The organism is Candidatus Omnitrophota bacterium (assembly GCA_028712255.1).
GTDB lineage: Bacteria > Omnitrophota > Gorgyraeia > Gygaellales > Profunditerraquicolaceae > UBA6249.
This window is the reverse complement of record JAQTQJ010000007.1, coordinates 1-81529: the sequence shown is the minus strand read 5'-3', so window position 1 is coordinate 81529 and position 81529 is coordinate 1. Positions and strand designations below refer to the sequence as shown.

75 protein-coding genes are annotated in these 81529 nt (G+C 37.6%); all 75 read right to left on the bottom strand.

Going from position 1 to position 81529, the window contains the following annotated elements; genetic code table 11:
- Positions 1-376: 376 nt before the first annotated feature.
- Positions 377-952 (bottom strand): sugar transferase, encoded by a 576-nt coding sequence (locus PHC29_04690; protein MDD5108790.1) that lies wholly within the window; start codon positions 950-952, stop codon positions 377-379.
- Positions 949-2052: a glycosyltransferase family 4 protein gene (locus PHC29_04685; protein MDD5108789.1), complete on the bottom strand. Its 1104-nt coding sequence runs from the start codon at positions 2050-2052 to the stop codon at positions 949-951. Before PHC29_04685 ends, PHC29_04690 begins: the two co-directional genes overlap by 4 nt.
- Before the next feature lie 7 nt (positions 2053-2059).
- Entirely contained in the window at positions 2060-4006 is a 1947-nt protein-coding gene (asnB, locus tag PHC29_04680) for an asparagine synthase (glutamine-hydrolyzing) (protein ID MDD5108788.1), read from the bottom strand.
- Between the two features lie 31 nt (positions 4007-4037).
- Positions 4038-4946 (bottom strand): glycosyltransferase, encoded by a 909-nt coding sequence (locus PHC29_04675; protein MDD5108787.1) that lies wholly within the window; start codon positions 4944-4946, stop codon positions 4038-4040.
- 42 nt (positions 4947-4988) lie between these two features.
- Entirely contained in the window at positions 4989-5426 is a 438-nt protein-coding gene (locus tag PHC29_04670) for a dTDP-4-dehydrorhamnose 3,5-epimerase family protein (protein MDD5108786.1), read from the bottom strand.
- A 3-nt stretch (positions 5427-5429) separates the two neighbouring features.
- Positions 5430-6554 (bottom strand): CDP-glucose 4,6-dehydratase, encoded by a 1125-nt coding sequence (rfbG, locus tag PHC29_04665; GenBank protein ID MDD5108785.1) that lies wholly within the window; start codon positions 6552-6554, stop codon positions 5430-5432.
- Positions 6555-6601: 47 nt separating this feature from the next.
- Positions 6602-7729, bottom strand: coding sequence for a DegT/DnrJ/EryC1/StrS family aminotransferase (locus PHC29_04660; GenBank protein MDD5108784.1), 1128 nt, complete (start codon positions 7727-7729; stop codon positions 6602-6604).
- Positions 7726-9225: a radical SAM protein gene (locus PHC29_04655; protein ID MDD5108783.1), complete on the bottom strand. Its 1500-nt coding sequence runs from the start codon at positions 9223-9225 to the stop codon at positions 7726-7728. Before PHC29_04655 ends, PHC29_04660 begins: the two co-directional genes overlap by 4 nt.
- A 67-nt stretch (positions 9226-9292) precedes the next feature.
- Positions 9293-10747 carry a radical SAM protein gene (locus tag PHC29_04650; GenBank protein MDD5108782.1) on the bottom strand — a complete coding sequence of 485 codons (1455 nt, stop codon included), beginning with the start codon at positions 10745-10747 and terminating at the stop codon, positions 9293-9295.
- A gap of 69 nt (positions 10748-10816) precedes the next feature.
- Positions 10817-12682 carry a hypothetical protein gene (locus tag PHC29_04645; protein ID MDD5108781.1) on the bottom strand — a complete coding sequence of 622 codons (1866 nt, stop codon included), beginning with the start codon at positions 12680-12682 and terminating at the stop codon, positions 10817-10819.
- Positions 12683-12703: 21 nt separating this feature from the next.
- Complete coding sequence (kdsB, locus tag PHC29_04640) at positions 12704-13444, bottom strand: 3-deoxy-manno-octulosonate cytidylyltransferase (protein ID MDD5108780.1); 741 nt, start codon at positions 13442-13444, stop codon at positions 12704-12706.
- 17 nt (positions 13445-13461) lie between these two features.
- Entirely contained in the window at positions 13462-14217 is a 756-nt protein-coding gene (locus PHC29_04635) for an HAD family hydrolase (GenBank protein MDD5108779.1), read from the bottom strand.
- A complete protein-coding gene (locus PHC29_04630; GenBank protein ID MDD5108778.1) occupies positions 14210-15253 on the bottom strand; it encodes an LdpA C-terminal domain-containing domain in 1044 nt (347 codons plus the stop codon). The genes PHC29_04635 and PHC29_04630 overlap by 8 nt, the downstream gene beginning before the upstream one ends.
- Positions 15231-16988 (bottom strand): aldolase catalytic domain-containing protein, encoded by a 1758-nt coding sequence (locus PHC29_04625; GenBank protein ID MDD5108777.1) that lies wholly within the window; start codon positions 16986-16988, stop codon positions 15231-15233. Before PHC29_04625 ends, PHC29_04630 begins: the two co-directional genes overlap by 23 nt.
- A complete protein-coding gene (locus tag PHC29_04620) occupies positions 16989-17774 on the bottom strand; it encodes an aldolase/citrate lyase family protein (protein ID MDD5108776.1) in 786 nt (261 codons plus the stop codon). It lies immediately after the preceding gene.
- A gap of 31 nt (positions 17775-17805) precedes the next feature.
- Complete coding sequence (locus PHC29_04615) at positions 17806-19311, bottom strand: radical SAM protein (GenBank protein ID MDD5108775.1); 1506 nt, start codon at positions 19309-19311, stop codon at positions 17806-17808.
- A gap of 9 nt (positions 19312-19320) precedes the next feature.
- The gene (locus tag PHC29_04610) at positions 19321-21087 is read right to left on the bottom strand and encodes an LIC12162 family protein (GenBank protein MDD5108774.1); all 1767 of its coding nucleotides are present in this window, start codon (positions 21085-21087) and stop codon (positions 19321-19323) included.
- Between the two features lie 18 nt (positions 21088-21105).
- Positions 21106-22650 carry an MATE family efflux transporter gene (locus PHC29_04605; protein ID MDD5108773.1) on the bottom strand — a complete coding sequence of 515 codons (1545 nt, stop codon included), beginning with the start codon at positions 22648-22650 and terminating at the stop codon, positions 21106-21108.
- Positions 22632-23573, bottom strand: coding sequence for a methyltransferase domain-containing protein (locus PHC29_04600; protein MDD5108772.1), 942 nt, complete (start codon positions 23571-23573; stop codon positions 22632-22634). The genes PHC29_04605 and PHC29_04600 overlap by 19 nt, the downstream gene beginning before the upstream one ends.
- A 58-nt stretch (positions 23574-23631) precedes the next feature.
- Positions 23632-24603, bottom strand: coding sequence for a glycosyltransferase (locus PHC29_04595; GenBank protein ID MDD5108771.1), 972 nt, complete (start codon positions 24601-24603; stop codon positions 23632-23634).
- A 43-nt stretch (positions 24604-24646) separates the two neighbouring features.
- Positions 24647-25534 carry an N-acetylneuraminate synthase family protein gene (locus PHC29_04590; protein ID MDD5108770.1) on the bottom strand — a complete coding sequence of 296 codons (888 nt, stop codon included), beginning with the start codon at positions 25532-25534 and terminating at the stop codon, positions 24647-24649.
- Positions 25534-26250: a WbqC family protein gene (locus PHC29_04585; GenBank protein MDD5108769.1), complete on the bottom strand. Its 717-nt coding sequence runs from the start codon at positions 26248-26250 to the stop codon at positions 25534-25536. Before PHC29_04585 ends, PHC29_04590 begins: the two co-directional genes overlap by 1 nt.
- A 3-nt stretch (positions 26251-26253) precedes the next feature.
- Entirely contained in the window at positions 26254-27315 is a 1062-nt protein-coding gene (locus PHC29_04580) for a radical SAM protein (protein MDD5108768.1), read from the bottom strand.
- Complete coding sequence (locus tag PHC29_04575; protein MDD5108767.1) at positions 27305-27934, bottom strand: acylneuraminate cytidylyltransferase family protein; 630 nt, start codon at positions 27932-27934, stop codon at positions 27305-27307. Before PHC29_04575 ends, PHC29_04580 begins: the two co-directional genes overlap by 11 nt.
- Positions 27925-28599 (bottom strand): PIG-L family deacetylase, encoded by a 675-nt coding sequence (locus PHC29_04570; protein MDD5108766.1) that lies wholly within the window; start codon positions 28597-28599, stop codon positions 27925-27927. The genes PHC29_04575 and PHC29_04570 overlap by 10 nt, the downstream gene beginning before the upstream one ends.
- 9 nt (positions 28600-28608) lie before the next feature.
- The gene (locus PHC29_04565) at positions 28609-29553 is read right to left on the bottom strand and encodes an NAD-dependent epimerase/dehydratase family protein (protein ID MDD5108765.1); all 945 of its coding nucleotides are present in this window, start codon (positions 29551-29553) and stop codon (positions 28609-28611) included.
- Between the two features lie 21 nt (positions 29554-29574).
- Positions 29575-30543 carry a DegT/DnrJ/EryC1/StrS family aminotransferase gene (locus PHC29_04560; GenBank protein ID MDD5108764.1) on the bottom strand — a complete coding sequence of 323 codons (969 nt, stop codon included), beginning with the start codon at positions 30541-30543 and terminating at the stop codon, positions 29575-29577.
- A 90-nt stretch (positions 30544-30633) separates the two neighbouring features.
- Entirely contained in the window at positions 30634-32061 is a 1428-nt protein-coding gene (locus tag PHC29_04555) for a radical SAM protein (protein MDD5108763.1), read from the bottom strand.
- Positions 32058-32936: a glycosyltransferase family 2 protein gene (locus PHC29_04550; protein ID MDD5108762.1), complete on the bottom strand. Its 879-nt coding sequence runs from the start codon at positions 32934-32936 to the stop codon at positions 32058-32060. Before PHC29_04550 ends, PHC29_04555 begins: the two co-directional genes overlap by 4 nt.
- 13 nt (positions 32937-32949) lie before the next feature.
- Complete coding sequence (locus PHC29_04545; protein MDD5108761.1) at positions 32950-34398, bottom strand: radical SAM protein; 1449 nt, start codon at positions 34396-34398, stop codon at positions 32950-32952.
- The gene (locus PHC29_04540; protein MDD5108760.1) at positions 34395-35168 is read right to left on the bottom strand and encodes a class I SAM-dependent methyltransferase; all 774 of its coding nucleotides are present in this window, start codon (positions 35166-35168) and stop codon (positions 34395-34397) included. Before PHC29_04540 ends, PHC29_04545 begins: the two co-directional genes overlap by 4 nt.
- Before the next feature lie 11 nt (positions 35169-35179).
- Entirely contained in the window at positions 35180-36247 is a 1068-nt protein-coding gene (locus tag PHC29_04535; protein MDD5108759.1) for a radical SAM protein, read from the bottom strand.
- 13 nt (positions 36248-36260) lie between these two features.
- The gene (gene asnB, locus PHC29_04530) at positions 36261-38036 is read right to left on the bottom strand and encodes an asparagine synthase (glutamine-hydrolyzing) (protein ID MDD5108758.1); all 1776 of its coding nucleotides are present in this window, start codon (positions 38034-38036) and stop codon (positions 36261-36263) included.
- Positions 38037-38043: 7 nt separating this feature from the next.
- Positions 38044-39429, bottom strand: coding sequence for an O-antigen ligase family protein (locus PHC29_04525; protein ID MDD5108757.1), 1386 nt, complete (start codon positions 39427-39429; stop codon positions 38044-38046).
- A 39-nt stretch (positions 39430-39468) separates the two neighbouring features.
- Complete coding sequence (locus PHC29_04520; GenBank protein ID MDD5108756.1) at positions 39469-40470, bottom strand: class I SAM-dependent methyltransferase; 1002 nt, start codon at positions 40468-40470, stop codon at positions 39469-39471.
- Positions 40471-40475: 5 nt separating this feature from the next.
- A complete protein-coding gene (locus PHC29_04515; GenBank protein ID MDD5108755.1) occupies positions 40476-41855 on the bottom strand; it encodes a hypothetical protein in 1380 nt (459 codons plus the stop codon).
- Positions 41855-42802: an NAD(P)-dependent oxidoreductase gene (locus PHC29_04510; GenBank protein MDD5108754.1), complete on the bottom strand. Its 948-nt coding sequence runs from the start codon at positions 42800-42802 to the stop codon at positions 41855-41857. Before PHC29_04510 ends, PHC29_04515 begins: the two co-directional genes overlap by 1 nt.
- On the bottom strand, positions 42799-43743 hold the full coding sequence (locus PHC29_04505; protein ID MDD5108753.1) for a hypothetical protein: 945 nt from the start codon (positions 43741-43743) through the stop codon (positions 42799-42801). Before PHC29_04505 ends, PHC29_04510 begins: the two co-directional genes overlap by 4 nt.
- The gene (locus PHC29_04500; protein MDD5108752.1) at positions 43740-44666 is read right to left on the bottom strand and encodes a thiamine pyrophosphate-dependent enzyme; all 927 of its coding nucleotides are present in this window, start codon (positions 44664-44666) and stop codon (positions 43740-43742) included. Before PHC29_04500 ends, PHC29_04505 begins: the two co-directional genes overlap by 4 nt.
- 16 nt (positions 44667-44682) lie before the next feature.
- Positions 44683-45573 carry an NAD(P)-dependent oxidoreductase gene (locus PHC29_04495; GenBank protein MDD5108751.1) on the bottom strand — a complete coding sequence of 297 codons (891 nt, stop codon included), beginning with the start codon at positions 45571-45573 and terminating at the stop codon, positions 44683-44685.
- Positions 45570-46673, bottom strand: a complete 1104-nt coding sequence (locus PHC29_04490) for a hypothetical protein (GenBank protein MDD5108750.1) — start codon at positions 46671-46673, stop codon at positions 45570-45572. Before PHC29_04490 ends, PHC29_04495 begins: the two co-directional genes overlap by 4 nt.
- 34 nt (positions 46674-46707) lie before the next feature.
- A complete protein-coding gene (locus PHC29_04485; protein ID MDD5108749.1) occupies positions 46708-47700 on the bottom strand; it encodes a GHMP kinase in 993 nt (330 codons plus the stop codon).
- Entirely contained in the window at positions 47697-48917 is a 1221-nt protein-coding gene (locus tag PHC29_04480) for an HAD-IIIA family hydrolase (GenBank protein ID MDD5108748.1), read from the bottom strand. The genes PHC29_04485 and PHC29_04480 overlap by 4 nt, the downstream gene beginning before the upstream one ends.
- Positions 48917-49456, bottom strand: coding sequence for a dTDP-4-dehydrorhamnose 3,5-epimerase family protein (locus PHC29_04475; protein MDD5108747.1), 540 nt, complete (start codon positions 49454-49456; stop codon positions 48917-48919). Before PHC29_04475 ends, PHC29_04480 begins: the two co-directional genes overlap by 1 nt.
- Before the next feature lie 2 nt (positions 49457-49458).
- Complete coding sequence (locus PHC29_04470; protein ID MDD5108746.1) at positions 49459-50706, bottom strand: class I SAM-dependent methyltransferase; 1248 nt, start codon at positions 50704-50706, stop codon at positions 49459-49461.
- Positions 50703-51746: an SDR family oxidoreductase gene (locus tag PHC29_04465; GenBank protein ID MDD5108745.1), complete on the bottom strand. Its 1044-nt coding sequence runs from the start codon at positions 51744-51746 to the stop codon at positions 50703-50705. The genes PHC29_04470 and PHC29_04465 overlap by 4 nt, the downstream gene beginning before the upstream one ends.
- The gene (locus PHC29_04460; GenBank protein ID MDD5108744.1) at positions 51743-52912 is read right to left on the bottom strand and encodes a glycosyltransferase family 2 protein; all 1170 of its coding nucleotides are present in this window, start codon (positions 52910-52912) and stop codon (positions 51743-51745) included. The genes PHC29_04465 and PHC29_04460 overlap by 4 nt, the downstream gene beginning before the upstream one ends.
- Positions 52909-53799 carry a class I SAM-dependent methyltransferase gene (locus PHC29_04455; GenBank protein ID MDD5108743.1) on the bottom strand — a complete coding sequence of 297 codons (891 nt, stop codon included), beginning with the start codon at positions 53797-53799 and terminating at the stop codon, positions 52909-52911. The genes PHC29_04460 and PHC29_04455 overlap by 4 nt, the downstream gene beginning before the upstream one ends.
- 2 nt (positions 53800-53801) lie before the next feature.
- Positions 53802-54758, bottom strand: coding sequence for a methyltransferase domain-containing protein (locus tag PHC29_04450; protein MDD5108742.1), 957 nt, complete (start codon positions 54756-54758; stop codon positions 53802-53804).
- A 1-nt stretch (position 54759) separates the two neighbouring features.
- Entirely contained in the window at positions 54760-55680 is a 921-nt protein-coding gene (locus PHC29_04445; protein MDD5108741.1) for an NAD(P)-dependent oxidoreductase, read from the bottom strand.
- Entirely contained in the window at positions 55677-56942 is a 1266-nt protein-coding gene (locus tag PHC29_04440) for a TIGR04372 family glycosyltransferase (GenBank protein MDD5108740.1), read from the bottom strand. The genes PHC29_04445 and PHC29_04440 overlap by 4 nt, the downstream gene beginning before the upstream one ends.
- Positions 56939-59527 (bottom strand): TIGR04372 family glycosyltransferase, encoded by a 2589-nt coding sequence (locus tag PHC29_04435; GenBank protein MDD5108739.1) that lies wholly within the window; start codon positions 59525-59527, stop codon positions 56939-56941. The genes PHC29_04440 and PHC29_04435 overlap by 4 nt, the downstream gene beginning before the upstream one ends.
- Positions 59528-60583, bottom strand: coding sequence for a zinc-binding dehydrogenase (locus tag PHC29_04430; GenBank protein ID MDD5108738.1), 1056 nt, complete (start codon positions 60581-60583; stop codon positions 59528-59530).
- A gap of 6 nt (positions 60584-60589) precedes the next feature.
- Complete coding sequence (locus tag PHC29_04425) at positions 60590-61507, bottom strand: sugar nucleotide-binding protein (protein MDD5108737.1); 918 nt, start codon at positions 61505-61507, stop codon at positions 60590-60592.
- Positions 61508-61527: 20 nt separating this feature from the next.
- Positions 61528-61941: an NUDIX domain-containing protein gene (locus PHC29_04420; GenBank protein ID MDD5108736.1), complete on the bottom strand. Its 414-nt coding sequence runs from the start codon at positions 61939-61941 to the stop codon at positions 61528-61530.
- On the bottom strand, positions 61938-62597 hold the full coding sequence (locus PHC29_04415; protein MDD5108735.1) for a class I SAM-dependent methyltransferase: 660 nt from the start codon (positions 62595-62597) through the stop codon (positions 61938-61940). Before PHC29_04415 ends, PHC29_04420 begins: the two co-directional genes overlap by 4 nt.
- A gap of 9 nt (positions 62598-62606) precedes the next feature.
- A complete protein-coding gene (locus tag PHC29_04410) occupies positions 62607-64388 on the bottom strand; it encodes a thiamine pyrophosphate-binding protein (protein MDD5108734.1) in 1782 nt (593 codons plus the stop codon).
- Between the two features lie 2 nt (positions 64389-64390).
- Positions 64391-65092, bottom strand: coding sequence for a class I SAM-dependent methyltransferase (locus PHC29_04405; protein ID MDD5108733.1), 702 nt, complete (start codon positions 65090-65092; stop codon positions 64391-64393).
- 1 nt (position 65093) lies between these two features.
- Positions 65094-65933, bottom strand: coding sequence for an SDR family NAD(P)-dependent oxidoreductase (locus PHC29_04400; protein MDD5108732.1), 840 nt, complete (start codon positions 65931-65933; stop codon positions 65094-65096).
- A gap of 3 nt (positions 65934-65936) precedes the next feature.
- Complete coding sequence (locus PHC29_04395; GenBank protein ID MDD5108731.1) at positions 65937-67427, bottom strand: radical SAM protein; 1491 nt, start codon at positions 67425-67427, stop codon at positions 65937-65939.
- A gap of 3 nt (positions 67428-67430) precedes the next feature.
- Positions 67431-68486 (bottom strand): alpha-ketoacid dehydrogenase subunit beta, encoded by a 1056-nt coding sequence (locus tag PHC29_04390; GenBank protein MDD5108730.1) that lies wholly within the window; start codon positions 68484-68486, stop codon positions 67431-67433.
- A gap of 65 nt (positions 68487-68551) precedes the next feature.
- The gene (locus PHC29_04385; protein ID MDD5108729.1) at positions 68552-69526 is read right to left on the bottom strand and encodes a thiamine pyrophosphate-dependent dehydrogenase E1 component subunit alpha; all 975 of its coding nucleotides are present in this window, start codon (positions 69524-69526) and stop codon (positions 68552-68554) included.
- A 3-nt stretch (positions 69527-69529) separates the two neighbouring features.
- Complete coding sequence (locus PHC29_04380; GenBank protein MDD5108728.1) at positions 69530-70471, bottom strand: SDR family oxidoreductase; 942 nt, start codon at positions 70469-70471, stop codon at positions 69530-69532.
- Between the two features lie 17 nt (positions 70472-70488).
- Positions 70489-72030 (bottom strand): PfkB family carbohydrate kinase, encoded by a 1542-nt coding sequence (locus tag PHC29_04375; GenBank protein ID MDD5108727.1) that lies wholly within the window; start codon positions 72028-72030, stop codon positions 70489-70491.
- 2 nt (positions 72031-72032) lie between these two features.
- Positions 72033-73040, bottom strand: a complete 1008-nt coding sequence (locus PHC29_04370) for a GDP-mannose 4,6-dehydratase (protein MDD5108726.1) — start codon at positions 73038-73040, stop codon at positions 72033-72035.
- A complete protein-coding gene (locus tag PHC29_04365) occupies positions 73033-73593 on the bottom strand; it encodes an SIS domain-containing protein (protein ID MDD5108725.1) in 561 nt (186 codons plus the stop codon). The genes PHC29_04370 and PHC29_04365 overlap by 8 nt, the downstream gene beginning before the upstream one ends.
- A 26-nt stretch (positions 73594-73619) precedes the next feature.
- Positions 73620-74393, bottom strand: coding sequence for a glucose-1-phosphate cytidylyltransferase (gene rfbF / locus PHC29_04360; protein ID MDD5108724.1), 774 nt, complete (start codon positions 74391-74393; stop codon positions 73620-73622).
- An 82-nt stretch (positions 74394-74475) separates the two neighbouring features.
- Positions 74476-75312 carry an FAD-dependent oxidoreductase gene (locus tag PHC29_04355; protein ID MDD5108723.1) on the bottom strand — a complete coding sequence of 279 codons (837 nt, stop codon included), beginning with the start codon at positions 75310-75312 and terminating at the stop codon, positions 74476-74478.
- Positions 75313-75516: 204 nt separating this feature from the next.
- Positions 75517-76290, bottom strand: coding sequence for a C1 family peptidase (locus tag PHC29_04350; GenBank protein MDD5108722.1), 774 nt, complete (start codon positions 76288-76290; stop codon positions 75517-75519).
- Complete coding sequence (locus PHC29_04345; protein ID MDD5108721.1) at positions 76287-77342, bottom strand: GDP-mannose 4,6-dehydratase; 1056 nt, start codon at positions 77340-77342, stop codon at positions 76287-76289. The genes PHC29_04350 and PHC29_04345 overlap by 4 nt, the downstream gene beginning before the upstream one ends.
- Entirely contained in the window at positions 77339-78397 is a 1059-nt protein-coding gene (locus tag PHC29_04340; protein ID MDD5108720.1) for an NAD-dependent epimerase/dehydratase family protein, read from the bottom strand. Before PHC29_04340 ends, PHC29_04345 begins: the two co-directional genes overlap by 4 nt.
- 8 nt (positions 78398-78405) lie before the next feature.
- Positions 78406-79419, bottom strand: coding sequence for a dTDP-glucose 4,6-dehydratase (rfbB, locus tag PHC29_04335; protein ID MDD5108719.1), 1014 nt, complete (start codon positions 79417-79419; stop codon positions 78406-78408).
- Entirely contained in the window at positions 79392-80213 is an 822-nt protein-coding gene (locus PHC29_04330; GenBank protein ID MDD5108718.1) for a sugar nucleotide-binding protein, read from the bottom strand. Before PHC29_04330 ends, rfbB begins: the two co-directional genes overlap by 28 nt.
- 2 nt (positions 80214-80215) lie before the next feature.
- Positions 80216-81073, bottom strand: a complete 858-nt coding sequence (gene rfbA, locus PHC29_04325) for a glucose-1-phosphate thymidylyltransferase RfbA (GenBank protein MDD5108717.1) — start codon at positions 81071-81073, stop codon at positions 80216-80218.
- 4 nt (positions 81074-81077) lie between these two features.
- Positions 81078-81350 carry a SemiSWEET transporter gene (locus PHC29_04320; protein MDD5108716.1) on the bottom strand — a complete coding sequence of 91 codons (273 nt, stop codon included), beginning with the start codon at positions 81348-81350 and terminating at the stop codon, positions 81078-81080.
- Between the last annotated feature and the right edge of the window lie 179 nt (positions 81351-81529).

The window sequence follows — 81529 nt, the reverse complement described above, 5'->3', positions numbered from 1 at the left end:
CCTTGTGGCTCATCGTAAGAATCTCCTCTTGCGCCATAATGCCCCTCCTTCTAAAAGGCATTATAGCAGTTTAAAAATAGGACATTCTTACTTTGCTAATTTAGGACATTATTATATTGCGATTACATATTAATATTAGTGATTCCCAAAAATTTTCCAAGTGTCATTGCGAGGAAGGCCAAGCCCGACGAAGCAATCTATTGTTTAGATTGCTTCGCTCGCTACGCTCGCTCGCAATGACACCTTTGGAATAAGTATCATAAAATCAATATATTACAAAGAATCTTTGCTAAATTCTGTAGAAACTATTCTAATATTAAGACTTAAATTTTAACGCAAAGCGAAGAGCTCTATAGAGGAGGGGGTTAACGAATACTTAATGCACAACACCTTCTTTTTTAATTACTTGCAGCACAGTAATAAGTATAATTTTCATATCAAAGATAAATGAACGGTGAAGTTGGTAATATTCATCGAATTCGACTTTTACCGGAATCGGTAAATTGTCCCTTCCATTAACCTGAGCCCATCCGGTAAGCCCTGGAATCAAACGATCAATCCCCTTTGCAGAACGCAAAGCCACTAAATCGTCCTGGTTAAACAAAGCAGGCCTGGGGCCAACAAAGCTTAAATCACCCATAATTATACTGAACAATTGGGGTAATTCATCCAGGCTAAATTTTCGTAAAATTGAACCTACGGATGTAACATAGGATTCAGGATCTTTAAGTAAGTGCGTGGCAACAGCCGGAGTGTCTATACGCATGGAACGAAATTTAGGCATTTTAAATATACTATTATTTATTCCTATTCTATCCGACCAATATAAAACCGGGCCTTTAGAATTGAGTTTAATAACAACCGCTATAAAAATCAGAGGAATAAATAATACGGCTAAAAGCAAAAATGAAAAACCAAGATCAAAAATCCTTTTAGATAATAAATACATCATAGGCCTATTTGCGCACAATATCCTTCGATAACAAAACTTTCGCTACATTCCCTAACAACTTTTAATCTCGCATTTTGCCCCATCTGTTTTCTCTGGGCCTCGGGCATCTTCATCATCATATCCATTGCTTTGGTCAATTCAAATGAATTCCTTACCTTGACTAGAAATCCCGTAATTCCATGCTCAACTACAGCGCGGCATCCCGGAACATCACTGGCTATAATAGGTAATTCCATCGCAGCAGCCTCCATTAAAGACTTTGGGATACCTTCACGATAAAAAGTGGGTAAAACAACGCAATCGCATTTTTCTAGAAACGGCCTGACATCAACTGCCTCACCCAAATATTCGATAAGCCCCTCTTTAACCCATTTTTCAATTTGATTTTTGCTAATCCCGGAAGGATTACCCTTATCTATCATGCCTAAAAAATTTACCTTCATTAAAGGATACCGTTCCTTCAACGTACGCACAGAATCGATAAGCTCTCGGATCCCTTTATCCCAAATAATCCTTCCCATATATAAGAAAACAAACCCTTCTTTATCGCTCTTACTGCTATTAGGTTTAAAATAATCGATGTTTACCCCGGAACCGGGGACAACAACACATTTTTTAGAATTAATTAATTTTTTGTTCAAGAATAATTCTAAATCATCTTTATTCTGAAAAAAAGTTTTGGTTGCATAAAAACCTGCAAATTTATAAAAAATAAGTAGAAATTTTGTAAGAAAACCCATTTTGATGAACAAATGCCCCAGGCCAGAGTGGGTATTGATACACCGACGGCCAGTAAGACAAGCAGCAATGGTTCCATAAAGGAATGGTTTGGTAGAATTATGGAAAATCCAATCTGGCTTTTCTTTTTTATATATTTTTATTAAAGTAAAAAGCAGCAACAAGTCCTTAAAAACATTCGTGCCTTTTCTTTCCAAAACAATTGGAATATATTTAAAACCCAACTCCTGCAGTTTAAAGGTATATTCATCATCGGCCGCACAAAAAATAACTTCATGCCCGCGATTTTTAATCTCAACCATCAATCCTCGCCGAAAATTAAAAAGCGCCCAGGATATATTGGAAACAAAAATTATTTTCATATATTTATTAGTTATATTCTAACCAGGAATTAAACATAAGTATATCCCATAATTCATGCTGCCAATTATTGATACCTTTCTTATGCTCTTGCCATCTTTTAGTTATTATGGAAGAATCAAAATAACCTTTTTTCTTCAAATAGTCAGCTGATAATAGATCATCCGCCCAGTTCCCTAACGGGCCTCTCAACCAGGTATCAATAGGAATAGCAAAACCCATTTTTGGCCTATCCCAATAAGCTAAAGGCACGTATTTATTGAGAATATTCCTTAGCACGGATTTGGATCCTGTTTTATTGATAATCATCTGCGTTGGTAATTTCCAGGCAAATTCCACCAACCGATGATCTAAATAAACCGCCCTACTTTCAAGCCCTACGCTCATACTGGCGCGATCAACTTTGGTCAATATGTCATTGGGTAAATAATTAATCGTATCGAAATACATCATCTGTCTCTTATAGTCGGCAAGAAAACTTAATGAATTTTTGTTTTCTAGCTTATTAATACCGCCGTTTTGGCCTAAAACTATTTTTTCAGGCTGCTTCCAATGAGATGTTAAATTCAAATAAGCTGACTCGATATTTTGAGCTGATAAAACATCTAAAAATTTCTGAAATTTTATCCCGGGATTCCTTATTTTCAGCTTTGCCGGCAGCATAAATTTTAATTTTTCAAAAATATTTTCGAATGAATCCGCCGAGCAGGTTAAAAACAGGTGTGCTAATAATTTTCTAGAGCCATAAGGAAGCCAACACAGCTTTTTCCATATGCTTTCAAGCCAGATGTACCTATTATATCCGCCGAATATTTCGTCCCCTCCGTCACCGGAAAGGCATACCGTAACAAATTGCCTGGCCATCTTTGAAACTAAAATAGTCGGTATCTGCGAAGAATCAGCGAAAGGCTCATCATATATTTCGGGTAACCCGGGAATAATATCCAGGGCATCTTCGGCGCTAGCATAAAGGCTGGTATGAGTTGTTCCTAAAGGTTTGGCTATTACACGAGCATCTTCTTCTTCATTATATCTTTTATCGCCAAAACCAATCGTGAATGTATTTATAGGCACGCTGCTCTGCGCCTGCATTAACGCGGTAATAAGCGAAGAATCGATTCCTCCCGATAAAAAAACACCTAAAGGAACATCTGATTCCATACGAATCTTAACCGCATCTTTAAGTAAAACTTCTGCTTCTATCAGCGTTTCTTGTGGATTTCTATCCCATCTAATTTTATCAAAATCTTTTGCTATATCAGAAACAGACCAATAAGCTTTAGTATTAATACTTTTATCTTCAATCTTAAAAGTTAAAATTTCACCCGGCAGGAGTTTTTTAATATTTTTGTATATCGAGTAAGGCGCAGGTATACAATTATACCTTAAGTATAAAGTTAAAACTTGCCGGTCCACTTCTCCAATAAAACCCGGAAATTTCTTTAAAGCCTTGAGCTGCGAAGCAAAAACAAAACCATTGTTGATAAATCCGTAATAAAGCGGCTTTTCACCCAGGCGGTCCCGGCATAAAGAAAGTATTTTATCCTGCCTATCCCAAAGAGCAAAAGCAAACATACCGTTAAATTTTTCCACAGCGCCCTGAAGGCCATCACGGCTAATCTGAGCAAGCATAACTTCGGTATCTGAGTGTCCGCGGAATTTAAATCCACTTAATTCCAATTCTTTACGCAGAGCCCTAAAGTTATAGATTTCGCCATTAAGAACAACTACGTAGCGGCCACAAGATGACTCCATTGGCTGATGGCCTGCAACAGATGTATCAATAATCGACAGGCGCCTATGCCCTAAGGCTACTGCAGAGTTTTCATCAACCCAAACTCCTTTATCATCAGGCCCTCTATGACGTAAGGCATCCGACATGCCAGTAACAATTCTAACTAAATCACTATTTTTTTTGAAATTCTGCTTATCTATAAATCCAACAATTCCGCACATAAAAAGTTTTCTGTTGAGAAAATGGCTAAACCTAATGCAGTTTACCTTGTAGTTTATAATGGTGAATAAATTTCCATACACGGATAGGTAAAAACGCAACCAGATACAATAAAAAAAACTTAAAATTTATAAATTTGTAAGGCTCAAGCCTCAATCTGGCTAACCAGGAATTACCTCTTTCCATATTAACTTTTGCACACCAATATCCTACATTTGCCTCAAAATGCCTAAAAGCATTACGATATTCATTTGTATTAAAATCTTCAATCTTACTGAATTTATCTTTAATATAATCCAACTCAACTAAGTACCTATGTTGTAATTTCTGGCTGCTCATATGCTGATGTATCCGGTAAGTTGCCAGCGGCTCATTAATATAGGCGGCTTTAGATTTTAAAAGAATACGCATAAAAAAATCAAATTCCTCTGAAAGTTCAAGGCTATCGTCAAATTTTAAATTCAGCCTTTTAATTGCATCCATACGCACCATTACCGTCTGCAGATTAGCAGGATAATGCGCTAGAAAAGACCCGAAAACTTTTCCTTCCGGTTGCCGGCCATGTAATCCCAAAATCAAATCTCTAGCCTTTGGCATAATTACTCTGTAATAATTTGAATAGATAAAATCTATTTCTTTTCTCTCCATCATCAAAGCTACCTGTTTGGAAAGCTTTTGCTTTAGCCATAAATCATCGCAATCAAGAAAAGCAAGATACTCTCCCCTGGCCTCTGCCATAGCCAGATTCCTGGCTTGGCCCAGGGCAATAGCAGTTTCCCCTTTAAAATAGCGTACCTTTTCGCCATAACTTCTTGCTATCGCTTCACTATCGTCAGTAGAAGCATTATCCCAAAAAATTATTTCCCAATTCGCATAGCTTTGAGCAAAAACGCTATCGATAGCCTCTCGTAAATACTCTCGGCCATTTCTGCAATTCATCATGATGCTCACAAGAGGATTATTATTGGAGGAGTTACTCATGGATTATTTCCAGATATAAGGAATTGTTGAATCGGTAGGATCTAATCTTACAATCTCATTGGGGTCATGAGGGATATCGGCACAATTTGTAACAAGAGAAAGCGGCTCTGAGACCCCTTTAAACCCATACCACAACAGAGGCGGAATTTTTATTAAAGAATAATTCTCTACTCCAGTATCAATTTCCATAACCTCGCCGTTAGTAGAAGAATCCTTTCTGTCGTCAAAAATTACAAGCTTGATCTTACCTATCGGAACTGCAAAAAGCTGAGTCATCTTTAAATGCTTCCGCCATGCCTTCACCATGCCCGGCTTTATTTCTGAAAAATAGACTTCACCGAAAGAGTTAAAATACGAAGCATCGCAACGTAACATATGCATAACATTGCCGCGAGGATCAACAATTTTTTTTAATTTTTCAACAAAAACGCCATCAATCATATCTTAGACTTTCGCCCAGGCAAGCTTAAGCCCTTGCGCCTTAGAAATATAATATTCTATCTGTCCTATTGTAAAATCCAACATATTTTTATTTTTATCTTTGTAGTATTTCTCATACCACTCAGCAGTCATCTTTATGCTCTCCGGAAAAGTCAACACAGCATACCAATTCAAAGATTTTAAAGCTTTATCGCTGGATACTTTTAAAAACAAACTTTCTTTTGATCCGCTTTTTTTCGGTAGGTATTTCCATTTATTACTTCCACCAAAATTTTCTGAAAATAGCTTAATAAGTTCTCCCACTGACTCGCTTACCTTATAATCCGGGCCAAAATTAAAAGATTCACCATTTAACTTCCTGGACTCCGAGACCCTTTGGCCTAACCATAAATATCCGCTTAACGGCTCAAGGACATGCTGCCATGGCCTCGTAGCTTGAGGATTTCTTACACATACCACCTTATTCTCACTCCACGCCCTGACGCAATCCGGGATAATCCTATTTAAAGCCCAATCCCCTCCTCCGATTACATTACCAGCCCTTGCCGTAGCCATTCTAAAACCATGTTTTGAATCTTCAGCATAAGATTTAAAATAAGCTTCACAAACTAATTCAGCACAGGCCTTTGATGCGCTATAAGGATCCCAACCTCCAAGATGATCGGTTTCCCTGTATCCCCAACTCCAACCCATGTTTTTATAGCACTTATCACTGGTTATGATTATAGCGATTGTATCTTTTGAAAAATTACGTATACATTCTAAAATATTAACCGTTCCTAAAACATTGATTGCAAAGGTTTCTTTCGGGTTAAGATAAGCCACGTTCACAATAGGTTGCGCAGCTAAATGGAAAACAAAATCAAAGTTATTTTTAGTAAAGATCTTCTTTAAAAACTCATAATCACGGACATCACCATCTATATGATTAACAAGCTTGTCCACCCCGCATACGGAAAATAAACACGGTTTAGAAGGCAGGTAACTAGAAAATCCCGTAACATCAGCACCTAATAATGTCAGCCAAATGGAAAGTAGCGAGCCTTTAAAACCCGTGTCGCCTGTGACTAAAACCTTTTTTCCCTGATAAATATTCTTAAAAATTGAGTCAATTTTTTTATTTTCCATATAAAACTCCGGATTTTATTATATCGATTAATAACCAAGCGAACAAGTCATTTTTTAGTAAAAAAACTCTTTATCTTTTCTATTATATACTTTTGATCCTTGTCGGTAATATCTGGATGTAACGGTAGGCTAAGCAATTCACTGTAAATTTTCTCTGTTACTGGTAACCTCACCTTTTGTTTGCCATAGTAGCTAAGTAAATGATTGGGATAATAATGTGCCGCGCATTCTATGTTATTATCAATTAAATACTGTCTTAAGCTATCCCTCTTGCCATTTATAACCTTTATCGGAAATATATGCGGCACAATTTCATCATAATCATTCGGAAATAACTCGATATCAGTAATCAAACCCAATTCATTATGGTATTTCTTAGCTAACTTCTGCCGAGAAGGTTTAAATTCCTTCTCAAACCTTTTAAGCTGGCTCAATCCGATAGCTGCAAATAAATTACTCATATGATAACGGAACCCCTGATGGAATACGTCAAACTCCCAGCTTCTTTTGCCTTGATACCTGGCTTCGGTATCTTTATGCACGCCTAAAAGCCTGGCATCCATCACAAATTCAGCTACTTTTGCATCTTTAGTTACAACTGCCCCTCCTTCACCACAAGTGATATTCTTAATACCATCAAAACTAAAACAAATTACATCGCCAAATGAACCGACCTTTTTACCTTTATATACTGTCCCAAAAGCATGCGCAGCATCTTCTATAACCCTGAGCCCATGTTCTTTTGCAAATCTATAGACTTCTTCAAGATTACCGGTTCTGCTGGCATAATGAACTGGCATAATTGCTTTAGTTCTTTTAGTAATTCGCTTTTTGGCGTCTTTCAAATCTATCATACAGGTTTCCGGTATAACTTCACAAGCTACAGGGACAGCTCCTACAGCGCTTATTGCCTGAAAACAAGCCACAAAAGTAAGCGATTGTACCAAAACTTCATCACCAGGAACAAGGCCAATACTCATCAGGGCAAGGTGTAACGCGGCAGTTCCGGAGTTAACACAAATAGCTTTACCTGCGCCGATATATTTTTCGATAGACTTTTCAAAATCCCTGACAAAACTTCCCATCCCAAGATAAGAATCATCAATTACTTTACTTAATGCCTTTTTCTCTAACAAACCAACCACTGATTTTGAAAGCCTGATATTTTTTTTCATCTCAATTTAGCCCAATCCTTTAACCGGATAAAATTTAATATCTTTTTTATAAAAACTCCCGGATTTCTTAATAATTTTACCATACAAACCTTAAAAAAGACGAAGGGTTTATTTTTCAAAAAAGATATTAATAGAAACTGCTGACCGTCCGCAAGTATTTTTTTGAGCTTTTGGGTACCTAATCCATCTGTTGATATTGAAAAGCTCCTGATATAAAGATCATCTAGAGAAAAATCTGGACGAAATAATTGCCTTTCTTTACACAAGTCATACAGCTCTGAACCAGGATATGGTGTTGCGATTGAAATATGAGGCGTATAAATGCCCAGTTCTGCTGCCATCCGAAAACTATCCCATATCTGTTCTTCGGTTTCACCGGGCATACCAACAACTAAAAATATACCAACATCCAAACCTATTCTTTTAGCATATCGTACGAGCGGCTTGACCTTTCCAAGATTTAATGGCTTTTTAATAATTGTGTCTAAAACATACTGATTCCCGGATTCGAGAGCAAAATTTAAACCACGACAGCCGCTTGCTTTCATCTTATCAAGAAGATTTTCATTAAGTGTCCATGCGGCAATGCCATTAGGAGTATCCCATTCCATATTCAAATGTTCACTGATCATTAAATCAAATATCTCCTCTGCACGCTTCGGATTTAAAGTTAAGTTATCATCTTCAAACATTATCTCTTCGATACCATATGTTTGTTTTAGTCGTTTAAGCTCCTGAATGACATTTTCCGCTGACCGGTAGCGAAAACCCCTGCCCCAAACCGCATAAGCAGAACAAAATGTGCATTGCGCCGGACAACCACGCGACGTTATAATAGGCGAGAATCGTTTTCTCCTACGGTTACCATGAGAAGCTTCTAATCCAAAATACTTTTCCATGTTTAAAAGATGCCAAGCTGGAAAAGGCAAAATATCTAAATTTTCAATAAACCTGGTTTTGGGTATAATTTTAATTTCTCCGTTTTCTCTATAACCAACCCCATCGAGAGCAAGAATATCAGCTTCTCCTTCAATCAAATGTACAAGCTCAATTATAGTCCAATCTCCCTCTCCTATAACCACATAATCAACATTCTTATCAGCAAGAACCAACTCTGGCATCACCGTAGGATGCGCTCCTCCAGCAACCGTTATAATATCCCTGTTAACTTTTTTAGCGATTGAATAGATTTTATGCGCATTTTCACGTTGTTTCGTAAATAAATTATTAACCCCTACTATATCCGGAGAATAATGCCGGATGATCTTTTCAATATCTTCAAACGAAAGGCCAATCCGTATTAAGTCATCTGTTACTTTAATTCGGTTATCCCAACCCTCAATCAAACAATCAACTATTTTTACTCCAATGCCATTTTCTTCAAGAATTGCTCCCAAATATCCCAACCCTAATGGCGGCAGAGGATTTATGTCTATCCTATCTTTAAAGGTTATGGCTGGTGGAATAAATAATAAAACTTTTTTTATCTTTTTCATGATAATTTATTGATAATGTGATCAGTCCCTCATAATAAGCTTGAAAATAAATAGTTCTGGAATAAATTTAGGTTTTATAAAAAATATTCTTATTTAGATACTTACAAGCTCTTCCCGGAATACTAAAAGGCTCTTTCAAACAGGTCAATAACTTAGCTTTATAATTAATCTTTAGCGATTCATAAAATACCATTTTCCTCAATTCATCAGCGCTCCAATCGGAACCGAGAATATTGTACTCATCAGAACACTGCTCAATCTCATATGATCTCAATAGTCCCTTTTCTTTTACATAATTATAAAGCGCGGAACCTGGGAATGGGGTAGCCACAGAAAAATAACACATTATTTTTAACTTTCGCGCCAATTGAAAGGTATCTTCAATCTGCTTCCTTGTTTCTTCTGGGAGACCTACTATAAAATACGCGCAAGACTCAAGGTTAATCTTACGACAATACGCCACAAGTTCTTTAACAGCTTCAATATCCAGCGGTTTTTTAATAATATTATTTCTCACATGCTCGTTACCAGATTCAATCGGGAAAAATATGCGCTTAACACCAGCTGCCTTCATCTTAGCTAAAATAGCCTCGTCCAGTTTTTTAATAAACAGACCGTTTGGGATTTCAAATGTCAAATCCATTCTTTTTTTAATTAAGTAATCAAGGATTCCGTGTAATCTGTCAGTGTCGAAATTAAAATTATCATCAACAATAATCAATTCTTTCACCCCGAATTTTTCTCGCAGTAGGGTAATTTCTCCAATTACATTATCAAGAGACCGAGTTCTCAAGTTCCTTCCCCAGGTGTCACGAACGCTACAGAAAAAACAATTATAAGGGCATCCTCTGGAGGTAAGCATGGTCATAAAAGGATGTCTTTTTACTGAACCGCCATGTGACATTTTCTGATATAAGTACTTATCCATTTTAAACAAATGCCACGCCGGATATGGTATTTGATCCAATTTTTCAATGAACTCCTGTGGCCTGTTCAACCTAATCGCGCCATTATCACGATATGCAATCCCTGCAACTTCCTTTAAATCCCTAGCGTTGTTTAATGCGCTTATTAACTCAAAAAATACATACTCCCCCTCGCCAAGAATTCCATAATCTATATTTGAATCCATCATAACCAATTCTGGCACTGCTGAAACATGCGGCCCGCCAACTACAACGGGGATAGTGTTATCATGACATTTTATGACCTTAGCCATGGAGTGCATCGAGTAGTGCTGTGCTGAAAAAAGATTCGAGATACCGATGATATCCGGTGCATAATCAGATATTTTAGAAATAATCTCGCTATATGAAAGGCCGACACAAAAATGGTTTTCTCCATGGGCAACTTTATTGTTATAACCTTCTCCAAAAGCATCTATAATCTGTACCGAATAACCTTTTTTCTCCAAATAAGCAGCAATATATCCCATGCCCAATGGAAATGAAGGCCAATAATTCATTTGACTCTTCGCAATATAATAAGGAGGATTAATAAGAAGAATTTTATTTATTTTCATTCAGTAGCTGTTTTCTTTTAATTAAACGTTCCTTAATTTTTAATTTGGGTATTACCAAATAACAATACTCTATAGTGTTTTATTTTTTTCCGTTAATTCAAAAAATGATGCCAAAGTATCATCAGATACGGGAGTGAAATATAAATCTCGTATTTTCTCCCCGATTTTCTTAAATTCTTCACTCTTAAAAGGCAAAACGTCAATATAAGCATTTACCGCTTGCGCTAATTCTTCTGAAGAGTAGCACTCACGCGAAATAGGCGTATCAATATCTTTTAAAATGTTCTGGTTAATCATTATTCTGCTCCCGATATAAATTGAGGGAATGCCATATGAAATAGCTTCTATCATAACACTTGAGTTAGCGGATATCATTAAGGATGCATTTTTTAACCCTTCGGCCACACTTGCCTTATATATCTGAAAGACTTTCGGCCACCCTGATCCAACAAATAATTTTTTAATTGTTTTTTCATCATAATCAGGATGAGTTTTTATCAATATAACCACATTGTGTTTTATGTAAGTTAGCGAGCCTTTTAACATAAAAAGTATTTCTATTACATTCGGTATATGAAAAGGAAGGGCGACAAAAATAATCTTTTCTTTATTCCGCACTAGCTGAAAATCCCTAACCTGTCTAAATATATGATCATACCTTAATGCTCCACCTACTCTGCAAGAAATAGAGCTGGTAAAAATGCTTGCCCTTTTGCATTGATATTGACTCGTTTCAACTATTGAATCCGGAGCAGTTCCAGCTTCTATCTCAGATTGACAAGGAAAAACACTTAATAAATTTGGTGGGTGTAAAAACATTTGAGCACCGGATATTCTTACTTTAGGAAAAAATTTCCTGATCCCAGCTATAAGCGCTTTATCAATAACCTGGTTTTCAAACCAAAGCACAAAATAGCACGGGTCAAAGGCGGTTTTGCTTAACCTTAAGAACAATTGATATGCCAATACTGCTTCCATCGCGGGTGAAAAACATTCTTTCGATCTCATCTCTTGTATACTATTAAAAAAACTGCAGGATCTAAAATCTTTAAATTCTATTTTCTTTCTCAAGGATCTGAACGGATATGTAAAAGCCAGCAAATAATCCGTGAATCGCAGAAAATCTTCTTTGATTATAAAAGGAGTCCTGCTGCTGCGCATTTTTCTATAAACAGCGAGATATGAACAATTAAAACCATAAAGAATCGGATGAATAACAATATTCAAACCATGACGAAAAGCATAATCATGGAGGAAAGGCAAAGTACGATCAGTTAGAATACCATCTTTGGTTAAAGAATTTTTGAAAATAAATGTATGGATAAGCGTAGAATTTTTAAAGAAACATTCATCTTTTTTAGAAATACCTCTGGTAATAAAAGCAGCAAAATTACGGATAGTAGAAATTATAATAAATCTCAACCAATCTAGTAACGGCTTAAATAAACTTGCAACAGAAACAATACTAAATGATTTATGTTTAATTATGACACTAATGCCATTTTTCTTAGCCCAATTTCCTAAATCTTTAGCAAACCCTGCTGATTCAACAAATACTAAATCAGGCAAAACACCATCTCTAAGTAATAATCGTTTTAATATTTCTAAGTAACATGTAAACTGAAATAAGTCACTTGTATAATTATTTCTTGAAAACACCGCTCCTAACCACCAGTCTAGCTCGTTACCATATTTTCTATTAAGTTCATCTACCCACGACACATACTCAGCTTTTATGCTATCCGCTATGCTTTTGTGAATTTCTATTATATCAATACAGGCAAAGTTGTCGGCTAATTGTTGCTCAATATAAGTTAATACCTTAAAATTACTTCCAAAATACACCCACCTTTTACCTTGCCGCCCCTTCAGCAAAACTTTAATTTTTCTTAAATTAACGTAAGGAGTGGAAATTATAACTTCTTCTTTTCTCATGATAATCTTTTCCGGCAGGTATTATTTTAGGTACTTAAACTTAATGGTATCCTTTTTCATAATTTTAAGAATAACCTTTAAATCTTCTGGAGTGTCGACGGAAGTAGTATACTCATCGGTTACAACACCTCTAAAGTTATAGCCATTTTCAAGAATACGTAAATACTCGATATATTCAATTTTCTCTAGCTTTGTTTGCGGCCAAGAAGAAAATTTCTTTAGCCACTTCTTACGGAAAGCTACTACACAATAAAGCTTATATAAATATGAAACTTGTAACCTGGTACTTGATGGTATATCCGAACGGGACATATACATAATATCTTTATTACGATCCATTACTACCTTGCATTCTGTTATTTCACCAAATTGCGGTGTTTTGCATACCAAGGTCGCAAAATTGACTGCCGGCTCAACCACCATAGACTCAACTAACTTATCAATATCCTTCGGCTTAACCAAAGGCTCATCTCCTTGAATATTTACAACTATATCACATGTTAATTTATCAGAAGCTTCCGCTATCCTGTCTGTACCAGTCTGATGCACAGCATATGTCATAACTGCTTTACCACCATAACTTGATACGCAATCAAATATCTCCCGGGAATCAGTAGCGACAAAAACCTCTGCTAATTTTTTACTTAACTGAGCTCTTTTAAGCACATGAATCACCATCGGCATGCCTAAAATATCCACGAGCGGCTTTCCCGGAAACCGCGATGACTTCATCCTAGCTGGTATTATCCCTATTATTTTCATAGTAATTTCCCTAATAATTAAACTACGGTTATTTGAGATATATCCGAAATAATATATTCTGTCTTTCCAACAAACTCTTCTTTTGAAGCTATTCCACTCAAAACAGCTATCGAAGCTTTAAGCTTAGCGTTATTTCCCATCTCGATATCCGTAATTGCATCCCCTACCATTACGGCATTGACCTTATCCACTGAAAGCTTATCCAGAATAAAATTGATCATATCAGGGTGCGGCTTGTAATTCTTAACCATATCCTCGCCAACAACAATATCAACTTTATCGGATATCCCTAGCACATCAAGTGCTAATTTCGCACGCTGGGTCTTATCAGTAGTGGCCAATGCAATGCTACATCCGCATTTACTCAAGAAATTAATAAGTTCCTTCATGCCATTTACCGGCCTTATTATTTCATTCAAATGTTGCAAGCTTATTTCATCAGCTTCTTTAAAGGCTTTCAAACAAAGATCATGAGTATCAACAAAACCTATAGCTAAGAGAGCTTTCTCCATTGCCGCCATAACAATTTCCCGCTTCTTAATCCCAACCGGACCATCATTTCTTAACCGTTCGTTCGCAAAATCAACCCCCATCAAAAACATAATCTCTGATTTTTGTTTTAAATTAAACCCGAGTCTTTTTCTAGCAAATTCAACCCTATAATCAACCATATTTGACCAATAATGGTAAAGATTCATAAGAGTTCCATCCTTGTCAAAAATCACCAGCCTCACTTTTTCTATTATTCTATCGTTAACCTTTAAATTAATCACCTATCGCCTCTAAATTAACACGTATCAATTCATCCGCAACTGATACCGCTTTCTTTATTAATGATTTATTATCGTAAAATTTATCCTGAGATATAAACTCTTTCACAATTTTCCTGGCAAAGCTGCCAATTGCCACTCCATGAACGCCCACAGCACATTGTTTAGCCAATAATCCGGTTTTACGGTTTGTTCCCCCTGACAAAACAATCTTAACCGGTATCTTGCTTTTTCCAACTATATCAGCACAAGCAATAGCTTGCAGCGTATTATTATAATCATCATTTTCACTGCCGCTCATCGGAATACCATCAGCTTGAATTATCAGGCGTTCCCCTGTTAATACATATGCCATCTTGATTCTATCAATAAGATGCTCATCCGATAAAAGAGATCGATCGATACATAAACTGATAAAATTACCTTGAATTAAATTATTAATGATTTTCCAATCCGCTAAAAATGCCTTATCATCATCTATGGCAGCATGCAACTCTAAGGTTTCAACTCCCCTCTGAATACATAAAGGAAGTATCTTATTAAAATCCAATCTTTTGCTTATATATTGTATTGCTGCCTTCGGACAAATCGTTTCACAATGCCCGCAACCAATACATCGATATTTCACCACCTTGCAATCATCACTTATTGCTTTCTGCTGGCATACTGTTATGCATAGGCCGCATTTACTGCAGTTATCTAAATTAATCTGGGCCTTGCGAACATGCGGATCACCTTTAAGGCCAATACTTACATTTAAATATGGTTTTACTCTTATATCTCTACCTAATAACGGTGCAATTTCATAAGCTTTACGTATGCCTTCTGCTGCAGCATCAACAATATCGGCATTCGCCGATAAATCAAGCATGGTCGAACCGGCAAGAGTAAATATAAACGCTAGCCGCTTTACCTCCTCAGGATCTTCGTTACCTGCTCCACAAACTAACTTAAATAACTTTCTTTGTTGTAGAATTTTCTTTAGCCTGTTATATCTTGCTCTATTCATATCAGAATTATTTATCTTTCGTTTTCCCAATATAATTCTCCAGGCCCTTATAAAATGCTCGGTAATTAGTAGGAGTAAGAATATGTATACCCTCTTTTCCTCTGGCAATCAAGTAAGCGTCAATTTGTTCAAGAAAATACTGGCACCAACGATGCATCTCAAGAATCATCCCCCGGTCCTCTTTTTCGTCCTTTTCTTTGTAAAAATGCATATTTTCACTTGTTTGATTCTGAATATAACCATCCATACCTACGGCAAATATTCTCCGGGCTCCCATAACTATCGCCAGAGCCAAAAGTAAAATGGCAACGGTACGACAATTTGTAGTAATAAGGCCATCTTGAATATCAAAGTGGGGATCAAGCGCATCAATATAAGACAGCCGTTCATAAACTCTATCGGTATATTCCCGAATCAACTCCTCTGATATTGAACGGCCAATTAATAATTTTGAATCCGGATCAACGGTATCAATATAAGAATCAAATCTACGTTTATTAGTAAATGCATGGTAATGAAGTTTAAAAAGCCCTCCCATATAATTTGCGCCAAGAACAACAGGGTCATACTTTTCTATAAATGTATTTATCTTATCTTTATATTCATTAAGAGAGGGGCCATTGGCAAGAATAAGAAAGTCGCGATCTTTATGACGATTAATATACGAAATTTCAACTTGAGTATACCTGTCTGTGCGAGAATTACTTCCTGTCTTCTTCGGCGCACTTCTTGTATTTTGATTATCAGGGCCGCGCATGATCCCCTCACTCATAAGATCATCTAAAATTTTCTTTGAAAACCCCACAGGCTTTTTAAGATGAATATATTCCATAGCCTTCCAAATATCCTCAATAGTATATTCGTGAGTTTCCACTAAAGTTTTGGCATAATTAGGATGACACTGGAACATTCCGGATAACATATAGGGCAATTGATATCCCCATTTGTTTTCATTAAACAGGTTAACAAAATACCTATCAATAATATTAAGCAAAGGTATGGAATTGTACCTGTCTTTCTTCTCTTTTTCAAGAAAAGCAATCATGATCTCCGTCGGTAGATTGCCGGCAGCCCTGCCCATACCATAAACAGTGGAATCAAGTATATGAACACCGCAACGCACCGCTTCCAGAGAATTGGCAAAAGCCATCTGCAAACTATTATGCGGATGAAAACCAACTTTAATTTTCGGAATACTCAATAAAGGCTCTACGATTGAACCAATCTGATGCGGAAATAATGAACCATAGCTATCAACGACATAAATATAATCGATACCAGTACCTTTAAGCATTGTAATAAGTTCATTACGTTCATTTTCTAAAAAGTTGTTATAATTCATTAGATTTAACGATACCTTATAACCCTTTACTTTGATCTGTTCTAACAATGCAATGGCTTCTTTAAAACAGTCCTTATTCGCCGCTAAACGGACAAGCTCAACCATGCTATCACCAGCATCACAAAAATCCTCTGGCTCAATTTTGCCGTAATCAACCATTAAAGCTAATTTTGCGCCATCAATATTAGAAACAACTTCACGGATCGTCTCTTCAGGGCTAAATCTCCATATCCCATAATCATCGCTATTGAAATGTTTTGTCGAGCCCCGATAACCTATCTCAATATAATCAACTCCTGATTTTGATAAGGCGCGATACAATTCCCTAACCAATTTTTTTTCAAATTTCCAACTATTAAGGTATCCCCCGTCTCTAATAGTACAGTCTAATATTTGAAAATTTGAAGTCTTGGCAATATTCATCTATCGGCTCATTTTTTGAGTAATCTTACGTTGAATAGACTCATGCATAGTTTTATAACTATTTAAAATTAAATCTGAATCAACCATATATGTCAAATAGCGAACGCCGCAATCAAGCAGGATCTCTAAATACTTCATATCTGGCGCAAAAGAGCCACAAGCTAAGCCTTGGGCCTCTGCGGTTTTTACGCTCTGTCGAATGTATTTTATGATTTCCTTATCTTCAATCTGCCCGGGCTTGCCTAAAGACTGGGATAAATCATAAGGCCCAATAAAAATAACATCAATATCCACAACCTTTACAATTTTTTTCAAGTTTCTTACTCCATCAATACCTTCTATATTCAGGACAATAGTAGTCTTATCATTAGACCTGTTAGTATAGCCTTGGGCGTCTAAACCATAACGGGCTGCCCGGGTAAAAGGAGAAAACCCCCTCTTACCTTTCGGATGGTATTTTGCGGATTCCACGGCTAACCGAGCTTGAGCTTCTGTAGAAACATGCGGTATTTGTATACCGCAAGCACCAATATCAAGTGCCCGCAATATAAAATTAGGCTCGTTACAGGGAACACGTAATATTGACGGCATTCCTGTGATCTCAGCAGCTCGGATTAGATTCTCAGCGGATTCAATATTAACAGAGCCGTGTTCGGAATCAATAACGATAAAGTCTAATCCGCTATAGCCGATGATTTCAACTAAAGCCGCAGAAGGAATTATATTCCAGGACCCTAAAAGTATTTCACCGCTTTTTAGCCTGTCTTTCAAAGATGTTTTTTTCATATTAGGCCTCCTTAATCAATTAAAAACTAAATCATTTAAAAAAATATTTCTTAACATATTCGTTGCGTAATCCCTCGAATATCCTATTTCCCTCAGGAGTATAACTTTGCGCCATTTTAATTTCCGGCCACCTCGATTTGTCAAATTTTACGTACAGAGAAAAGGTACGTATAATACCTTTAACCCGCTCTTTAGGAAACTGTGGCATATCCAACACAGGCTCACCGGTAAGGCATGAGGTAGGCGTATCGTCATTGATAAAGCCACGCTTAACTGATAATGCATGAAGTCCGGTGCCGTGATACGGAACAAACGCATAACAATTCATCGTATCAACCTTATCCGCGATTCTACGATTAAGTTCAATAGTATCCATTGCCAATTCAGGCGTTTCATCCGGAAAACCGACAATATTATTAACACTGATGCCGGCAGGCAAGCTACACTCAGCAATAATATTGATCGCTTCCACAATAGCATCATTGGTAATATTTCTTTTAATATATTTCCTTCTAAACTCTTCATTACCATGTTCAATACCGATAGAAATCCTGTGGAGACCAACATTCTTGAGTTTACTGATCCTGTATTCGCTGACTGTCTCCGGCCTAGTTTGGCACCAAAACGGAATCTCGATATCCTTATACATCTTAATAAATTCATCAAACTCCGAATCCGTATAGGTAAGAAATGTCTCTGCCCAGAAATAAAAATACTCAGCCTTCCATTTATCACGGTAAAACTCAAGCTCTTTTTTCACTAAGCCTATTTTTTTCTTGCGCAGAAAGTTGCCAACTCCGGCGTCGGAATATAATTTTCTCTGAACCGGAGCATTACAATAGGTGCATTGATAAGGACAGCCTCTATGTGTTTCAACGGGAAACATGCGGTATACCTTACCCGCCATAGGCCTATAGAAACGGGCTTCTTCAAACAACGTAAAATCCGGTAATTGTTCGTTATTGATATCTTGAAGATACTTTAAAGGATTACGGATAATTTCCCCATCTTTATTTTTTACCCACAAATTATGAATATTAGAAAAATCCACACCCTGGCGTAATCGTGTACACAATTCTAAGAGAGCCTCTTCCCCCTCACCAATACAGACAATATCAACCTCTTTATGACTAATTACTTTCTCAGGAGCAAAAGTAGGATAGACTCCACCGGTAATCGTAAGGATATTATACTTATCTATATGTTTTAGCAGCTTTAATCCTCCCGGGAAAATATCCTCTGTCGCAGACAATGCGATTAAATCAGGTTGACATGAACGCACAAGTTGGTCAAGGTCATCAAGCGGGTCTGTAGTCTTAAGGGTAACCTGTCCGGACATATCAAACGGCCGCACCTGGAGATTTTTTTCCTTCTCCTTATCAGAATCAAACTCTCCTACCCGATAATAAGTAGTATCAAATAATGCCACATTAAAATCATTATCCTTTAAGATCCGTGAAAAAATAGCGATAGCAGGTGGCAGCATATTCATACCACGCAGATTGGGATAAATAAATAACACGTTAAATTCTGCCATAAATATTCTTCATCCCTGTGTTACTATATTGTTAAGTTCGCAGGTCCATGTATCTAGCCAGTTTTCTCGTGCACAAGCAAAATATTCACAGAATCTTGATCTTGCGTTTTGAACTTCTTTTTTTAACCACCAATCCATGGGATTATCAATGATTTCATTTACTTTTTTCGCGGCGCTAACAGGATCTTGATACAAAATTCCCACAATCCTCAACAAATCAAAATATTCCTCCGCTTCGGGTAGCATTAGGTGGACCTTGTGATCCCAATAAAAAACAGAAGGAACATTAATGGTAAGTGCTTCCAAAAAAGAAGTATGCGGATGATCGATTACGACTAATTTTGCCTGCTGCATATATTTAGTCAAATTACCTTTCGACAAAAAAATAACATTAGGTAAAATATTCTTAATAAATTCCTTTTCTCCCCAACCATATTCATAATGGTACGGACGATAAAAAATCCTATCCTTAAGACGTTCTGGTAAAGATTTTAAAAAAATCCGCTTATCTTCAAAATATTTCGTCATGTCATCAGGAAATAGAGTAGAATTAAATCTATATTGATACTTAGGCACGCTTGTTCCAACAAATATGATTTTATCAGATAGGGTGAAATGACTATCTACTAATTTGGAAAGGTGCGGGCTCGGTAATGTTCTGGTTTTATTAATCCTTGAATTACATCCCCAAGCATAAAATATACTATTCTCCACTCCGGTATTTACAACAGGGCAAGTCAGGGCCATACCATAACCACCTCCCTGCTGAAAACTTAAAAGCTTCGCATCTGTCAAAGCAGCTTCTGCAGCAAAAAATTTAAAATTTTCGTTATGATACCAACCCACTGCCGAACCAATAGCTTTTATATTTTTAGGCTTTACTCCTTTTTTATATTCATTAAAATTCTCGATATAAGACTTTGGTATTGCAATAGGCAATAATTGTCGCAATAAACTAGGAAATTTACCAGATACTTTTTCAAATCTTATTTTCTTTCTTTTTTCTTCCGAATATCCGCTAGAACTCACCACATTAATCGCATTATCAAAATTCTCAAAGATAACTGGATTCAAATACAATCTTGATTCTAAAGATAATATCTGCATAAAATCAAAATGATACATATCACTTAAAATTATAGATGGATGCTTGAATATGTTTCTTATTTTTTTTATGCCATAAAAAGCCTTTTTAATAAATTTAGTATTTTGAATGCTCCTCCTATCGGAAATAGATATAGTAATATTCTTTTCTACGGCCTTTTCAGGATAAAGATTGCGTATTATCTGACTAAATAATTTTAAATTATAAAAATCATCTTCCACGCACTGAGCAGAAATAGAATCATATGTTTCTAAAGACAATGACTTAGAAAGAGACCCGGGCAAAATGTAAGTATAGGTATCCGGAAAAAGCGCAAATGCATTATCTACTCTGACACATCTCTCATAAAGCACCTCTATAAACTGAGTCAGCCATGGCCCAATAAGCACTCTCCAATATTTCTCCGAATAACCGACGTCATGGACTAAATTTAATTGTTCAGACAATTCAGGTAGCACGTTTTCATAAATATCATGGCACAAATCTGCCGCATTCTTTACCTTTTTGGCAGGCTTCCACGGAGAAGGAACAATAGGATAAGTCTTGGTATCAATCAATTTCCTGCTTTTCTCCCCCATAAGACACCATGGCCCTAGAAGAAGAATTGCTTCATCGGTATTCCAAAATTCAGAAATTCCCGTTGTAGCTAAAAATTGTCGACCCGAACCCATTTCAGACTCCTACAAAATTTATCCAAATATCCCTTTTACTAGGGTAATTTGCCGATAAAGCGCATCAAAACCAATAACTTTTTTTATATCTTCCCTTTCAATAGGCTTTAGTAGCCAAAAATAATAAAAAATTAACGAAATAATATATACCAATGACATTTCAAAAAGAGTAAAAGCAAAATTAATTGGATGGAAACAAAACAAGACTACCGTGGACAATACAACCACAAACAGATATAGTAATAAATTTACTTTTATACTTCTATTAAAATATTCTGCAAAAGATATCTTTAAGGTAGTTAACGCCAATCGTAAAAACAAGGGGAAAGCTATAAAAATAATTGAAATAGCCATCCCCAAAGCTACAGCAATTATGCCTAACGCCTTAATAAAAGTAATACTAACCAACAGATTCACAACCGCAGCAACCAACAGAATCATGAGTGGCTGACGCACAATACCTTTAGCGGAAAGTAACCCAGTAGCCAGTTCGGAAGTACCGTTAAAAAGCCAACATACTATGATTATCCTCGCAGGAATAATACTATCGCCAAAGGCCGGGCCCATCCAAAAATAAATGAACGGCTCAATAAAGACAAAAACAATTATTATAATAGGCAAAAATACGGCGGACATAAACTTCGTGCCTTTGAGTAAAATCTGCTTTTGGCGCTCATAATCATATGCGCCTTCCATTTCTGAGGTAACTATCCAAGAAGGCCCACCTATCGTTGAATTTATAACACGAAAATAATTTTGTAAGTTATAAGCAACGGCATATATAGACACTGCGGACATAGAGATAAAATAACCAATAATGATATTATGTACTTGAGAAATAAATATCATTATTAATGAACTAAGGAACATAAAAAAACTGAAATTAAATATAAATTTGAACGTGCGTATCTCCGTATATGGAAAAAGTATCCGTAAACCAATACGCTTGCGCACCATGCAATAAAGAACAAAATTACCAATAACAGTCAGCACCTGCATAGCGATAAAAAGTCGAACGATGCCATATCCTTTACTAAGCATGAAAAAAGTAGCTAACGCCAGCAAGATCTGGCTAGAAATACTAACCACTACATCGGTTCCCCACATATTTAATCCTTGAATAGCCCCGCGAAAGGTACTCATCGGCCATATGAATAAAGAGGATACCGATGCTACAATAAACAGATTCCTCATAACCTGAATATTTGCGGGATCAATCTTGAAAAAATAAGTAAAATACTTTGAACTCAAAAATAATAATACTGAAATAACAACGCCAGCAACGACATAGAACGAAAACGACGCATTAATAATCCGGTTAATACCCTTAAAGTCGCCTTTACCATGATATTCGGATACATATTTCATGAGCGCTGACATCATGCCAAAATCAATCACACCGAAGTAGCCAGTAACACTTATAACAATTAAGTAAACACCGTATACCTCTTTTCCAACATGCGCCACTATGAAAGGAAAGAGCATAAATGATATCAGCATAAAGACGGCCCTACTCAATACGATAAAACTTATGTTTTTTCCTATTAATCTGGCTTTTGACATTCTCTGTTAAATTTAGCAGCGCTATTTTTTGCTATCTTTTTAACTCTAAAAAGATAATACGCGTGTTCCACCTCATGATCCGACTCAAATTTTAACAGCTCGCTTAACAGATCCGGATATAGCTTTTCACAAACATATTTTTTGACTATAGAACGTAATCTCTTAAAATCTTCCGAATTGGACATTTTAAACAAAATCGGCAAGAATACTCTCTGTGAAATATCTTGATGTAAAAACATAACCTTATTAACGACTGGTATCATATTTAAAACTTTAAAGTTATGATACTCAAACCAATCCTTCCATCCTTTTTCACTTCTAGAGTGACGGGTCGTTAAATCCTTCCTGCCCCCATCAAGATTTTCAAGATATAACCTTACTTTTTTACTCTTCTCTTCATCTGCCAACCTTTTACATATATGCATACCAGAAAGATGCTCGCTAGGCAAGGTAACTATAAATTCACCATCTTCTCTCAAGATACGATATATTTCGTTAATTTGCCTATCCAGATTTCTGCCCCAATAAAAAGCAAAGATAGAATATACTTTATCTATGCTTCTCTCATTCAAACTTGTTTCTTCAAAAATCCCTTTGATAATTTTTTTATAAATACCTAGCGAATCGGCAACTCTTATATGATGGGGTTTTAGTTCCAAACCGAAATCTACTCTTCTCCATGGTGCCTTTTCAAATTTTAAAAGCTGCTGTTGATTTCTGTATATATCACCAGATTGGTTGGTTTTTATTTTTTGATTAGAAGCAACCACGTTAAGAAACCTATCATGGGTTAATGGTATTTTTGCACCAAACATCAAAGCACTAAAATATCCATCACCACAACCCAAATCCATTAAAACATCGCTCTTTTTTACCCATCCTTGTACATGGTAAGCAGTAACAGCATCCCAAATAATATCCATGGGCTTGAGCCAATATAGTTCAGAAAAATTCTTGATGAGACTTCGAAGTTTAGAATTACTAAGCATTTTGTTTCCCTCTCTTCTCATTATTGTCAATACTATCAATCAATTTTTCAATACGATTTACAATACGCTTGATACCTGCTCCATCTATCAATTCCTTCCCTCTCTTGCTCATGGAAAAACGTAACTTATAATTAGCTGTTAATCTATCCAAAGTGGCAAAAATATCTTTTTCCTTTATATCAGAACCATAGCCTAAATTAATACAAAAACCTTTCTCTTCTAATATCTTTGCCGTAATCTCCTCAAATTTTTCTGCACAAACTACCATAGTCGGCACGCCAAGACAGGCTAATTCAAAAAGAGTATTGCCTGCAGCACTAATAGCAATGTCAGCTTCCGTCATAAGAAAAGATAAATCACTGCAATTAGAAATAATATCGAACTCCCTAGAAGAATTACGTAGAACGATATCTAATTCTTTAAAATGAGAAAAATATGGTCCAAGTACAACATTAATTTTTATTTGCGGATCAACCGAATTTAGTGATTTAATAATTTTAGGTGTAAAACCATAGGTATCACTGCCCCCCTGCAAAACAAGGATGTTCTTAGCTTTTTTCTTTATCTGTTTAAGTAAAGTATGTTTTTCTTGAAAAACTTTAGATAAAGGCAAGAAACTCAATTCTGTTATGGCCTTAGGCTGAGGATAAAGAATATTGAACCTCAGATCAGCTAATAGGCTAGATTTTCCAACATCTTCAATCGTTACCAATCTCCTTGAATGCTTCTTAAACAGAATTACTTCTCTGCTCTCTGTATTAAGCTGGTTCAAAATAGAAATATCGAAAAACTTTTCCTTTAAAAATAACCCAAGATCGCTCAAACTATCGATTTCTTTTACCGGAAAACCATTATTCCGAATAAAATTTGAGGCTATCTTATCTTTATTTACCAAGAAAAATATGTTTTTGTTCAGCTTTCTTAATTCTCTCCCCAAATCAAGAGAAGAAATAAGATCCCCCATGCCCTGAGAATGACTTCCTTTAGTTTTTATAACAATTCTCGCCTTATACACCCGAAAACCTTTTCCGTAAGAATCCTCTTAACAATTTTTCGCCCTCAGAACGTTCCCACTTCCACTTACCTAGCATGTGTTCTATTTCGCGAATTTTACAAACCATCTCCTTGAGCTCGAATGGTTCAAGCGACAATACATGATCCGTACCGAGGTATTCTTTGCCAGTATTATAATTACGAAGTGGAACTTTTCTATCTAAGGTAATATGTTTTTCTATAACCTCAGCTCCAGCGGCAACAGCCACTAAAGGAGCAAATATTCCGGCAGTATGATCGGAATATCCTATCTTGTAATGAGGGAATATCTGCATTAGAATCTTCATCATATTTAAATGGACATCCTCCGGAGCAAGCGCACATAATCCTCTCCTCTTAAGCAGCGGACCGGTTGGATATTCAGAGACGCAATGCATTATATATAACTCATAGACATTCTTCAGATTATGCACAATTTCTCTTACTTCTTTCAAAGAAGCCATTCCCGTTGAAATAAAGACGCATCTGAAATTCTTATTTACAAAACTAATTAACTCTACGTCAGTTATCGAGCTACTTGCAATCTTTACGTCTTCTAAGCCTGCGTCCAGAAGCCACTGACAGGTCTTTATATTTTCCGGGCTAAAAAGTATGCGAATCCTTATTTTTCTTGCATAAGCAATCAGCTTTCTTATTTTTTCTGGGTTTAATGCAATCTTTAAAAACCATTCTTTTTCCGGGTCGCTTAAGGAAATATTTTCATAATCAAGAGTCTGAAATTTAACTATATCACAGCCGGATTTTTTCGCCTCCCGCATCAATTCCTTGGCTATAGTAAAATCACCATTAAAACATTCCCCTATCTCCGCGATGATTAAAGTCTCATACGTAGCTTTTTTCATTATAAAAAAACTTCCTCCAAAATTGGGACACCGATGCCATTGATAATATCCAGACTCCCAGGACCATAATTAAATAAAAGATCAATCACCGACATGCATGGTAAAAAAGGAGTAAGTAACTGAGAATAAACTGGATGGTGAAACTCCTGAATTATAACTTTTATTCCATTTTCACTGAACTTTTTCATATCGAGATAATCCTTACCGGAAATTCCTGAAACATAAGTTTTGGCGTTCAATGTTTTAGTGATATTAAATATCAAATCCCCTTTTTCTCCATCTACATTCAATTGAGAAGCAAGTATAACTTCCCTTACTATCCCCAGTTTCTTTAAGATAAGCTTTATGAAAGCAATATTTAAATCAATTAGATGATCATAATCTGAAGAGTAAATTTTCTGAAATTCAGGCCAAAAAAAATCAAAATATTTAGCTTTAGAATAACTCTGATGAACTGTCTTAAGGTTATCTGACCTCCACTCAATATCTTCCTTAAAAATCTTTACATCTTTTATCAGTAAATTATCCCTTGCCTCCTTTATAAGTGAAATACCTATCCATTTCCAGCCATTTTTGGTGCGAATTTTATTTCTGTTCTGAAAATACCTGCGGCGATACTGAACGTTATCAAGGACAACGTAAGTTTCAGCCATATTGAGCTTGTGAAAAAACCCCAGCCAAGGCAGATGTTCCGGCTGATGAATAGTAACAATCATCTGTTATTTACCAATCTCTTCAATCCGTTTTGTATATTTCTCAACAATAACCTTCTTACCACCAAAATTTTCCACAATAGGTTCGACCTTCCGAGGTAAAAAACAACGTTTACAGGCACTTAATAATTCTACTCCCTTATGTTCTCTGTGGCTTTGGCGTACTTTTGTCATATGAAGTCCGTTCCAAATATTGTAAACCTTATCCAGCTTTATATCACCAATAATAAATGTATTGAATTCATCGTTATGACAATACGGAACCAAACCATCAAAAAGAATAGTTAACCTTTGATAAGGTACCGGGCAATCAAAATTCTCCCAATACTCTATTTTTTCAAGTTCATCATTATGCAAATAATCAATAAGAGGGTTAGAAGTAATGGCATCGACATATGGATCAAATAAGTCTATGTATTCATCCGCGCAGTCCTTAATTGCCGGCCAAACTGATTGTATTTTTATAACCGGTTTACTTGATTTGGCAGCCTCTTTTATACGCTTATATTCTTTTATCTTCTGCACCGACTCTTCAAAAACAGCCGGCTTTCTTATTTTTTCATAATTTTCTTTTAAGCCGTCAAAAGAAATGGTCAACCAATCGAGCCCAGCCTTCATTGATTTTTCGAAAAGTTCAGGAGTCAAGGCTAGAATATTACTCAAAGATGATACCTCTTTTACTCCGGCTCTTTTAGCATAAGAGATAAAATCAACTATCTGCGGATTAATAAACGGCTCACCACGGTGGCTTAGGCGTATGGAATATATCTTATAACTAACCGCCTCATCGATAATTTTCTTAAATAACGAAAAATCCATGAATCCTTTGTCTACCTTCTGCCTAAAATCACCAGTAGTAGTAAAACACATCGGGCACTGCATATTACATAAAGCCGATGTCTCTATGTCCAGATGAATAGGAAATTTAGAAACATGATGAAATCGGGGAAGATTATACCACTGCCAACGATTCAACAGGTAAGCAACCAAATGCCCGCGGCCGCGGAGATAATTAAACTTTAAATCTTTCCGTTCGGAAATACAGATCTGGTCTTTATTAATCCTCATTCTTTTGCTCTTGTAATATTTTCTCCGCTAGCCAAAAATCAAACTCATCATCAATTTCTACATTCTCAAAACGGCTAATAAACTTCCTTGCGATTTTTTTACCATAACGGTCGCCACTTTTTACGAAATCAGACTTCATCACATAAACGTTGCCATCATCGTAAAAAAATCCTTCAATATCCTGCCTGCGTAAATGATTTTTACCATATTCCTTATATTTACACATAAAACCTGTAGCTAAAGAGTCGTAACCGCCATCAATAAACTCCTTAACACATTCATCAATTAATCCGGATTTTCTTATTGGGGATGTTGCCTGTAAAAGAACTAAGGTATCGCATTTAAGAGAATCCACGGCGTGTTTTAAAACGCTTTCAGTTGAAGCTTCATCTGTAGCAAGTTCAACAGGACGTAAAAGAACCTCTGCCCCGAACCTTTGAGCTACTTCGGCTATTTCTTTATCTTCTGTTGACACAACATATTTATCTATAAGTTTTGATTTTTTCGCTGCCTCAATCGTCCAGGCAAGTAAAGGTTTATCGGCAATCATTTTTATATTTTTTCTTGGAATGCCTTTGCTACCACCACGAGCAGGAGTTATCCCCAGTATCATTCCCATTTCCTCCTTATACTAACAAAAGCTTCAGCATAATCATAGCCGATTTCCGTACCTCTTTTCTGAGCCAAAGCTTTGAGAGCTTTTTCTGACCTAGGATGAGGATACAATCTGCTTTCTGTTTCATAACATGCCAACCCTTTTATCTTCTTGTTGATAAAATGGCTAATATTTACATAAAAATTGGGCAAGAATGCAGTTTCAATTAACGGAGGGGATTGCTCCGTAGAAGAAGAAACTTCATACATATTAATTTCTTTTATAAAAGGAGTTACAGCAGGTCTTAGGGCAACTCTGGCAGCATCAAAAACAGCACGATGATCCTGATTATTATCCTGTCTAAAGGGTAAATAAACAATATCAGGTTTTATGGCTTTAACATGCTTTTCCATGGGTATAATAAGATCCTGCAGGCAGGCATCAAGCCTTTCATCATTTAAACCTAAAAATACCACGTTATCATATCCTAACGCTTTCTTTGCTTTTAAAGCATGCTTTTCCTCAACCCCATTCTCTTCTTTATTAAAACAATGATTGTAAATCCGATGGGCAACAAAAATTACAGTAACCTTATCCCCTGCAGCTTTATGCTTACAGATTATTCCACCACACCCAAGTACTTCATCATCCATGTGGGCAGCGATAATTAAGACTTTATGCTTTGCCATTTTGTCCTCTTATTTTTTCAATATTCCGTCAATTTGATCCCAATCAGCTTTACGTTTCTCATCTCGCTCTTTATACCATTTTATATATCTACCTACCCCTTCTTCAAAGCTAATTTTTGGTTCCCAGCTTAACTCTTCTGCCGCCAATTCACTAGAGACCTCTTTACCGGAAAAATCTCCCGGCCTAGCAGGAGTATATTCAATCTTTACATTGCCTAGAATCTTTTTAATAGTCTCAGCTATCTGTTTAATCGTAACCTTTTCCTTACCGTCTAAATTGTAGATTTTATTCTTGGCAATATTTTTTAGGCCCAAAACATTACCTTCAGCTAAATCTTCAACATATATAAATTTCCTAAATTGTGAGCCATCACCTGCAATAGTAAGTGGCTCTCCATTAATAGCCTTCCTTACAAAAATCGGGATGACCGCACCGTCTCTTGCACGAGGGCCATATGGAATGCCATAACGGAGAATGGTTACTTCCATACCATAAAGCTTACTGTAAGATTGGCAGTAATATTCTCCGGTTAACTTTGTAGCAGTATAAAGGTGTGTAGGCGCATGAAGCGGGGTTGATTCATCAACATTATTAGAAGAAGCTTCACTATAAACCCAAGTAGTACTTCCATAAACAATCCTTCTAACATTAGTATTACGCGCGGCTTCCAATACATTAATCGTGCCGCGAACATTAATTGCCTCTGAGTCATACGGATTGTTATAAACATCCTTTACGTCTGCAACCGCAGCCAAATGAAATATCGCATCCACTCCGTTAAGAGCAAAACCAAGAGAAGTTTTATCAAGGATACTCCCCTGGTAAAACTCAATATCCTTACGAAAAGAAGGCATAATACCATCATAAACCCTTACCTCTACACCTTTATCTCTTAGTTTATCTACCACATGTGAACCAATAAAACCGGAACCACCTGTCACTAAAACTTTCATAACTATCCCTCCTATTTAATATTATTCGCCCTTATAATAAATGGGTACGCACCAATGATTCTTTGTAACCCATTCCGTATTGGGAAGCTCATAATCTTTGCCCATGATACGATGGCAAGGCATGTCATAAACCTTACCTGTTGATTTTTCTACTTGCTCAAAAATTATGTATTTATAATAACCCGAAATCATTCCATCCGGAAAAACAAGCCTTTTTGAGAATTTTGGATCAAGATGTTTTTTTGCATAGGTATTCTTCCATGCCACTATATCTTTAAGCCTATCGGCCTGTACGCATCCAATAGCAGCGATAAATTCATTCATTCTGTAATTCAAACCCTCCACCTTATATTCGAATTTACCGTAATTCCTGTATTTTTTTGCAAATTCTATCAAACCGCTATTATCAGTAACCAGCATTCCGCCTTCTCCGGTTGAAATTGTCTTTGTCGCATAAAATGAATAAACGCCAGCGTCACCCCATTGTCCAGGCTTTTTACCATTCCATTCTGCGCCGTGCGCATGTGCACAATCTTCTAATAAAATAATTCTCTTTTCTTTACAATACTTAGCTATCGCTTCAATCTGAAACGCTATATGACCACCGATATGAACAATCCAAACAGCTGCCGGCCTATATTTCCCTACTTTCTCCTTAAGATCATCCAGAGATATACATAAATCATCCTTATTGCAATCTACAAATTCAACATTTCCACCAGCTTTAATAACGCTAAGTGGCGTTGCCATAAAGGTATTAGACGGACACAAAACTGTTTTACCTTTTAAATCAAAGAATTCAAGCGCAGCCAATGCAGCTCCTCCCCAACTTGAGAAAGAAACAGCTGATAAACCATTGCTTCTTGACCACTTTTCTTCAAATAAGGAAGTAAATTTTCCTTCTGACCATTTCTGCGTTTCTATAATCTCGTCCCAATATTTGTGTAATATCTTTGCATCATCTTTTTCAAAACCTATGGTAAATTTCACCCTTCCCCTCCGTTTTTTCTAATATTACACTGATTAAACTATCGCAATTATAGTTACTTCATCATAAGATCTTATTCTCAACTCAACACATCACATGGTCTCAAATCTCCTACCTTGCACTCTCATGAGGATAGCCCTGCGTAAATTATCAAAGTATTTTATCAAGCCCATGCCTAATCCATAATAATCAAATATGCTTTTCAGCCTAATCCTACCGACTTTCTCATTTGCTATACCGATCTCACGAATATATGCCTGATCATCCATCTTGGTAAGATTAAAAACAATATGCGATGCATCGCCACCTTCTAAGGATACTTTTTTAAGATACGCGTACTCATCTTTTATCAGATTTTTAGAAATGCAATAGTCATATATTTTAGATCCGGGCAAAGGTATAAGACAACAGAACGCTGTCTTCAATAGATTCCTATTGGCGAACTTAATCGTATCATGAAGTGTTTCACGAGTCTCCCCAAGGTACCCGGCAAGAATTGTCCCTGTAGCTTTTATACCGGCCGCTCTTATAATCCTTATAGAATCCTCTATCTGTTTAACTTTCGTATTCTTGTTCATCATATCAAGAATACCCTGATTACCAGATTCAATACCTATAGATATTCTAAGGCAACCGGCCTTCTTTGCCAGTCGCAAAAGAGACAGATCATTTTTCTGCAACAGTGACGCGCGGCCTGCGCATACCCATTTTATATTTATTTTCTTATCCAGAAGCTTACGGCAAAAACTTTCTACCCACTCTTTATTAAGAAACTGAATCTCATCCCAAAAGTATACCGCCTCTATGCCATAATTCTTATTCAGATATTTTATCTCGTCAATTACCATATCCTCCGAACGTAAACGTACGACATTACCGAAGTTTGGGTAACAAAAATTACACGCAAAAGGACAACCGCGGCTAGTAATAATGGGCATATACCGCCATCCAGTATTCAGAAAGTTATTATCTATATAAGCTTTCACATTGAAATCTTTATACGATGGCATTGGTAGGGAGTTTATATCTTTTATAGCCCTTTTCTCCGGAACAATTCTACCGCCCGGGCCAATGATAGAAGGATTATTCTGCCAGTTATCAGACAAAATATCCACCATTGCTTCTTCACCTTCTCCTGCAACCAAAAAGTCTATTATGCCATCGTCTAAGAAAAATTTATATCCGCTGCCAGCCGCAGATCCTCCTAAAACCTGCTTTGCTGAAGGAAAAATCTCTTTTATAATCCGACTGAGAGACTTTATATACGAAAACCTCGTAATCATTGAACCATATATAACGTAATCGGGCTTAAAATCAATGCTTACGCTTCGTAACCTATCTTTGATCGACTCTTCTGAGACTATGTGGTCAACGCTAAAATCAGAGACAACTATACTGGCCCCCTTAATCTTCTCCCGCACCGAAGCAATCACATACGCCATGCCTATAGGAAAGTTAAGCATTGAATAATCACCACTATGTCTATCGCTGTGCGGTATAATTATAGCCAATATTTTCATGTTTTTTTATTTAGATTGTAGACCTTTTTAAGCTGATCTGCAATCAACCCAAGGGAGAAAACCGGTATGAAACTTGCGATACAGATAACTGCTAACAACGAAAAAAAGAAGGTCTTAAAAATCAAAAAATTAAATAAACCCAAGAGTAGTCCGAAAGTGGCATTGCATGAAGCCAAAAGAAAAAAAAGTTTGAGAGGATCATAGTAAAGAATCGCTTCGACAATAATCTGTCCGACAAAAAGAGTATCGCGAATATGATTAACTTTACTTTTTCCTGCACGTTTTACGTATTCGATAGAAACGTATTTAACGAAATAATGATTGAGCAGAAAAATAAGAGTCAGAGTCGTAGTAAAAGAAAAACCTGTACACAATGAACCCTGAAAATCTAAAACAATCTCTTTTTTAAATAGGCGTAGACCCGAATTCACGTCAGGTATTTTCCTTCCTGAAGCATATTCGGCCAGCATTTTAAAAAACAATCTTGCAGGTCGCTTCAATACTCCGCGGCTGTATTCTTTTCCTTGGCGCGCACCTACAACCATATCATATTGGCCAAAATAGCTGTATAATTTTTTTATATCTTTTGGGTTGTAGGAATTATCACCATCAATGATTCCAATACAATTATTCCGGGCAATCAAAATCCCGTCGAGCAATGATTTACCGTATCCGAGATTTTCGATATGATTAATCAAAACCAAATCTTTTATTCCACATTCCCTAATCCTATCGGAAGTTGTATCGGTTGAACCGTCATTAACAACAATGATCTCGTAATCCTTAAATTCATCTTCTAAAACCACCTGGAGTTCATTTAGAGTCTTTATTATTGCTTTCTCTTCGTTATACACCGGAACGATAACGCTAATCATTTAGGCCTCCTGATTACCTGTGAAAGATAAAAGAAAAGAATGACTTTAAACCTAGCCAAAAACGATAGGGGTTTTGCTTCAATAATACCATATCTTTGGCATTACGGTACCAGACAACAGGATTAGAATAAAAACTTATATAGGCTTTCTTGTAAAGCTCAAACATTTTTTCTTTACCCAGAATCGGGCTTACATATACCGGTTTCGAATAATCCCATGCGTTATAATCTCGCCAGGCAGCCCCTTCCCTTAACCCCCCGGTATCCCTACATATCTGATTTAGTTTTGTCTTAGGAAAAGGCACGGGTAGGTAAAACATCGCCATGTGATTGCCCATACTGCGGGCATAACGGATTGTGTTATCGGCATCATCCTCTGTTTCCCCGGGCAGGCAAATTATATGGCTGGTATAAACATTAAACCCTATCCTTAAAGCCATTTGAATAGCTGACGTATTCTGTTGGACGGTCGTCCCCTTATCAATAAGATCCAGCGATTTCTGATTTGCTGATTCGATACCAAAAGTAATATTCCAGCACCCGGCTTCTTTCATAAGCATCAAAAGATCCTTATCTACAGTATCCACGCGGCTATTAGCAGCCCAGGGTAAATTTAATCCCGATTGAATATAGGCCCGGCAGAATTGCGTAAGCCAGGATTTATTGATCGTAAATGTAGAATCTAGGAACATTATCCCCTTAGCCCCGTATTTTTCTTTAAGGATACGTATTTCTTCCAATAAGGACTCTGGCTGCCTTAACCTGACTTTCTTACCCACGGTAGCACTAGCATTACAAAAGGCGCACTGAAACGGACACCCCCGAGAAGCAATGACTGTGTATGACGGAAAAGCTTTAGCAAAAGTTACTTGAGGCACATACTCCCGCATTGAAAATATATCAAAATACGGAAGCGGTATCTCTTCCGGAGCCAAAAAATCATCCTCATTCGGCATATTAAAAATAATGTTAGTTTCTGATTTATAACAAACCCCGGAAATATTTTTGATAGCAGCAATATCGCCTTTTATCAATTTCTCTAACAGATGATAAAAAGGCTTTTCACCTTCCCCCAATATCAGATAATCTATATCTGCGCTAGCACAAATGGTTTCTTGCGGCATAAGCGTAGCGTGAACGCCGCCTAATACGGTAATTGTGCGTGGAAAAATGCTTTTTATAACCTTAAAACATTCTAAAGCATAATCTATTTGTAATGTTGTAGAACCGATACCAATTACGTCAAATTTATTAAATTCCAAAAACTCCTTATATTCTGCTTGGTTCATCCCTTTTAGGTTAGGATCAAGAAAATAAACATCATAACCTCGCTCCTTAATATAAGTAGCAAGACAAGCCATACCGTAAGAGAATGTATTGGTACCAGCGCCTTTTGCAAACTTACCATAGGTAACCTCTCTGGGAACAAAAGGCTCTTGAAGAAGAATCTTTAGTTTTTTCATATTTTTGCTGCGCTACCTCTCCAGCTAACCCCCTTATAAGAAGAAATATGAACATTTTTAAAATCTTCCATGGGAAACCAATCCGTTATTCTCTTTTTCGAAATAAATTCTACCTGCGGAGCGTTAAGCTTATCAAAAACATTAAGGCAGTTTCTGGTCAAAGATAATTTGCGGAAATTCTCAAAATACTCATAATAAGGCAACCAGTGCAAAGGAAACCGATATAGAGAATAGACAATAGGATACAACAATAAGGTAATCACCTTAGAACAAAACATAAGTACTCGTTTATTTAGGTGCCGCAAAAATACTTTTCTAAGTGGCTCAACAATATTAGATACTAAAAAATTCCCTTCCTGGGAATAGACCCAAAGAATCAATCTTCCTCCCGGTAAAACGTGCCTCTTAAGATTTTCTACTACCTTATCAGGATTCTCTGTATGATGCACTACGCCAATAGAAAATACTATATCGAATTTTTTACCCAGATCCATTGAAGCAATATCGGCTTCTATAAACTCAATATTTTTAAAATCCTTATTTCTCTTGACTGCAATATCGACGGTATTGAGATCTACTGCGGTAATACTTTTAGCATAAGGAGCAATGAATGATGTGTGCTGGCCGCCGCCGCATCCACACTCCAGGACATCTTTACCCTGAAAATCTTCCAGTCTTACCGGATAAATCCAATCCTGAAAAAGAAACAACTCTTCATCCCGGAATATTTCCCATTGTTTATGCCATTCGCTTTGTTTTAGCTGAGCCATTAGTTTTTAGGTTAAATCCTCATCTTTAAATAACAGCAGCCATCGCATGAAGGAAAAAGTTTAATCTTTTTCAATCGCCTTCTAAAAGAAACAAAACGCTCCGATCCCCATATTTCTTTTAATGTCTGTTCCTTTACGTTGCCTACTTTATATGATAAACATGGATAAGCCCGGCCAAAAGCATTAATCTGAAATGATGACCATGGTTCAAGACAAGCAGAGGTGCTCACCTGAGAACCGCATTTACCGGCTAAAAAATTCTGGAGTTCTTTCAAAGACCTAAAACGGGGATAAAGCCTAATCTTAGTCTTTCCTTTTAATTTTTCCAGCTGTTCTAAAGCACTTATTAACCTACTTGTCTCTAAATTAACTCTTGAACCTCGGCGATAAAAAAATTCATCTTCAATATTATCTTTAAGCGAGGATGGATTAAATTGAGCCTGATTTATCTTAAGCAATGAAAGAGTAAAGAAATCTGCGCTTATACTTTCGCAAAAAGAATACAGTTTAACAAGCTCATCAATGTTCTTATCGGTAATGATAGTTTTAATATCCAGCAATGGAAATTTTTTCTTCTGCTCTTTTTTAGATCTAGAAAGGGCAATAAGATTATTCTTTACTTTACTAAATGTCTGTGGAACTCCACGTAACTTATCATGGATTTCACCCATACCATCCAAAGAGACACTAATTGCCAAAAATCCTTTTCTTACCAATAATTCAATAATCTCATTATTAAGCAAAACGCCATTAGTGCTTATATTACAGAAATGCTTCCTCTCTAATGCATAACTTATTATCTCTTTGATATCTTTCCTTAAAAGCGGTTCTCCTCCTGAGAACGTTAGTAGAGTAAACCTCGGCACCTGGTCGATAACTGATTTGATTTCTGAAAGGGTTAGTTCTTCTTTGCCGCACTTATAATCCTGATCCTGGCAGCAAAATTCGCATCTTAGATTACACATTCCGGTTACTTCTAACTGAATCCGTAAAGGTGCAAATGCCATTCCATTACCATAAAGATACGCCAAAAGCCCGTGGCAATTCAGGATATTTTCATAGATTGCGGATAGATTCATTGCTTAGATCCCTTTAAGAAACGAACTTACCAAAAACAAACTGATTAAAAGCTTTAAATTCATCGATTCCGTCGTAACCAATCCAACTCCCTACGGGAGCGCTAAAACCGCTCTTTTTCTTTTTAAGTATAAAATCAGGTAAAGTATTTCGAAGCGCTTTTTTTAGAATATATTTTGTATTAAATCCCCTTAATTTTAAATCCGCAGGAATTGAAGCCGCAAAACTTACTAAATCTACATCAAGATACGGCGATCTAACCTCAAGGCTATTTCTCATCGATGCCCGATCAACCTTAACAAGGATATCATCAGTCAACCAAGTCATAGCATCAACATAAAGATACCTATCTAACCAATGTAAATCTTGCGCTTGGGCATAATATTTCTTAAAAGTCAAATAGGGATCAGTATCATAGACTAACTCCCGGTGTCCTTGACCCAATATCCGGATCCTTTCCTCAGGATTAAAAATAATCCGCCATAAATAATGCGCCTGCTGGGCCGGATGCAGTGAGCCATAAAAAAACTGCTTTTGCCTATAACCAAAACTCATTTTTCTATGCCTGAAACTAGGCAACAATTCAGGCATACGCGATAACAACCTCTTTAGGAATACAGGTAGAATCTTTGCGTATCCATAATAGCGATCAGCCATATAAGTTACATATCCGGCAAATATTTCATCGGCTCCGTCCCCGGATAAAGCGACTTTGACATAAGAAGAAGTTAACCTTGAGAGTTCAAATGTCGGAATAAGCGAAGTGTCTGAAAACGGTTCATCGTAAACACCGATAGCGTCATTAATCTGATTAATACTTTCTCCAGCCTTACATATTTTTTCATGATGAATCGTGCCGATCCAACGCGCTGCACGAGCGGCATCTTTAATTTCACTATAACTTGGCTGGTCAAAACCCATACTAAATGTATGAAGCTGGCCTTTATGGTATTTCTTCATAAGACTTGTAACCGAGCTAGAGTCAATACCACCACTCAAAAACGCACCTATCGGTACATCACTTACCATACGCTTTTTAATCGCATTTTCAAGCAAGCTTAAAACTCTTGAAGCGATATCATCTTCACTTAAGTTTGTTTTTACTCTAAATTGATCCGCATAGTTCCAATACCTGGTTTTTTTTAAGGTTTTTCCCGAATCAGATATACTCATGTACGTAGCGGCTTCAAGTTTAAATATATTTTTATACATCGTTAACGGTGAAAGAATATAACCTAAGGCCAGATAAGAATTCAAGGCTTCATAAGAAATCTCACGGGGAATATCGCTATCACAGATAAGCGCGCTTAACTCCGAAGCAAAAATCAATCTATTCCTATCTTTATAATAATAGAGTGGTTTTTTACCAAACCTATCTCTGGCCATAAACAACTCCTTGCGATAATTATCCCAGACAGCAAAAGCAAACATGCCGTTAAACTTATCCAGGCACTTTATACCCCAATGTATATACGCATAAAGGACTACTTCAGTGTCAGATAATGAACGAAAACTAACACCTAGCTCCTCTAGCTCTTTCTTTAACTCCTTGAAATTATATACCTCGCCATTATAAACAATAAAATACCGGGAATCGGAAGACACCATAGGTTGGCGCGCATTTTCCGACAGATCAATAATAGAAAGCCTTCTATGCCCAAGGGTAATATTACCCAGACTAACAATACCGTGGTCATCTGGACCGCGATGCCGCATCATATCGCACATCTTGGTTACTACTTCTGTACCCACGGCCGAGTTCCAATTTATTTTTCCGGCTATACCACACATAATAAAATTATCCCCGCTCTTCTAACCCGGTTTCTTTATGCCTACTTATGCTTATATAAATCACGCCCATAGCGATCAAGAACCAAAAAGAACGCACCGTAAGCATATCCACATACAAAGCATTAAACAAAAAACCTCCCAGCCCTGCCAGAATTATCTGATTAATATACCTATTCTCAATATTAATCTCTTGTTTTATTGCTTTACAAAAAAAACATACAGTTCTAAATAAAAAGAATAGCAAAGCAGTTAAACCCAATAAACCAGTTTCAGCAGCAATACCTAAATACATTGAATGAGGATCAATGCTTGTTTTATACCTACTTACTTGATCTTCCCTTAAATCAGGATATAACATACGAAATGGTTTCTCAATATCACGATAGTGTATATAATCGATTGCCTTATCGTTCGACATACCCATCCCAACGCCTACCCAAGGAAAATCCCTAATAATTTTGGTCTCTATCATATGTTGCATAAAATAAGGCTGATGCGCGGAGTTTAATTCGATAGTTACGGTTTGGCGCTCTAAATTTCTTTGTACATGAACCGGAAAAATCCACCATACAGTTAGAAAAACTACTGCAATCATAAGGACTAAAGCATAGATAAAAGACGCATAGCGCAATATTAAAATATAAATGTTTTCTTTGGGCATAAAAGCTAATCCGCAAAATATGGTAAAAGCAATTCCTGCATTACACCTAGTTTTTGTTAAAAGGGCAGCGATAAAACATAAAACGACTATTGAATACCCCCAGAAACACCATTTACCATTATTTTTCCTAGCTGCAAGAACAAAACCAAAAACAATAGTGGTATGTAAATACATAGTCAACATGGCAGGATGACGAAAAATAGAAGCTAAACGCAAAACCAATTCTTGATTGGCATTGCCAAGAAACTCATGATCAACCACTAAAAAGTTAGGATGTCCGCTGATTACAGAAATAAAATAAGCGCCGATGCCAGTCAGGGCAATCAACAAACTAACCAGACACCAACATTTAATTAAACGCCACCATACTGCTTGAGAATCAACCGTTTGACACAATACAACATATAAACTAACCAAATATAAAATCCCCGCATATTCAAGGCCGCTTCTGGCCAAATGTTCTGTATGGACAAAGGAAAAAAGAAAAACTATCAACATACCTCCAAGAGAAAACTTTAGAGGCAAGTTTAAAAAAGATCTCCCACCTTTAATTAACTGAACTAGCCAAATGAAAAATAAAAGTAAAAAAACTATATCAGAATACTGTATTTTCTGCCCTACAAACGGCAAATATGGCACTCTCATTACGGGAATCAGAATAATATACAAATATAATAGCTTTTCAGTTAAACTTATCTTTTTTATAAAATCACTAATTTGATGCAACATCATTTCCTCCAATTTTACCGAAAAAAATTATAATCACAGACTTTAATCTATACACAAGAAATGCCAATAAGGAAGATTTTCTGATACCTTGACATCTTTAAAAGTATCTCTTAAAACCATAATCTCTTTCCGGCTGAAACGCTGCTCTATGCGGGTAAAAAAACGGTCATATACGTCTTGACGAATCCGCTTAAGGCTCATCCCCTTATAATACTCAAGCGGGATATAATGCGCCCAACCGAATAAATTAAAGATTTTACCCAACAGAATAAACGGACAATAAACCAGTATTGCCACTAATTCCACAAATATGGAACGAAAAACAGGAGCTCGAATTTTTGTAACCAAGCTACGTACAGCAGTTACAATAGAAAGTAAAACACGATGAAACCAAGGCCGGTTATCTAAAGAATAATACAGATAGATCAATATCTGCGAAGAATACTTTTTTAATTTTCTAACCATATCCAAGGCGTTAAACGGCAGATGATGCAATACCCCTATGCAAAACAGAAAATCCGCAAATTTCTCCTTTAACGGTAAATTTGTTAAATCTCCCATTATAAAAACTGTATTATCGGATTTTCTTAAATTTTCGCGGGCCACAAAAATCGCCTCAGAAAAATCAATCATAACAAGTTCACGGCATTTATCATAGAGAAAATAGCTCCATCTTCCTATCCCACAGCCTAAATCACAAACTCGAGAGTTTTTGAGGCTGCTTAAATCAATAAGTTCGAAATTTAACAGGAATTCCTTCTCATGTTCAGCCAGAATATGAGGGTATTTAACCCATTCTGCACCAAAAGTAAATTGGATGTCTTCCGCAAAATCAGAGATAAATTCAGAATTATCGGTTTTACCAATCTGTACTTTTTTTCTAAGAGTTGCCGGCCATTTTGACGGCTCTAAAAGTATAATAACATCATTAATAATAGGGAATTCTTTTCCGGAAATTACCAACCGATCGTCTTTCAACTCACAATGATCAGTGCCAAAAATATCCTTAAGTAAGGCAATTTTATCTGAATAATACATTTTCATTAGAACTAGCCTTTCTCTGTTACATGTCTTTTTCTAAACGGGTACAATATTAGAATTAACAAAATAGGCATAATTTGAAACCGATAACGCGATATCGTTCCCAGATTATACGCTAAGAATGAATAAACACTCCCCCAGGCCAAAATCAATAAGATTGCCCAAATAAATAACGGCTCTTTTAGGTCTGCCCAACGAAGCTTGCGTATCGCAAACAGCAAAATTATTAAAATTAAAATGTTTTCTATTCCTGCTAAAAAACCAAAAAGATTATGCACTTCTCCAGGCAGAGGACGGAATAAAGCGGTAAACATACCTCTTGGAATATAAAACAGCATCTGGATTATATCCGAAAAATGTTCATGTGATCTCAGGGCGCTACCTCCTGCATCAAAACCATAGCTCATTTGATTAGCTGTTTTAACTAATTTATCCAAACTTTGGGGCTGGAAGAATTTAATTAGCATATTCTTAAATAAAACAATAAAACCCGTAACTGATAACAAAAACCATATTTTACCTGATTTTTTTAAACCTAAAAAGAATAATGCTATAAAAGGTACAAGCAAAATTAAGCCAAGCCAAGCTCTTATGTAAATTGATACTAGAAGGCCTAATATCAGAATCAAAAGATATAACCTCTTCCTACGACAATACCATCCAATAGCACCATAAACATACAAAGCCATACCTAAAAATGATATTGGGTCCTTGCCCAATATTGATGACCAAAACAGAATAGAAGGGAAAAAAACAAGAATATAGAATAAACTTATTTTCTCCTGTTTTAAAAAAATAACTATCCCGCGATAGAAGATATAGATAGCTACTAGGCCAAGCATAGCAAAACTAACTTTCACAGCGTGAAAAGAAGGTATAATTTGCTGTTGCAACCAAATAAGGTTAACCATAGCAAAAATAGAGCCCTGAATACTCATAAAAGGCCATTCTGATCTATTGTAAAAAGTGGCATTATAATAGCCATAAGAATCCAAACAATAATAATGCCATTCATAAAAAAGCATCAGGAATAAGACCACAAATAATTTAATACACCAGGCAATAAAAACAGCTTTTTTATCTTTTTGGCGTATTGGCCAGATAAAAATACTTAAGCCCAAAATAATCCCCCAAAACAATCCATAAATATAATCAATTTTAAGCCATTGCACCGAAAAATAGCGCCACCCGGACAAAACCTTATTTGCAAAGGTATATTCAATTCTAATCGATCTAACGGGAACATGGTGCCCTAATACTACAACTAGGTTCAAAAAATAATTTACTAATAAAATAATGCCTACGCTAATACAAATCCAAAAAATAATTCTTTTAGAGAAAATATTTCGGATATTCGATAAAATATCTTTTATTTTAATATTGGACATTATTGCCTTTTTACCATATTAGAAGAACTATTTTCTAATTCCTTAATTGTTATCTTAATCCCCTCTTCAAGCGAAAGTATCGAAGCCCAATTCGTGAGGTTCTTTAAACGGCTTAAATCAGCGTAGCTTCTAGGTTGTTCAGGTTCGTTACTACCTAAACTTCTGGCACCAAAATTCAATTTTTTCATATCTCCACCAAGCAGTTTCCAAAAAAGAAGGACGAAATCTTTGACTTTTACTGCCATGCCGCTACCTAGATTAACCGTCACGGATTCTTCTGCGTCACAAACCCTGCGTATCCCTTCTGCTACAGCCGACACGTGGATATAATCCCTATAGTGTTCACACGGGCTCAAATCAATACTGGTATCCTTGCAATAAGATTGATACAACTGATTGATCAACGAACCCTGCCGTTGGCCTGCGCCATACACATAAAACGGCCGTACGTGAATAAATACCCTATCCAGTTTCTTTGCGTATTCAAACCCAAATTTAGCCACCTCTATTTTCCCTTTAGCATAGTTTGTAAGCCTGCCTTGCGGAGCCATATCTTCAGAAAGCATACCAATCCGCGCGCCATACTCATTCATCGAGCCTACAAATATGAACTTCTTGAGACCAAGCTTAAATAACGTACCTATCAAATTTTTGCCTGCCTGTACATTCTCTCCCAAATGCAAAGAAGAATCGGGTTTTGTCATATCCCCCCAGCCTAAATGAATAAAAATATCCGGTAGGCCATAAGAATTAACCTTCGCCTTGATATCCTGCGCATCCAGATAATCCATACACAAGACACGCACTGCTTGCGAATGCGCCTTCTCTTCTTTTGAGGACTTATTCGTAAAACAGAATAATTCTGCTTCGGATTTGTTAAGAGACGAAACAACTGCATTACCGATGAATCCGCGGGAACCTGTTAACCAAATCTTTTTTAAACTCATTTAGAATTAAATCCTAATTTTGACATCACAACGCCATGATCAATAGTAAACTGATCGGCATTCGGACCGAGGATTAAATCCTTATCCTTACGAGAAAAATATACTACATTGCCCGGCACAATTTCCTGTTGGGCAGCAATAACAAAATGTTGCGCGGGTGAATTTACGCTTTTTGAATCATCAAGGACTACGAGTTTACCAGTCATCTTTACATTATCCAGGATCTTCTTCCAATCCACAGGGAGTATGGCATTAACAGAAAATAAAGAGGCATTTATATTATGTTTCTTGAAATTATTGCATAACTCCAAGCCCTGAGGGAACGCATAGTTAAAACAAACCACCGAAAGATCTCCACCGTCAGAATACTGGAATATCTCCCCATTCTTATCAAAAGAAACCTCTTCATCAACTTGTATAATCTCCTGTCGGCACAACCGTTGGCTAATACCGATAATACGAAATCCTGGAGCTATCAAATGCTTCTCTATGATAACCTCAGAATCATGTTTATTGGAAACAGCATAGCCTGGAATACGGGCTATAGAACAAAAATCATAGAAATTATTCAGTGAAGATTGTGGCCCTTCATAACCGCTATCCACGATTACATTAACAATCGTAAATGAACTCTCAATTTTACGACAACGCATAATATTATAAGTATTAACGAGTTGATCTATTCCCAGTAATAAAAAATCCTGTTGTTTCATGAAAAATATTGAAGAAACTCCGTTTAACATCAATCCAAACCCCATTCCCACAAGAGTGTTTTCACAATTCGGAGTATTCAAGACATAATGGCCACCATCGCTTTTAAGCCCCTTTGTCAAACCACTAATACAGCTACCCGCTGCGATATTTTGTCCAAACATTACTAGAGGAGATTTTTCAGCAACCCTTGATCTAATTAAAGCATTGATATGCGTAATATAATTCATGCTAATTCCTCACGTAGGCCCTTAAAGACTTTCTCAGCCAACTCTTTTAGAAAACTAAATTCAAAGTATTTTTTCAAAACATGTACAGGATCAAAATCGCTTTCTTCGATAACCGGCCAATCAATAAGCCCAACGTTAGGAGCCGCACCGGCATGATAATTAATATATTTACCAGCCGAATGCTCTTCAGTCTTCATAACCCAATCTCCCAATGTATGTAAAGCAACCTCCACAATAATCGGGGTCTCATCAGTCAGGGCTTTTGAACGTGCCTCTTCCAATAACCGGATATACCCATAAACATCATTGCCCTCCAGGCGATAGTAAGGTATACCCAAAGCAGATGCGTATAGATCAAGTTTTATATCACAGCGGCGCTCATGGATCTGAGTCGCCAGTGACCAGCCGTTATTCTCAACAATGATCAAAGATGAAAGGCGATATGTCTTCATCATGACCAGGCTCTCATAGAATATTCCTTCCTCAATAGCCCCGTCACCGATAACAACAATTGCTACTCCGTTTGATTTTTTAACACGATTACCTAAAGCCACTCCTGTTGCCACAGCCATTTGATTGCCTAGAATACTCGATGTATATAAAACTCCCGCATCTTCGTTATACAGATTCATACAACCCAATTGTCCGTTAGCTTCACCGGTTTCTTTACAAAGATATTCATCGATCTTTTTTTTCAGAGACCTGCTTCTAGCCAAATTGTAATGAATATTACGGTGCGTCAATAACAAACCATCCTTATCCTTCATACAGGCAGAAACAGCTACAGCTATAGCTTCATGTCCAAATGCCAGATGCACAGGACATTTAAATTGCTTGTCTTTATTGCCCTGATTAACAATCATTTGACTAAAACGGATACGTAAAACTTCCTGAGCAACCCTTTTATCAAGCTTAATAGCCATTTTCACCTTTTCTAGTTTAAGCAATCTTTGTTCCTAAAAAATCACACACTGATTTAAGCCCATCCTGCAAGCTAATTTCTGCACGCCACTTAAGCAATTGCTTGGCTTTAACATCACTAACAGTACGTAGGCTTATTTGTTCAGGAGTACGCTGGATTACCTTTGGATTTTTATTAAGCAGCGACTTAGTAGTTTCTATAATATCGCCGAGAGTAACCATCTGCCTCCCCTGAATATTAATAATCTCAAAACCGGTTAATCCGATTGCGGCAATTACCGCTAATGCAATATCGGAAACATGAACGAAGCGGCGTCCGGTTTTCAAAGAACCAATAGTTACCTCATCTTGAGTACTAACCGCATTAAAAATAGACTCTACCGCTGACCAGTTATCCTTACGCGGCCCATAAACAATACCGAATCTTAAAATAGTTACCGGACAAAATCCACGCTGATATTTTTGGCGAAGATTTGCTTCGCTAACTAATTTCGATAAGGCATATTCGGAAGTAAGGCCAGCTATATCGATAACATCCTCCTCTTTTTTAGCTATGCCCTCTTCAAAGCGGTCATATACCCATTCAGACGAAGCAAAAATAAACTGCTTTACTCCTCTACCCTGAGCCGCCTCAATTAGATTTAGTGTTCCCATAACATTGACATCAAAACACGAATAAGCTTTATTCCGACAATCTGCATCGCGAGACAAAGCCGCAAGGTGAATAACAGCATCAACATCTAAAGGTATCTTTTCGGCTATTTTCGGAGAACGAATATCCGCAACCGAACATCCATCCTGGCCTGTCTCAACTAAATCCACTCCGGTTACCTGAATCCCCTTAACTTTAGCAAGCCGTAAAACTTCTTTGCCGATAAAACTACCACAACCCGTCATAAATATTTTCATGATAAACGATCTCCCAATACACTCTGAAACAGTTTATCCCACTGCTTCAGATACTGCTCTTCACTATATAATGTATCCGCAATCTCTTTACCCTGAATACCAGCTAGTTTTCTAGTTTCCGGATCTAGAATTAATCTTTCCAGATTCTTATACCAATCTTCTTCATTCCTACAATAAAGCGGTAATTTACACTTTTCCATTGTGCGCACATATGCCGGTGCAGCTGAGACAACAGTAGGTAAACCTGCTCTCCAGAAAAATACTAACTTATTTTCAGGTTTTCCATGCATCAAAGCATCAGTGTCGTTTAAAGGAATAACGGCTATGTCACAAGCGGTTATCAAAGTAGACAACAATTCCCTGTTCCACTGATATAAATGAACCAAAGATTTATTACCGCTTACAGTATTAGCATAATAGCGGTGCCCAAAAATTTGTTTTATCTCGTCTACAATTGAGATTCTCTTGAATTTACTCATATATCTTCCATATTCAAGATCCGTGATGACATGCAAAATTAATGGATATTTCTTATTAAGTTTAACTAAAACTTCCTTAATCTGTTTTAAGCTTCTAACAGTTTCAGGCCTACCTTCCCAAACTAAATTGATCGTACCATTGGCAACATAATCAGTCTTAACATCACGTAATACATTCTGATGAAACTCCAGAATAATATGTGTATTCTTGCAATACATCTGGATATCTTTCTCCTGTTCTAAAGTCGCACAGATAACAGCATCAGCCCTCTTACACATATCCTTAATGGCATTAACATAATTAAGTTTTAAAAATTTATGTTCTCCCGCAAGAAACTTAGCCAGCCCTCTTAAGGCACCCCGAAGATCAAATCGCGGTACAGCCAGGTAAGCATCAACAGATATATAAATTATTTTCGTACGCCCTCTGGGAAAACGGCTCCAAGCACTCACATCAACTCCGGGAGTTAATACGATAACATCGTATTCATCGTTCGGATTCGCTATCTCAAAATTAATATTCCGTTTATTCGCATAATAAACAAAATTCCTTAAATCAAAAGGATGAAATTTCGGCTTACCAAAAGGGACATAACCAATTTTTAATTTAGAAAAATTCATATAATTTATACTTTATCCACAAACAACTAATAAACTAAACCAGAGATTGGTCATAATAAGTAATCCTTGTGCCTGCGTTTTCAAATTTAAACGGCAAGCGATAAAGGCTCGAAAGCGCACCAGCCACTGCTTTCTGCTTTTTCGGCTCGACAAAGAAAAGTAAAAATCCTCCCCCGCCTGCGCCTAAAAGTTTTCCCCCAAGGGCTCCAGCTGCCATAGCGCGGTCATAATAGCCGTCGATTTCCTTAGATGAGATTTCATCCGTAATGCTTTTCTTAAGCAACCAACCGCGATGCAGGAGGCGGCCAAACTCCCGTAGATTGGCTCCGGAAGAAAGCAACTCCCCGAAGGGAGCCACCAGACTTTTCATCTCGGCAAGCACATGGCGTTTTTCTTGCGTCTTCATGTGTTGAACGCGTAAAATTTTATGAGCATCTCTTTTTATGGCAGTATAAAACAGCATTAGATGGCTCTCCAAAGATTCTTTTATTTCAGGCTTGTAAAAAACCGGATCCACAGAAACAGTTCCATCAGTATGAAAAGTAAAAATATTAAGGCTGCCATATGCAGCAGCATAATGATCCTGCTTACCGATCTTGCGCTTTAACTTATCGATTTCAAGATGCGAGGCCATACCAGCTAACACACCTTTAGTAACCATTTTTCCTTTAAGTGCAAAAAGCGCATGTAATAATCCGACAGCAAAAGAGCTAGAAGATCCCAATCCGGTATTTGCAGGAATATCCGCAAATGTGGAAATTTCAAGCGGGATATCCATATCCATCATCTTTAAGGCTTCACGGACAATCGGATGCTCAATATCCTCAATCTTATCTTTAAACTCCACCTTGCTCCAATTTATCCGGAATTTATATTCTGAGATAGCTGTCTGGCGTTTAACCGCCACGTAAATATACTTATCTATGCCGGTAGAAATTACCTGGCCTTCATCTTTTAAATAAAATTCCGGCAGATCGGTCCCGCCTCCAGCAAAACTAATCCGAAAAGGAGTCCTTGAAATAATCATATTTTCTCCAAAAAAGGTACTGCTTCGTTTAAATTCTTAACTACAAATTCAGGTTTTTCTTCAAAGCCTAAATCCTTTAAATCATCGTTTTGGCCAGTATAAACACATCCGCAACCAGCTCGATAAGCCGCCTGACAATCCCTGGGATCATCTCCTATAAAATATGCCTTATCCAAGCGGAAACTCCACTTACGCGCAGCCTCAAAGAAAAGCCCCGGCTCAGGTTTACGACAGAAACACTTTTCATCCCAATGGTGCGGACAAAGATAAATATCTAAAATACTTATTCCTTCACCATTCAATGCCTCTTTCATCCGTTGATGAATAAATTCAACAGCTTCAGCCGTCACCATACCTCGAGCAATACCGGCCTGATTGGAGATAACGATAAATGAAAAACCTGCCTGACTCAGCTTTTTCATTCCTTCGATATTTTCTTGGATAAAAGAGAAATCTTCCCAAGAACCAATATATTCACCTCTTGGCGCCTTCTTATTGATCACTCCATCTCTATCAATAAGTAATATCTTCTTGGGTTGGAGATATTTCTCCATCATCCTTAAGCGTTGTACATCTGAAATACTATAATAAGTATCCAAAACAGTAAAACCAGCCACTTGGCCCACCGAAACCAATTTGTTGATTATATCAGAGAAACTAACATCTTTATCGCTATAAAATTCAAATACTTTCTTGTTTACGATCATATATCCTAATTCAACAAAGCCCAAACCTGCAGCAGAACGAGTTTTATCATAAACCTGGACAACTCCTGCCTCACCCATACGGATATTGCCTTTCTCTTTAGGTTGCACAATAAAACTCAACAACTTTTTCTGTTCATTATAAAACTTTACGATTTTTTTTAAGTTAAAAGGTAAAAAATTATCGCTGTATAAAAGTAAAAAATGTTCATCGAGTAACTCCTTGGCTTCAAAAAGGCGCCTCCCGGTTTCCCACTCTACAGGCCCGTGAGAATATCGTATAGATAGCCCTAGCTGGTTGCCGTCTTTAAAATATTCACAGATCTGTTCTCCCCGATACCCGGTTAACAAAATAACTTCTTTAATACCATTATCTTTAAGCTGCTCCAAAAGATACCATAAAAAAGGTGCGCCATTAACCAGAACCATTGGCTTAGGCACTAAATCAGTTAGAGGACGCAAACGCTCCCCCAATCCTCCGCAAAGAATTACAGCTTGTTTAGGGATATCCATCAGCAACCCCTAGGATCAAAATCAGGATAAGTACGGTCTTTGTCCGAAATAATCGCCGGTTCGGCAGGCCATTTAAAATCAAATAGCTTATCATTATAACGGAAACCACGATAAGCATCTGGCGAATAAAATTCAGACATATAATAAAGAATAGTAGTATCGTCCTTTAAAGTAAGATATCCATTAGCGCATCCGGCAGGAATATGCAAACTCAAAGGAGCTTGAGAATTCAATTCAACGGATATCCATTTTAAAAATGTTTCCGATTCGGGCCTTAAATCAACAATAATGTCATAAATGGCCCCAGAGACGCATAACATTGTTTTGTGCTCGCCAAAAGGTTTGAGCTGATAATGCATGCCCCGTAAAGTATATTTTTGATTATTCTTGGAAACATTAGTCTGCAGGATCTTAGATTCTAAGCCGTTTTTTAAAAATTCTTTCTGGCAGAAATGCCTAAAAAACATCCCGCGGCTATCCTTAAAAGGCTCAGCCTCAATAATCCAAACACCTTTTATTTTTTGTTCGTAGAATTTCATATTTAAAGTTGTAGCATCTGCGGGCAATTGGGAAACGGCGCAATTACTTTTCCGCAAAAATGATACTTATTTTTTAAAAGTGAAATTATCTCTGTTTTAAAATTCCACGCCAGTAAAACAATTATATCAGGCCCTTTGGAAAAAGCCTCCTCGGGAGAAATAATGAGTATATCGGAACCGGCAGCATACTTATTGTGTTTTAATGGATTCTGATCAGCTATACAAATTAAATGTTCTTTATTAATGTTACAATAGTTAAGCAAAGTAGAACTCCTTGCAGAAGAGCCATACCCAACCAATCTCTTATTTTCTGATTTTTCCTTTAGAATGAGTTCGACAAATTTATTTTTATGCTTCTGGCAATCTTTAGAAAATTTATCCCAAACTTCTTTGCTATTTAACCCACTCTTCTCTTCAGCATCAATTTTCTGCTTTAATCTTTGCTCAATAGGCTTATTCGCGCCTTTATGAGAAAAATAAAGCGCTAAAGATCCGCCGCTAATCGGGCTTTCTAACAAATCAAAAGCTTGCAAACCATGTTTCTTGAGTAAATACTGCATACTTTTTAACGAAAAATAAAAAAGGTGCTCGTGGTAAATCGAATCGTATTGAAGCCCGTCAACAATAACCCCAGCATAGTGAAATTCAATTACTCCTACTCCATCGGCAGCTAAACAATGCTTCATGCCGGCAACAACATCATGCACATTGGCAACATGAGGAATAACATTACGCGCAAAAATAAAATCCGCTTTCCTCTTATCAGAGACTATTTTCTTAGCAATTTTTTCGCCAAAAAATGCAGCAATTGTAGGAATACCGCTATCATTAGCCATCTTAACTATATTTTCGGCAGGATCTACCCCAAGGACTTCAAAACCTTTATCTTTAAATACTTTTAAAAATGTTCCGTCATTGCTTGCAACCTCAACAACAAACGGGCTTTTAGTGTTTAACCTTTTGCAAGCCTCCTGGCAGAATAAATTAGCGTAATTTTTAGCGGTAGATGATGTTCCTGTGACCCAAACATAATGTTTAAAAAGATGCTCTGGCTCAACTGTTTCAGTCAACTGCACAGTTGAACATTCTGAGCAACGGCAAAGAGAAAGCGGAATTAGCGGAAGCTTTTCAACTAAATTATTCCTGAGGCTATTAGCCGGAGGTTGCAACCCAAGCTCAAGAAATGTTTCTATCCTATTACTGCCGCATATACGGCAAACTTCGATTGTCTTATGTAACGAGTTATTCATCGCTCTCCTTTAGCACGACGCAATTCTAAATTAATCTGGCCGGATCCGCGTAAATATTCCAGCTGCTTTAATCGATTGGTCATCCTTCCCCTGAAATATTCTTCATTAAAATCTATCTCTTTAAAAAACTTGACTAATTCCTCGCCTCCGCGCAATAGATTCCATTCCGGTTTGAAATAATCTTTTAAAACCGTCAGAATCTTCTTAAAACTTACGCGATAAGTCCTGGAATCTGTTCCATGTTCGCCGGTAAAAATCAATTTACTCCCCTTAACTACTTGCTGCGCAGCTTCCCCTAAATCCCTTACCGTAAAATTACCGTTGGGGATACCCACGTTAAAAGATTGATTGGCAACTAGCTCCTGCGGCGCCTCCAATCCTGCAATAAAAGCACTTGAAACATCCCGGATATGTACTACCGGCCTCCAAGGGGTGCCATCGCTTTTGATTTCAATTTTACCTGTTGTATAAGCACAACCAACTAAATTATTATAAACTATATCGCATCGTAATCTGGGGCTGACTCCGAATACCGTCGAAGGACGAAATGCCACAACTATAAACTCATCATTTCCCAACTCTCTTAATTTCAATTCCGCCTTCCATTTTGTTTTGGCATAAACAGTAATAGGATTCTTTTCGCTATTCTCTTCATCCAACTCTTCTTTATTATTAGAAACTCCATACATACTCTGAGATGATGAATAAATAAATCTCTTTACCTTAGCCATTTTTGCTAAAGTTGCCAGTTTTACAGTCCCCTCATAATTAATCTCTTCGGTAAGACGTGGATCCAATGCTCCTAATGGGTCATTTGAAAGGCCAGCCAAATGGATTATTGCATCAAAACCTTGTACATCCTCAAAGGTAACATCTCTAATATCCTTGGTTACAAAAGGATAGGAGTAATCCAACGGATACAGCAAATTTTCTTCATAGTAATTAATATCAAAACCACTGACCTTATGCCCTTTCTCCAATAGCATCTTTACCAAAACGCCCCCAATATATCCTCTGTCTCCGGTCACAAGAACCTTCATTTCATACCTCGCATATTTTGTTCATTATTCTGTTTATTAATCCAACTGGAAAATTCATTGATATTAGAAACACCCTCAAGAAACATAGCCCCAGGCCATATTTTCTGAATTTGTGTAGCTTTACCACCCTTAGAAGACCTATTCAAAAAATGTTTCCAGCTTTTTTTATCAAAAACTGTAAATAATAAATAACACCAATCAAACATATTAAGCATAAGAAAACGCTTACCTAAATCATTTAAAGGTAAAATACCTGACTTATACTGGGCAAACCATGAATAAACCTGATGCCGGATATACTGACAACGGCTGATTTTTATTTTTTTTAATAAATCCGCATGATTTATTTTTAAAAGCGACAGCCAGATATGCATACAATTATTCATATCTGCACCGGGAAGCTGGCCTTTAAAATCCGGATTAATTCCCAGGTATTTTTTCCCTTCCTCCTGCTTATTATTGTATGCGAAATGACCGAATGATTTAGAAGATACGCCAACAACCAATAATTTTTCAGGCACAAAGACCCAGGACATTGCTGTCAATAAAAGCGAATTTATCGCATAGTGGTCCGGAAACGGCGGCTGAAACGCGCCTCCCCTAATCTGATTCATAGCTACTCTAGACATCAAAGTAGTTTGCATATTAAGCGGAAGACGATTATGAAAACGAAACATATCTCTAACAATAAGAAAACGTTCCTCTTTTTGTATTATTTTTTCTTTCTCAAATTCCTTACCAAAAGAATAAAAAGGATCTTTGTAATAACTTTGCCTGTCTTGGCCGATTGAATAGGGCGCCATATAACTATAAGCATTATAGGTAACGCAATCGGGATTATTGTATCTTTTTAAAATTTCCTCCATACGGTTAAAATACCCTGGCAAAAGGCCATCATCATCCCCCATCATCAGGACATAATCGCCTTTACTGGCTAAAAGAGCATTATTCCAATTCTCTGTCACACAGACAGGCTCAGAGAACCTCACCACCTTTAAACGTGAGTCGCTAGAAAAAGATTTTAATATTTCTTGGGTTTCATCGGTATTGGCATTATCCGAAACAACCAATTCCATATCCTGATATGGCTCAAGCAATATCGAAGTTATACAATTTCTTAAATACTTTCCCCCGTTACGGGTTGGCAGTAATACTGAAAATTTCATACACTCGCTCTTTTCTTTAAAATAATAGTATAAGCACTTCCATTATCCTTCTTGGTTTCAAAAACACCCACCGCTAATGAAATAAAATGCCCCATAATAAAAGCAGCTGTTTGAAACAATTTATTAGAGGATTTATTCATTAAATAACGCTGCCAACCAAATCTGTTCCAAGCTCTTGCCCCTTTATCATTAAAAGTTACCATCACAGGCTCTAGGCCAAAAGGTTCTACATAATTGATTAGCAGCTCAACCGGAATAAGCCATAAATGCCTCGGGGCATCCACATGCGGCCATTGCGCGCCCTGCAGCTTGAACTGAAAAGCCGCAGGGTTAGGAGCCGCGATTAAAATTACTCCGTTTGGTTTTAAATTTTTTGCAGCCTTCTTCAAAAATTCCCAAGGGTCAGTTAAATGTTCGATAACCTGCCAAAGCGCAATAACATCATATTCTTTTGCCGATTCAATAACCTCATGAGGCTTATCACTTTTAATGACCTTAACACCAATAATTTTTGCTAAAAAATCGCAGCATTTTCCTTCTCTTTCGATAACATCCACCTCAAAGCCGCCTTTTTTTGCCTGAAGCGCAAATACACCATAACCTGGCCCCACCTCTAAAAGACGGCCATCTTTGACAAACCGTTTAATCATCGCAAGCTGAAAGCTTGTTTTTTTTGCGACGTTTTCTATTTTTTTAAATAGCGGCCGGCAGTAATAACTTTCCCCATAATAAACTCCCAAATCAACCGGCGGATTGGCTAAAAAAATTAAACCGCATTTCATGCATTTCTGGTATTTAAAGACTTCGGTAGAAACCCTCCTATTCCAATCTTTAGTTGTAAATGCTGATCCTGAGTTTATTTTGCAAACCGGACACTGTGTTTTCATATTTATTTTTTTCTGTTATATAAACCGATTAATTCTCTATCGGAAAGAATCTCCTCGCTTTTACGGCCCATAAAATAATAAGCCGAAGCAGCATCTAATGCTGCTCTTTTTCTGATCAAAATATAATCAAAATATTTAAAATAAAACGAAGTAAGATGCGCAAAAACTAATAAAATATTTTTAATAATTTCATTTTTTGTAAAACTTGTAAGAAAAAATCGCCATGACCAGGCAAGTGCCATGCCCGGTCCGGAAACAGCTCCGCTTGAGATATCCTGAAACCTCCTGAACAAGCGCCTATGCCCTAAATAAGTAAATCTGGTAAAATCAAACTGCTTACCATGCACTTGCTGCATAAACGGTGTTTCTGCGTAAACAAGGCCATCATTTTTCAAAACTCTAAAAATCTCACTCACGCATAAATATGGGTCTATTACATGCTCAAGCACTGCCTGTATTATTACTCCGTCAAACGAACAATCATCGAAAGGTATATCATGAGCATCAGAAATCAACATTGTTCTCGGGCCAAACGAAATATCGCTTTCTATTAATTGCATCGATCCATTTTTAATCAAACTATCCATTCCTGGCCCAACAATACTTGCGCCGATAACCAGTATTTTTGGAGATTTAGATTGTTTTAATGCTAATTCGCTAAATTTAGCCAGATTTTGACGCGCCTTAATGTTTACGCCAATGCCCGGAATTATTCCTTTAATAATTTTCCTAATCCGGGAATGATAGCTCTTAGGAAAATAAGTTGATTTACTATTCACGAAATCATTGATTGAAAAAAGGCTGTTTTTCTCATTAATCAATACCGGAATATCATTTACAACAGGATATGCCAAATTACAATCCAGATTGATACATTTGAATAAATCCCCTTGCAATTTAAGCTTGCTTTTACATACCGGACAACTTAATAAATTTATAACTTCAGCTGGTAATTTCATTTTAATTACTATTTTCCTTTTTTAAATAATCCTTCCACCATGCAATAGTTTTATCCAGCCCATGGTTAAGGTCATACCGTGCAAACCAGCCGATTATATCTTGAATCTTCTTCACGTCTGCAACTAAAAGCTCCGGCTCGTTCGTATTTGCGGTTATTTTACCAAATTGGACTAAATCCGACCGGCCTAATTTTGCCGAAATAATATTAATTAATTCTTTAATCGATACCGGAACCCCGGAACCGATATTTATCGCGCCGCAAAAGTTACTTTCCAGTAAAGCCACAAAAGCCAAAGCAACATCCTCGACATACAAAAAATCACGCTTTTGGTTGCCTTCTGAACAAGGAATCTGTTTACCTTTAAGAAGTGAAGCAATAACTGAGGATACTAAACGATTAGGATGCTCAGCTGGCCCATAAGCAAAAAATATCCTTGCCCAAACACTGCTTAAGCCAGTTTCTTTAGAGAGAACCTCAACTTTCTTTCTTAATTCATTTCTGCAATTACCATATAAAGTAGCAGGCAACAAAGGTGTAGTATCCTCAGAACACCTTCCTTGACTCCAATCATATTCGGCGCAGGTTCCTGCGATTACGGCTCTTTGCCCGCCTTGAGTACGAAAGGATTTTACCAAATCAAAACTAGCCCGCACCCAATCATGATTCTCTAAAGCAGTCCAATATTTCTTATGTTCGGTATACCAAGCTAAATGTAAAAGATGCGTGGCTCTAACTGAAGAGACCAGGCTATCAGTGTCTTTAGAATTTAACAGGTTAACCTGACACCAACGTACACCCGGGCAACTAAAATCATTTTTGGAAAATGATACGGCATGTACCTGATAACCTTTTTCTATTAACAAAGGTAAACAATGCCTACCAATAAAACCGGTTGCCCCGGTAACTAAAATCTTCTTCATAAAATTAAATTTGAGTATTTATGTAAAAAATCTCTGCCAATACGTGAAACACTCCCATAGGAAAAATGACTGGGATTCATCAGTGATTTAAAACGCTGCTGAAGTTCTTCATCTACCTGAGCATAATTAAGTTTACCTTCAATTCTATCAAACATCTCTTCCGCCAGTTTCTTTATATCTTCGGGTGAATTCTCAACCAGGCGTAACTGTGAAGATTCATATAGCTGACTAAGGCAAGAATGGCTTAAAGCAGAATCAAAGACCTCTTTAAAATGAAGATACCTGTTTTCTTTATCTGACCAGGTCAATTTCGGTATAGCTATATCTTTGGCTCCATAAGGAAGTACGCCTGCCATATGTGCGGAATTTGCTATAGCCACAGGCACACCGAATATATTAGCTACATGGCACAATCCTGAATGACTACCGAGAAAAAACTTAGAAGCTGCGCAAAGAAAAACATCCATCCATTCACTTTTAATCCCCAGGTGAGGGTAATCAATAACACCTTTCATAGATGGAATTTGCTTCATGGATTTATCCCCCATACGAATCACCCAGCCGCCACGCTGAACAATATCATCCATGGCAGGAAAATAATTATGGATATCGGCATTACGCGTAGGTTCGATTCTTCCTGAACATCCATCTTCTCTGCAGTGAACACAGACAAACCAATCATCTTTTTTCATCCCCAAATCATATAAAACGGCCCAACCACGCTTAAGGTCTTCATCTCGTAAAATCAAAAGCGCCGGCCTATCTGAAAACTTTTTTTGAATCTGGGGAAAGTAGGCGCTATTGGGTGAAAAAACAAAACGATGAGTTTGAGCTAAAGTAAATTTATTTTTTTGCAGTGGATCAAATAACAAGCAAAACAAAGGTGAAGTAATAATTTTTATATATTTTTCCCAGTAAGTTAAAAGATGCCGGTTATAAATTTTATTTTTAGGAACCAACATAATAATTTTAAATTGTGGCCGAAGGCACAACATCCCTTCTTTAATATAGCAATCCGGCTCGACACAAAGATGGCCAATACCGCATTCAAGAGGGCTAATGAATTTTACATTGAATAAACTACAAAATGGCCAAGCAATAAATCCTGCAATCTGACAAAAAATTACATCATATAGTAATTTTTTAAAACCTCTTCTTATGCAGAAAAAAATCCCCTTCTCTTTAATCCTATGCAAAAGAGCAGCCAAAATCTCATATTTGTATTGAAGTTCAATTTGAAAATTAAATTTATTATTTTTCATAAAACTAAATATGAGTATTTACGTAAAAAATCCCTGCCAATACGTGAAACACTCCCATAGGAAAAATGGCTAGGATTCATGAGTGATTTAAAACGCTGCTGTAGGATATTGTCTTCTTCGGTATATACCATTTTCCCTTCGATTCTAGCGAACATCTCATCAGTCAGATTTTTAATATCCTCCGGATCATTATCGACCAAACGCAATTCCAATGATTCATAGTCCTGCCAGATCTTCCTAAGCGGGATAAGTGAGACTTCTTTAAAATGAAGATAACGGTTCTGCTTATCCGACCAAGTCAGCTTAGGCATACATATATCTTCAACTCCATAAGGTAAAACACCGGACATATGCGCATAGTTGGTTATCGCCACAGGAACGCCAAATATCGAAGGCAAAGCACTTAATCCAGAATGGCTACCGTGAAAAAACTTAGTACTACCACAAAGAAAAACATCCATCCAGTCACTTTTAAATTCTGAATGAGCATAGTCAATTACCTGCCTCATGGGCGGCAGAGACTTCATAGCCTCATCTCCCATGCGGATTACCCAACCGCCGCGGCTAACTACTGATTCTATTGCAGAAAAATAATTTTCGATATTGGCATTGCGAGGAGAACAATCAGGCTTTCCGAAAGAACCATCCTCCCGGCAATGAAAACAAACAAACCAATCTCCTTTTTTCAATCCCATCTTGTATAAAACCTCCCAACCACGTACAATATCATCCTGTTTCAAAGAAAGTAACGCAGGCCTACCGGCAAATCTTTTTTGAATTTCAGGAAAATATGCGGCTTCAAAAGAAACAGCAAACCGATAAGATGAATAACCGGTAAATCTATTTCTCGCTAACGGTTCTAATATCGCGCAAAGCCATGGAGAACTAATGATTGTAAAATACCGCTTCCAATAACCCAAAAAATGCATATTACATATTTTAGCGGAAGAGGCCAATAAAATAGCCTTCTCTCTTCGGTGTAATCCTAATATTCCTTCTTTAATATAGCAATCCAGTTCAACACAGAGATGTCCAATAGCACCCTCCAATAAAACCAGAAATCTGATCCGCATTAATAAACAAAACGGATAGGCAATAATACCGCACAGATTAGAAATAATTATTAAATATAACCTGCGGACATTCTCTTTAATATAGCAAAATAATGCTTTGTTTTGTATTTTGCTATGAATGTACCCTATCCAAAAAAATATTTTCTTATCGGAATCAATATTAGCGTGCCAAAAACGGCGACAGTTATGCCAGATTAGAACCACAAAAGGTATAAAAATAATATTAATAATTAAATAACCAAAAGCCATCCCATTAATACCAAAATTCTTACCAAGTATAAAAGTAGACAAGCCAGTGACTACCCCCAAGAGAACAGAAAAATACAAAAGTGGTTCTTTCTTATGTGCCCTCAGATAAAATGAAAAAGGGAAAGATAATATTGAAATAATCTGGGCAATAAGGAATAATCCTGCAGGAAGCGGTGGAAGAATGCGCTGAGAAAAAGGATTGGCTGTCTGGTAAAGAACATAAATAGCTATCCAGACGAATACTGAAAGGGCCAAAATAATAAAAATAAATATTTTCGTAATACGCCAAAAAAGCTGATCAAGCTTTTGGTATTCTTTACGCGCAATCAACATGCCAAACTGCGGTATCTTAGGTGATAACCATGAACCGGCAATTGCTCCTATTCCCCCAATAATAGTCCAGGTCATGCCAAATTGACCCGCAATAATTGGGCCGTGATAACGAAAAAGAACAGGAGTGAATAGCGAAAAAACAAAATATCCAGTGATCCAACTAAGCGCTATTCTCCACTGCATAGGAAAAATTTCTTTACGCCAATCTATGCGAACACCCGAAATATTACGCAAAAAAAGACTTTTAATAAAATTGCGGTATCTAAATCCTAAAAATATTACCGAGCACAACAATACCGATACAACCGAAATAGATGCTGCCCAAAGCTTAGCGCCAATGAAAATTGCTACCCAAACAGATAAACTGGTAATAATCCCTTGAAAAAAACGGTAAGTATATACATTAGACACCTGATTACAGCCTTCAAGCAAAGCCCAAACCGGAATAAAACATATCGTGACCGCAGTAAGAAAACACAAGGAGAACCATGGGAATACCCAGTTTACACCGGCGTTGTGTGACTTTATAAAAAACATATAGCCAGCTACACTTAACCCCAAAGCGATAATCGCTGCACCCACCATATACCATTTAGAAGTAATACTAGCCAAACTTCTCAGCCGCGATAACGCATCTTTATCTCCGGTAATATTGCCACCTTCATCGATCCCTAATTTAGACCATTCATGACTGGCAAACTGTATAATAACGGTACCTAACCCTAATTCCACAAAAACCTGCAAAGCCAAAAGACTAGCAAAAGTATAGTAATACCCCTGATATTCAGGAGTAAATTTTACAACTATCAGTAAAGCAGTTACGGGCCCGGCGAAAACACTCCAGAATTTAGATAACACCCCGAATAACACCGCCCTGTCAACTTCGATCTTACGCAGTAATTTACGTGATTTATGTAATATAGCTTGCATTTATCCTTGCGTTAGCCCCATATCAATCAAAACGCGCCCTACCGCACTCTGTTCCATATATTCAACAGCTTCGTTGATATCTTTTAGCGCAAAAATACGGCAGACTAATTCTCTCAAATTAAATTTTCCAGAGATAACCCAATCCGCATACATGGGTATATCTCTATCCGGTTGAGTTTGGCCTCCCCAGGTACCGATTATGCGTTTACCCTTAATCAAATCAAAAGGGTTAATTTGAATCTTTTCGCCAAAAGAAAGGTTACCCGCTATAACGCACAACCCGCCATTATCCCGGACTGATTTAAAAGCTATCTCCATAGATTCCTTTTTGCCGGCAGATTCAATCGCATAATCAACACCCTTGCTATCCGTAATCTTCATGATTGCTTCAATAATGTTATCCTTCTTAGCGTTTAATGCATGTGTGGCTCCAAGTATAGTTGATTGCTTAAGCCTATCTTCGGATATATCTATAGCGATAATTTTCGATGCCCCACGGGCTTTAGCAGCCAGCAATGCGCTTAAACCGATGCCTCCCATGCCAAAAATCGCAATACTTTTATTTTCAGAAATATCCATTGTATTCATCACGATACCTGCACCCGTAGGAATAGCGCATCCCAAAAGCGCAGCCTCACGAAGTAGCATTGCATCCGGAATTTTAACCAGGCGATTTTCAGAAATAACTGCTTTTGTCATAAAGGTAGAAATTGCCCCGGAATTAACAATTGTGTTATCATTTCTTTTATATGAAGCAGATGGAATATCAGAACCGTTACCTTTAATCCAAGTTAATACTACCCTATCTCCTATCTTGATTTTTTTTACTCCAGCGCCAATAGCCTCAACTACTCCAGAGCCTTCATGCCCTAAGGTATGCGGAAGAAACTTATCCTTACCTTTTAACCCGCGCATCTCATTTAGCTGAGTATGACAAATCCCACTATAGGCAATTTTTACCAGCACCTGCCCGGCTAATAAATCCGGAAGCAAAAGTTCTTCAATTATCAATGGTTTATTGATTTCCGATAATACTGCTGCCAATATTTTCATCATTTATTTTTATTGTTTATTAGTTTTTAATATCTGATTTGTCCAGTGCCTTGCTGTCTGCTCAAGACAAATAGATATGGGAGTAAAATCGCTAACTGGCTTTAATACAATCCCCGATATCATACTTGTGTTTTTCGGATATCTTGGGCTTATCATAATTTCATCCAAGGAAGCCCTAATTACTTTATCTGTACTTACCCCCATTAACCTAGCCAAAACAATAGCCAAATCATATCTTGACCACACTTCAGGAGAACACACATTAATAATCCCTGTTGAGCCTTGAGATTGAAGCAAACTAACCGCAGCAATAACATCTGTTACGAGAGTCGGACAAAATATCTGATCATACGCGGCCCGATAAGTGCCGCCCGATGACAAAATTCCCGCAATTTCATCAAGAAATGTCTTATCTTCTTTAACAAGAGAAAATATTTTACATAATCTTATTACTAAAAAATTCTCTTTGGTTATAGCGGATATCTGCGCTTCTACCTCAGCTTTTTGCTTACCATATTCAATTATTGGGTTTACAGGAGATTGATCTGTATAGCTACCTGTCTTACCGTCAAAAACATAGGAACTTGAAAAAAAAACTGGTTTTACGCCTTCTTCGGTAAGCTGACGAATAAGTTCAAAAGTACCGTCAACATTGGCTTTCCTGACTTCTACTTTCTCTTTCTCAGTAATATTAACTCTGGTAATCGCGGCAAAAATAAGCGCCTCTTTATAATGCCTTTTAGCCAATTGAAGCCCAGCTATATTAGGCTTATAGAGATCGAGATCATACATATGCTGATCCTCAACAGAACCATTTTTTACCGTGGCAATACAATCCGGATAAATTTTACGATATGCCGGTAAAAAATAGCGCCCCAAAAATCCGCTAGCCCCAATTATTGCTGTCTTTGGAATATCAGTATTCATCCGCGCCTAAAAGTTTGAGCCTATTTCTTTTTAGAATTGTACCGATTTAAAGCTTGCCTTATAACATCAGGAATATCTAATTTTTCAAGCTCAGCAAAAGAAAAAATATCTACGGCCTTACCTTCTCTAAGTTTATGAGCATCCCAAACAGTATCAATATTTGATACAAAAAACCATGTCCTGACATTACCCTTCACAAAATCATAATAATAATCCGCACGCTGGAAAAACTTAAACTCCGGCTGAATTAAAAGCTCTTCAAAAAGCTCCCGCTTAACTGCTGCTAAAGGAGTCTCCCCAAGGTTAATCTTACCTCCAAAGAGGGACCATTGGCCTGGAGCAGCTATACCCGGTTTATCATCGCGCAATTGCATAACATACTTACCCGAAAGCAATAAGATAGCGTGCGCTGTCTCAACATCAGGCTTCTTCAATCTGCAATAAACCACCAGTAGTCACCGGTATAACCAGTTTCTAAAAACAGCTTTTTCCAATCATCAACATGCATCATCGTTTCAGCAGTAAGCACCCATTTAAATAAATTATCGCGTTCCATTTCATTACGCCAGGCATCGATAGTGATATAACTATCCCCGCGACAGACACGCTGAATCTCCTTTAAAGCAATTTTAAGCCGCTGAAGTGGAAGATTATGAATCGAGTTAATAGAAATAACCAGATCGAAAGATTTGTCAGGATACGGTAACTTCTCAGCGCTAGCGATCTCTAAATACGGTTTTACTTGCGGCATAGCGTTTTCAATTGCGTATTCACTAACATCTATTCCGGCAATAGTTGCCTGCGGCATAAGTTCTTTAAAATCAGCAAGCATAAAACCTTTCCCGCATCCAATATCCAGGATTGCACAGTTATCTGCCAAGTGATAATAATCTTTGAATCTTTTTACTACCGATTTCCAGCGCCCATCATATTTATACCCGCCATAACCGCACTTCCTATCACCATCAAAAAAATCCTTTCCAAATTGCTTAGCTATAGCAACAATTTCCGGAGTTTTTTCTTTGGCGCGCTTATCATAATCACGGACAGTTTTAGGATGTGAATCTAATAGGTTTATTTCTCTTTTCAACTATTCCTCCTATTTAAGCGATGCTTTATGCGGCTTAACAATCATACATTCAAAAAAATGCTTTCTTTCCAACAAAGGCTCCCCATCTTCCAGGGCCCTTCCGAATTTAACCTGTGGAATTACGCTATGGCCTAAGTGCATCTCGATATTACACAAAACAGGGCCTTTTGAATGCAGAGTTTCACTAATACCTTTATGCATATCTTTTGCTTTTAATATATTAACTGTTTTATAACCGTAGGCTTTGGCTACCTTAATAAAATCCGGGAAAGCTAGCCCGCTTTCTATGGTAGAGGCCTCATATCGCGAACAAAACCACTGGTCTTGAGTTTGACGAATCATGCCATAACCGTGATTATTAAAAAGAAAGATTTTTATTGGGAGTTTATGCTTTAGAGCCGTTATGAGCTCCTGAATATTCATCTGTAAACCACCGTCTCCGGTTACACAGATCACGGGTTTTTTATTAATGGCAAAAGAGGCGCCGATACTTGCCGGTAAAGAATATCCCATCGGCGTGTTGTTAAAAGCGCTAAAAAGCTTCTGCCCTTTTTTGAATTCAAAAGACTGCAAAACCCAAGCTAGACTACAACCAGTATCAGCAAAAATAACATCTCCCGGTAAAGCCTGGTCGGAAAGCATTTTTATGAAAACATACGGATTTACACCGCTCTCTTTAAAATATTCCTTCCTGAAAACAGGAAATTTTTCTTTCCATTGAGCAATTTTCTTCTGCCAAGCCGATATCTGGGGGAGTTTTATACCGGTAATTTTACGGTTAAGCAGCTCTAGAAAATCCTTGGCATCCGCATTGACTTCCAAATCTATTTTCATTTTTAATTTCTTAAATTTCTTCAGCTCGCAAGGATCGATATCAACAACTATCCTTTTAGCACCTCTGGCAAATGTCCAGTGAGGTGAACCTGCCTGACGGGTATCCAGGCGCGCCCCGATAGATAAAATAAAGTCGGCATTTTGTACCGCAAAATTACCGTAACGTGTGCCGTGAGTACCGAATGCGCCGATTAATTGCGGATGGCTAGCCGGAAATAGATATCTTAGGCCCCAGGTAGGCGCTACCGGTAATCCTGACTTCTCCACAAATTTTAAAACTTCTTTTTCTGCGCCGGAAAGATTTATCCCCCAACCAAGAATAACAACCGGCCTCTTTGCATGCCGAAGTAAATCTATGCACTTTATTACCTGCGAATCCAAACGACGAGAATCATTTCTACCATCTTCAGGTATAAATGGTTTTAATAATCTTGGTTGGACATCCATTCTTTGTAAATTATCGGGTATATCTATTAATACTGGCCCCGGCCTTCCTGAATGCGCAATATGAACAGCTTTTTCAAATTCATACCTGATCTCTTTAGGATCCCTGATTCTTACGGCATATTTAGTGATAGGCCTAAATATTGCAGTAACATCTGTTTCCTGAAAACCCAACTGCCTTATTCCGGCATTTCCTTTTGAACGAAAGGTTGAAACCTGTCCAGTGATATAGAGCGTCGGAATCGAATCATAGAATGAACAACAGACCCCGGTAAGCATATTGGTGGCACCCGGTCCGCTGGTGGCTATTGCCACTCCTAATTTTCCAGTAACTCTAGCATAGGCATCGGCAGCCATTGCCCCTGCTTGTTCATGCTGCGGACAAATATATTTTATCCCAGGAGTCTTAGCAATAGAATCAATCAGGTGCGCAGATGCTCCGCCGGTAATAACAAATACATGTTTTATGCCTTGTCCTACCAAAAATTTGGCTACATAATCCGAAAGCTTCATCGTTATTTTCCTGTTTTTAAACGTAAACCTGCTCCCACTGCCCAGAGATAATGGCACATCGGAGCATAACCGGTATGTAAAACCTCATCATTCATTCCAAACATAAATACATTCTCAAAATACTTCTCCATTAGTTCTCGCAAAGTTTTATTACTTTTTAAATTAATATGTTGTATGCTACTTCTAGGAGTAGCATACTCAGAAGCAGTTACGTTAGGCGTACCAATAATTAAAACTCCCGTGGGCTTAAGGCATTTTGCGATGTTATCCAAAAATACTTTTTCAGTTTTTTTGTCTAAATGCTCAATTACATCAATAAGGTATATTCCATCCACCTTAATGCTGGGAGATTCTTTATTAAAATCCACATGTAGATATTCTACATTCTTTAAGTGTTTGAGACGTCCAGCATTACCCTCGAGTAAACGTTTATCCCAGTCCACTGCGTATATCTTTTTTACTGCCTGAGCTATAATCGGCAAGCCAAAACCATCTCCTGAGCCTATCTCCATAACAGTATTTTTACCTTCTAAAATTTTCGCGCAGAATTTATATCTAGAGAGTACAAAACACATATGCTTTGGGTCATTAATCAAACTGTATGATGTCCAGGGTCCCAACCTTAGCTCCTGGGTATCAAACTGGTATCCTGTTCCTTCTTTATAGAGTTTTTTAGCTGATTTATTAACTTTACTACTTTTCACTTTATCCTCCTTTATTATTACTGTTCTTAAATCTTCTTAATTTAAATTTATTGGAATCAGCTCGTAGCTGTCGCACAAAAGATTCCCCTCTCTTCTTCCAGGCATCGTGAACAACAGAAAAATTGCGGCCTCCGGAAACTTCACGGCCCTGATCAATACACCAATTAATGCAGTCAAAGATATCCTTATAGTCAGTTCCCAGGATATTCGATTTTAAAAATTGTTTTGTCCGGCTGTAATTAGATCCGGCTGCCAAGCGATTCCGCAGCGTCTCTGCATGGATCTTGGTCTTTACTACTCCCGGTCCAACGATAAACGTATGTAGGTCATTATTTTCATCATCCAGAAGTTCGCACATCTTAATCAGCATAATTTTTGAAACACAATAAGCCGAATAATTGGTAAAAGGATTGTTCGTTCCGCCTCCTGCGAAAAACACAACATGATTTAAGGTATTTTTACGCCTATAAGGATATAATTCATGAAGAAAACGCAGTTGCGATGTGGAATTAACAATTATAGAATTTTCCCATTCATTAAAATTAACATCAAAAAATTTACCAATAGGCTCCATTGTCCCTACACAAGAAATAAAAATATCCCAAGGCTTAGCTGTTTTCTTAATTTTATTAATACATTCTTTTATCTCTGGCTTTTTTGCGACATCACACTGAAAAAGACAAATACCTTTTTGCGCCAGGCTCCTTACGCTGCCCCTGTGCCTATAAGTTCCCATAACAGCATATCCCTGATTCAGATAACGCAATGCCAGCTGAGCTCCTATATCTGAGCCTATTCCTAGGATAAAAACATTCTTTTTAACTTCTTTTTTTCTCTCCATATTCTATCTTTTTGCAGCCGACATTATGTTCTTAACCTTGCTGTTTACGCCAAGGTTACGCCTTGTATTTATCCGCCAATCTCCTAATTCTTCCATAGTTATCCCATGCATCCTGGCAATTTTTTCCCTTCTTTCAGGAGATGAGAAATTTATCCTGTCCCATTCAAAAGACCTCAAAACTTCCAGTTCAAAAGGAGTAAATTCTTTAGTTGTAATTAACCCTTTCCCGTAACCGGAATATTTAGAAATATTTTTTACATAGTCATCGGGTAATAATTTATTCTCTAAACAAACATCCATTAATTCGGTTTTCGGTAATGGAGTAGCAATATGAAAATTTACCATATCGACATTAAGCTTCTGGGCATATTTAAATGTATCCCGAATCTGCTCCCAGGTTTCCCCCGGAAAACCGATAACAAAATTTGCAATTACATCAAAACCAATTGACCTAGCCAAGGTTAGTTTTTCCGGAATAATATCCAGCCTGATCGGTTTTTTGACAATATTCGTAAGCACATCCTGATTCCCGGATTCAATAGAAACAGTTATATGCGTGCAGCCGCTTTTATACATGAGATTTAAGATTTCTTCATCCAACAGCCAGGCAGTGACATTAACGCACTTCCAGCTAAAGCCTTTATAGTTATTTAAGATACCATTCATTATTTTCATTGCCCGGCCTCGATTGGCTAAAAAATGGTCGTCTAAGAAAATAACTTCCCGAATTCCCTGTTTATATAAACTATCAACTTCTTTAAGCACATTTTCCGCGCTTCTAAAGCGCACTTTCTGGCCGCTTACAGTCCTTCCTGCGCAAAATATGCACCTGTAAGGACAGCCTCTGGAAGTAATCGTAACTGCCGCAGGGTAATTACGCGCCAGGAGCCCCGGAGCATATTTAAATTTGATATTGCCATAATCCTGCAGGGAGGCGCCAACGACAGCCGAATAATCAGGAAAAGGAATTGCGTCAAGATCAGTAATAAATTCCACTTTATTGATGACTGGCTTATTTCCCTGCCAATACGCCAGGCCGCTAATACCGGTAAGATCTTTAGAGTCTGAGCGTATTTTCTCAATCAAAGACGGAAATGATTGCTCTCCTTCTCCCATAATCCAATAATCAATATTTTTATCTTTCATCGCTTCTTGAATCATAACCGTAGGAATTACACCACCTAAAACAATTACAGCTTTCGGTAGGCACTTACGAATAAGGGCTATCGTATGCCGGGTAACATTAAAATATTCCGTTGAAATCGAGCTTACTCCGACCAAATCGGGCTTGGTTTTTTGTAGAAAAGCCCTTGCTTCCTGTTCAGACAAATTCTTAAAATTTGGATCAAATACTACCACCTTAGTCTGATCTTTAATAATCGCTTTCAACAAGCACAAAGTATAGGGAGGAAATTGCCAGGTCCTCTTAGAAAGCCAGGCATAATTAGGCTGAGTTAAAAGTATCTTCTTTATTTGTTTAGGCTTAATTAACATAATTTAAAAAGGCCCCTTAAAAGTCGCATCAGGAACGTCCAAGGGTTTATCTAAAACTTTCTCTGATCGTTGTGGTTTATTAATTTTTAACATTTTTTTAACAGTATTTATTATATCCTCAATCTGAGGATAATAATGATTAGACAATGCCCAGCCGGTCGGAGTCGGAGCATCCGGAAAGGTAATGCGTACTGGCGCACACTTGAGAGACTGATACGCTTTTTCTGCAACCTGTGCCAATATCTCTGAGGCAACAGAAAAGCTCCTCCAGGCACTATCAATTACAATTAACCTTCTGGTTTTCTTCACCGATTTTATAATCGTAAGTTCGTCCAGCGGTTTAATTGTCCTTAGATCTACAACTTCAATATTTATACCTTCATTTTTAAACAGTTCAGCTACCTTTATTGCTTCTAATGTCGTATAGGATGAAGAAATAATCGTCAGATCCTTGCCCTCCTTTACAACTTTTGCCTTGCCTAAAGGAATCCTGTATTTTTCTAAAGGGACATTACCCAAAGTATTATGCAGCCAGCGATGTTCAATAAAAATAACCGGATTATTATCCTCAACGGCAGAAACCAATAAACCTTTAGCATCATAGGGAGTTGCCGGCATAACTACTTTTAAACCCGGAATATGCGCAAAAAGCGCCTGCAGGCTTTGCGAATGCTGCGGCCCTTGCCCCCACCCGCGGCCCACTAACAAACGGATCACTATCGGTATCTTCATTTTTCCACCAAACATATAGTGCCATTTTGCGGCATTATTGATTATCTGATCCAGGGATAAAAGCATAAAATCAATACGTTGGTGAGTCAAGATAGGGCGCATTCCAACTAAAGCAGAGCCAATAGCAATACCAGTCATTCCGTTTTCAGCTACCGGCATATCCAAAACTCTTTTTGCGCCGAATTTTTTTTCAAGCCCAAGAGTAGTTCCAAAAACCCCTTTAGGGTCGGTAACACCCAGGCCCATAATATAAACTGAGCCATCATCCTGCATACATTGGGCTGTTGCTTCAAGAACTGCTTGCGCTAAATTTATTTGTCTATTCATAGATTAAAAGTTGATTAGAGATTGCTTCGGTCGCTTTGCTCCCTCGCAATGACACTAATTTTTACTTATTTTGCATACACATCCGAGAGCATCTCTTCAGTTTCCGGATAAGGGCTATTCTTGGCAAAACTGATTGCGCGATTTATCTCTGCCTGGATATTTCGCTTAAAACTTTCAATCCGCGAAAGACTCAAAATGTTGCCTTTGATCAATTTATCTTCTAATGAATCAAGCGGACATTTCTTTTTCCATTTTAAAAAATCTTCTTCTGTCCTATACCCTAAATCATTATCGAAATTAGGCCCACAGTGCTCTCTCCAGCGATAGGTATCAAACTCAAGAAAATAAGGCCCTTTTCCTTTACGGATATCTGCTACTGCTTTTTTTGCCAATGCATATACCTCAAATACATTATTACCATCACCTTTACTGCCCTTAATACCCAATGATCGAACTAAAGCTAAATTATCCCTTTCTTTAGGTTGGCGCACAGCTAAAGGAGAATAAACCGAGAAAAAATTATTTTCACAGATAAAAAGTACCGGTAGTTTTTTTAAAGAAGCAAAATTTAAACTCTCAAAAAATACACCCTCCTCTGTCGCCGCATCCCCAAAAAAGACAGCCGTTAGATTATCTTTTTCCTTCATCTGCGTGCCAAAAGCAACTCCGGTGGCTACAGGTATAATTCCACCAACAATAGGAGTCGTGCCTAATATGCCTACCGTTAAATCGACTAAGTGCATTGACCCGCCTTTACCCTTAGAACATCCAGTAGATTTGCCGTAAATTTCGGCGAGCATCTGTTTTAAATTACCACCCTTAGCCAGATAATGCCCATGTGAACGATGATTGCTTAAAAGATAATCTTTCTTCAAGAGGTTAGCGCAAACACCCACAGCAATTGCCTCCTGACCAATACATAAATGAACAGGGCAACGCATCTGTTGTTCTGCGTAGAGCTGGGCGATTTTCTCCTCTATCATACGGATGCGTAACATATGATAATATAAAAAAACAGCTATTTTCTTATCTATTTTCATGGCCTATTGCAGTTTAAGATTCTTCATTGTTTTAATGTTATAATATTTATCCTCATTTTTAAGATTTCCCGATTTAAAATGCAGCGCAATTTCCTTAATAGCATCATCAACGCAGTACCTTGGCTTAAAACCTGTATCTAGTAATTTCTGAGAACAAAGCCTGTAGGAGCGCGGATCATTGGATTCGCTGATAATAATCTCAGCGGGAACATGCTTAACCACTTTATTGGCTATATCAATGATAGAAATATTCTCAAAACCGGCGTTAAAGACACCATTTAACTTGGTACCCTTACCAAGAAAATGCAGGTAAACTCCAATCATATCTTTCAGATGGATATTCGGGCGAGTCTGATTACCACCTAATACGGTAATTTTTCCATTGGCTAACGCTTGCATAGTTAACATATTTACAGAAAGATCCAAACGCATGCGTGGAGAATATCCGCAGACCGTTGCCGGGCGTAAAATTTGAATACATATTCTATCCTGATAGCTCATTAATACCCGCTCACTAATCATTTTGGTTTTGTTGTAATCAGATATCGGAATAAGAGAAAGATCCTCAGTAACCAACGGCTCATCCTTGACTCCGTAAACACTGCCTGAACTGGCAAGGATAAACTGTTTTACCTTATGTTCTATCGCCCGCTCCACTAAACGCATGGTTGCTAAAACATTAACCTCCCATGCCAATTTAGAATTTAATTCACCGCAAGGATCATTGGCAATATTAGCCAGATGCATAACCGCGTCTATTCCCTGCATCGGAATATTATCAACATTACGTATATCTTCTTTAATGACTTTAAGATTTTTATGCTTAGCCAAATAATTGCCAAACCATTGAATATCTACTACGGTGGCTTGATGGCCTTGCGCTAAAAGTTCCTGAGTTAAAACTGTCCCTACGAAACCACAACCTCCCAACAACAGAATATTCATATGCCTCCTTTTTTACTTTAGAAACTAAGTAAAGTCATTCCGCCTTTTAAGAATTTATCTTTTTTGATTGAATCCGCATTGCCGATAATGCGCACCGCCTGCGCTCCCGCAAGTTGGCCCATAAAAGTAGCTAATTCTATCGGTAAATTTTTTACAGCCGCCAAAGAAGCTACGGAACAAAATGCGTCACCGGCACCCACGGCATCAACTACAGATTTTTCAAAAGGCATGCATTCACATTCCGGATGCCCGCTTTTTATTCCAATCGTATCCGTGGCGCCACGGGTTAACCAGCCGTAGCCAGCGGATAATCTGAGCTGTAACTTTTTTAACTCTTCAGAAAAATCAAGATTACGCTTACCACAGGCCAAAGTTAACTCTGTCTCATCCAATGAAAATGAATCTACGCGTTGATATTGTTTATCGATTATATTAAAACCGTAATTATAACTATTGGTCTGGCAATTAAGGGCAAGAAACGATGACTTCTTTTGGACAAGTTCGCGTACTTTCTCCTGCATAAAACCATGTCCAAAATCCATCACAATAACCAAATCATAATCTTTTATATGGCTATTTATAATGTCACAAGTTAGAGATAAGATTTTTTCGTTTACATATTGCTCCTCTATTACATTAATCGCAAATAATTTGGATAATTCTTTGCCTTCGGAAAGCGGCTCGACAAAACGCTGCTTGATAATCGTAGTAAAATCCGGGCTACGGATTATTTCATCTTCATCTGAACTTATATACCTGGATAATGTCGGCTCAACCCACTCTTCTGTACCCACTAAACTAATAAACTTAATATTAGGAGCAAATTGTTTTACATGGCGAAAAACCGCCAGCGCCCCTCCTGCCTGTATATCTTCGGATAAAAACCTTGTGGAAATAATGCGGTTTTTTGAAGTCAGGCCCTGCACCTTGACTGAAGAATACCGGTCAAAAATAATATCTCCAATAACTAAAACTTTTAGATCGCTAAATCCATCCACTATCTCCCGGAATTTTTTAGGTGAATATTTTTTCGCCAACTTTTTACAGAAATCTTTCATCCCAGGCGGATGAACTTCAAAATGGTTATTAAGCAGCTTGGTTGAACTAAACACTACCGAACCCACATAGCGCACCTGTCCACCTAAACGTTCCACAGCCTGAATATCATCATTGATATTCCCAGTTACGTCATTTTGGGGATCTTCATACTCTTTACCTTTGCAATAAATCTGGGCCTGGACGCATTCTATTGCCTCCTTGGCGGCGGCAAAAGGAACAACCACCACATAATCAATGTATTCTAAAGAAGCCAAATATTTAACTCTAAGCTCATCATTAAAATACGGGCGCCCTGGACCCTTGTTAACATGTTTCTCTGCGGTAATCGTTACTACCAATATATCGCCCAAAGCCTTTGCTTCTTCAAAATGAATAATATGGCCTGGATGAAGAAGGTCAAATGTTCCATGACAATGAACAATCTTTTTACCTTCTCTTTTGAGCTTAGAAAACACACGTGGCGCATCTTTAAAAAGAATGTTTTTCTTTGCACTAAGCATTATTACTCCTTATGAATATATTCAAACGGTTGTTTTTTTAATTCTGTAAAATTATCATTTACCCAACTAATAGTTTCGCCTATGCCGTCTTCCAAGCTAATAGTATCTGCCCAGGCTAATTCTTTGCGCAGCTTACTGCTATCCAACAAATATGCTGCATCCTTACCGGGGCGATCATCTACGATTTCTACAAGTTTTGTAAAATCTACCTTCATCATTTTACAAATCATCTCTACCAAACCTCTTATGGAAATATGCAAATCAGTGGATATGTGATAGGCCTCGCCTGAAACTCCGTTTTGAGCAATTTTCAAGGTAGCTGTCGCCACATCCCGAATATGGATAAAAGAACGCGTTGAGTGCCCTCCGCCATGCAATTGTAATTTTTTTCCAATCTTGATACAAAAAATAGTCCTGGGTATTATTCTGTATAGCTGTTGAGCTGGCCCATAAACATTGGCTGCGCGCGTAAAAACTACCGGAAACTTATACTGATTGAAAAAAGTCCGCAGGTGTAAATCGCAAGCGGCCCTAGAAGCAGCATAAGGCGTACTGGGATTAAACGGCGTTGACTCGGTAATTTTGCCGGTGCAATTACCGTATACTTCCGGAGTGGAAACATGAACATACCTTTTTAAAAAATCAAATTTTCTGATTTTGTCATGCAGCTTAACATTGCCGACAACATTAGTCTGATACCAATGTTCCGGATGTTCCCAGCTCTGGGCCACCATAGCCTGCGCGGCAAAATTCACAACATATTCCGGATGAAACTTATAAATAACATCGGCAATCTTATCTGTATCATTATTTAAATCAAGCTTCTCAAACTTAAATGAACCTAATTTAGTTATATCCCCCCATTTATATGGTAAAAACACATCGGGAAGTTCTTGGGAGCGGCTTATCCCCAGCACATCTATCCCTAAAGAAAGGCAGTATGCTACAAAACTTGAACCGGAAAAAGAATTACTTCCTATCACCACTAACTTTTTAGCCTGCTCAGCCATTAGACGGGCCTTTCTTAAACCACTGCATCAACATATGCCCTACTATTAGTTGCAGATCTTCTGCAATTTGCATATCTTTAACCGCAAAGTGAATTGGAATATCCACCAAGCTTAAACATTTACCTCCGTCAAATCCTAATATCGCGCAGGTTAAAATACCCATTTTTTTAGCAGCAGCTATTGCTTTTAAGATATTTGAAGAGTTCCCGCTTCCAGAAAGGGCAATGAGAATGTCGCCGGTGCCGCCTAATTGCTCCAATTGCGATGCAAAGATATTCTCATATCCGGTATCATTGGCTAAACAGGTTAAAATAGCCTGGTTTGCCGGTAAAGCTACAACTTTTGCGCCCTTACCTTTTGACCGCAAGCAGAGAAAATCGTTAGCAATATGTATGGCATTGGCAGCACTTCCGCCATTGCCGCATAAAAATATATGCCTGTCCTCCTCTTGAGCAGAAGATATTTTTTGAGCAAGCCGCTCAACAGTTGACCAGTCATAAGATTGCATGCAATTACTCAGACGGCCCTGATAACTATCAAAAAACTTTTTAATCATATTTTAATTTACCTCCCTTAATTTCATTCCCAGACTTTCCAGGGCGCCTTTTGCGCCTGCCAAAGCTGCTCCAACTCTCGCTTATCCCTAAGCGTATCCATACATTTCCAAAAACCAGTGTGCTTATACGCGTTAAGCTGCTTTTCCTTAGACAATTTTTCCAATGCTTCTCTCTCCCACACACTACTATCATCTTTAATATATTTAAATACCTCCGGCTCTAAAATAAAAAACCCGCCGTTAACCCATACTCCATCGCCGGTAGGTTTTTCATGAAAAGACAAAACATTGTGGTTACTATCTAGATCCAAAGCTCCAAACCTAGCATATGGCTGAGTAGCGGAAACCGTAGCATAAGCTGACTTTTTCTTATGAAATTCCAGGAGTTTTTTTAAATCGATATCCATCACCCCATCGCCATAGGTCAACATAAACGTTTCATCACCGATATATTTCTGGACACGCTTGATTCTGCCTCCAGTCATTGTTTTTATGCCTGTGTCAATAAGTGTAACCTTCCAGGGCTCAGCTTTCGATCCTAGAACTTCCACTTTGTTCTTGCCTAAATCTATGGTTACATCCGAAGAATGGATAAAATAATTGGCAAAATATTCTTTGATCATATACCCTTTATAACCTAAACAGATTATAAAATCATTAAAACCATAATGAGAATAAATTTTCATGATATGCCAAAGAATTGGTTTCTCTCCAATCTCAACCATGGGCTTAGGCTTTAAATCAGTTTCTTCACTTAACCTGGAACCAAGGCCACCAGCTAAAATTACTATCTTCAATCTATTTACCTCCTTGTCTACCTAGACAACACCCGCGCAATACAAATTAGCGCGGGGTGTCTAATTTCTTAGAACTTACTCATTAAAAATATTGCGAAACCTTATCTTTCACATAAGCTGATATTGCTAGCGAAGCAGTAAGGCCGGGGGATTCAATCCCTATTAAATTAATAAAACCGCCAAACCCCTTATCCGCTTCATCAGAAATCACAAAATCCCTAAAATCTCCTCCTGGCTCCTGAAGCTTAGGGCGTATGCCAGCAGTATCGGCATAAAGATCATCTTTGGAAATAAAAGGAATAAACTTCTGAGCTGAATCATAAAACTTTGCGCTATCCAAAGGATCAACCGAATAATCCTGAATGCGTGACTTTAAATATTCATCATCAGGGCCCAAACGTACACCGCCTGCCAAATCAACAGTTGCATGCACCCCCAAGCCCCCACTAGTTGGCTTTGGTACAGGATAAACTAACATTTTTAAAACCTTAGCCTTGGCGCTATTCAGGCGAAAATACTGGCCCTTACAATAATGAATATTATAGCGATCCTGCCCTAAATTAAAACCCGAATTCTGCGCCACAATATCAGAATCAAGTCCCCCAGAATTAATAACGGTTTTGGCTGTTAAACTCAGCTCATCAGCCCCATTCTTAATAACTAATTCGTAGCTGTCACCTTTTCTAGTAGAACGCAAAAAATCAGAATTATACGCAATCACTACCCCCTGCTCCTTAGCTAAATCAACTAAACAAGACATTAATTTATGGGAATCAATAATGCCGGTTTCCGGAGAATACAATGCTGCTATCCCAGAAATCTGCGACTGGAGGCTGTTAATTTCTTCCTTACCTATAAGGCGCAATCCTCCAACTCCATTTGCTAACCCAAGTTGATGTAGTTTTTCAAGAGCAGGGATTTCCTGAGTGTCATTGCGAGGAGGGCGAAGCCCGACGAAGCAATCTGTTCTTAGATTGCTTCCTGCTTCGCTTCGCTCGCAGCTTCGGCTTCATTCGCTCGCAATGACACTTTGGATAACATTCGTAAAATCAATACGTTACAGAAAATACTCGCTAAATTTTGGGTAATGTCCACCAAAACACAAAATCATGACTAATATTGCCTAGCCCTTTAACGATTTTACCAAAGTTTTCGGATCTTCAATCAAATCTGTAGCACTCCAGGCATCACTACAGTATTTCTTCATATATCCATACGGCAGATACCCATAGCCTTGATCCGCCCAATTTAGGCCCCAGGAATTTTTAAACTTAAAAATACCCAACTTATCATCATAGCCGCAGATACAGATAGCATGACCTCCCACCGGCTCTTCATTGCGCTTAGGCATATTGATAAAACCTTCCTCCTCTACCTTTTTAGTAAACCAGGATCTGAATACCTTTACCCCCGCCAAGAAAGGGCCGTTTACTAATAAACTACGCTTCATCTCAAGCAACGATTTAATTCGGGCATAAGCTTTAATCTTAAACTTTTTTGCATTAAGATTGGCGCCTTTTAATGGAAGGCTTCTCTGTTGCGGAGCATAAGGCCAAAATGATTCCTTACATACCCCATAATTCAATAACACTTTCATTGCGATACGCGGATATGTGCCTTCTTCGGATGGAGCGCCATCGAATCTTTTACACAAATTATAAAGAAAACGCGGAGAAAGCCTGATTAGCTTATGGTACTCTTTTTTATCCTGAAATTCCTTAACCCCGCTGACGGAAGCAAACGCAACACAAGTACCTTCATTCCCCTGGTCCCTTACCGGGCTCATTGCTTTAGTATAATCAAAGCTTACCGGGATAGAAACCACCGGCAAAACCAATCCCATCGGTATATCGCGTGAATCTTTTGGATCCTTAAGGCAACCAAGCGAAAATCTCATCTATAATTCTTAAAAGATTTACGAATCCAACTATAAATATCAGTTAAAACCAATTTAGCGGTTCTCCTGGGTTTCCAGCCTAACTCTTTTGTGACCTTACTATTATCACTTAAATAAATTGAGATATCACCCGGACGGGTGTTTGCATCGCTGGTAATTTTTATCTTATTACCGGTAATTTGCTGGCAAAGTTTAGTTATCTCATATAAAGAAAGATTCACTTCCCTGCCTCCCCCGACATTATAGACATTGCCGCTTATCTTAGAAAGCTCAAATACCTCAATATCAATTAAGTTAAACAGGTCATTCACATGCAAAAGATCACGCACTTGTTTACCCTTACCTCCAAAACCAATATACTTAAGCGGCTGTTTGAAATAATGCGCCAGCATCCAATAAGTAAACACTCCCTGGTCAACCTTACCAAATTGCCAAGGCCCGGCAATTACCCCGCAACGATTGATTACTCCCTTTAAACCATAATTAGCTATGTATTCCTGCAAGAGTAACTCTGAAGAAAGCTTAGTTGCTCCATATAAAGTTTTGGGGCCGCCAATCGTAAAATCTTCATTTATACCATCTTCTGACCAACCAAAAATATCCTGTTCTGGCTCCCATTCAAAACGAGTGCCAGTTTCAATTGTTTTAATTTTGTTTATGGCTTTGTAAGGATAAACTCTGCTGGTAGAAAGAAAAATAATATCCGCCTTCTGCTTACGGCATAGCTCCAGGCAATTAAGAGTGCCGACTAAATTAGTGTTTATAATATAAGGAGGATTATCGATGCCTGCCATAACTGAAGGCTCAGCAGAACACTCAATCATTAAATCAAAGTTAAAATCCAGAACTAAATCTTCGGGATTCCTGATATCGGCGTGAATAAAGTTAACCCCGTTTTCTTTTAAGCGGCTTATATTTTGTTCGCTTCCCCGGCGTTTAAGGTTATCCAAAGCATAAACTTTAAGCTTTGGATATTTTTGTTTAAAATCAACTGCCAGATTGCTGCCGATGAAACCGGCTCCCCCGGTAATCAATAAAGCTTTATATTTCATATCAACTCCTTTTGGGCTTGGTAAATTTCTTTGATTGTCTTTTCAATACCAAACTTATACTGCCAATCGGGATAATGTGACTGAAACTTAGAAACATTACTAACCCACCAGATATGGTCACCGATACGGTTAGTATCGATATACTCATAACTAAACTTTTCACCGGTTAACTTCTCACACCTCTCTATTGCTTCCAGTACCGAAACATTGGCAAACCTTCCACCGCCAATATTATAAACTTCTCCGCAGCGAGGATTCTTGAAATAATGATAAAACGCATTAACCAAATCAAATGAATGAATATTATCCCTGACCTGCTTACCCTTATACCCGTAAACTTTATATTTACGTTTTATTACAGCACACTTAACCAGGTATGACAGGAATCCATGCAGTTCTGCTCCTGAATGAGCCGGGCCAGTGAGGCAGCCTCCCCTGAATACTCCAGTCTTGAGATGAAAATACCGTCCATATTCCTGCGTCATAATATCTGCTGCAAGCTTAGAGGCGCCAAAAACCGAATGCAAACAATTATCAACACTCATTGTTTCATCAATACCATTGTAATATTTATGATCACTGGCTATTTCAAAACGTTTTTCTTTTTCAATTAGAGGCAGGCGGTTAGGAGTATCGCCGTAAACTTTATTCGTCGAAGTAAAAATAAAAACTGATTGCGGGCAAAACCGGCGCAAAGCCTCAAGTAAAACTAAAGTTCCAACTGCGTTTACGTTAAAATCTATTATTGGGTCTTTTGCCGCCCAATCATGGGATGGCTGGGCTGCCGCATGCACGACTAAAACGATATCTCGGCCATACTTTTTGAATATAGCGTAAATTTTATTTTTGCTGCGGATATCTACTGAATAATGGCGGTAATTTTTGTACAATTTCTCCAGCCGCTTTTTATTCCAAAGGATCGATCCATCCTGGCCAAAAAAGCTTTTGCGCATATTATTATCTATTCCAACGACATCAAAACCTTTTTGAGCAAAAAAACTTACCGTCTCAGAACCAATCAAACCGCAAGAACCAGTCACAATGACAACGGACATTATTCCTCCTAATTATATAGCCTATTAATATCTTTTAACTTACTCTCAAGCCAGGATTGATGGCTAAACGACCATGCAACAGTATATTTAAGGCCTTGGGCAAACTTGACAGCAGGGCGCCATCTGATTTTTTTATAAAGCTTTTTAGAATCCAAACTATATCTTAGATCATGGCCAAGGCGGTCTTTAACAAATTCAAATCTTTTTTGGCTGACTCCCAAGGCCTTCAACAAGAGTTTTACCGTATCGATATTCCTGCTTTTCTGGTTACTGCCTAAATTATAAACCTCTCCCAGAGTTCCTTTATTCATAATCGCCAGGATTCCTTTTGCGCAATCATCAACATAAAGCCATTCGCGGACATTTAGCCCCTTACCATAAACAGGAACCTTGCCTCCTTCTATAATTCTTAAGATTGCAAGCGGAATCAACTTCTCTGGATACTGCCAAGGGCCGTAATTATTTGAAGGCCGAATAATTATCGCGGGAAATTCATAAGTCCTAATATATGACTGCACCAACAGATCTGCTGCCGCTTTAGAAGCCGCATAGGGGCTGTTAGGTTTAATTGGGGAATCCTCATCAAACTTACCATTAGTAATCTCTCCATAAACCTCATCAGTAGAAATAAAAATAAATTTTTTTATGCCGAATTTACGGCTGGCATCCATAATAATCTGCGTACCTTTAATATTAGTTTCGATAAATGCAGTGGCATCATTGATACTGCGGTCAACATGCGATTCAGCAGCAAAATGGACAACGATCTGCGGCTTCTCTTCTAAAAAAATCCTCTCCATCCATTTTTTATTGCAGATATTGGCTTGATAAAAGGGGACAGCCCCCTTCAGGGACAGTCCCCTTTTATCGATATTTTCAAGCCGCTTAAGGTCGCCAGCGTAAGTAAGCTTATCAATAACAATAACCTCAAAGGAAGCATCCTTCGTCAACAACCTTACAAAAGCGCTTCCGATAAAACCGGCGCCACCGGTAACTAAGATTTTATGTACTCTTTTACGCATTCTTCTAAAACTAAATCGATGTTTCTGACTTTAAAACCAGTTTTTTCTAATTTGGCTGTAGATAGAAGCAAATTGGTCCGGGCTAACCCCAATTTTTTAAAATCGACTACTTTAAATTTAAATGAAGGCACATATTTTTGATAAATCTGCATGAGCCTGGGATAACCTAAAGCGCCTTTATTCACTACATTATAGACACCACAGGCGTCAATTTTTATCAGGTGTTTAACCGCCTGGATGAAATCGGGAATATAAGTTACCGAATTAGGGATATTAATTACCTTTTTATATTTTATAAGCTTATCCAAGATATTTTTCGGATGCTTGGCATTGAGTAGAGGTATCCTAATGCGCAAGATCAGAATATTATATTTTTTAGAAAGTATCTCAATTGCTCTTTCTGAATAGATCTTGCTGCGGCTATAAAAAAGTTCCAGATAATAATCCTGGCCTTGCTCTTTTATCGGCTTATCTTTCTTATAATCAAAATTAAATATACAGCCACTGCTAATATGCACTAATTTTATATTCCTGCGCAATGCCGCCTCAGCAAGCATTACCGGAACAAAACTATTTGCCAGTAAGGCCTGGTTTTTTTTCCTCTCGCAATCATCTACGCATCGGCTGCCGGTAATGCTAATACAATTAATAATTATTTTTGGATTATATTTTTTTATTAAATTCTCTGCATCGCTAAAACAGTTTATCATTGAGCCGTCAATCATACAGCCTAGTTCCTTTTGCAGCCTCTCTCCGATAAAACCTTTTCCCAAAATCAGAATTTTCTTATTCATCTTTAAACTAAACTTTTTAAGTATTCTCCGTAACCATTAGGTATGCTCTCGGCTAGCAGAGTTAGCTGTTTATTATTTATATAGCCCATCTGGTAGGCAACCTCTTCGATACAACCGATCTTTAACCCCTGCCTCTCCTCAATTATCTTGATAAAGATTGAAGCGTCAATTAACGATTTACTCGTTCCGGTATCAAGCCAGGCATGGCCGCGGCCAAGGAATTCAACTTTAAGCTTTTGCGCCTTTATATATTCATTATTCACTGCCGTAATTTCCAGCTCACCTCTTGCCGAAGGCCTGACCTTTTTGGCAATTTTAACCACATTATTATCGTAAAAATATAAACCTGAGACTACCCAATTAGATTTTGGTTTTCTTGGTTTCTCTTCAATTGAGATTACCTTGCATTTCTTGTTAAATTCAAGCACACCATAACGCTGAGGATCTTTAACATAATAACTAAAAATTATCGCCCCTTCTTTTAATTTAGCCATTCGCTGCAGTAATTCCGTAAGATTCTGGCCGTAAAATATATTATCTCCTAGGATAAGGCACACATTATCGCCTCCGATAAACTCTTCGGCAATGATAAAACTCTGGGCAATTCCTTTTGGCTCAAGCTGGGCTTGGTAAGAAAGCTTAATTCCTAAACTACGGCCATCGCCAAGCAAGTCTTTGAATAACGGGATGTCTTTTAGGGTTGAAATTATCAGAATATCCTTTATTCCGGCAAGCATTAAGACGGATAAAGGATAGTAGATCATCGGTTTATCATAAATCGGCAGCATCTGTTTGCAGATGCTTTTGGTCATCGGATAAAGCCGGGTGGCTTTACCTCCAGCTAAAATTATACCTTTCACCTAATCAATCTCTTTCTTTTTTCGGTAAACCGAATTTAAAGTATAAAAATATTAGCCAAGACAAAGTCAGCAAGGTTACTGCGTTTGCCAATATTATTATCGGATCTTTGCGATAAATCCCGTAAATTATCCACAAAAAGACTCCTGCGGAAAGCTGAAATAAAGTAATTAGGCTGACATCCTTGACTGAACGGGTCCTTAAGGACCTGGCTATCTGCGGGATAAAAGAAAAGGTGGTTAAAATAGCTGCTAAAATACCAATAATTGTCCAGAACATAACTGATAATTATATCGCTAAATAGTTGAAAAATAAAGGAGATTCTTACCTATGCATTAGCAAGATTAAAATGTCCTATTTCTAGCAACTTTAAAATGTCCTATTTTAAGGTTTTTAAAGAACGCCGGCCAATGCTTCTTCCGGGGCCTTCGTAGGATTCGACCCCACAAGCCTAAAAT

Coding starts and splice junctions, on each gene's coding strand:
- PHC29_04345 (MDD5108721.1), bottom strand. CDS start 77,342: ATGAAATATAAAGCTTTATTGATTACCGGGGGAGCCGGTTTCATCGGC.
- PHC29_04455 (MDD5108743.1), bottom strand. CDS start 53,799: ATGAAAACACAGTGTCCGGTTTGCAAAATAAACTCAGGATCAGCATTT.
- PHC29_04320 (MDD5108716.1), bottom strand. CDS start 81,350: ATGTTCTGGACAATTATTGGTATTTTAGCAGCTATTTTAACCACCTTT.
- rfbB (MDD5108719.1), bottom strand. CDS start 79,419: ATGCGTAAAAGAGTACATAAAATCTTAGTTACCGGTGGCGCCGGTTTT.
- PHC29_04520 (MDD5108756.1), bottom strand. CDS start 40,470: ATGAAAATGTATTATTCAGATAAAATTGCCTTACTTAAGGATATTTTT.
- PHC29_04545 (MDD5108761.1), bottom strand. CDS start 34,398: ATGAAAAAACTAAAGATTCTTCTTCAAGAGCCTTTTGTTCCCAGAGAG.
- PHC29_04495 (MDD5108751.1), bottom strand. CDS start 45,573: ATGAAAATATTTATGACGGGTTGTGGTAGTTTTATCGGCAAAGAAGTT.
- PHC29_04525 (MDD5108757.1), bottom strand. CDS start 39,429: ATGATGTTGCATCAAATTAGTGATTTTATAAAAAAGATAAGTTTAACT.
- PHC29_04330 (MDD5108718.1), bottom strand. CDS start 80,213: ATGAATAAGAAAATTCTGATTTTGGGAAAAGGTTTTATCGGAGAGAGG.
- PHC29_04580 (MDD5108768.1), bottom strand. CDS start 27,315: ATGAGGATTAATAAAGACCAGATCTGTATTTCCGAACGGAAAGATTTA.
- PHC29_04690 (MDD5108790.1), bottom strand. CDS start 952: ATGATGTATTTATTATCTAAAAGGATTTTTGATCTTGGTTTTTCATTT.
- PHC29_04685 (MDD5108789.1), bottom strand. CDS start 2,052: ATGAAAATAATTTTTGTTTCCAATATATCCTGGGCGCTTTTTAATTTT.
- PHC29_04435 (MDD5108739.1), bottom strand. CDS start 59,527: ATGCAAGCTATATTACATAAATCACGTAAATTACTGCGTAAGATCGAA.
- PHC29_04340 (MDD5108720.1), bottom strand. CDS start 78,397: ATGTCCGTTGTCATTGTGACTGGTTCTTGCGGTTTGATTGGTTCTGAG.
- PHC29_04485 (MDD5108749.1), bottom strand. CDS start 47,700: ATGATTATTTCAAGGACTCCTTTTCGGATTAGTTTTGCTGGAGGCGGG.
- PHC29_04385 (MDD5108729.1), bottom strand. CDS start 69,526: ATGAAAATAGATAAGAAAATAGCTGTTTTTTTATATTATCATATGTTA.
- PHC29_04600 (MDD5108772.1), bottom strand. CDS start 23,573: ATGGATATTATTTGGGATGCTGTTACTGCTTACCATGTACAAGGATGG.
- PHC29_04595 (MDD5108771.1), bottom strand. CDS start 24,603: ATGGGGGATCTTATTTCTTCTCTTGATTTGGGGAGAGAATTAAGAAAG.
- PHC29_04550 (MDD5108762.1), bottom strand. CDS start 32,936: ATGATTAGCGTTATCGTTCCGGTGTATAACGAAGAGAAAGCAATAATA.
- PHC29_04620 (MDD5108776.1), bottom strand. CDS start 17,774: ATGAAAAAAACATCTTTGAAAGACAGGCTAAAAAGCGGTGAAATACTT.
- PHC29_04605 (MDD5108773.1), bottom strand. CDS start 22,650: ATGTCAAAAGCCAGATTAATAGGAAAAAACATAAGTTTTATCGTATTG.
- PHC29_04380 (MDD5108728.1), bottom strand. CDS start 70,471: ATGAATATTCTGTTGTTGGGAGGTTGTGGTTTCGTAGGGACAGTTTTA.
- asnB (MDD5108788.1), bottom strand. CDS start 4,006: ATGTGCGGAATTGTTGGATTTATAGATAAGCAGAATTTCAAAAAAAAT.
- PHC29_04655 (MDD5108783.1), bottom strand. CDS start 9,225: ATGAAAAAGATAAAAAAAGTTTTATTATTTATTCCACCAGCCATAACC.
- PHC29_04500 (MDD5108752.1), bottom strand. CDS start 44,666: ATGGCTATTAAGCTTGATAAAAGGGTTGCTCAGGAAGTTTTACGTATC.
- PHC29_04450 (MDD5108742.1), bottom strand. CDS start 54,758: ATGAAATTACCAGCTGAAGTTATAAATTTATTAAGTTGTCCGGTATGT.
- PHC29_04515 (MDD5108755.1), bottom strand. CDS start 41,855: ATGTCCAATATTAAAATAAAAGATATTTTATCGAATATCCGAAATATT.
- PHC29_04460 (MDD5108744.1), bottom strand. CDS start 52,912: ATGAAATTTTCAGTATTACTGCCAACCCGTAACGGGGGAAAGTATTTA.
- kdsB (MDD5108780.1), bottom strand. CDS start 13,444: ATGAAAATAATAGGGATAATACCAGCTAGGATGAAGTCATCGCGGTTT.
- PHC29_04395 (MDD5108731.1), bottom strand. CDS start 67,427: ATGTTAATTAAGCCTAAACAAATAAAGAAGATACTTTTAACTCAGCCT.
- PHC29_04470 (MDD5108746.1), bottom strand. CDS start 50,706: ATGAATAACTCGTTACATAAGACAATCGAAGTTTGCCGTATATGCGGC.
- rfbG (MDD5108785.1), bottom strand. CDS start 6,554: ATGGAAAATAAAAAAATTGACTCAATTTTTAAGAATATTTATCAGGGA.
- PHC29_04625 (MDD5108777.1), bottom strand. CDS start 16,988: ATGAATATTGCCAAGACTTCAAATTTTCAAATATTAGACTGTACTATT.
- PHC29_04585 (MDD5108769.1), bottom strand. CDS start 26,250: ATGATTGTTACTATTCATCAGCCGGAACATCTGCCTTGGCTGGGGTTT.
- PHC29_04565 (MDD5108765.1), bottom strand. CDS start 29,553: ATGAAAGTTTTAGTGACAGGTGGTTCCGGTTTTATTGGTTCACATGTG.
- PHC29_04540 (MDD5108760.1), bottom strand. CDS start 35,168: ATGGCTCAGCTAAAACAAAGCGAATGGCATAAACAATGGGAAATATTC.
- asnB (MDD5108758.1), bottom strand. CDS start 38,036: ATGTGTGGTATAGCCGGAAAAATAAATTGGAACTCGGCCGTGGGTACA.
- PHC29_04465 (MDD5108745.1), bottom strand. CDS start 51,746: ATGAAGGTTCTTGTGACCGGAGACAGAGGATATATTGGGGGCGTTTTG.
- PHC29_04370 (MDD5108726.1), bottom strand. CDS start 73,040: ATGGCTGAGCAGGCTAAAAAGTTAGTGGTGATAGGAAGTAATTCTTTT.
- PHC29_04575 (MDD5108767.1), bottom strand. CDS start 27,934: ATGGGAATGATACTGGGGATAACTCCTGCTCGTGGTGGTAGCAAAGGC.
- PHC29_04645 (MDD5108781.1), bottom strand. CDS start 12,682: ATGAGAAAAGAAGAAGTTATAATTTCCACTCCTTACGTTAATTTAAGA.
- PHC29_04615 (MDD5108775.1), bottom strand. CDS start 19,311: ATGGCAGAATTTAACGTGTTATTTATTTATCCCAATCTGCGTGGTATG.
- PHC29_04400 (MDD5108732.1), bottom strand. CDS start 65,933: ATGGAGAGAAAAAAAGAAGTTAAAAAGAATGTTTTTATCCTAGGAATA.
- PHC29_04510 (MDD5108754.1), bottom strand. CDS start 42,802: ATGAGTTTAAAAAAGATTTGGTTAACAGGTTCCCGCGGATTCATCGGT.
- PHC29_04445 (MDD5108741.1), bottom strand. CDS start 55,680: ATGAAGAAGATTTTAGTTACCGGGGCAACCGGTTTTATTGGTAGGCAT.
- PHC29_04480 (MDD5108748.1), bottom strand. CDS start 48,917: ATGGATATCCCTAAACAAGCTGTAATTCTTTGCGGAGGATTGGGGGAG.
- PHC29_04650 (MDD5108782.1), bottom strand. CDS start 10,747: ATGAAAATAAATAAAATTCTTCTTATTAATCCTCCTTATTATATTGCG.
- PHC29_04660 (MDD5108784.1), bottom strand. CDS start 7,729: ATGAAAAAAAATATCAGGCTTTCAAAATCAGTGGTTGGTTTGTTAGAG.
- PHC29_04390 (MDD5108730.1), bottom strand. CDS start 68,486: ATGAATAGACAAATAAATTTAGCGCAAGCAGTTCTTGAAGCAACAGCC.
- PHC29_04670 (MDD5108786.1), bottom strand. CDS start 5,426: ATGATTGATGGCGTTTTTGTTGAAAAATTAAAAAAAATTGTTGATCCT.
- PHC29_04410 (MDD5108734.1), bottom strand. CDS start 64,388: ATGAAGCTTTCGGATTATGTAGCCAAATTTTTGGTAGGACAAGGCATA.
- PHC29_04440 (MDD5108740.1), bottom strand. CDS start 56,942: ATGAAAAATAATAAATTTAATTTTCAAATTGAACTTCAATACAAATAT.
- PHC29_04425 (MDD5108737.1), bottom strand. CDS start 61,507: ATGAATACTGATATTCCAAAGACAGCAATAATTGGGGCTAGCGGATTT.
- PHC29_04475 (MDD5108747.1), bottom strand. CDS start 49,456: ATGAAATTCTACGAACAAAAAATAAAAGGTGTTTGGATTATTGAGGCT.
- PHC29_04350 (MDD5108722.1), bottom strand. CDS start 76,290: ATGAGATTTTCGCTTGGTTGCCTTAAGGATCCAAAAGATTCACGCGAT.
- PHC29_04555 (MDD5108763.1), bottom strand. CDS start 32,061: ATGAAAATATTGGCTATAATTATACCGCACAGCGATAGACATAGTGGT.
- PHC29_04570 (MDD5108766.1), bottom strand. CDS start 28,599: ATGGCAAAGCATAAAGTCTTAATTATCGCTGCCCACATGGATGATGAA.
- PHC29_04430 (MDD5108738.1), bottom strand. CDS start 60,583: ATGATGAAAATATTGGCAGCAGTATTATCGGAAATCAATAAACCATTG.
- PHC29_04610 (MDD5108774.1), bottom strand. CDS start 21,087: ATGGGTTCGGGTCGACAATTTTTAGCTACAACGGGAATTTCTGAATTT.
- PHC29_04535 (MDD5108759.1), bottom strand. CDS start 36,247: ATGAATCTATCCGCAATCTATGAAAATATCCTGAATTGCCACGGGCTT.
- PHC29_04375 (MDD5108727.1), bottom strand. CDS start 72,030: ATGCTTAGTGCAAAGAAAAACATTCTTTTTAAAGATGCGCCACGTGTG.
- PHC29_04590 (MDD5108770.1), bottom strand. CDS start 25,534: ATGAAAAAAGCTACGTATGAGACTTTAATCATCGCGGAGATAGGGGAA.
- PHC29_04505 (MDD5108753.1), bottom strand. CDS start 43,743: ATGAATTATATTACGCATATCAATGCTTTAATTAGATCAAGGGTTGCT.
- PHC29_04675 (MDD5108787.1), bottom strand. CDS start 4,946: ATGATGAATTGCAGAAATGGCCGAGAGTATTTACGAGAGGCTATCGAT.
- PHC29_04490 (MDD5108750.1), bottom strand. CDS start 46,673: ATGAATTTTTCTAAATTAAAAATTGGTTATGTCCCTTTTGGTAAGCCG.